The organism is Psychrobacter sp. PAMC 21119 (assembly GCF_000247495.1).
Taxonomy (GTDB): Bacteria; Pseudomonadota; Gammaproteobacteria; order Pseudomonadales; family Moraxellaceae; genus Psychrobacter; species Psychrobacter glaciei.
The window spans coordinates 1-115,343 of sequence record NZ_AHVZ01000006.1 but is presented as its reverse complement, the minus strand read 5'-3'; the positions used below and the strand labels follow the sequence as shown (position 1 = coordinate 115,343).

Annotated in this window: 94 protein-coding genes, 4 tRNA genes and 1 pseudogene; 41 read left to right on the top strand and 58 right to left on the bottom strand. The window is 42.8% G+C overall.

What is annotated here, in order from left to right:
* Window positions 1-355: 355 nt before the first annotated feature.
* The 4 genes from betA to RH96_RS01605 all read right to left on the bottom strand — a co-directional run bounded on the left by betA (window position 356) and on the right by RH96_RS01605 (window position 4,825).
* Window positions 356-2,053, bottom strand: coding sequence for a choline dehydrogenase (betA, locus tag RH96_RS01620; RefSeq protein WP_010196460.1), 1,698 nt, complete (start codon window positions 2,051-2,053; stop codon window positions 356-358).
* A gap of 114 nt (window positions 2,054-2,167) precedes the next feature.
* Complete coding sequence (gene betB, locus RH96_RS01615) at window positions 2,168-3,682, bottom strand: betaine-aldehyde dehydrogenase (protein ID WP_010196458.1); 1,515 nt, start codon at window positions 3,680-3,682, stop codon at window positions 2,168-2,170.
* Window positions 3,683-3,903: 221 nt separating this feature from the next.
* Window positions 3,904-4,479, bottom strand: a complete 576-nt coding sequence (locus RH96_RS01610; RefSeq protein WP_010196454.1) for a TetR/AcrR family transcriptional regulator — start codon at window positions 4,477-4,479, stop codon at window positions 3,904-3,906.
* Between the two features lies 1 nt (window position 4,480).
* Window positions 4,481-4,825 (bottom strand): DMT family transporter, encoded by a 345-nt coding sequence (locus tag RH96_RS01605; protein ID WP_010196452.1) that lies wholly within the window; start codon window positions 4,823-4,825, stop codon window positions 4,481-4,483.
* Window positions 4,826-5,490: 665 nt separating this feature from the next.
* On the opposite strand from RH96_RS01605, the gene RH96_RS01600 reads away from it, so the two are divergent.
* The 3 genes from RH96_RS01600 (at window position 5,491) to RH96_RS01590 (ending at window position 7,172) form a co-directional block, all read left to right on the top strand.
* A tRNA-Asn gene (locus RH96_RS01600) sits at window positions 5,491-5,566 on the top strand.
* A 190-nt stretch (window positions 5,567-5,756) separates the two neighbouring features.
* On the top strand, window positions 5,757-6,086 hold the full coding sequence (locus tag RH96_RS01595) for a hypothetical protein (protein WP_010196450.1): 330 nt from the start codon (window positions 5,757-5,759) through the stop codon (window positions 6,084-6,086).
* Window positions 6,087-6,437: 351 nt separating this feature from the next.
* The gene (locus RH96_RS01590) at window positions 6,438-7,172 is read left to right on the top strand and encodes a hypothetical protein (protein ID WP_010196447.1); all 735 of its coding nucleotides are present in this window, start codon (window positions 6,438-6,440) and stop codon (window positions 7,170-7,172) included.
* 91 nt (window positions 7,173-7,263) lie between these two features.
* On the opposite strand, the gene RH96_RS01585 is transcribed toward RH96_RS01590, so the two are convergent.
* From RH96_RS01585 to RH96_RS01570, 4 genes are all read right to left on the bottom strand, one after another.
* Window positions 7,264-7,354: transfer RNA gene (locus tag RH96_RS01585), tRNA-Ser, on the bottom strand.
* Window positions 7,355-7,437: 83 nt separating this feature from the next.
* Window positions 7,438-7,528: transfer RNA gene (locus RH96_RS01580), tRNA-Ser, on the bottom strand.
* A gap of 162 nt (window positions 7,529-7,690) precedes the next feature.
* Window positions 7,691-8,857, bottom strand: a complete 1,167-nt coding sequence (locus RH96_RS01575; RefSeq protein ID WP_010196444.1) for a type I glyceraldehyde-3-phosphate dehydrogenase — start codon at window positions 8,855-8,857, stop codon at window positions 7,691-7,693.
* Window positions 8,858-8,958: 101 nt separating this feature from the next.
* Window positions 8,959-10,926: an AAA family ATPase gene (locus RH96_RS01570; RefSeq protein ID WP_010196437.1), complete on the bottom strand. Its 1,968-nt coding sequence runs from the start codon at window positions 10,924-10,926 to the stop codon at window positions 8,959-8,961.
* A 377-nt stretch (window positions 10,927-11,303) separates the two neighbouring features.
* On the opposite strand from RH96_RS01570, the gene RH96_RS01565 reads away from it, so the two are divergent.
* From RH96_RS01565 to RH96_RS01530, 8 genes are all read left to right on the top strand, one after another.
* Window positions 11,304-12,830: an aldehyde dehydrogenase family protein gene (locus tag RH96_RS01565; protein ID WP_010196435.1), complete on the top strand. Its 1,527-nt coding sequence runs from the start codon at window positions 11,304-11,306 to the stop codon at window positions 12,828-12,830.
* A 137-nt stretch (window positions 12,831-12,967) separates the two neighbouring features.
* Window positions 12,968-13,294 (top strand): DUF779 domain-containing protein, encoded by a 327-nt coding sequence (locus RH96_RS01560; RefSeq protein WP_010196433.1) that lies wholly within the window; start codon window positions 12,968-12,970, stop codon window positions 13,292-13,294.
* 204 nt (window positions 13,295-13,498) lie between these two features.
* The gene (locus RH96_RS01555) at window positions 13,499-15,142 is read left to right on the top strand and encodes a GMC family oxidoreductase (RefSeq protein ID WP_010196430.1); all 1,644 of its coding nucleotides are present in this window, start codon (window positions 13,499-13,501) and stop codon (window positions 15,140-15,142) included.
* A gap of 457 nt (window positions 15,143-15,599) precedes the next feature.
* Window positions 15,600-17,240, top strand: coding sequence for an ABC transporter substrate-binding protein (locus RH96_RS01550; protein WP_010196428.1), 1,641 nt, complete (start codon window positions 15,600-15,602; stop codon window positions 17,238-17,240).
* 176 nt (window positions 17,241-17,416) lie between these two features.
* Window positions 17,417-18,433 (top strand): ABC transporter permease, encoded by a 1,017-nt coding sequence (locus tag RH96_RS01545; protein ID WP_010196426.1) that lies wholly within the window; start codon window positions 17,417-17,419, stop codon window positions 18,431-18,433.
* A gap of 143 nt (window positions 18,434-18,576) precedes the next feature.
* The gene (locus RH96_RS01540) at window positions 18,577-19,491 is read left to right on the top strand and encodes an ABC transporter permease (RefSeq protein WP_010196425.1); all 915 of its coding nucleotides are present in this window, start codon (window positions 18,577-18,579) and stop codon (window positions 19,489-19,491) included.
* A gap of 1 nt (window position 19,492) precedes the next feature.
* Entirely contained in the window at window positions 19,493-20,575 is a 1,083-nt protein-coding gene (locus RH96_RS01535) for an ABC transporter ATP-binding protein (protein WP_010196423.1), read from the top strand.
* On the top strand, window positions 20,572-21,543 hold the full coding sequence (locus RH96_RS01530) for a peptide ABC transporter ATP-binding protein (protein WP_010196420.1): 972 nt from the start codon (window positions 20,572-20,574) through the stop codon (window positions 21,541-21,543). Before RH96_RS01535 ends, RH96_RS01530 begins: the two co-directional genes overlap by 4 nt.
* A 12-nt stretch (window positions 21,544-21,555) precedes the next feature.
* Here the strand turns inward: RH96_RS01530 and RH96_RS01525 are convergent, their stop codons facing one another.
* A complete protein-coding gene (locus RH96_RS01525) occupies window positions 21,556-22,602 on the bottom strand; it encodes an NERD domain-containing protein (protein WP_010196417.1) in 1,047 nt (348 codons plus the stop codon).
* Window positions 22,603-22,823: 221 nt separating this feature from the next.
* Between RH96_RS01525 and RH96_RS01520 the strand changes: the two genes are divergently transcribed.
* Both RH96_RS01520 and RH96_RS14470 read left to right on the top strand, forming a co-directional pair.
* Window positions 22,824-23,246 (top strand): hypothetical protein, encoded by a 423-nt coding sequence (locus RH96_RS01520; protein WP_010196414.1) that lies wholly within the window; start codon window positions 22,824-22,826, stop codon window positions 23,244-23,246.
* A gap of 71 nt (window positions 23,247-23,317) precedes the next feature.
* Window positions 23,318-25,576, top strand: a complete 2,259-nt coding sequence (locus RH96_RS14470; RefSeq protein WP_010196409.1) for a tetratricopeptide repeat protein — start codon at window positions 23,318-23,320, stop codon at window positions 25,574-25,576.
* Between the two features lie 138 nt (window positions 25,577-25,714).
* On the opposite strand, the gene tkt is transcribed toward RH96_RS14470, so the two are convergent.
* The 3 genes from tkt to serS all read right to left on the bottom strand — a co-directional run bounded on the left by tkt (window position 25,715) and on the right by serS (window position 29,486).
* Complete coding sequence (tkt, locus tag RH96_RS01510; protein WP_010196406.1) at window positions 25,715-27,712, bottom strand: transketolase; 1,998 nt, start codon at window positions 27,710-27,712, stop codon at window positions 25,715-25,717.
* A 93-nt stretch (window positions 27,713-27,805) separates the two neighbouring features.
* Window positions 27,806-28,186 carry a hypothetical protein gene (locus tag RH96_RS01505; protein WP_010196404.1) on the bottom strand — a complete coding sequence of 127 codons (381 nt, stop codon included), beginning with the start codon at window positions 28,184-28,186 and terminating at the stop codon, window positions 27,806-27,808.
* A gap of 13 nt (window positions 28,187-28,199) precedes the next feature.
* A complete protein-coding gene (gene serS, locus RH96_RS01500) occupies window positions 28,200-29,486 on the bottom strand; it encodes a serine--tRNA ligase (protein ID WP_010196401.1) in 1,287 nt (428 codons plus the stop codon).
* Between the two features lie 438 nt (window positions 29,487-29,924).
* On the opposite strand from serS, the gene RH96_RS01495 reads away from it, so the two are divergent.
* Both RH96_RS01495 and RH96_RS01490 read left to right on the top strand, forming a co-directional pair.
* Window positions 29,925-30,584, top strand: a complete 660-nt coding sequence (locus tag RH96_RS01495) for a YcxB family protein (RefSeq protein WP_010196398.1) — start codon at window positions 29,925-29,927, stop codon at window positions 30,582-30,584.
* A gap of 240 nt (window positions 30,585-30,824) precedes the next feature.
* Complete coding sequence (locus RH96_RS01490) at window positions 30,825-31,310, top strand: Dps family protein (protein WP_010196396.1); 486 nt, start codon at window positions 30,825-30,827, stop codon at window positions 31,308-31,310.
* Window positions 31,311-31,433: 123 nt separating this feature from the next.
* Here the strand turns inward: RH96_RS01490 and RH96_RS01485 are convergent, their stop codons facing one another.
* The 3 genes from RH96_RS01485 to RH96_RS01475 all read right to left on the bottom strand — a co-directional run bounded on the left by RH96_RS01485 (window position 31,434) and on the right by RH96_RS01475 (window position 34,446).
* Entirely contained in the window at window positions 31,434-32,141 is a 708-nt protein-coding gene (locus RH96_RS01485) for a DUF2057 family protein (protein ID WP_010196394.1), read from the bottom strand.
* A gap of 71 nt (window positions 32,142-32,212) precedes the next feature.
* Window positions 32,213-33,016, bottom strand: a complete 804-nt coding sequence (gene hda / locus RH96_RS01480; protein ID WP_010196392.1) for a DnaA regulatory inactivator Hda — start codon at window positions 33,014-33,016, stop codon at window positions 32,213-32,215.
* Window positions 33,017-33,342: 326 nt separating this feature from the next.
* On the bottom strand, window positions 33,343-34,446 hold the full coding sequence (locus RH96_RS01475) for an AI-2E family transporter (RefSeq protein WP_010196390.1): 1,104 nt from the start codon (window positions 34,444-34,446) through the stop codon (window positions 33,343-33,345).
* 350 nt (window positions 34,447-34,796) lie between these two features.
* On the opposite strand from RH96_RS01475, the gene purM reads away from it, so the two are divergent.
* Window positions 34,797-35,846: a phosphoribosylformylglycinamidine cyclo-ligase gene (gene purM / locus RH96_RS01465; protein ID WP_010196388.1), complete on the top strand. Its 1,050-nt coding sequence runs from the start codon at window positions 34,797-34,799 to the stop codon at window positions 35,844-35,846.
* Complete coding sequence (gene purN / locus RH96_RS01460) at window positions 35,846-36,538, top strand: phosphoribosylglycinamide formyltransferase (protein WP_010196386.1); 693 nt, start codon at window positions 35,846-35,848, stop codon at window positions 36,536-36,538. The genes purM and purN overlap by 1 nt, the downstream gene beginning before the upstream one ends.
* A 155-nt stretch (window positions 36,539-36,693) precedes the next feature.
* Here purN and RH96_RS01455 read toward each other — a convergent pair whose 3' ends face one another.
* Window positions 36,694-38,067 (bottom strand): NAD-dependent succinate-semialdehyde dehydrogenase, encoded by a 1,374-nt coding sequence (locus tag RH96_RS01455; protein WP_010196384.1) that lies wholly within the window; start codon window positions 38,065-38,067, stop codon window positions 36,694-36,696.
* 373 nt (window positions 38,068-38,440) lie between these two features.
* The gene (locus tag RH96_RS01450; protein WP_010196381.1) at window positions 38,441-39,430 is read right to left on the bottom strand and encodes a LysR family transcriptional regulator; all 990 of its coding nucleotides are present in this window, start codon (window positions 39,428-39,430) and stop codon (window positions 38,441-38,443) included.
* Between the two features lie 783 nt (window positions 39,431-40,213).
* Here RH96_RS01450 and RH96_RS01445 point away from each other — a divergent pair.
* Window positions 40,214-41,800, top strand: a complete 1,587-nt coding sequence (locus RH96_RS01445; RefSeq protein ID WP_010196379.1) for an isocitrate lyase — start codon at window positions 40,214-40,216, stop codon at window positions 41,798-41,800.
* 171 nt (window positions 41,801-41,971) lie between these two features.
* Here the strand turns inward: RH96_RS01445 and RH96_RS01440 are convergent, their stop codons facing one another.
* Window positions 41,972-43,204 (bottom strand): DUF4349 domain-containing protein, encoded by a 1,233-nt coding sequence (locus tag RH96_RS01440; protein WP_010196378.1) that lies wholly within the window; start codon window positions 43,202-43,204, stop codon window positions 41,972-41,974.
* A gap of 239 nt (window positions 43,205-43,443) precedes the next feature.
* On the opposite strand from RH96_RS01440, the gene RH96_RS01435 reads away from it, so the two are divergent.
* Window positions 43,444-45,024 (top strand): CYTH and CHAD domain-containing protein, encoded by a 1,581-nt coding sequence (locus RH96_RS01435; RefSeq protein ID WP_010196376.1) that lies wholly within the window; start codon window positions 43,444-43,446, stop codon window positions 45,022-45,024.
* A 154-nt stretch (window positions 45,025-45,178) separates the two neighbouring features.
* Here RH96_RS01435 and RH96_RS01430 read toward each other — a convergent pair whose 3' ends face one another.
* Window positions 45,179-45,694, bottom strand: a complete 516-nt coding sequence (locus tag RH96_RS01430; protein ID WP_010196374.1) for a L,D-transpeptidase — start codon at window positions 45,692-45,694, stop codon at window positions 45,179-45,181.
* Window positions 45,695-45,834: 140 nt separating this feature from the next.
* On the opposite strand from RH96_RS01430, the gene RH96_RS01425 reads away from it, so the two are divergent.
* The gene (locus RH96_RS01425; protein ID WP_010196372.1) at window positions 45,835-47,112 is read left to right on the top strand and encodes a hypothetical protein; all 1,278 of its coding nucleotides are present in this window, start codon (window positions 45,835-45,837) and stop codon (window positions 47,110-47,112) included.
* Window positions 47,113-47,227: 115 nt separating this feature from the next.
* Here the strand turns inward: RH96_RS01425 and RH96_RS01420 are convergent, their stop codons facing one another.
* On the bottom strand, window positions 47,228-48,466 hold the full coding sequence (locus tag RH96_RS01420; protein ID WP_010196371.1) for an argininosuccinate synthase: 1,239 nt from the start codon (window positions 48,464-48,466) through the stop codon (window positions 47,228-47,230).
* A 352-nt stretch (window positions 48,467-48,818) separates the two neighbouring features.
* Between RH96_RS01420 and pyrC the strand changes: the two genes are divergently transcribed.
* The 4 genes from pyrC (at window position 48,819) to RH96_RS01405 (ending at window position 51,486) form a co-directional block, all read left to right on the top strand.
* A complete protein-coding gene (gene pyrC, locus RH96_RS01415) occupies window positions 48,819-49,889 on the top strand; it encodes a dihydroorotase (RefSeq protein ID WP_026037065.1) in 1,071 nt (356 codons plus the stop codon).
* 303 nt (window positions 49,890-50,192) lie between these two features.
* Window positions 50,193-50,852: a ribonuclease T gene (gene rnt / locus RH96_RS01410; protein WP_141629675.1), complete on the top strand. Its 660-nt coding sequence runs from the start codon at window positions 50,193-50,195 to the stop codon at window positions 50,850-50,852.
* A 306-nt stretch (window positions 50,853-51,158) separates the two neighbouring features.
* Complete coding sequence (locus RH96_RS14895) at window positions 51,159-51,356, top strand: hypothetical protein (protein WP_141629673.1); 198 nt, start codon at window positions 51,159-51,161, stop codon at window positions 51,354-51,356.
* Window positions 51,357-51,410: 54 nt separating this feature from the next.
* Window positions 51,411-51,486 (top strand) — tRNA-Glu (locus tag RH96_RS01405).
* A 652-nt stretch (window positions 51,487-52,138) separates the two neighbouring features.
* Here RH96_RS01405 and RH96_RS01400 read toward each other — a convergent pair.
* The 12 genes from RH96_RS01400 to RH96_RS01345 form a co-directional block, all read right to left on the bottom strand.
* Window positions 52,139-52,762, bottom strand: coding sequence for a BLUF domain-containing protein (locus RH96_RS01400; RefSeq protein WP_010196365.1), 624 nt, complete (start codon window positions 52,760-52,762; stop codon window positions 52,139-52,141).
* A 539-nt stretch (window positions 52,763-53,301) separates the two neighbouring features.
* Entirely contained in the window at window positions 53,302-54,060 is a 759-nt protein-coding gene (locus RH96_RS01395) for an IspD/TarI family cytidylyltransferase (RefSeq protein WP_010196363.1), read from the bottom strand.
* Between the two features lie 148 nt (window positions 54,061-54,208).
* On the bottom strand, window positions 54,209-54,517 hold the full coding sequence (locus RH96_RS01390; RefSeq protein WP_010196361.1) for an FtsB family cell division protein: 309 nt from the start codon (window positions 54,515-54,517) through the stop codon (window positions 54,209-54,211).
* Window positions 54,518-54,612: 95 nt separating this feature from the next.
* Window positions 54,613-55,929, bottom strand: coding sequence for a phosphopyruvate hydratase (gene eno, locus RH96_RS01385; RefSeq protein ID WP_010196360.1), 1,317 nt, complete (start codon window positions 55,927-55,929; stop codon window positions 54,613-54,615).
* 320 nt (window positions 55,930-56,249) lie between these two features.
* Entirely contained in the window at window positions 56,250-58,610 is a 2,361-nt protein-coding gene (locus tag RH96_RS01380) for a heavy metal translocating P-type ATPase (protein ID WP_010196359.1), read from the bottom strand.
* A gap of 355 nt (window positions 58,611-58,965) precedes the next feature.
* Window positions 58,966-59,190, bottom strand: coding sequence for a heavy-metal-associated domain-containing protein (locus RH96_RS01375; RefSeq protein WP_010196358.1), 225 nt, complete (start codon window positions 59,188-59,190; stop codon window positions 58,966-58,968).
* Between the two features lie 177 nt (window positions 59,191-59,367).
* Entirely contained in the window at window positions 59,368-59,622 is a 255-nt protein-coding gene (locus tag RH96_RS01370) for a heavy-metal-associated domain-containing protein (protein ID WP_010196357.1), read from the bottom strand.
* A 27-nt stretch (window positions 59,623-59,649) separates the two neighbouring features.
* Entirely contained in the window at window positions 59,650-60,525 is an 876-nt protein-coding gene (gene kdsA / locus RH96_RS01365; RefSeq protein WP_010196356.1) for a 3-deoxy-8-phosphooctulonate synthase, read from the bottom strand.
* Window positions 60,526-60,754: 229 nt separating this feature from the next.
* The gene (locus tag RH96_RS01360) at window positions 60,755-62,389 is read right to left on the bottom strand and encodes a CTP synthase (RefSeq protein WP_010196354.1); all 1,635 of its coding nucleotides are present in this window, start codon (window positions 62,387-62,389) and stop codon (window positions 60,755-60,757) included.
* A gap of 327 nt (window positions 62,390-62,716) precedes the next feature.
* Window positions 62,717-63,838 (bottom strand): porin, encoded by a 1,122-nt coding sequence (locus RH96_RS01355; RefSeq protein ID WP_010196352.1) that lies wholly within the window; start codon window positions 63,836-63,838, stop codon window positions 62,717-62,719.
* 287 nt (window positions 63,839-64,125) lie between these two features.
* The gene (locus tag RH96_RS01350) at window positions 64,126-65,172 is read right to left on the bottom strand and encodes a porin (protein WP_010196350.1); all 1,047 of its coding nucleotides are present in this window, start codon (window positions 65,170-65,172) and stop codon (window positions 64,126-64,128) included.
* A 628-nt stretch (window positions 65,173-65,800) separates the two neighbouring features.
* On the bottom strand, window positions 65,801-67,999 hold the full coding sequence (locus RH96_RS01345; RefSeq protein WP_010196348.1) for a malate synthase G: 2,199 nt from the start codon (window positions 67,997-67,999) through the stop codon (window positions 65,801-65,803).
* A 607-nt stretch (window positions 68,000-68,606) separates the two neighbouring features.
* On the opposite strand from RH96_RS01345, the gene RH96_RS01340 reads away from it, so the two are divergent.
* Window positions 68,607-69,374, top strand: coding sequence for a tRNA-(ms[2]io[6]A)-hydroxylase (locus RH96_RS01340; protein ID WP_010196346.1), 768 nt, complete (start codon window positions 68,607-68,609; stop codon window positions 69,372-69,374).
* Window positions 69,375-69,518: 144 nt separating this feature from the next.
* Here RH96_RS01340 and RH96_RS01335 read toward each other — a convergent pair whose 3' ends face one another.
* The 6 genes from RH96_RS01335 to mtgA all read right to left on the bottom strand — a co-directional run bounded on the left by RH96_RS01335 (window position 69,519) and on the right by mtgA (window position 74,589).
* Window positions 69,519-69,719 (bottom strand): hypothetical protein, encoded by a 201-nt coding sequence (locus RH96_RS01335; RefSeq protein WP_010196344.1) that lies wholly within the window; start codon window positions 69,717-69,719, stop codon window positions 69,519-69,521.
* A gap of 96 nt (window positions 69,720-69,815) precedes the next feature.
* Window positions 69,816-70,172, bottom strand: coding sequence for a hypothetical protein (locus RH96_RS01330; RefSeq protein WP_010196343.1), 357 nt, complete (start codon window positions 70,170-70,172; stop codon window positions 69,816-69,818).
* A gap of 83 nt (window positions 70,173-70,255) precedes the next feature.
* On the bottom strand, window positions 70,256-70,519 hold the full coding sequence (locus tag RH96_RS01325) for a hypothetical protein (protein WP_010196341.1): 264 nt from the start codon (window positions 70,517-70,519) through the stop codon (window positions 70,256-70,258).
* Window positions 70,520-70,611: 92 nt separating this feature from the next.
* The gene (locus RH96_RS15105; protein WP_010196338.1) at window positions 70,612-70,782 is read right to left on the bottom strand and encodes a hypothetical protein; all 171 of its coding nucleotides are present in this window, start codon (window positions 70,780-70,782) and stop codon (window positions 70,612-70,614) included.
* A gap of 425 nt (window positions 70,783-71,207) precedes the next feature.
* Window positions 71,208-73,397, bottom strand: coding sequence for a polyphosphate kinase 1 (gene ppk1, locus RH96_RS01320; protein WP_081501562.1), 2,190 nt, complete (start codon window positions 73,395-73,397; stop codon window positions 71,208-71,210).
* A gap of 505 nt (window positions 73,398-73,902) precedes the next feature.
* Entirely contained in the window at window positions 73,903-74,589 is a 687-nt protein-coding gene (gene mtgA / locus RH96_RS01315; RefSeq protein ID WP_010196335.1) for a monofunctional biosynthetic peptidoglycan transglycosylase, read from the bottom strand.
* A gap of 196 nt (window positions 74,590-74,785) precedes the next feature.
* On the opposite strand from mtgA, the gene RH96_RS01310 reads away from it, so the two are divergent.
* The 3 genes from RH96_RS01310 (at window position 74,786) to RH96_RS01300 (ending at window position 77,248) form a co-directional block, all read left to right on the top strand.
* Entirely contained in the window at window positions 74,786-75,100 is a 315-nt protein-coding gene (locus RH96_RS01310; RefSeq protein WP_010196332.1) for a glutaredoxin family protein, read from the top strand.
* 239 nt (window positions 75,101-75,339) lie between these two features.
* Complete coding sequence (locus RH96_RS01305; RefSeq protein WP_010196331.1) at window positions 75,340-76,320, top strand: rhomboid family intramembrane serine protease; 981 nt, start codon at window positions 75,340-75,342, stop codon at window positions 76,318-76,320.
* Between the two features lie 115 nt (window positions 76,321-76,435).
* Window positions 76,436-77,248 carry a MipA/OmpV family protein gene (locus tag RH96_RS01300; RefSeq protein ID WP_010196329.1) on the top strand — a complete coding sequence of 271 codons (813 nt, stop codon included), beginning with the start codon at window positions 76,436-76,438 and terminating at the stop codon, window positions 77,246-77,248.
* Window positions 77,249-77,341: 93 nt separating this feature from the next.
* Here RH96_RS01300 and RH96_RS01295 read toward each other — a convergent pair whose 3' ends face one another.
* The 3 genes from RH96_RS01295 to RH96_RS01285 all read right to left on the bottom strand — a co-directional run bounded on the left by RH96_RS01295 (window position 77,342) and on the right by RH96_RS01285 (window position 79,003).
* A complete protein-coding gene (locus RH96_RS01295) occupies window positions 77,342-77,710 on the bottom strand; it encodes a hypothetical protein (RefSeq protein WP_227500928.1) in 369 nt (122 codons plus the stop codon).
* A gap of 277 nt (window positions 77,711-77,987) precedes the next feature.
* Entirely contained in the window at window positions 77,988-78,356 is a 369-nt protein-coding gene (locus tag RH96_RS01290) for a hypothetical protein (protein ID WP_227500927.1), read from the bottom strand.
* Between the two features lie 278 nt (window positions 78,357-78,634).
* A complete protein-coding gene (locus tag RH96_RS01285; protein ID WP_227500926.1) occupies window positions 78,635-79,003 on the bottom strand; it encodes a hypothetical protein in 369 nt (122 codons plus the stop codon).
* A 276-nt stretch (window positions 79,004-79,279) separates the two neighbouring features.
* On the opposite strand from RH96_RS01285, the gene RH96_RS15100 reads away from it, so the two are divergent.
* Entirely contained in the window at window positions 79,280-79,633 is a 354-nt protein-coding gene (locus tag RH96_RS15100; RefSeq protein ID WP_010196323.1) for an IS630 transposase-related protein, read from the top strand.
* A 40-nt stretch (window positions 79,634-79,673) separates the two neighbouring features.
* Window positions 79,674-80,120, top strand: a complete 447-nt coding sequence (locus tag RH96_RS15095; RefSeq protein WP_010196322.1) for an IS630 family transposase — start codon at window positions 79,674-79,676, stop codon at window positions 80,118-80,120.
* 105 nt (window positions 80,121-80,225) lie between these two features.
* Here the strand turns inward: RH96_RS15095 and RH96_RS01270 are convergent, their stop codons facing one another.
* The 5 genes and pseudogenes from RH96_RS01270 to fumC form a co-directional block, all read right to left on the bottom strand.
* A complete protein-coding gene (locus tag RH96_RS01270; RefSeq protein ID WP_010196321.1) occupies window positions 80,226-80,753 on the bottom strand; it encodes a peroxiredoxin in 528 nt (175 codons plus the stop codon).
* 150 nt (window positions 80,754-80,903) lie between these two features.
* Window positions 80,904-81,047, bottom strand: a pseudogene (locus RH96_RS14695) (class II fumarate hydratase); the annotation flags it as partial.
* Window positions 81,048-81,059: 12 nt separating this feature from the next.
* A complete protein-coding gene (locus RH96_RS01265) occupies window positions 81,060-81,359 on the bottom strand; it encodes a HigA family addiction module antitoxin (protein WP_010196319.1) in 300 nt (99 codons plus the stop codon).
* A gap of 33 nt (window positions 81,360-81,392) precedes the next feature.
* Entirely contained in the window at window positions 81,393-81,671 is a 279-nt protein-coding gene (locus tag RH96_RS01260) for a type II toxin-antitoxin system RelE/ParE family toxin (protein WP_010196318.1), read from the bottom strand.
* Window positions 81,672-82,017: 346 nt separating this feature from the next.
* The gene (fumC, locus tag RH96_RS01255; RefSeq protein ID WP_010196317.1) at window positions 82,018-83,421 is read right to left on the bottom strand and encodes a class II fumarate hydratase; all 1,404 of its coding nucleotides are present in this window, start codon (window positions 83,419-83,421) and stop codon (window positions 82,018-82,020) included.
* A gap of 198 nt (window positions 83,422-83,619) precedes the next feature.
* Between fumC and RH96_RS01250 the strand changes: the two genes are divergently transcribed.
* Window positions 83,620-84,270 (top strand): 5-formyltetrahydrofolate cyclo-ligase, encoded by a 651-nt coding sequence (locus RH96_RS01250; protein WP_026037063.1) that lies wholly within the window; start codon window positions 83,620-83,622, stop codon window positions 84,268-84,270.
* Entirely contained in the window at window positions 84,270-84,512 is a 243-nt protein-coding gene (locus tag RH96_RS01245) for a hypothetical protein (RefSeq protein WP_010196311.1), read from the top strand. The genes RH96_RS01250 and RH96_RS01245 overlap by 1 nt, the downstream gene beginning before the upstream one ends.
* Before the next feature lie 95 nt (window positions 84,513-84,607).
* Here RH96_RS01245 and bla read toward each other — a convergent pair whose 3' ends face one another.
* Entirely contained in the window at window positions 84,608-85,504 is an 897-nt protein-coding gene (gene bla / locus RH96_RS01240; RefSeq protein ID WP_010196309.1) for a class A beta-lactamase, read from the bottom strand.
* A gap of 225 nt (window positions 85,505-85,729) precedes the next feature.
* Between bla and RH96_RS01235 the strand changes: the two genes are divergently transcribed.
* Both RH96_RS01235 and RH96_RS01230 read left to right on the top strand, forming a co-directional pair.
* Complete coding sequence (locus tag RH96_RS01235) at window positions 85,730-86,332, top strand: hypothetical protein (RefSeq protein WP_010196294.1); 603 nt, start codon at window positions 85,730-85,732, stop codon at window positions 86,330-86,332.
* 149 nt (window positions 86,333-86,481) lie between these two features.
* A complete protein-coding gene (locus RH96_RS01230; protein ID WP_010196291.1) occupies window positions 86,482-86,925 on the top strand; it encodes a hypothetical protein in 444 nt (147 codons plus the stop codon).
* Window positions 86,926-87,023: 98 nt separating this feature from the next.
* On the opposite strand, the gene RH96_RS01225 is transcribed toward RH96_RS01230, so the two are convergent.
* Window positions 87,024-88,385 (bottom strand): Na+/H+ antiporter family protein, encoded by a 1,362-nt coding sequence (locus RH96_RS01225; protein ID WP_010196288.1) that lies wholly within the window; start codon window positions 88,383-88,385, stop codon window positions 87,024-87,026.
* 469 nt (window positions 88,386-88,854) lie between these two features.
* Here RH96_RS01225 and lon point away from each other — a divergent pair, with 469 nt between their 5' ends.
* Window positions 88,855-91,482: an endopeptidase La gene (gene lon / locus RH96_RS01220; protein WP_010196285.1), complete on the top strand. Its 2,628-nt coding sequence runs from the start codon at window positions 88,855-88,857 to the stop codon at window positions 91,480-91,482.
* A gap of 408 nt (window positions 91,483-91,890) precedes the next feature.
* Here the strand turns inward: lon and RH96_RS01215 are convergent, their stop codons facing one another.
* Window positions 91,891-92,328, bottom strand: coding sequence for a hypothetical protein (locus RH96_RS01215; protein WP_010196282.1), 438 nt, complete (start codon window positions 92,326-92,328; stop codon window positions 91,891-91,893).
* Window positions 92,329-92,534: 206 nt separating this feature from the next.
* Entirely contained in the window at window positions 92,535-93,974 is a 1,440-nt protein-coding gene (locus RH96_RS01210) for a S8 family serine peptidase (protein WP_010196280.1), read from the bottom strand.
* A gap of 722 nt (window positions 93,975-94,696) precedes the next feature.
* Between RH96_RS01210 and RH96_RS01205 the strand changes: the two genes are divergently transcribed.
* On the top strand, window positions 94,697-95,254 hold the full coding sequence (locus RH96_RS01205; RefSeq protein WP_010196279.1) for a superoxide dismutase family protein: 558 nt from the start codon (window positions 94,697-94,699) through the stop codon (window positions 95,252-95,254).
* A gap of 290 nt (window positions 95,255-95,544) precedes the next feature.
* Here the strand turns inward: RH96_RS01205 and topA are convergent, their stop codons facing one another.
* Window positions 95,545-98,202 (bottom strand): type I DNA topoisomerase, encoded by a 2,658-nt coding sequence (gene topA / locus RH96_RS01200; protein WP_010196278.1) that lies wholly within the window; start codon window positions 98,200-98,202, stop codon window positions 95,545-95,547.
* Between the two features lie 279 nt (window positions 98,203-98,481).
* Window positions 98,482-99,063, bottom strand: a complete 582-nt coding sequence (locus RH96_RS01195; RefSeq protein ID WP_010196277.1) for a hypothetical protein — start codon at window positions 99,061-99,063, stop codon at window positions 98,482-98,484.
* 424 nt (window positions 99,064-99,487) lie between these two features.
* Between RH96_RS01195 and RH96_RS01190 the strand changes: the two genes are divergently transcribed.
* On the top strand, window positions 99,488-99,958 hold the full coding sequence (locus tag RH96_RS01190) for a DUF2799 domain-containing protein (RefSeq protein WP_081501561.1): 471 nt from the start codon (window positions 99,488-99,490) through the stop codon (window positions 99,956-99,958).
* 628 nt (window positions 99,959-100,586) lie between these two features.
* Here RH96_RS01190 and RH96_RS01185 read toward each other — a convergent pair.
* The 3 genes from RH96_RS01185 to RH96_RS01175 all read right to left on the bottom strand — a co-directional run bounded on the left by RH96_RS01185 (window position 100,587) and on the right by RH96_RS01175 (window position 102,851).
* Window positions 100,587-100,988 (bottom strand): ExbD/TolR family protein, encoded by a 402-nt coding sequence (locus RH96_RS01185; protein ID WP_010196272.1) that lies wholly within the window; start codon window positions 100,986-100,988, stop codon window positions 100,587-100,589.
* 82 nt (window positions 100,989-101,070) lie between these two features.
* Window positions 101,071-101,760 (bottom strand): MotA/TolQ/ExbB proton channel family protein, encoded by a 690-nt coding sequence (locus tag RH96_RS01180; RefSeq protein ID WP_010196271.1) that lies wholly within the window; start codon window positions 101,758-101,760, stop codon window positions 101,071-101,073.
* 116 nt (window positions 101,761-101,876) lie between these two features.
* A complete protein-coding gene (locus tag RH96_RS01175) occupies window positions 101,877-102,851 on the bottom strand; it encodes an energy transducer TonB (RefSeq protein ID WP_010196270.1) in 975 nt (324 codons plus the stop codon).
* A 523-nt stretch (window positions 102,852-103,374) separates the two neighbouring features.
* Here RH96_RS01175 and RH96_RS01170 point away from each other — a divergent pair.
* From RH96_RS01170 to RH96_RS01155, 4 genes are all read left to right on the top strand, one after another.
* Window positions 103,375-104,427: a siderophore ABC transporter substrate-binding protein gene (locus RH96_RS01170; protein ID WP_010196268.1), complete on the top strand. Its 1,053-nt coding sequence runs from the start codon at window positions 103,375-103,377 to the stop codon at window positions 104,425-104,427.
* A gap of 57 nt (window positions 104,428-104,484) precedes the next feature.
* Window positions 104,485-105,585 (top strand): ABC transporter permease, encoded by a 1,101-nt coding sequence (locus RH96_RS01165; protein WP_081501560.1) that lies wholly within the window; start codon window positions 104,485-104,487, stop codon window positions 105,583-105,585.
* Window positions 105,586-105,670: 85 nt separating this feature from the next.
* On the top strand, window positions 105,671-106,753 hold the full coding sequence (locus RH96_RS01160) for an iron chelate uptake ABC transporter family permease subunit (RefSeq protein WP_010196266.1): 1,083 nt from the start codon (window positions 105,671-105,673) through the stop codon (window positions 106,751-106,753).
* Between the two features lie 14 nt (window positions 106,754-106,767).
* Window positions 106,768-107,526 (top strand): ATP-binding cassette domain-containing protein, encoded by a 759-nt coding sequence (locus RH96_RS01155; RefSeq protein ID WP_010196265.1) that lies wholly within the window; start codon window positions 106,768-106,770, stop codon window positions 107,524-107,526.
* Window positions 107,527-107,888: 362 nt separating this feature from the next.
* Here RH96_RS01155 and RH96_RS01145 read toward each other — a convergent pair whose 3' ends face one another.
* The 3 genes from RH96_RS01145 to RH96_RS01135 form a co-directional block, all read right to left on the bottom strand.
* On the bottom strand, window positions 107,889-109,226 hold the full coding sequence (locus tag RH96_RS01145; protein ID WP_010196263.1) for a PepSY-associated TM helix domain-containing protein: 1,338 nt from the start codon (window positions 109,224-109,226) through the stop codon (window positions 107,889-107,891).
* Window positions 109,227-109,396: 170 nt separating this feature from the next.
* Window positions 109,397-111,721, bottom strand: a complete 2,325-nt coding sequence (locus RH96_RS01140; protein WP_010196260.1) for a FepA family TonB-dependent siderophore receptor — start codon at window positions 111,719-111,721, stop codon at window positions 109,397-109,399.
* Window positions 111,722-112,782: 1,061 nt separating this feature from the next.
* Complete coding sequence (locus RH96_RS01135; protein ID WP_010196259.1) at window positions 112,783-114,885, bottom strand: TonB-dependent receptor domain-containing protein; 2,103 nt, start codon at window positions 114,883-114,885, stop codon at window positions 112,783-112,785.
* Between the last annotated feature and the right edge of the window lie 458 nt (window positions 114,886-115,343).

The following is a 115,343-nucleotide window of genomic DNA, read 5'->3' as shown; positions in this document are numbered from 1 at the left end:
TGAAAGCAATTGTCGCCGTGTAGGGGAATGCAATAAATCGTTCATTTAATTATCCTTGGCACACTTCGTTTTTATAGTAGGGTCTGTTGAACATTCAAATGTGGTACTGGCAGTGGCTATTTTTTAGACAATACGCAGTGAAATTTTTGACGCCTAGTCATTCTAGGTTAGACAATTTCGCCATGTATTGGCAAAAAATAGCCCTGCCCTGAAAGGCTGATGCTAAAACCACCCCAAACGTTGTTGTAAACCTAGCTAAGGTCTCGACATTATCGTCGGTTTACGCCTAGTTTGGGAAGATTTTAGCGATCAGCAGTCCTAATATTTGAATGTTCAACAGACCCTAATATTTAATTTAAACAGAACCATAAGCACGCATCGGCTCAGCTCTCAATGGTGCACCATTGGCGGTAAAATAATCTACCGTCGAGCGTGGCAGCTGCACACCGCGCATCTTATCAACGATTTTTTCGGCCAGCATAATGGTCGTCGCGTTGAGATTGCCACTGATGATGTTGGGCATAATCGATGCATCAACGACGCGCAAGCCATCGATACCATGTACCAGCCCTTCACCATTGACGACCGAATCCTTGTCTTCGCCCATCGCACAGGTGCAAGATGGATGATAAGCCGTCTCGCTATGATTACGGACATACTCGTCCAACTGTGCATCAGTCACTAAATCATCGGTCGGTGCAATCGAGCGACCACGATAAGGGTCAAGCGCTGGCTGATGCATAATCTCACGAGTGATGCGCATGGCAGCACGGAACTCCTGCCAATCTTGATCATGAGACATATAGTTAAACAAGATACTCGGATGAGCACTTGGGTCTTTCGACGTCAGCTTGACACGACCACGACTTGGCGAGCGTAATGAGCCCACGTGCGCTTGGAAGCTATGAGACTTCACGGCACTGCGACCATCATAGCGTACCGCGAGTGGCAAGAAGTGATACTGAATATTAGGATGGGTAAACTTCTCATCGGTACGAATAAAACCGCCACCTTCGAACTGGTTTGATGCGCCCAGCCCAGTACCATTGAATAACCACTCAGCACCGATGGCTGGCTTGTTCCACCATTTATTGGCAGGTGCAATCGACACTGGCAGCTTACATTCATACTGCATATACAGCTCTAAATGATCTTGCAGATTATTACCAACGCCTGGTAAATCTATAATCTCATTAACACCTAGATCTTTTAACCATTGACCAGGGCCAATACCAGAGCGCTGCAATAATTGCGGTGAAGCAATTGCACCAGAGGAAACAATCACCTCACGAGAGGCATGAAAATTCTTGGTTTGACCTTGATGCTCGACTTTGACACCGATAGCACGCTTACCATCGAACAAGATTACATCGGTCAGTGCACCCGTCAAAATCGTAATATTGCTGCGCGGTTTAGCACGGTCCAGATAGCCACGGGACGTTGAAGCACGGCGACCATTAGGCGTTACGAAACGATCCATTGGCCCAAAGCCTTCTTGCTGATAGCCGTTTAAATCATCGGTACTCGGATAGCCAGCTTGCACGCCTGCTTCAATCATCGCTTGAAACAGTGGATTGACTCCGGGTTTTGAGGTCGTCATCTCAACAGGACCACCCACACCATGATAGTCATTCTCGCCAGCATCGCGGTTTTCTAACTTTTTAAAATAAGGCAGGCAATCCAGATACGTCCAATCTTCTAAGCCTTTAATCTCAGACCAATCATCAAAATCTAGTGCATTACCACGGATATAACACATACCGTTAATCAATGACGAGCCGCCCAGTCCTTTACCGCGACCGCAGTCCATCACGCGGTTGTTCATATTCGGCTCAGGATCGGTTTTATAACCCCAGTTATAAGTAGTTCCTTGTAACGGCATGGCGAGCGCCGCTGGCATCTGCGTACGAAAATCTAAGCGATGGTCTGGACGGCCCGCTTCTAGCAGCAGCACCTTAATGTTGGCATCTTCGGTCAAACGTGTGGCCAGCACATTGCCTGCTGATCCTGCGCCAACGATGATGTAGTCATACTCAGGTGTGGTTGATGTCATAAAACGCTCCATAATATTGAAAAATAAATCATTTACTATCAGTAAAGTCGAACAAAGAACAAATTAGCTCTACTGAACCACTTTACTGATTAAGAATTTTCTCAATAAGATTGATTAAAATACAGATTCAAACTTACCCAATTCTACTTGGATAGATTTGGTCTGCGTATAATACTCAAGGGCTTCAATGCCGTTTTCGCGGCCAACACCTGAATGCTTATAACCACCGACTGGCATTTGAGCGGCTGATTCGCCCCATGTATTTAACCAGCAGATACCCGCTTCAATTTGAGCAATGACTCGATGTGCTCGGGTCAAATCAGCAGTCACGACGCCAGCTGCCAATCCATACTCAGTATCATTGGCACGGCGAATGACTTCTTCTTCGGTCTCATAAGTCAATATCGACATCACTGGGCCAAATATTTCTTCACGTACGATAGTCATTTCATCAGTACAGTCAGTGAATACCGTTGGGGCAACGAATGCGCCATTTGCCAATTCGCCTGTGGTCACACGGTCACCGCCTGTTAATAAGCGTGCACCGCTAGCCTTACCTTGCTTGATATAACCAAGCACTCTTTCCATATGCGGGAAGCTGACTAGTGGGCCCATGTTGATGTTTTCATCCATTGGATCACCCATCTTAATACGCTCAACACGCGTTGAAATGGCTGCTTCAAACTTGGCCTGTAAGGCTTTAGGAATGAACACGCGCGTACCATTAGTACATACCTGACCACTGCTATAGAAGTTCGCCATCATTGCGATGTCCGCAGCTGTATCGATGTCCGCATCATCAAAGATAATCAATGGCGACTTGCCACCCAGCTCTAATGTCACATCTTTAAGAGACGATGATGCTGCACTCGACATGACTTTTTTGCCCGTCGGTACGCCACCGGTAAACGAGACTTTGGCGATATCAGGATGCTGAGTTAAGGCCTCACCCACTTTATAATTACCTTGCACGACGTTAAATACGCCATCTGGTAAGCCTGCTTCTGTCAAAATTTCTGCCAGTTTCAATGCCGTCAACGGTGTCACTTCTGACGGCTTGAAGATCATCGCGTTACCAGCAGCTAGTGCTGGTGCTGCCTTCCACATCGCGATTTGAATCGGATAGTTCCATGCACCAATACCAGCGACTACGCCAAGTGGCTCGCGGCGAGTGTAGACAAAGCTAGTATCACGCAATGGGATCTGACGACCTTCAATCATCGGTGCCAGACCCGCATAATATTCAACGACATCCGCACCGGTGACGATATCGACATACTTGGTTTCAGAGTACGCTTTACCTGTGTCTTTGGTTTCGAGCAATGCCAGTACGTCATTGCGCTCGCGTAATATCTCAACGGCCTTTGATAGGATTCGACCACGCTCAACCGCTGTCAATGCTGCCCAAACTTTTTGACCTTTTTGTGCTGCTTTAACAGCCTCATCAATTTGCTCATTGGTCGTTTGTTGGATGGTCGCCAGCACTTCACCCGTCGCTGGATTGATATCTTCAAAAGTCGTCAGCGTTTCATCTACCGCCAAGTAACGGCCGTTAATATAAGCCGTTTGAATTTGTTCTAAGTCGATAATATCTGTTAAGTTATTTGAGTTTGTATTAATAGCTGTCATGCAGTGCTCCTATTGACGACTGGCAAAAGCCTTATGAACAAGCTAGTACCGAATAATGTCGTCATGGTTTAAGTTTTAAAAATAAAAGTTATATCGTTATGTGATTAAAAGTCGCTATGTGACTAAAATTTGTTATATGGCTAAAAATCGTTATGTACTTATCAATTGTTCTTTAATAAATTATTTGAGCGCAGCATTTTAATGAACGCGCTGCACCATCTTTATGCATCGAAGTCACGTTGCGTCATTTTTATCAAACGATCACGTAATGACTGTTTGTCTACTATGTCAATGCCGGAAAAATCTGAGAGCCAAATCCCATCAGCGACCAAACGTGCCATACATAAGGTCTCCGTATTATCAGTTGCCTCATGCTTTTTCAATTGCTGATTCGACCACTCAGCCCATAATTCGCGCAGCTCACTATCGCCTAGCATCAATACATACAATGTTGCTTGGCTATGAAATTCTGCCTGTCCTTTTTCGCCTAAGCTAATCGTGGCATCGATATAAGCGCGGGTAAAAGAGCCATAACGCACGGGGTCTTTAGCCATTGCTGTATCTACTTCTGCCTCAAACTTCGCCATCGCATCATGAAACACTTCCAAAATAAGCGCGTTTTTAGTGGCGAAATGATGCATAACGCCACCTTTAGTTACCCCAACGGCATCAGCGACTGCTTGAAAGGTCACTTTAGATAACCCTTGCTCTAGCGTTATTCGTGCTGCCTGATCGAGCAGCGCCCGACGCACAACTTCTGGCTGTTTTTTACGTTTGTAAGCGTTTTCCACTTCCATATCAATGCACCACAGAATTAGAGAATAAGTTCATCACCATCACACCGCCCACAATCATAGCGATACCAACTGCTGCTGCTGTATCGAGGCTTTGCTTAAAAAACACCAAGCCCACGAGTGATGTCAGTACGATTCCGAGTCCGCCCCACAGCGCGTAGGCAATACCAAGCGGTATGGTTTTAAGGGTCTGCGTCAACAAATAAAACGAGATGACATAAAGCAAACCCATAATGAGCGTCGGTACCAAACGCGTAAACTGCTCTGACTTCATCAAGAAGGTAGTGCCGATCACTTCACAAATGATGGCAATGGCTAAATATCCATAAGCAATAGTGGTAGGACTCATATTTAGAACATCCATAACAATTTATGGCACATAGCAACAAAGCACCGCATACAAAAGAAACCATACGGTCGGTATTCTATAGAAATAAACCAGCAATGTGAAGGTAATTTTACAATTTTATATTTCTAGGCGATGTGCAAATTCTCTTAGTATTCAAAAAGATAGGCAATTCATCTAATCAAATATGATTGCAAAGACTGATAACTAACACTGATGAGTGCTTATTTTAATGATTAATTAGGGTCTGTTGAACATTTAAATATTAGGACTGCTGATCGCTAAAATCGCCCCAAACCTTTTATCAAATCAGGCGTAAACCGACGATAATGTCGAGACCTTAGCTAGGTTTGCAACAACGTGTGGGGTGATTTTAGCATCAGCCTTTCAGGGCAGGGCTATCAATTAAGGCTTTCCCTAGTTAATTAATCCTAGTCACCTAATCTAGTCACTTAATAAAGATTTCAGATATAGGGGTTCATTAAAACAGCCCGTTTAATAAGGGATTACGGGTTATTTTTAATAAGTTACGACAATATTTATTATTAATGTCATAATAAGGTTGACAGCCTCGAACGACTTGGCTAAAATGTGCCCCACATAACGCAAACAAGATAAGTAATCGCTTTGATATAAAGCATGAACAATCTGCTGTTATGACCATCTATTCTCCAATAGCTCAGTTGGTAGAGCAACGGACTGTTAATCCGTGTGTCCCTGGTTCGAGCCCAGGTTGGAGAGCCATATACTAAAAACCTTCATCATAATTTGATGGAGGTTTTTTTATTGTTGCCCCTTTTATAATTACTTCTAATAATATTAGCACAGCTGCGGTGTTCTTTTAGACATTTTTGTTGTATGGTAAGGTTAGTCTTGATTGGGTTTGTTTTTGTTTGAGTGCTTTGCTCCTACTCACTAAAAGTAATGGTTTATTATGATACCTGTACGTATAAAAAATAAGTTTTCTGATCATCCGCAAAAAATCATGCGGCCAGTCAGCATTCGTCTGTCTGAAGAAATGATTTCGCTACTAGAAGCGACTTCGTCTGATTTAGGTTTCAAACGTATTCAAGGTCTTATACGCTTGTATATTCGTCAAGGTCTCGATCGTGACCATCAGGATTACACCCTAGCCCATGATGAAGTATTTATCGAAACCCTGCGTAAGCGCGGTGTGAGCCAACACATCATCGATGAGGCTATTGTGGTAACCCATAATAATAATATTTCTCATCCTTTGTCTGAGTTACAGAATAACGATTAGTAGCACTGCCATTAAATGCCACTATAAGAGTACATGTAAAAAGTCATTGGTCCGTCATATAAAACCTCATAATGATTTTTATTAAAAAAGACCAAGTTCGCTGTAGCAAACTTGGTCTTTTTTTGTCTGTTATAAAGATTAAAGCATTATTGATATTTTCTTATATCCTCTTCTCGTTATGTACCTCCCTTTCGTACTTAAAATCACTCGTCTTTTTTAGCGCAGTATTAAATTTGCTACCGGATTTAGCCATAATCAAACACAAGCTGTCATTAAACGAGGTATATTAATAAAATAATCGCGACTATTTATTGGGTTTCAACATAATAAAGATTTACAAGGAGATGTACGATGAAGAGCTTACATCAGCGTTTCAACAAAACTTTGTTTTCAACCATGACGGTAGCAATGCTAGTAATTGCGACTGGCTGCTCATCGCCGCAGACTGACCCAAGTAAAACGACCATACCGACAGATTCAGACCAATGGCAAAAGAAATTGGGGCAAACTTTTGAGCAGTTGTCTGAGGCCGATCAACAAGTGCTTAGCCGATATATGCTGCGTATGAAATTGAGCGATGCTTATGAATCAGGCGCGATGCCACGTACCACCATCAAGCAAGCCCTTGTGCAACAGCGTGAATATGAACGACTACATCCAAACAATCCAACGGGTAAAAAAAGCCCTATTGTCAGCAGTCAGCCAGCTTATAGTGCCAATGCACAGAACTACCCTGTCGCTCTATTACCGGTCAAAGCCAGTGATAGCGACAGCTTAAACCAAGTAAAATTGCAGTTCATGCTATCAAACCACGGTCAAGTCGCTATTCAAAGCTTCAAAGGCACACTGACCATGCAAGACATTAAGCTGGCGCAAGGCAAAAGCTTTAACGTACCACTAACCCAGTTTAATCCCCCTATCAAACCAGAACAGTCTGGCAAAATTATCATTGAGAGTAGTATTGAGGACATCAATGTCATGCGCGCCATAAAAAACACCAAGGACATGACTATTATGATCAGCAAAGGCACATTGGTGTTAGAGAATGGACAAGAAATTGAGTTCGATGAGTCATTGATAAAATAAAAGCAGTCATTCAGATAATTGATAAAAATGGTGTTATAAAATTCATCATAAAAAAAGCCCCAATCAGCAATGATTGGGGCTTTTTCGAATTTGGAGGAGACGGAGAGATTCGAACTCTCGAAGGGCTACAAACCCTTGTCGGTTTTCAAGACCGGTGCATTCAACCACTCTGCCACGTCTCCATTGGTGGATCATTATAACGATATAAAATAAAAATGCAACAAAAAAAGCCGCAATCATTAATAATAATTGCGGCTTTCGAATTTGGAGGAGACGGAGAGATTCGAACTCTCGAAGGGCTACAAACCCTTGTCGGTTTTCAAGACCGGTGCATTCAACCACTCTGCCACGTCTCCATTGGTGCAATATTATAGCGATATAACATGAGAATGCAAGCGATTAATTGAACGAATTTAAATTATTTTGATGCTATCGTTGATTCAGTTTAAAAGAGAGTTAAGGCAACTGAGTGCAGAGGTATAAGTCATACTTCAAACGAGGTTAGCGCTGTCACTCTTTTATATAGGATTGACGATAGGCTTTTTATGAGATGCTAGATGCAAACACATATCTAGCAGCCTATTGGCATAGCCCCATTCGTTGTCATACCACGCAAAAACCTTGTATTGCCCGCCCACTTGCATCAGCTGTTGTCCATCAATAATCAGCGATTCAGTTTGATGAATAAAATCGCTGGAGACCAGTGGTTCTTCGGTATAAGCCATGATGTCATGCAAATGTGCCTGACTGGCCGATTTGAGTACCTCACGAATAGCCTCGACACTGACATCTGGTGTATCAAACACAAAAGTGACATCTATCGCCGCCACATCGATGGTTGGCACGCGTATCGAATGTCCATTTATCTTGCCCACCATCGCTGGCAACACCCGCTCTGTCGCAGCGATACTGCTAGAGGTGGTCGGAATAATGTTGTAGCCAGACGCGCGCGCCCGTCTTGGATCACGGTGCGCCTGATCTAGCACGGTCTGGTCAGCGGTAACCGCATGAATCTCCGTCATCATGGCAGACGTCACGCCAAACGCCTTATCAAGGGTATCAATGAGTGGCACCAATGCCTGCGTGGTACAAGAGACACTCGATATAATCGGTAGCTCAAGCGTTAACGCCTCCGTATTCACACCCATAACGATACAGGCATCCACATCATCGAATGGCGCGGCACCGATAATCACTTGCTGCGCGCCAGCGTCGATATGTAGCGTCGCTTGCTCATAAGAGCGAAAGTGTCCAGTACACTCTAGCACCACATCGACACCCAGCGCCTGCCAAGGTAGGTTTTGTGGATCAGGCTCTGATAGCATATTGATGCAGTAAGTCAGATTGTTCTTGGTAAGGCAAAGCTGGGTTTTGCTGGTGTCGTCGGCTCCACTCTCTACAAGCTCAGCATTGACGCCCAGTCGACTGAGGCGACCGTGCGTGCTGTCAAATTTTAACAAATGCAGCAGGATATCCGCTGGCGCTAAATCGTTAATCGCCACCACATGAATGGCACGGCCTAACACCTCAAAGCGCTCTAACAAGGCGCGAAGTACATTGCGCCCTATACGTCCAAAGCCATTGATAGCAACCCTCAGTGGCTGTGTGTGCTCACCCGTGGTACGATAGCTCGCTGCTATCGGGTCAGAGGTCAATTGATAAGTGGCGCTAGAAAAATCAGGCATAACAAGTTATCGCTATTTTATAAAGGGCGGTAGGATCGGCGCGCTGTCACCTTGGACGTGCTTTGTTTTGATGGCTGCTACCTATCAAAGCTTAATAGACGTTATGGCGTGATAAAAATCAGCGCTAAGCGAATGGTATTGTAGTCGATACTTTGTTTAAGATGATCAAATATTGGACGCAGTTTGATACTACCATCATCATTAAAATCGTTCGGATTATTGGCGACTTTAATGGCGACATAGGCATTACCAACGGCTGTCATCACCTCATCCTCTGGGCGCAGATGGTTGCAGGCGAGGCTTGGATCTTGTGCCTTTAGATCGCCAATATGACGCATGATGGTTGATTGTGACAGCTGACGCGCTTGTGAGATTTCTGCAATGGTCAAGCTCTCTTCTAACAGCACTCTGGTCGCAAGCAAGGTGCTGTCTGACTTATCAGAGACCTGATTGCCAAGCTTCTGTTTTTTATCGAGCTTCGCATGCTGTTGTTCGCGGCGCTTTTTTTCTAGAGTGGCATAGGCATCAATCACCGACTTACTCAGTGTACCCCCTGACTTCAAGGTGAATTTTTCATGTGCCTGCTGCATGCTCTCTTCATCTAGCATCGCATAATTGGCATCGGCTTCGTCAGACAGTACTAAAAACCGCTTATCTGCCCCACGTGCCAACGGGTCAAGTTGCAAGCTCATGTCATTCATACCCAGCAGTTGCAAGCCCGACAGCGATTTGAGTCGTGACAGTGCCACATAGCCCTGCCCAAGCTCAAAGGTACGTGATAAGTCAATTTCAGCCGCATCGAGGGTCATGCCTTGTGATTTGTGAATCGTAATCGCCCATGCTAGACAGAGCGGTACTTGCTCATAGCTTGCCAGCACATCACCGGTTTCATCTTCGATCATCCATTCTTCAGGCTCGGCGATGATTTCACGGCCTGAGTTAAGCCTAACCACTGGCATTTTTTGCGTGGTTGGTTTTTTGGTTTTTGGTTTTTCTTTATCTTTTTTGGCAGCACTCTTTTTACCTTTAGCGGTATTTTCGACAGCATCATCTGCATCATCTGCATCATCTGCATTGTCTTCATTAGTCTCGTCACTACTATCATTTTCGATTAACGCCTCACTGCTGTCCTTGCTCTCATCGATTTTAACAGCAGCAAAACCAATCAGCTCACCCATCGTACCGTTAGAGACGCCAAGCTCGGCATTGTTTTTGATAAACATCACCTTTGCGCCCACTTTGAGAATCAGCTCATCTTGGGTACGTACCGTCTTTTTTAGGGTCTCAACCAGCTTACTGTCGCCTGTCGCAGTCGCCTCAAAGCGCATCATCTCTCCATCTAGCGCGGCCAGCTCTTTGTCATTGATTTTATTGACGTTGAGATTGTGTGTATAGAGACGAGTACGCTTGATATCGACGCTTTGATCATAGGTGGCTTCTAACGCGGCAATCGCCTCAAAGGTCACTTCCTGACGACGGATTTGGTTAAGAATATCGTCTAAATCAAGCCCACCATTGGCGGCTTCGCTGACCTGCCGATGCTGCTCAGACAAGTAGCAGATGTGGAACTTAGCATCGAGCCACGCTTCCGACATAAAAGCAAACTTTTCACGATTGCTCTCACCCTTGCTACCAATCGGCGGTAGCTGAAAAAAGTCGCCTGCTACCACTACTTGAATACCACCAAACGCTTTGTCATTTTTGCGTACATGTTTGAGTACTTGGCTGACCAAATTGATCTGCTTGGCGTGCAGCATCGATATCTCATCGATGACCAATACCGCAGTATCTTTTAATCGGTCTGCTAAAAATTGCTTACGCGCTAAATTGCTCAAGTCGCGATCAGACAACTCATCTTTGATACCAATACCCGACCAACTATGAATCGTCGTACCATTCATATGAGTGGCAGCAATGCCCGTACTCGCGGTGACGGCAACCGGTACACGTCGCGCACGAAGATAGTCGATGTACTGGTTGAGAGTATAGGTTTTACCTGAACCTGCTGAGCCAGTCAAAAAGACGTTTTGACCTGTTTTTAGGATATCAAGAGCAGAAGATTGACGCATAGATCCAAACCAATTAAATGAATAGTAATAAGAAGAAGGGCATAAAAAATAAAGTATAGAAAAAGAAAGCTGCCACGTCTAAGTAAAGAATCCTAGCAAGCAGAGGTAGCAAGCCAAAATAGATGGCAACAATTATAACAGCTGCATTCGCTTTGCGAACCACTTTAACCGTTACATATCACATAACTTAAAGTTATATGATACAAAATATATCATTATAAAAAGTCATTATCGTTCCGCACCAAAGCTCAGTACGATAGGGTGATAACTTGTTCAGGAAGACCAAGTATTTATCTTCATGTGACTATACGCTTCACCTGACTATACTTTAAGTAACCCTATTTTAAATAGCCATAATACACAACAAGGAGTGGTTAATGTTATACGCTTATCCCAATACTGAAAACAGTCCCGTCCAGTTCCGCGAAAAATACGACAACTTTATCAATGGTGAGTGGGTAGCTCCCATCGATGGCGAATATTTTGATAACTCAAGTCCAATCGATGGTAAAACCTTCTGTCAAATCGCACGCTCTAAAGAAGCAGATGTTGAAGCTGCCCTAGATGCCGCTCATGCAGCAAAAGACGCGTGGGGCAAAACCAGCGTCACTGAACGCTCTAATATGTTGCTCAAACTTGCCGATGGTATCGAAGCCAATTTAGAGGCAATCGCTATCGCTGAGAGCTATGAAAATGGCAAGCCCGTACGTGAAACCCTCGCCGCAGATATTCCAATCGCCATCGACCATTTGCGTTACTTCGCTGGTGTGATTCGCGCACAAGAAGGCGGTATTAGCCAAATTGATGAAGATACCGTTGCCTATCATTTTCATGAGCCTCTAGGTGTCGTCGGTCAAATTATCCCGTGGAACTTCCCTATTCTAATGGCGATCTGGAAAATTGCGCCTGCACTTGCAGCGGGTAACTGTGTCGTCCTAAAGCCTGCCGAGCAAACCCCTGCGTCTGTTTTATACATGCTTGACATAATAGGTGCAGCGGACATTCTGCCTAAAGGCGTACTGAACGTCATTAACGGCTTCGGTGTAGAAGCTGGTAAACCAATTGCTTCTAATCCACGTATCGATAAAGTGTCCTTTACGGGTGAGACCACCACTGGTCGCTTAATCATGCAATACGCTAGTGAAAATATCATTCCAGTAACGCTAGAGCTAGGCGGTAAAAGTCCAAACATCTTCTTTGCCGATATCATGGATGAAGACGATGACTTCTTAGACAAAGCCGTCGAAGGTTTGGTGATGTTTGCGCTGAACCAAGGCGAAGTTTGTACTTGCCCATCACGCGCACTCGTACACGAAAGTATCTATGATGAATTTATGAAACGCTGTATCGCCCGCGTTAAAGCCATCAAAATGGGCAACCCGCTCGATACCGATACCATGATTGGTGCTCAAGCCAGCTCAGATCAGTTAGAGAAAATCCTCTCTTATCTCGATATCGGTAAAAAAGAAGGTGCCAAAGTCTTAGTCGGTGGCGAACTTGCCAAACATGATGGCGACATGGCAAACGGTTATTATGTGCAGCCAACTATCTTTGAAGGCACGAATGACATGCGCGTGTTCCAAGAAGAAATCTTTGGTCCTGTGCTTGCTGTCACTACCTTTAAAGACGATGAAGAAGCGATGGCGCTGGCCAATGATACCTTATATGGTCTAGGTGCTGGTGTCTGGACACGTAACGGCACTCGTGCATATCGTTTCGGTCGTGGCATCAAAGCTGGCCGAGTATGGACAAATTGCTATCACCTCTATCCTGCGCATTCAGCCTTTGGTGGTTATAAGCAATCTGGTATTGGCCGCGAAAACCATCTGATGATGCTCGATCATTATCAGCAGACCAAAAACATGCTGGTTTCATACAGTCCTAAAGCGATGGGTTTCTTTTAAATCAGTCTTTGGTTGTTTTCTAAATAAATCAATGCAATCTGTCGCAAGGTAGGTTGCATTTTTGCTTTAATAAAGTCTCGATAAGAATCAAAAGTATCGATAAGAATGAGCTATTCATAAGTTACAAGGAGTTAGTTATGAAAGTCACGGCGACAGAATCCTGCAAAGCATTAATTGAATTACTGAAATCTAAGCATGGTGAGCTGATGTTCCATCAATCGGGTGGCTGCTGTGATGGCAGCTCGCCCATGTGCTATCCATTGGGCGAATTTAAAGTGGGCGGACAAGACGTCCTCGTCAGTGAGCTGGTTGGTTGTCCATTTTATATGGGCAAAGCGCAATATAACCTATGGCAACATACCGATCTGACCATTGATGTTGTGAACGGACGCGGTGCCAGCTTTTCGCTAGAAATACCTGAAGGTAAACGCTTTATCGTACGCTCAGAAGTCTGCACGGTATAAGGGCGTTCGGTACAAAATCAGACAGCGTAAACTCTAAACGATGAGCTTAATATCCTTAAGCCAGTCTGTTCTATAGTGCTTACGCAAATAGGTACCGCAGAGTCATTTTTATTTTATTATTTCAGCAAAATAATAGATATTGTAAAGCGTACCCTACTTTAATGTGCACGTTTTAATTAGCATGGATGCTATAAGGAATATAAAATGGAATTTGACAAAAATTTTGATTACGTCATCGTTGGTGGCGGTTCAGCAGGCTGTGTGCTCGCCAGCCGTCTCACAGAAAACCCAGACATCAGTGTCTGCTTATTAGAATATGGCGGCGATGGTAAAGATTTGGCCGTGCGTGTCCCTGCTGGGCTTATTCTAATGGTTCCTGGCAAACCACTTAAGCTAAACAACTGGTGTTTCCATACTACCCCGCAAGAACACCTTAATAACCGACGCGGCTTTCAACCGCGCGGTCAATGTTTGGGTGGCTCCTCCGCTATCAATGCCATGATTTATACCCGTGGCAGTGCGCTTGATTATGAACGCTGGGTCGAGCAAGGTTGCACAGGCTGGGGTTTTGATGATGTACTGCCCTACTTTATTAAAGCAGAAAACAATATCCATGGTAGCGACGAGCTGCATGGTGATAGTGGACCACTTCATGTCAGTGATTTACTAAGTCCACGCGATATCTCAAAAGCCTTTGTAGAAGCTGCCATTGCCAATGGTTTAGATAAAAATGATGACTTTAACGGCAAAAAACAAGACGGTGCAGGTCTCTATCAAGTCACCCATTTCCACGGAGAAAAACAAGGGCAACGCTGCTCTGCCGCAGCCGCCTATCTACATCCCGTCCAAACTCGCCCGAACTTAACGGTCATTACTCATGCGCAAGCCAACCGTGTCATTATTAAAGACAATCAAGCCGTTGGGGTGGCGTACGAAAAAGACGGTGTCGAGCATAGTGTGATGGCGCACCAAGAGGTCATACTGTCAGGCGGTGCCTTTGGCTCCCCTAAAGTCTTGATGCTATCAGGCATTGGTCCTGCTGAACATTTGCAGTCTCATGGCATCGAGGTGGTGGTAGATGCACCCGATGTTGGTGGTAACTTACAAGATCATTTAGACGTCGTTTTTGATTACGAGGTCAATACCACTGATGTCATCGGTCTTGGTATGGCGACTATTTCAACCTTGACCAAAAGCATTCGTCAATGGAGAAAAGATGGCACAGGTCTGTTATCTACCAATTATGCAGAAGCAGGCGCGTTCTTTAGTGTCGGTGACGACCCACAAGAATGGCCAAATACTCAGCTGCATTTTGTCATCTCTCGCGTAATTGAACATGGACGTGATCTTAGACGTGGTTTTGCCGTTTCTTGTCATACCTGTTATCTACGCCCTGAAAGTCGCGGTACCGTCAGGCTTGACTCTGCCAATCCCTCAGACGCGGTATTAATTGATCCAAACTATCTCTCTGACCCCAAAGATGTAGAGTATATGGTGGCAGGCGCTGAGCGTACGCGAGCCATTATGCAAGAGTCGCCAATGGCTAAATATATTACCGAAGACTACCCTGCCCCCTATATCGAAAAAGACGGTATGCTTGGCTATATTCGCAACAAGTCGGACACTATCTACCATCCGGTGGGCACTTGCCGCATGGGTTCAGATGAGAGCTCAGTGGTTGACTTAGAGTTAAAGGTACGCGGTGTGCGTGGATTACGCGTGATTGATGCCTCAGTGATGCCAACGCTGATTAGCGCCAACACCAATGCACCAACGATTATGATTGCTGAGAAAATGGCCGATCTTATCAAAGCCAAACATGAAAATGTTGAAAACGTTGTCGCATAGATAACCATTCTAAAAGCATTTTAGAACTGGTTACGTCAAAAAACGTAACCAGATTATTTCTTTTCGTTTGTATTTAGTCATAAAACCATACTTAAGTGATTTTTTACCACCTATCTCTCTATCTTAAATGTATAGACAAAAAACAATAAAATTTCGCATATTCTACTAGATTCGTGCTGTGAGCAGCATATTCATGTATTTTTCATCAAAATTAGTTTATTTATAGCTTGCGTTACTGCAGATTAAGAGAGTATATTCAAACGACTTATTTATATTTTTAGTTTCTAATAGTATAAATTAAAGTTATAACAACTCATAAAATGTTTCTTTTTGTATATATTCAAAATCATATTAATAGACATTTTCAAGGTTATTAAATGCTTGCTCATTGTATTCATGATCGAGTACGAACATGTAGATATACGAGTAGCTACCTATCACTACATAGGATGTAATAATGCAGAACTCACTCTTCAAACTTACGATGTTGACGACGCTTGCCTTGGGTATTAGTGCCTGTAGTGGAGACAACAAAACCACCGATGACTCTGCTGCCAGCTCAGATGCCAAAGCAGCTAAAACGTTGCTCTATTGCTCAGAAGGTAGCCCCGCTGGTTTCGATCCGGCACAATATACGTCAGGTACTGATTTTGATGCGAGCGCCTTCCCCATCTATAACGGCTTGGTAGAATTCAAAAGAGCGGGTACCGAAATTCAACCAGCCTTAGCCGAAAGCTGGGATATTAGCGAAGATGGCAAGACTTACACCTTTAATCTGCGTAAAGGCGTCAAATTTGGTAAGACTGATTACTTTACTGCTACCCGAGATTTTAATGCAGATGACATTCTCTTCACGCTAGAACGCATAACCAACCCAGACTTTGACTTTAACAAGGCCTATCCTGCTGAATTCCCATATTCTGTCGGCATGGGACTGCCTGATATCATCTCCAATATCGAAAAGGTGGATGATTATACTGTCAAAATTACGCTCAGCGAGACCAATGCACCATTTTTACAAAACCTAGCGATGCCCTTTGCTTATATCAACTCTGCTGAATACGCCAACAAACTAATGGCTGATGGCAATGCCGCTGATATTAATACCAAGCCAGTGGGTACTGGACCTTTCGTCTTTACTTCCTATCAAAAAGATGCACAAATTCGTTATACCAAGAATCCAGATTATTGGAACAAAGACGACATCCATATCGACAATCTGGTCTTCGTTATCACCAAAGATTCAGCGGTTCGTGCTCAAAAAGTGCAAGCGGGCGAGTGTCATGTATCTGCTTACCCAAAACCTGCCGAAATTGAATCTGTCAAAAAATCAGGCAAAGCCACGGTCCTTGATCAGCCTGGCTTCAACGTCGGCTACGTCGGCTACAACGTGGAAAAACCTAAGCTGAGTGATCTGAAAGTCCGTCAAGCATTAGATATGGCCATCAATAAAGACGCTATTATCAATGCGGTCTATCAGAGCGAAGGTCTCAAAGCGACCAATCCTATGCCGCCAACGCAGTGGGGCTACGACAAGTCCCTCAAAGATGCGCCTTATGACGTTGAAAAAGCAAAAGCCCTTATCAAAGAAGCCGGTGCAGACAATCTGGCTATCAATCTATGGTATATGCCAGTTCAACGACCTTACAACCCTAATGCCAAGCTCATGGCTGAAATGCTCCAAGCAGATTGGGCTAAGATTGGTGTTGATACCAATCTTGTGACTTACGAATGGGGTGAGTATCTAAAGCGCGCTGCTAAAGGTGAGCCAGATGTCATTCTAGCGGGTTGGACGGGTGACAATGGTGATCCTGACAATTGGCTTGGTTCATTATTGTCTTGTGACGCTGTCGGCGGTAACAACTATTCGCGCTGGTGTAATAAAGACTTTGATAATTTAGTGACCAATGCCCGTCAGATCAACAATCAAGACGAACGCATCAATGAGTATGAGCAAGCTCAGCAGATATTCAAAGAGCAGCTACCTTGGACGACGATGGCGCATTCAGTTGTGACGGTATTCACCGCACCAAACGTAGTTGATTATAAAATTAGCCCGCTTGGCTCAATACGTTTCGATGGTGTGAAAGTCGAATAATCTTAACTGATTAATTTCGGTACGACATATACGATTGATTCATTTATATTCGGCTGGGTCAGATACTCTGCTCCAGCCGAACTCATATGAGTTAAGCGCTTCGTTAAGCGTTCTGTCACCGACACTCTCATCACTACCAATACTCTAATCATTGAACCACAACTATTGAGCAGCCCATGCTACTTTATATTCTGCGTCGTATTGCCATTCTCATTCCTGTCTATCTTGGCTTAACGCTATCAACCTTTACTCTCATTCGTCTCGTACCTGGAGATGCCGTCGAGATTATGATGGGTGAGCGTATGGTTGATCCAGAGCTACATGCTCGTGCCCTAGAAAGGCTAGGATTAGACAAACCTCTCATCGTCCAATATTGGGATTACTTGACCGGTATCTTAACAGGTGATTTTGGTGAGTCCTTCCGCACTCGAACCCCCGTATTACAAGATTTCTTTGCCCATTTTGTACCCACTTTAGAGCTGGCGTTGTGCGCCATCGTCATTGCTAGCGTCATTGGTGTGAGCTTAGGCATCTTTGCCGCGCTACGCCGTGGTACTTGGATTGATTACACCCTCATGTCAGGGGCGCTGGCAGGATACTCTATGCCCATCTATTTATTAGGCCCTATCCTGACCGGCATATTCGCCCACTACCTAGGTCTACTGCCCGTTGCTGGGGTGATATCTGTGGCACAGTTTTTAGATGTCCAGCCATTGTATGGATCATGGCTGCTCGGCTCGCTGAGCTCGGGAGAACCTGGCGCATTTTGGAACGTGGTCAAGCACTTTATCTTACCTTCCATTGCCTTATCGACTATTCCGCTTGCCATGATTGCACGGATGACGCGCTCAGCAATGCTAGAAGTACTGGATGAAGATTATGTGCGTACAGCCCGTGCCAAAGGCTTATCACCACACCGCGTGATTATGGTGCACGTGATGCGTAATGCTTTGATCACTGTAGTTACCGTGGTTGGCTTACAGATGGCGACATTGCTCGCGGGTGCAATTATTACCGAGACCATCTTTAGTTGGCCAGGCGTTGGTAATTGGCTACTCGATGGGTTTTTCACTCGTGATTATCCGATTGTACAAAACGGTATTTTATTGGTCGCCACTGCCTTGATTTTGGTTAGTTTATTTATTGATATTTTGTATGGTCTGATCAATCCACGTATTCGACATACTTCTTAATCTAACGTTGATAAATACTCATATTATAAATAGTGACGAATAGCGATTGCATGGTTTTGAGTGACTTTTTAGCACATTTTAAATGTTTGCTAAAAATGCGACTCTATATATTTGCAACGCGTTCGCCACTGTAGGAAATGCTCATGAAGCCTTCTGTTGTTCCCTCTGATCTTAAGCTGGCGGCTCTCACACCGCCCTCGTCTTGGCAGCTATTTTTATCGACGTTCTGCCGTAACAAAGGCGCGGTACTTGGTTTTATCGTACTGGCACTGATGGTGCTTGTGGCCATACTTGCGCCCGCTATTGCCCCTCATGACCCTTATGAATTATTTACTGGTCAAGAGCAATTGCCACCTGCCTTTTTGGATGGTGGTAATACGATGTTTTGGCTAGGTACGGATGATGCTGGACGAGACACCTTATCTCGAGTGATGTATGGCGCGCGTTATTCATTGTTTATTGGTCTAAGCGCCACCACTTTGGCGATGATCGTTGGTATTTCACTAGGACTTAGTGCTGCATTTTGGCCAAAGGTTTGGGGCAAAGCGGTCATGCTGGTCAATGACATCTTGATGTCTTACCCAAGCTTACTATTGGCCATCATCATTGCCGCTATCTTAGGCCCTTCGATGACCAATACGATTATTACCATCGCTTTGGTCTGTACGCCGCCTTTTATTCGGCTGACTCGTGCTACGGCAATGGTAGAGCTACAACGTGAATACTTTATTGCCTCACAAGTGATGGGTGCTGGCGTGCTCAGATTGTTGTTTATCACCATTTTGCCTAACTGTATGGCACCGCTCATCGTACAAGCGACGATGATTTTCTCCTCTGCTATTTTGGAAGCGGGCGCGATTGGTTTCTTGGGCTTTGGCGTACAGCCACCGGATGCAGAATGGGGCGCGATGCTCGGTACAGCACGTCAGTATATTCAGAGTAATGTTTGGCTCGCTATTTGGCCGGGTGTCGCTATTTTCTTAGCCGCATTGTCAATCAACCTCACTGGTGATGGCTTACGCGATGCGCTAGATCCTAAACTGAAGCAGGTGACCTAAGATGACGGATATATTAGATAAAACAGTGGTAACAAATGCTGCCTCGAATGGCTCATTGATTAAACCAGCACCATTATTATTAGATATCGAAAACCTGTCGGTTACGTTCGGTCAAGGAATACGTGCCTTTCGTGCGGTAGATGATGTGTCATTGAAAATCGCACAAGGCGAAGTCATCGCCGTCGTAGGTGAATCCGGCTCAGGCAAATCGGTCACGATGATGGCACTGATGGGGCTACTACCACCTTCTGCAACAGTCCGTGCTCAACGGGTGATGTTTGATGGTAAAGACATGCTTGGCATGCCTCCAAAAGAGAGGCGCGGCATCATTGGCAAAGACATCTCAATGATCTTTCAAAATGCGATGTCTTGTCTAAATCCAAGCTTTACGGTTGAGATGCAATTGGGCGAAGTACTACGCAAGCATCTTGGTTTACGAGGCGCGGCAGTGCAGACACGCATCTTAGAACTGCTAGAATTGGTCGAGATGCCCGATGCTAAAAACCGACTCAAAGTCTATCCGCATCAACTATCAGGCGGGATGAGTCAAAGGGTCATGATTGCGATGGCAATTGCCTGTGAGCCAAAACTGCTTATCGCAGATGAACCAACCACTGCACTCGATGTCACGGTACAAGCGCAGATCATGGATTTGCTGAGTCGGTTACAACGTGAAAAACAGATGGCAATGGTATTAATCACCCACGATTTGGGACTAGTCGCGCAGAACTCGCGTGATGTCGCGGTCATGTATGCCGGACAAGTGGTCGAAACCAGTACCGTACCAGAGATTTTTCAAAAGCCTGCGCACCCTTATACCGAGGCGTTACTGCAAGCAATCCCAGAACTGGCTATCGGTCAAGACCGTCTAAACAGCTTACCCGGAGTCGTGCCCAGTCAATACGATCGCCCGAGCGGTTGCTTGTTGTCTCCTCGCTGCCCGTACAAAGAAGCTGCTTGTGAAGTGCCACCGCCTATTTTAGATACGCCCAATGGCAAGGTACGCTGTATTCACCCAGAATTACCGAGCTTGCCTTCTCACCAGTCTAACCCTCACGCTGCTACATTGGAGTCACAAGTATGAGTAATAAAGTGGTCCTAAAAGCAGACAATCTACACAAGCATTACCCCGTATCTCAAGGTTTGGGCAAAGCAAAAGCTTACGTAAAAGCGCTCAATGGCGTGTCGTTCGAACTTGAAGCTGGCAAGACGCTAGCAGTCGTGGGTGAGTCAGGCTGCGGTAAATCCACCCTTGCCCGTCAGTTGACGCTCATTGAAGAGCCTACTCATGGCGAGCTATTTATTAACGATGAAGGCACCACTGGCTATAGCAGAAAAGCGCTAAAAGAGCTGCGTACCGAAATCCAAATGGTGTTTCAAAACCCTTATGGCAGCCTCAATCCACGCCATACTATCGGTTATCAATTGACTGAACCGTTAGATATCCATACCAAACTGTCCAAAGACGACAAGCGTGACAAAATCAACGAGATGATGCGAAATGTGGGTCTGCGTCCCGAGCATGCTGGCCGCTATCCGCATATGTTTTCTGGAGGTCAGCGCCAACGTATTGCCCTCGCCCGCGCCATGATGCTCAATCCTAAAATCGTCGTCGCTGATGAGCCTACTTCCGCGCTCGATGTATCGATTCAAGCACAAGTTCTAAATCTATTCATGGACTTGCAGGATGAGTATCGTACTGCTTACGTCTTTATCTCGCATAACCTATCGGTCGTACGCCACGTCGCTGATGATGTGATGGTGATGTATTTAGGTCAAGCGGTCGAGCATGGCCCGAAAGAAGCGATTTATAATGCGCCAAAACATCCATATACCATTGCTCTATTGGCTGCGGCACCGACTATCAGCGGTCATAAGAACGATTTGACCCTACAAGGCGAGCTACCAAGTCCGCTCAATCCACCGACTGGCTGCGCCCTGCACAAACGCTGTCCGTATGCCAAGCAGCAATGTAGCGAGATAGAGCCACAACTGCGCGAATGGGATGGTCGATTGGTTGCTTGTTTACGCCTGGAAGAAATATATGGTTAAGAGAACTAATACCTAATCAATATTGACCACACCTCGGCACTTAGGAAATTGACTACAACCAAAAAAGGCCTGACCTTGATTCAGGCCTTTTTTTGCAGTGCGTTCAACCATTTCGCTGTTACATTTCGGGCAAGTTGGCGCTTGGACGAGATTAGCGGTATGGGCTGTCGCCTCAAATATTGCAGGTGATTCCATCTGTGGCTCAGGCTCTACAACTTCAAACGGTGTGAGAAACATCTTATCAGCCATATCATGCGATATACTGGTATGTGATGTAGTTGTCTGCTGAGTATTCATACTGTCAGTTGGTAAATCGCTAGATTCAATCTCAGTCTGACCAGACCATTGCAGCACTTCTTTGCTTTTCAGCATGGCTCGTTTAGCGGGCTCTTTTACGATTGGCTCAGGTATTGGCTTGATAGTAGTTTTAGCAACTGGCTTGTCATTAGCGTTACCGTTAGGCTGCTTATTTGTATTCTTGCTTGGATTATTATGCTTGTCTTTTAGATAGGCTTTATGCTCTCGATTGGTGCGCCAAGGCTTGCTAAATCTGTTGCTATTAATCTGCTCAACGATGGATTTAACCTCGTCTTCAGTCAGTATCTTATCTTGCTTCTTCTTCACATAAGACACCATACCACCTGTCAATACATGCTCGGGCAACTCATTGCGGGTTTTTAATTCGCACTCACCGATGAAAGCAATCATCGAATGGAAGTAACTCAGCTCCAAGCCTAATAAGTCTGCGAGCGTCTTGATGTGCAGATAATTTTGGCGCAGTGGGTTCTGAAATTTGAATTTACTGCCATTTGGGAATGCTTGTGTCCATTGTCTTTGCTTTTCGCTACCATATATCCAACCTTTATAGTTTTTGGTTTCAATGACAAAGATGCCGTATACGGAGACGATGATATGATCGATTTGGGTGCTACCACCATTGGCTCTTGGCAAGGTGATACCGTTTAATCGGTGGTAAACATCTTTTTCAAGCTTTAACCACATGGCAACGTTGATAACGGTCTCGCCGAGGAAACCTTTGAAGGTAGATTTGAGAGACATGGTGATAATCTTTATAAGTAGATTGACAAGGCAGATAGTTTTTGGATAGAAACTTCAATCATCCCTAATATAGCTTTTATATTCTTTGGTTAGCTAGCTAAAACCCTATACAGAGTAATGCTCGAAAAAATTTATTACTAAAATATTGTACATATAATATTTGCTACCTATACTTAGTGAAATCAATACTTCAAATAATAACTTCTACTGGAACAATTACTATGGTTGAATCACTTTTTCTGAGCGTCTGCGCCAACTATATCTACGACTATTTAAAATTAGCTTTACCGATTACTAAAGATAATTTGATTGCATATTTTGCCAATAAAGATTGTACTCTTAGTGAGCAGAATGTTCAGCGAATAATTGATGTAATTCAAGAAGAACAATTAGATAATCAAACTAAACAACTGACCCAAGAAGATTTTATTCGAAATCTTGAAAACAATAATGCAATGCAACAAATAGTTAATGATATTAGCAATAGTATCGATAACAGAGTCCAGATAAATGCACATAACAGTACCGTGAGTACAGGGACTAACCACAACTTTAGTGATAATAGTCGTCAAATCAATACTAATGGTGGAGCTTATAATGAAACTAATCACTACACACAAGTTAGCAATGAAAAAAAGCTCTAAGGCTACTACCACCCATAGCTAGTCCAAACTTCATTGGACGAACTAACGAGGTAGCGGCCATCACAAGTGCCATGCAAAGTTATCAAAGCCCAGTATTATTACAGGGTATGGGCGGCATAGGTAAAAGTGAATTAATGAGTTATTGGGTACATCAAGTCTCTAATCAAAAGATAGCAGGAATTAACTATCAACATGTTATTTACGTTAATTGTAGTAACGATATAGAAACAGGTTTTCTAACCAACTCTAATATATTGGAAAAACTTGGTATCAGTGACCAGATAGAAGATAAAGACACAGATAAGCTGTCTATTATTACTGCAGCTCTAAATCAACTTGAACACTTATTACTAGTCCTTGACGATTTACCGTGGAATGAACCAGCCATAACTAACTGCAATGCACAACTAGCTTACCTCAAAACACTATCTTGCCAAATAATATCTACTTCACGCAGTCAAGACTATCAACAGTTTCAACCTATCAATATTAGCTCATTATCTGAAGATGAATGCATAAATCTGTTTGCAAAGTATAGTAAAGTAGCCTTTATAGAAAATGATAGCATTATTAAAAAGATTATTGACCTAGCAGGAAGACATACTCTGACAATAGAGTTACTAGCCAAAACGGCATATCGTCAACAATATACGCCAGCCGAGTTATTGGACAAACTAAAGACAAACAAGTTCAACATTAATACCAAAATACGTTATGACAAAGATTTGAATTCTGCGTATGAAGATATCGATACTGCATTAGGTAAATTGTTTGCAATTTCTGGACTAACTGAGCAACAACAAAAGATTCTATATCATTTATCGCTAATGGATAGTCAAGTAGTTAGTTTAGACTTGCTTAATAAATGGCTAGGCAACGATATTATAAACGATAGAAGCGTGTTGATTGATTTAGTGACTAGTGGTTGGTTGCAAGAAGCTCTTACCAATGACAACTTAGACAGCAATAGCCAATCTCAAGTAGCAAAATCTAGACAATATTATTTACACCAAGTGGTCAGCCATACGGTTGTTAGCCAATTTTGTTATAAATACGAGAATGAAGCTCGTAACAATTTTTTCCGACCAGTTGCTAGAAATATTAAGCAGTATTATAAAAATTTCGACACCTATTCAACTAATCACCAACGATTACACAATAGAGAACCACAAGAATTACAACTAAAAAAGGCCTGCTTGCCAGCACTAGCAGCCTACCTACGTAATAGTGTGCATTTCACTAGCAACGCGGAGCAATTGGAATATTTCACTATTACTCTAAATGATTTTACTTTGTTCTGTGGACAGCAAGGTATATATACGCTTGGTCTCACTTTGCTGTTGGATTGTCTAGAACATATTAAATCCACTTTAGGTAAACAAAATCTCCAATATTCAAGTAGTCTCAATATTCTATCCAATTTATATGAAAAAATTGGAAATTACCAACAGGCGCTACTTTTATCAAAGCAGTCTCTTACTATTGTAGAAACTCAATTAGGTAGGCAACATCCAGATTATGCGACAAATTTAAATAACTTGGCTGGATTATATGAAACTACAGGCAATTATGAGAAAGCATTATTACTATATAAACAAGCTGTTGATATCGTAGAAAAAAAATTGGGTAAGCAACATCTTGACTATGCAACAGTCTTAAATAATTTGGCCTGCTTATACAAGAGTATGGATTGTTACGAAGAAGCAATACCCCTATTTAAAAGCGCTTTATACGTTAGGAAAATTCAACTTAGTAAATATCATCCCGACTATGCTTCTAGTCTTAATAACTTAGCTCTTGTGTATGAAAATCTTGGTGAATACAAGTTAGCACTACCTTTATTTAAGGAAGCTCTCGAAATTATAAGTAATGAGTTAGGTGAGCAACATCCTTATTTCGCTATTACACTTAATAATTTGGCTCTTGTATATAGAGGTATCAGTGATTATCAACAAGCTTTGGCTTTACATAAAAAAGCCCTTGCTATTATAAAAGATCAGCTAGGTGAACAGCATCCAGAGTATGCTTCTGCTCTAAATAATATATCTCTTGTATATAAAGAAATGGGTGACTACAGTCAAGCATTTTCTTTTTGCAAGCAATCTATAAATATCCGGAAAACACAATTAGAGGAGTATCATCCTAGTTATGCTATGAGTCTAAATAATTTAGCTAGACTGTTCGAAAGTACTAATGATTATAAACAAGCATTACCTTTATATGAACAAGCTATTACTATTGCAGTACTGGCATTAGGTGAAGAGCATCGATATACACAGGGTATCAAATACAACTATTTGCGAGCAAAAATAGCGAATAGTAAAGAATAAATCTCTGTACTGATATTTGTTGACATGCAAGTACTTTTCCAAAAAACCATTTTAAATAATGCTGAATATTAACCATAAAAAGAGCCACCAGATTTCTCCGGCAGCTCTTTTTTCTAAACGCTAATTAATTTAGGTTTATTACACCAAACTATTTACCGCTTCAACCACAGCATCAGTCGTGATACCAAACTCTTTATATAGATCGCTAGCTGGAGCAGATTCTCCATAAGTGGTCATACCGATGACTTTACCATCTAGACCAACGAACTTATACCAGTAATCTACATGCGCCGCTTCTACTGCTATGCGGGCACGGATATTGGCAGGCAATACGGCTTCACGATAGCTAGCATCTTGCTCAACGAAAATCTCAGCACATGGCATAGAGACCACACGGACGCCAACACCATTTGCGCTCAATGTCTCGTATGCTTCCATCGCTAGGCCAACTTCTGAACCAGTAGCGATGATGATGGCTTGTAGCTCACCTTGCTCTTTCGCAAGTACATAACCGCCTTTGGTGATGTTCGCTACTTGCTCTCTATCACGTGCTTGATGTGGCAAGCTTTGACGACTAAAGATTAACGCTGATGGGTTGTTTTCAGACTTAATAGCTTCTACCCAAGCGCTTGCAGATTCAGTCGCATCACACGGACGCCATGTGCGTAGATTTGGCGTGGTACGTAGGCTAGTCAATTGCTCAACTGGCTGATGCGTTGGGCCATCTTCACCCAGACCGATAGAGTCGTGCGTATAGATATGGATGACGCGCTGCTTCATCAATGCGCCCATGCGTACCGCGTTTCGTGCGTATTCCATAAACATCAGGAACGTCGCTACGTAAGGGATAAAGCCGCCATGTAATGCGATACCATTGGCAATCGCAGTCATACCGAACTCGCGTACACCATAATAGATATAGTTGCCGTCAGCGTCTTTTTCGATGCCTTTAGCACCTTTGAATAGCGTCAAGTTCGAGCCAGCCAGATCCGCTGAACCGCCTAGCAATTCTGGCAATAATGGCTGTAAGGTATTGATGGCATTTTGACTGGCTTTACGGCTGGCAACATCGCCGCCCGCTTCTTGCGTTTGCTGAATATAGGCTTGTGCTTGGCTATCAAAGTCAGCAGGCAAATCACCATTTAGACGACGCAATAGCTCAGACGCCAGTTCAGGATAGGCTTTTTTATACGCGTCAAAGTCCGCATCCCAGTTCTTTTGCTGGACGTCGCCTTTGGCTTTGGCATCCCACGCTTCATAGATTTCATCATCTAATTCAAATGGGGCATGCTTCCAAGACAATGCATCACGAGTCAAAGCGATTTCGTCATCACCTAGTGGTGCGCCATGACTGGCTGCTAGACCCTGTTTATTCGGGCTACCAGCACCGATCGTGGTTTTGCAAATCAGAAGACTTGGTTTGGTAGTCTCTTTTAGCGCTTGCTCAGTTGCTTGCGTGATTGCATCAGCATCATGACCATCGACTTTGATAACTTGCCAGCCATAAGACTCAAAACGCGCTTGCGTATCATCAGTAAACCAGCCTTCGACATTACCGTCGATTGAGATACCATTGTCATCATAGAAGAAGACCAGCTTACCAAGACCTAACGTGCCAGCCAATGAGCAAACTTCATGACTGATACCTTCCATCAAGCAACCATCGCCTAAGAATGCATAGGTGTTATGGTCTACGACGTTATGGCCTTCACGATTGAACTGCGCGGCTAAAGTTTTTTCTGCAATTGCAAAACCAACGGCATTAGCAATACCTTGTCCTAGTGGACCAGTAGTCGTCTCGACACCTGGTGTATAGCCAAGCTCAGGATGACCTGGAGTTTTTGAATGCAGCTGGCGGAAACCTTTCAGATCATCGATGCTCAAATCATAACCAGATAAATGTAGCAATGAGTAAATAAGCATTGAGCCATGGCCGTTCGATAAGACAAAGCGGTCACGGTTATGCCACTGTGGATCGGTTGGGTTGTGCTTCAAAAACTTGCGCCACAGAACTTCAGCAATATCAGCCATGCCCATCGGAGCACCTGGATGACCAGAATTGGCTTTTTGAACCGCGTCAAACGACAGTACACGGATGGCATTGGCTAATTTACGTTCGCTAATTGGAGCTGGCATAGAGTGTCCTAAGATTAAAGGAGAGTTTACTTGATTGAAAAAAGTTATTGAACTAAATTTGCTTAGATACTGGAATAGATGGCTCATTATAAACTAAGTGGCAACAATTTTCCCTGTTACGCCTAATCCACAACTTGATCGGGTCACATAATAAAAAATCAACTGACCGTTAACGACTTCAATATAGTGTTTCTCAAATTCTTGATAGCAAACATATTGAAGCCATTTCTCCTCTAGATAATCTGCCATTTGCTGATGGCTTACATTGTGCGCAAAGTTGCAACACAACGTGAGCATACAATTTGCATCATCATGACGCTCTTGATAAAGAAAGTCGCAACCAAGATTGTTTTCCATACAACAGAAATACACATTGGCATCTATTTCAAAGCCTAACAAATTGTCGCCACTACTTTGACCGTGGATGAGATATTGTGAGTAATTGAGCTGATCAATTGTAGACAATGTATTCATGACGTGACTATTATCAAACTTCTATTCTTTCAGCACCGCCCATAAACGGACGCAATACTTCTGGAATGGTGATGCTGCCATCTGCGTTTTGATGGTTTTCCATCACTGCCAGTAGTGTACGACCGACGGCCAAACCTGATCCATTTAAGGTATGAGCCAAACTGGTTTGCTTGCCATCTTTGACACGAGTTCCCATACGGCGTGCTTGGAAATCACCACAGTTAGAGCAGCTTGAGATTTCACGGTACGTATCTTGGCTCGGTAACCAGACTTCGATGTCATAAGTCTTTTGTGCGGCAAAGCCCATATCACCAGTACATAGCTGTACCGTGCGGTATGGCAGGTTTAACTGCTGCAAGATATATTCAGCTTGTCCAGTCATTGCCTCTAGCAACTCATCAGACTGCTCAGCCGTCGCAATATTGACCATTTCAACCTTTTCAAACTGATGCTGACGGATCAAACCACGAGTATCACGGCCATGTGAGCCTGCCTCACTACGGAAACAAGGCGTATGCGCGGTAAACTTAAGTGGCAACTCGCTAATATCCAAACGCTCGCCACGTACCAAGTTGGTCATTGGCACTTCAGCGGTTGGAATCAAATAAAAATCCATGTCTTCGTTATTAGTATGGTTTTTTAGCTTAAACAAATCATCTTCAAACTTAGGAAGTTGGCCTGTACCTTTGAGGCTGTCTGAATTCACAATATAAGGCACATAGGTCTCAAGATAGCCGTACTTCATGGTATGGGTATTGAGCATAAATTGAATCAGTGCGCGATGCATCTGTGCCAACTGTCCTTTTAGCACATTAAAGCGACTACCAGTCAGCTTGGTTGCGGCTTCAAAGTCCAGCATACCAAGTGTCTCTCCAATATAAGTGTGATCTTGAATCTCAAAATCAAACGTACGCGGCGTACCCCACTTACGCACTTCTACATTATCCTCTTCTGACGTACCCACTGGCACATCGGCTGCTGGAATATTAGGGATTTGCATGCCAGCTTTGGTGATGCGTTCTTGCAAAGTGCGCAATTCATCTTCAGCCGCTTTAATCTCACCGCTGACACTTTGCATCTCAGCCAATAGCTCACTGGCGTCTTCGCCCGATTTTTTTAGCGCGCCTACTTGCTTAGCACCAGCATTACGGCGCGACTGCAACTCTTCAGTTTTGATCTGCAAGGATTTACGTTCTGACTCGACCGTTTGCCAAAAATCCATGTCAAGTGCATAACCACGAGTGGCCAACTGCTGTTGTAAGTCGATTAAATCGCCGCGTAAGAGTTTCGGATCAATCATAATAGTTGCCTGTAACACTAAAGGTGAGTAAAAGGGTTAAAAATATTATTAATATAATAATTGCTTAATGCCTGCGCCGCTATGTTTTGCATCAATATATCTTGTAGACGCTATAATACCAAGACGCAGCAGATTTGACCATGTTTTGGCTACTTTTGACTAAGTTCTCATCTATTACTTTTATTGTCTATAGAAAATCACATTTGTCTTAAATACATGGCCTAACGTTCAGCTCACCCAATAAGCCTCGCCCCTCTCTATAAATGCCATTAATATCGCGTCTATCAGCGAACAGACCTGCTTATATGTTTCATTTAGGAATACTTTTCGGTAAGATAAGCGCATACCTTTCTTACATTTTCAGCCAAGTACCGCATAGCTGCTCCACTTTGGCGATTTAAATCCAACACTTTTAACACAAGTATTTGAGAAACCTTTATGGCTCTGTATCCTTACACGCTCCAACCTGTCGCCTTAAACCTGACTGAGGCTGAATTTCACCAAGCACAGTATGAACTGTTTGCCAGTGCCAGTCCTTCATTTGGTCTATCAAGTTTAAAGACCAAAGAGTGGATCATCATGGCGGTGGTGGTGGTACTCGCGATTGCAGGGTTAATCTTTGTCACCGGCTATTCCACGATTATCTTTTGGGTCATGTTGGTTTCAGTGGTAGTTTATTTGTTGGTTCGCACTTTAGGTTTTAAATGGTACGTCAAAAGAGAGTTCGAAAAACAAGTGGCAGATCAAGAGATGCCAGATGAGATGCGCCAAATGAAGTTGGGTGTACAAAAGCATGGCTTAGTGATGGCAATGCCCGTCAATCAACCTGATATGATGAAAAACTCACAAATGCGTGGCATGCAAATGCGCGCGAGCAACACTCAACAAGCCGTTATACCTTGGACTGCTATCAAAAGCTGGGATGAGACGGACGACTATATCTTTATGATGTTTGAGATGAAAGGTCAACAAGGCAGTCAGATTGTCCCTAAACGTCTACAAGCACAAAAATTTCCTATTGATACGGTACGTCAGCATTTGCAAGAAGTGATCCCCGTTAAAGGATTAAACCCTGAGAATCTACAACCACCAGCATAATGACAGTCCGGTCTCTTTAGCATTTGTATGCATGGTAGAGAGAGTTACGTTGGTTTTATAAAACCAATCGTAAAATTACATTTATTAAATTTAACTTATTAATAATAGTTTGCTATTATTATAAGCATCAAAGGAAGAGATAGAGCTTACATTGATATATTTTGTATATTGATTGACTAGAACCACTACTCTTCTTTATTTAATCCCGTATAACAACACTCACACTATAAGGACAATACTATGAGTAATACTAATAACGCTACTAACCAGATCGGTCTAGAAAAAGCAGACATGAGCGAAGTCATCGCACAATTAAATAATCTATTATCAACGTATCACGTGTTTTATTTAAACGTACGTGGCTACCATTGGAACGTAAAAGGTGAGCACTTCTTCACCTTGCATCCAAAGTTTGAAGAGCTATATACGTCACTACAACTTCAAATTGATGAAATCGCTGAACGTATTCTAACTTTGGGTGGTACGCCACTCCACGCTTATAGTGATTTTACGCAGCACACTAGCATCAGTGAAGACAAAAACGTTAAAGATGGCACAAGCTGTGTCAAAGGCGTGGTCACTGGGTTACAAGCCTTAATTACAGAGCAACGTCAAGTATCAGCGTTGGCAGCAGAAAGTGAAGATCAAGGCACCGCTGACCTCGTAGATGCCTATGTGCAAGAGCAAGAAAAGCTGATCTGGATGTACAACGCTTTTTTGGGTTAATAACCATCAGATCACGATAATTTAAATAATAGTCGAATGTAGAACAATAAAAAGCACCCGATATGGGTGCTTTTTTATTATCAATAATTTTTTCTTATTATCAATACTTTATAGAGTATTGATTTACTGTTGAATCCACTGACGCATTTTTTCGCGCTCTGCAGGGGTTGCTTGTAGCCAAACCTGCATAAATGCATCTAACGTGTTGGTAGAGGTATTCACACTCGTAGCCTGTTTAACAGGAGCCGCTGGCGCTATGCTGACATTGCTTTGGGCAGTGACTGATGGCTGACCAATAGCCGCAATCGCACGCTGGTTTTGTAATTCTGCATCAGTGCTACCACCAAATACACCGCCTATCGCTTTGCCCAATCCAGCAAATAAACCACCGTCGTTGTTTGCAATGCTTTTTTGACTAGCGACAATAGTATTGTTCTGCTGCACTGCGAGGGTCGGTTGATCCGCATACTCTTTGGCTGCTTCATATTTTTCTGGTTGATTGGGCATGGTCAAGCGGTATGTCTGATTGTCTGCCAACTCTGCTGTCACGCTAATGTTCCCTGAACGCAGATAATCATGCTCGTCACGAGGTAACTGATACAGTCGGTCATATTTCGCGGTGATAGCGTGCTGACCAGGCTGCAAAGTGAATTTTTTTGTCAATGGCTGAAAGGCACTCTGTTGAACTTCTTGACCATTGATGGCGGTCACTTTGATATGATCATCGACGAGCAAAGTAACAGCGGCATGTGAGAGCATAGACACCGATCCTGCACTAATTAGTAAGGTGCTGATGGTCAGTTTTTTTAGTAAAGAAGCATTGGTTTTCATAAGTGGTTCCATTGATAATAAAGGCATTGATAACAGCAGTATTTTGAATAAAATAAATTACATTTTGAATATTAAAAATCAAGTGGCATCGTATGTTGGTCTTGACTGGCGGCATCATTGTCCACTTGCGTTTCTTGGGCAATATCTGCAAGCTCCGCCGCTAGCGTTTGCTCATCAATCGTACGCAAGGCATCACTGATTACCGCCTTAGAGATATTACTACGCCCTAAGTTTGAGAACATCGGCTGGATGTAGTTGAGCACCTCCATCATGGCACCGATACGATGCGGCCCTTCGGTAAGTAGATAATCAATAATACGCTCATCAAACTGCCAACCGCGACGACGCAAGATAGACTGCAACAAGGCTTGACGATCAGCGAGATCGTGACCATTCGGTACTTTAAAGGTAGGCGCTTGTGCCAAACGAGTGAGCAGGTCTGTCAGCTGAAACGGTAAGTCAGTGGCAGATTTATTGGCGGCAAATAATAACTGGCGCTGACCTTCACGGCTGCGATTAATGAGATGGAATAAGGCTTCTTGCCACTGACTGCTCTGCTCCAGCACTTCCAAATCATCGATTGCGATAAGGTCGAAGTTCTCTAAAGATGAGAGCACATGGACATCGGCATGAATCAACTCGTTGAGTGACAAACAAATCGCGGATTTGTCCATCTCAATGAAAGACTCACAAATAGCGGATAGTAAATGGGATTTGCCAGTAGCGGGGCTGCCAAACAGGTACAACTGACCAATCAGGCCGACATGTAGCTGCCGCACTGCATCAATAATCGACATCCAACCGGGACCGGCAAAGTCACTGAGACTCGCATCATGCTTAATGTCCAGATTGAGACTTAGCTGGGCTTCTGCCATGAATCATCAACTCGGTTTGCGTAGCGCAATAGGTAGAAAAGGAAAAAGGTTCGGTAACTTTTAAACAGGCTTAATCAAAAACGCTTAAACAGATTTGAAGTTTTCATCAAGCTTAGTCCAACCTGACAATTATCAAAACTGACGACGCTTGTCAAAACCATCAATAGTAACGGCTATTACCGCTACTACTGCGCCTATATATAACATATTTGCAAAATGACTGACAAGTCTTTTACTTACTAAGCTTTGTCAGTCATGATTTATTGAACCCAAGCATCATGCTTATTATCTAGTAAATTTATCAACTTTCAATGACAAGATGTTCATTATTTTTTAAATAACACCAACTGTTTGCGACCTTTATAAAAGTCCGTGGAGAGATAATAACTGTATAAATGGCGGAATAATACGTTAATGACCGCGGATACTGGTAGCGCGATAAGCATACCAACGAAACCCAGTAGGCTCGCGCCAGCTAGTACCGCAAATATAACCCATAATGGTGACAATCCAATTTTATCACCTAGTAATAAAGGCTGTAGGATATAGCCCTCTGCGGCTTGTCCCACTAAAAATGCACCAACAATCAATGACAGATATGTCCAATTTAAGCCGAATTGGAACAAACAAGCGATAATTGCCGCGATAAAACCAATCCCAAAGCCCAGATAAGGTACGAAGCTGGCGATACCAGCCACCATCCCGATAATAAGACCTAGCTCCAGCCCAATAAGTTGTAGCTGTACGGCATAAATGGCACCCAATAAGACCATCACCAACAGCTGACCTTTGATAAACGCCATCAATGCCCGATCACACTCTTGGGCAATACCAATGACTTTTTTGCAGTATGGTGCTGGAATCGCCATCTTCCACATCTGCAGGCGTTTGTCCCAATTGAACAAGAAATAAAAGGTCAAAATGGGCACTAAAACAATCAATCCTGCATTATTGATAAAACTCATACTCGAAGCAAGCACTTGACTCATCATCGAGCTGGCATCAGAGAACTTATAGTGCGTTTGCAGGTATTCAACCAACGTTTCAGAAACGCCCTTCGCTTCTAGTAGGGGTAAGCGGATATTAGTATTGGCGATCAACCACTGGCGTACTACCTCATTGTACCAGCTCAACACTTTAGGCAAATATTCCCAAGCCGCTTGTAGCTGATGCCATAATGTTGGTATCAACCACCAAAGCAGCAGTACCATCCCCAAGGTAATGGTAGAATAGACAATAATAATAGCTATCCAGCGTTTGATGTATTTCGAGAGACGCTTAACCAGCGGATTGAATAAGTATGCGAGCACAAAAGCAAAAACGAACGGCAGAATGACTGGTAGCATTAAATACAGCAAAACGAAGGTGATGATAAGTGCGACGACGATAAATAAGCGCCGAAAAAAAGGGTCAATCGATTGGTTGATCATTAAGGGCTATCCTACAAGTAAGCTGATATCGATAACTTAGCGTTAAAAAGGCAATTTTATTGCTACCAAATAACTGTCTGGTTATCTTTACGTCTATAAATTCTAAGTGCTTTGATTCTAAGTACTTTATTATCGCAGAGTAGATAAAAAAAGCAGTCATTTTTTGTTTCTTAGCGTTTAATTTACCGCTTATCTTTAATCTTAGCCGAATATTGGCAAGTTGCTTTGCGAGTGAGGTCTATTATTAGGTATAATGCGCCCACTATCTTCGAACTTTATAACCTTGATTTTTGCATAATCAATTACTTTACCTTTTAATTCTAATTATATTCCCCAACTGTGAGATGACTATGAGTGACAAGCCTTCGTTAAGCTACAAAGATGCCGGCGTTGATATCGATGCAGGCGATGCATTGGTGCAGCGAATCAAGTCCGTAGCAAAAGCCACGACTCGTCCTGAAGTCGTGGGTGGGTTGGGTGGTTTTGGCGCGTTGTGCCGTATTCCAACAGGTTACACCTCACCTTTATTAGTCTCTGGTACTGACGGTGTCGGTACTAAGCTCAAGCTTGCCTTACAGCTGAATCGTCATGAGACGATCGGCATCGACTTGGTAGCGATGTGTGTCAACGATTTATTGGTGTGCGGTGCTGAGCCTTTATTCTTTTTAGATTATTATGCAACTGGTAAACTCGATATCGATGTCGCTGCGACTGTCGTCAGCGGCATTGGTGATGGTTGTAAGCTGGCTAATTGTGCACTTATCGGTGGCGAAACCGCTGAGATGCCAGGCATGTATCAAGACGATGATTACGATCTTGCTGGATTTTGTGTGGGCGTGGTCGAAGAAGCTGAAGTGATCACTGGCGAAAATGTCGCGGAAGGTGATGTATTAATCGCTCTTGCCTCAAGTGGTGCTCATTCAAACGGCTATTCATTGGTTCGTAAAGTCATCGAAGTAAGTGGCGTTGACGTCACTACTAGCGATGCACAATTAGACGGTCAGCCTATTCAAGACGCACTCATGGCCCCTACTCGTATCTATGTTAAAGCCATCAAAGCGTTGCAAGACACCCTTGGCAGTTCAGCCCTTCATGCGATGTCACATATCACAGGTGGCGGCTTAACAGATAACTTACCGCGTGTATTGCCTGAAACGCTAGCCGCTAGCATCGATACCAATAGCTGGCAGTTTTCAGAACTATTCACTTGGTTACAAACCCAAGGTAACATCGAACAAAGCGAGATGTACCGCACCTTTAACTGCGGTGTTGGCTTTGTTATTGTCGTGCCTAAAGATAAAGCTGAAGCGGCTATCAATATATTGAATGACGCTGGCGAAAAAGCATGGCAGTTAGGCGAAATGGTCAGTCGTGAAGTGGATGCAGTGGTGTACCGTTAATGTCCCTTGATCAATCAAGCAAACCCATCAAGCCGTTACGTATTGCCGTGCTAGTATCAGGTAGTGGTAGCAATCTACAAGTCTTAATAGATGCGATGCAAGCAGGCGCGCTACCGATTGAAATAGTAGGTATCATCAGCAACCGTGAAGATGCCTACGCTATCAAGCGTGCTGAGCAAGCCAACATACCTGTCGCCGTGTTATCGCATACTGATAGCGGTAAGCGCATGGCTATCAAAACCTTTGAGAGCCATGCTAGTGCCCAATTAACGGCGTGGCAACCTGACTTAATTGTTTTGGCTGGATTTATGCGGGTGCTGAGCGGCTCATTTATCGATAATGCACCAGCACCGATGATCAATCTTCACCCTTCTCTACTGCCTGTTTATAAAGGGCTAGATACTCATCAACGAGTGTTGCAAGCGGGTGAACGTCATCATGGCTGTAGTATCCATGTCGTCACCGCTGAGCTTGATGCAGGTCAAGTGTTAACCCAAGCGGTATTGAACGTCAATATCAATGACACAGCAGAAAGCTTACAGTCACGGGTACAGAAGCTTGAACACCAGCTACTGCCGTGGACGATTCTACTGTTAGCAAAAAATGTGTTATCGCTGGAAGTGGACAACATCTCGTCAAAGGCCACAACTTACTTGCCAGCGTTGCCTCTACAACTATTTATAGACGTATAAAAAACTCAGTTTTCTGAGTTACTTTTTTATATGACGCAATCTTTATAACACGATAAAAAGCCCAGTCACTCATAACGAGTAACTGGGCTTTTTTTATCTAACGATCATTTATATTTTAAAAATATAAACAATCATAAGCATTTTGGTATGCACTCTTAAAATACATGAACACCTTTGATGTTGACGAACTCTTTCACACCAAAGCCACCGTGCTCACGACCATAACCTGAGTTTTTCACCCCACCAAAAGGCAGTGCAGGATTGGCAAGACCGTAACCATTGATGTAGATCATACCTGTGTCGAATTGCTCACGTGCTAAACGAATGGCTTTCTCTTCATCTTTAGAGAAGATAGCACCACCTAAACCGTAGCGACTGTCGTTGGCAATACGCATAGCATCTTCTTCGTCTTTGGCACGAATGAGTGACGCGACAGGACCAAACAATTCGTCGTCATATGCAGGCTGACCTTTTTGCACATTTTCTAGAATCGTTGCTGGATAGAAACTGCCTTTACCTTCAGGAATTGTACCACCAACAGCGATGGTTGCACCTTTAGCCACACTTTTTTCTACTTGATTGTGGAGCTGCTCTCGTAGATCTATACGTGCTAGAGGACCGATGTCTGAACTGTCATCCATTGGGTCACCCGCTTTTGTGCCTTCAAATTTTTCGACGATGCGCTTACGGAATTCATCATACACGCTATCGACGACGATGAAGCGTTTGGCAGCCACACAAGTTTCACCGTTGTTGATCAAGCGAGCTTGAGCACAAGTTTCTACTGCCACTTCTATATCAGCATCTTCTAATACGATAAATGCATCATTTGAGCCAAGCTCTAGTACAGCCTTTTTGATCGCTTTAGCAGCTTGTTGTCCAACGATAGCACCAGCTGAGTCACTACCAGTCAATGTCACACCGCGTACTTTATCATGTCCAATCAACGCTTCTGATTGATCATGATCAATAATAATAGTGCGGAACAAATCGCTTGGTAAGTCAGATTCGTGAAGTATTTTTTCTATCAGTAAGCCTGAACCCGTCACGTTAGACGCATGCTTTAGCAGAATACTGTTACCAGCCATCAAGTTGGCAATGGTATAGCGAAATACCTGATATGCTGGGAAATTCCAAGGCTGCATACCGTAGATAATACCGATAGGCTGATACGATACGATACCTTTTTTCATGCCTTCGATATCACGTACATCGTCCGCTAAAGAAGCAACACCATTTTCAGCCGTATAATCACAGATTGCTTTACACAGGTCCAACTCTTGTAAGCTCTGGCTATAAAGCTTGCCACGCTCTTCGGTCATTAGCTTAGATAGCTCTTCTTTATATTCCATCAGCTTATCACCGATAGATTTGATGGCACGACCACGTTCTTCGTGACTCACCATGCGCCATTCTAAAAACGCATTATGTGAGGCATCAACAATTTTGTTGACCTCATCCGTGCTCATGTAATCGTAATTTTTAATCTCTTCGCCCGTGGTTGGGTTGATAGTAGTAATGTCTGACATAATTGCTGCCCTTGTTATTTGGTTTTATATATTTGAATTTTATATATTTAGTATAGTCGTGACTTGTAATTATTTAGTGGTCACGCTGATAGGACGACATGTCGGTAAGTCGTCTTCCATCTGCAGCTATAATAACAAGGTAATGGGCGAAGAGTTTTACAATATATTGTGAAGTGTGTTGAAGATGTTAATAGTGTGACTATCTTATTAATAAATAATTAAATATTGAATAATAATTTTTAGAAAAACTAAACAAAAAAACCAGCCTAACTATAAGGCTGGTTCATGGTCTGGACGAAATACGAGCTCGATAACGGTATTCTGAGCAGTTCAATATCTGATTGTATTGATTGGATAATTGCCTAGAAATCAACTAAAACAAGTGATTAATAATGGGAATATCTTGTGGTGGATTTTCTTCTTCGTCAACGATTTGACGTGCCACATGCATGATAAGCTGACGCAACCATCTATGTGCTGGATGATGCTGTAACAAAGGTGACCACGCCATAGTTAGCTCAAACTCAGGGATAAAAAATGGTGGTTCTTCCATCTTTATACTGTCGTTGTTGGCCTGCATTTTTGCCACACGGGTGGGCAATGTCGCGATCAAATCTTTATTGGCTGCCAGCATAGCCGGCATTTGGTAATGACGGGTAAAAACGCTGATTTGGCGCTTTTGTCCCAAACGTTGCAGTGCTTGATCGATAGAACCCAACCCGCCAGATTTTTCTGGGTTGACCCCAAACCCTACACCCATCCCAGTTTTGGACACCCAAACGTGTTGCGCTTTTAGATAATTTTTGAGATTGAAGCGGTTGGCATAAGGGCTGTCAGAAGACAACAAACAGCTAAAAGTATCACGCCAGACCAACACTTGGTGAAAGCTTTGCGGTATTTCATTAAAGCGGTTGATGGCCAAATCCACGCGCCCCTGCTCCATATCGCGATAAGAGACATCAGATGGCGTCAAGAAATCCAAGATAACATTGGGTGCTTCAGACCGTAATGCTTTTACCAGTTTGGGTACTAAGGTCGCCTCTGCATAGTCTGAGGTCATGATACGAAAGACACGTGAGGTACTATAAGGGCGAAATTCGGTACGTGGCTCTAGAACTTGGGTCAAGTCAGCCAATATCTCGCGGATACGGGGCTGTAGCTCAAGCGCGCGCTCGGTTGGCGTCATGCCTTCTGAGGAACGTACCAGTAATGGATCGTTAAATAGTTTACGTAAACGCCGTAAAATATTGCTCATAGCAGGTTGAGTAATGCCAAGCTGCTCGGCAGCACGTGTTACGTTTTTTTCTCGTAACAATACATCTAAATGTACCAATAAATTTAAATCAACCCGCTGCAAATTCATATATATTTCTCTTTGCCTTAGAATAAATACCATTATAAATATTGGTATTTTTAATGCTGTCATAGAGATTTATTCTCTAGAACCGCACAATATCGTTGTTTTTTTGATTAATATTTTCTAGTATTTGCCAATTATAACGCAAACCAGCAATCATAAGTCATTGTTTTTTATATATTATAACTAAATAAAATACCCAAGATAACTATCATAAATTAGATAAATCTTGGTAAGGCAGTTATAGTAAGTGACACAGACAAGTCATCATGTAAGCAAGGAACTGTCGGTTGAGATGCTGATTATAAGCCTTACTGACCATCACTATATTTTAATGGTCTATATCGATAGCAAAACATCATGAATTGACCATCAATACTACTAAATTAACTTTTAGACCATTATATTTTTTGGACGATAGCATTATTGATTATTGTAACACCTCTCATCGCCAATTATGAAATCACAACTCTATAATTGTTTTGGCAGTCTATAAAACATACTGAGTGAGCGCAAAGCTATCGCCCTGTACCAGACAATTTGTCAACTGCTGAGTTCAGCAAATTCCTTGTGTTTATAGGTAGGTTTGTTTAGGGTAAGTGGAGCTACGTTTGATAGACATTTATTTTTGGCGAATATGACCATCCATCCTTTTTAGTGATGTCCATTCTTATTAGATGTCGATAACGTCAATAAAATCTTATTCTATTTCTTTTAATAACAGACAGTCGTAATCATTTTTTATCACTTAATTTTTATCGTTTTTACACCCCACCAAGGAGACTATATATGTCAACTGTTTATAAGTCAGCGATCGATCTAGTACGTGAATTAAAGCAAAAGCACGGTAACTGGCAAAATATCAGCGAAACTGATGCTGCACGTATGATGGCACAAAACCGCTTCAAAACCGGTTTAGATATTGCAAAGTATACTGCAAAAATCATGCGCCAAGACATGGAAGACTATGACAACGATACGTCTCAGTACACTCAGTCTCTAGGTGCTTGGCATGGTTTTGTTGCACAACAAACGATGTATGCTAAGAAAAAATACTTTGGTACTACTGCTAAAACTTACATCTATCTATCAGGTTGGATGGTAGCAGCACTACGCTCTGAGTTTGGTCCTCTACCTGACCAATCAATGCACGAAAAAACGTCAGTACCTAAGCTAATCGCAGAGATCTATACGTTCTTACGTCAAGCTGATGCTAAAGTATTGAATGACTATTTCCGTGAGCTAAACGCTGCTGAAGAAGCAGGTCAAGACACCTCAGCCATTCTAGAAAAAATCGAAAACTTTGATTCGCATGTTGTGCCAATCATTGCTGATATCGATGCAGGTTTCGGTAACGAAGAAGCGACTTACTTGCTAACTAAGCAAATGATTGAAGCGGGTGCTTGTGCTATTCAGGTTGAAAACCAAGTATCTGATGCTAAGCAATGTGGTCATCAGGCTGGTAAAGTAACTGTACCGCATGAAGACTTCATCTCAAAAATCAATGCTATTCGTTATGCATTCTTAGAGCTTGGTGTTGAAGATGGTGTTATCGTTGCTCGCACTGACTCTGAAGGCGCGTCACTTACGCAAAAAATCCCAGTATCAAATGAGCCAGGCGATCTTGCTTCTAAATATATCGATTTTATCGAAATGGAAGAAGTAACGCTAGAAGATGCTCTAGAAAACGACAGCTTGCTTAAGCACAACGGCAAACTAGTACGCCCTGTTCGCTTGCAAAATGGCTTATATCAGTTCCGTGAAGACACCAACATCGATCGCGTTGTACTTGATTGCGTAACTGCTCTAGAAAACGGTGCTGATCTACTATGGATCGAAACGCCTACGCCAAACGTTGAACACATCAAAATGATGGTTGATCGTATTAAAGAAGAGCAACCAAAAGCGAAGCTGGTTTATAACAACAGCCCATCGTTCAACTGGACGCTAAACTTCCGTAAGCAAGTTATCGCTGAATGGGAAGAAGCTGGTAAAGACATCTCAGCATACAACAAGAATGACTTGATGAGCGCTGATTATGACGGTACTGAATTGGATGCAGCGGCTGATGAAGCGGCTAAAAACTTCCAAAAAGACGCGTCACGTGAAGCTGGTGTATTCCATCACTTAATCACTCTACCGACTTACCACACGACTGCTCTTAGCGTTCATGAACTTGCTAAAGGCTACTTCGGTGAAGAAGGTATGCTTGCTTATGCTGCTGGCGTACAACGTAAAGAAATCCGTGAAGGCATCTCTTGTGTCAAGCACCAAGCAATGGCAGGTTCTGACCTTGGCGATGATCACAAAGAAATCTTCTCAGGCGATAATGCTCTGAAAGCTGGCGGCGGCAAGAACACGATGAACCAGTTCTAATTACCGACACTTTGTAAGTAGTTTTTATCAGTAAAAGTTATAAAAAAATCCGCCCTATATCATGTAGGGCGGATTTTTTATGTGAAGACGTTACCCACTATAAAGAATACAATCAAAAACTCAGTTGAATAACAAGCATCTCAAAAACTGACTCTCGATAGAAAGCGCGCTTTAATCGTTAGAATGACGGTCATCAGTATGGCTATTGCCCTTAGCTTTTATCTCAGACCTACGTTTTGCGTTGAGTTTTGCGTTGAGCTTGGCGTGGTTCATACGCCTAGTACTTCTACGAAATGTGCGATACAGTGTTTTTATAAGTCTATAAACCATATAAAACACCCCTACTAATACGACAAGCCACCATAGTCTAATCAAAGTGATGGCGACTTCTCTCAACATCTCCCAACCTTCTTTGAATGCCTGACCCACTTGTGTGCTAAAGCTTGGACGTTCAGCCTCTATCAGTAGATCTAAATTCTGCGTCGTTTCTTTATAGCTAATATCCGGTTGCGTAAAGGTTAAGTTGATCGTACTATATTTCACTCTGTCCGCAATATTCATTTGCTCTAACTGCGCATATTCCTGCTGTTGCCGCGCAGCATAGGTGGCGGCGATCGTATCGACATTACTGGTTTGATCTTTATCATTTTTGCTATCAAGCCGTTCTTGACTGAGATCCTTTGCCATATCGCTATTGAGCTTACTTGCCAGTTGCTCACGATATATATCCAAAGTGACGTCTTGAGCTGAGAACTCTTGCTCATTCAAAAAAGCCACTTGCTGCTGTACTTGTTTTAGGAACTTGTTCACGTTTTGTCTAGGGATACGTACGGTCATCTCAGCTTGTCGATAATAGGTTGTCAAAACAACATTCTTATCCCCTTGCACAAAACCACGACTATCACGCTCCCGATTGCTAATATGACTTGATGCAACGTAACCCTTTTGCTGATAGGTTAAACTTTCAATAGCGCTACTACTCTCTACCACATCCTCTACTTTAAAGTCAGCTGCCGCGTTGATAAGTAAGGTCTTACCTGCTATTTTGATATCAGCCGCTTGGCTATTAAGGGTTTGCTCACTATCATTAGATAGGTTTTGTACTTGTAACTTAGGTGAGTCTTCATTATTGGTATCTGATATATCAGCACCCTGATCCGCTATCTCTTCAATCGCTTGTTCCGTAGCCACATATTCGGTCTCAGCGCTACTTTGTTCTGATTCATATTCCTCATTTTGTTGACTGCAGCCACTAGCGATAATAGCAGTCAAGGCTATAACGCTACATACTTTAACCCAAGTCGCCGTTTGGAAGATGGAGTCACTGTAATCCGATGCTGACGTGTTTGATTTGAGGGCTTGTCTTACAGAAAAAGCCCCTGTCTTTTTTAGTCTCGTTTTCATCGCTGTAACTCCATTTCATCTTACTTTTGTTTAATTCCTTGCCTTGATTATAATGATTATTTGCCAAAAGTATATTGCTAAGCATAAAACGCATGCAAACTGTCAAAATTTCACTTGTCATTGTGAGGCAGCTTTCATACGATGTTAGTTAGTTGACTGTGATTGTCGAACTATAATTATCGAACCACTAATACCTGACTATGATTATCGAAATTTGATTACCTGACTAGGAAAATACGATGCAAGAAATAGAGCTGAAGTTTTTGGTGCCAGAATCGCGGTTAAAAGGTTTGATGCGTCAAACGCACGTTAAATCGTCACAAGTACTGCAACTGGCGGCACACTATTACGATACGCCTGACCAGCAGCTTGCACAAGCAAGTATAGGCCTGCGCATTCGCAAAGAAGGTGATACATGGGTACAGACTATCAAAGCGGGTGGTGATGGGATTGCGGCGCGCTTAGAGCATAATGCCGTGCTCGATAATGAGCAAGTACAGACGATGCTCGATAATAATGAGCTGACGCCTGATTTGACAATATATGAAGACACTCCAATCACTGAGGCATTGGCTGATTTTAAACTCAAAAAGCTAACAAAGACGCTAACACGACTTTATGTTACTGACGTCGAGCGCACTACGCGGTTGCTAACAGAAAGTAATGAGGATGAAACCGATAATTGTATCGAAATGGCTTATGATCAGGGAGAAATTATTCATGGTACTGATGAAACTCGGCGCAAAGCCATTCGAGAGATAGAGTTTGAATTGGTGTCAGGAGATTTAGATTTTCTATTTACGACTGCCAAAACATGGTGCAAGCGCTATAAGCTGTGTCTATCTACCGTCACCAAAGCCGAAAATGGTGGCTTACTTATTAATGAGCAGAGCCACAGTCCCGCAGTCAACGCAAACCGAAGTCAATTGCAAATAGACAAAGACAGTAGTGCACCTGCTTTTATACGTGCGGTCGTACACAATTGCTTATTGCAGATATTACCAAACAGCAGCGCTATCGTCGCTGGTAGTATAGATGACGATCATATTCTACAATTACGGATTGGTATTGATCGCTTGCGTACTGCGTTGAAAGCATTTGCTGAATTCTCTGATGAAATTAATCCTGAATGGCTGCCGATACTAAAGCAAACTGCAACCTTGCTTAGCGATTACTATCAACTTGCTTATATCAATACACAGATCGAACCTGAACTACAAGCATGTGGCGCGCCTGCCGTTGACTGGACAGCAGATATTGAAAATATCAAAATCACGCCCATCAATACGCTACAAGCCAATGACTTTCAGATAACCTTGCTAGAGCTGATTGCCTTTACTATGAGCGACCCTAGCATTGAACCTCAGACTGATCAGCTTGCCCGCGATAAGCTAACGAAAGTCCTCTCTAAACAATATAAAAAATGCCTTAAAACCAATAAAAAAACTGACGAAGTAAGTGTTACCGAGCTTATGAGTGATGATGTAGACGAAGACATCGCTGATAATGACCAACCTGAAAGCGAGTTGCTCAATCAGTTAAGAGATTTGCGTTACATCAGTGAATTCTCAGTACCTTTACTAAGTAAGAAAAAAGCTAAAAAGAAAACCAAACGTTGGCTAAAACGGCTGACAAAAGCGCAAAAAGCGTTAGAACAACTGAACGATGATAATCAATATCAGCAGTTCTACAATCTAAAATCAACAACAGATGCCAATGCTTTATATGGCGCGGGTTGGTTTGCAGCCATACTGACTGATGACCAAAGTCATATTGACGCACGTTTAGCAAAATTTGCGGACAGCTCAACGTTTTGGTAGTAGTAGTAGTAATATTATTTTTAAGACGGACACTACTCTCATAAAATAAGAACGTTCCATAAAAAATACAGCTTGTTGTATAACAGGCTGTATTTTTTTATCGTATTTAAATAGTGTCTATCAGCGCCATGGCTAAATTTGTACGCAACACGACCTAATCAACAACGATCGTAACGGGCATGCCCTCTTCGACTTGTTCAAACAGCTCAATAATGTCTTTATTACGCATACGTATACAGCCATGTGATAGTGGAGTACTCATTGGTTCAGTATCTGGTGTGCCATGAATATAGATATAGCGCTGATAAGTATCGCAACCACCTTGGCTATTGCTACCTTTGTTTAACCCTTCTTCGAGACCGCTCAACCAAAGAATACGGCTTAATATCCAGTCACGCTTGGGATGTAGCTCACCAAGATTTGCATCGTATATCTCGCCTGTTGGTACACGCCCGACAAATACAGCATTCATAGGCTCACTCCCACCTATTTTTTCTGCCACCACGTGCTTCCCTAGCGGCGTACAGCCACTATCTTGTTGACTACCCATGCCATTCTTTGCAGTGGAGACCACATATTGTACAGCTACAGTTTGCTGCTGGTACATCGTTAATGTTTGCTCAGCGATATTAATAACTAGTTGTTTATCAAGCGTCTTATTATTGGTCATAAATGCTTCCGACTATCAGTCATTCATCAGATTACTATCAAGGTTATTAGCAAAATGATTGAAAATTTCTATTATCAAGGGATTGTATCAAGACATTTGGCACCGTAATATAGGGGCACACTTTTTGATGCTAGCAGATTATGACGACTATTTCACCGACACGTGTGTCGATGTATGATTTTTTATATCATGATACCCAGCCGATGCTGTCACTTTTGGCCGATGCTGCACAGCTCTCTCTACCGCAAGCTCGCTTAGGGATGGATGCCAGTCTACAAGCCATCGTAAGTGCGCTGCTCGCCTATCAGCAGCGTTATCAGGGACAATCAGTCAGCAAAAAGCTATTTAGTCGTAGTGCTGTTAAAGAGTTACGACAGTATAACTCAATGAACTTTGCAACCATTAGCGCCACAATGTACCATCGTCACGATGCAGCAGATGCTGTATTTAGCGATAATGCCCGTGTCATAAAGGCAAGCGAACATATCGCTGAGAAGATTGATGCAACGACGCAACAGACTCAAACTCTACTCACCTCCTTGTGTGTGATTGTACTCCGTGAGCTGGCTATCTTGGCAGAATACAGTCAACTCGATAATGATGAGATCAATAAATGGTTTGCACTACAACCACAGTTTCTATCAGCGGCACGTTTTAGTCCAGAGCATACACATACCTTATCTGCTGAGACAGAAAGCAATAGTGACGTGCCCGAATCAACTACTGAAGTGGTAAAAGCTGTTGAAGCTATAGAGAACAACTCAGAGAGTAATGCGGAGCGTACTTTATTAAATGCTGAGCAGTTATCAAGCACTCCGCCTCCTTTTGATCCTTACTGGTATGAGCTGAGCGGATTCAAACCTGAAAACTATGAACCTGTGCAAGACATGCAGATGGCCACAGGTAACTATCTAAAAGCCATTGGCCGCTCACCTGACAACTTGCAACAAGGACGCCATAATGACATGTTGGTATTTGTAGAAATGCAGGCAATTGCGTTACCCCACCAACGCTGGCTGCTACAATTAGCCAAAATCTCGGATATCTATCTCAGCCGAAACCGTCTGCGCGTAAACTCTGAACCTGCCAATCCCCCGAAACCACCATTGGTTAGCTTGGGGTTGATCGGTGGCAATAACGACAATACACCGGCAACGATCAGTGAAAAACCGATTGAGTATGAGACCTCAACACCGCTTTGGAAAAATCCCGTTATTCTCATCATTCTTGTCGTCATCGGTATTCTTGGTGCGCTCGCCACTCTCAAATATCAAAGCCAAAAATCTGATGGTGCCATCCTTGCAACAGAAGAGGTCATAGAGCAAGACCTCCTCGAAGAACGTCAGCAGCAAGATGTGGCCATCGTAAAAGTAGACGATGATGAGCCTGTCATTGAAGACACTGCAAAAACTGAGTAGACACGGATAGTCATAAAAAAAGCAGCCGTAAAAAAAACAGAGGCACTATTAATATAGGCCTCTGCTTTTTTTGCGATTTAAATCTTCACTTAGCTATAAAAATCGTCCAGCAAACTTATTTTGATAAGTCACGACCACGGCTGGCTTCGATCGCCAAACGTAATCCGTTCAAACGAATAAAACCTTCGGCATCTTTTTGATCATACGCACCGGCATCATCTTCAAAGGTAGCAATTTTTTCATCAAATAGTGAATCGTCTGATTTACGACCGACGACACTCACAGCACCTTTATATAGTTTCACGCGAACGGTACCGTTGACATACTCTTGTGACTTGTCAATCAACGCCTGTAGCATCATACGCTCAGGGCTGAACCAGTAGCCGTTATAAATGATTTTTGCATAGCGCGGCATCAGCTCATCCTTTAGATGCGCAGCTTCACGGTCTAGCGTTAGCGACTCAATACCGCGATGTGCTTTTAGCATAATGTTACCTGCTGGCGTCTCATAGCAGCCACGTGACTTCATGCCTACATAACGGTTCTCTACGATATCCAAACGTCCGATACCATGACTGCCACCGATTTCGTTGAGCTTAATCATCACTTCATAAGGCTTGAGCCGCTCGCCATCGATAGCAACGATGTCGCCTTTTTCATATTCTAGCTCTAGATACTGGGCTTCGTCAGGGGCTTGCTCTGGGCTGACTGACCAACGCCACATATCATCTTCTGCTTCGGCATAGGGATCTTCTAAGATACCGCCTTCATAAGAGATATGCAGTAAGTTGGCATCCATAGAATACGGAGATTTTTTCTTATTACCTGCATAGTCGATGGCAATGTCATGCTCTTTGGCATATTCCATCAAGCTCTCACGGCTTGATAAATCCCATTCACGCCAAGGGGCAATGGTCACAACGTCTGGAGACAAGGCAACTGCACCAAGCTCAAAACGTACTTGGTCATTACCTTTACCAGTAGCGCCATGGCTGATCGCATCAGCGTTATGTTCTTTGGCAATCTCAACCAAACGCTTGGCAATTAATGGGCGTGCAATAGAAGTACCTAGCAGATACTCGCCTTCATAGATGGCGTTGGCACGGAACATTGGGAATACATAATCACGGGCAAACTCTTCACGCAAGTCTTCGATATGAATATGCTTGATGCCCATGGCTTTAGCTTTGGCTCGTGCTGGCTCAACTTCTTCGCCTTGACCGATATCAGCAGTGAAGGTAATCACTTCGGCATCATAGGTTACTTGTAGCCATTTTGCGATGATTGAGGTATCAAGACCACCTGAATAGGCCAGTACGATTTTATTAATATTTTTTGGATCAAGCTGAGCCATGAATAACTCCTATTATGAGAATTGACTGTGTGAACTATGCTAAGGGTAAAAGACGCTAAGAATCAATCAAAAGATACATTGCTTGCTCAGTGTACATCATATTTACTATCGGCAAAAGTGTAACTGCCACAAGGTGCTAGCTTTTGGTATTCATTTGCTTATCGTCTCACGCCATTATGTACATAAAATTCTCATTCATCTTGGCAAATGCACAATGACCCATAAATGATATACAGATATGTTGTCGCATATTTAGTCGCATATTTAGTCGCGCAGGCAAATCTGTTATTATAGCCACACAGCATCATTCCTTTTTATTCCCACAAATGACGATATAGAGCGCGATGACACTATGACTGATTCAATGACCGAATTGACCATCCTTCAGCCAGATGACTGGCACATTCACCTTCGTGATGACAGCGCCTTAGCCACTACCGTACCGCATGCAGCCAGTAGTTTTAACCGTGTTATTTGTATGCCAAACCTAGTACCACCTGTCAAAAATGTCGACGATGCGCGTGCCTATCGTGCGCGGATCATGGAGCATCTACAAGCTAGCGATTTGGCTGCAGAGCGCCAAGCAGCATTTGACCCGCGCATGACGTTATACTTAACAGATCGGACGACGGCGCAAGATATCGAAATGGCAGCACAGTCAGGTATCGTCCAAGCAGTCAAGCTCTACCCTGCTGGTGCCACGACCAACTCTGCAGATGGTGTCACTGATATTAATGCCTGTGTGGATGTCTTTGAAGCATTAGAAAGGCACAACCTGCCACTACTGTTGCATGGCGAAGTGACACAAAATCATGTGGACATTTTTGACCGCGAAAAACGCTTTTTAGATGAGGTATTGGCACAAATTATCATCAAATTCCCGACGTTAAAGATTGTGATGGAGCACATTACTACCAGTGATGCTGCTGACTTTGTCTTGGCGCAAGGCAATCACATTGCAGCTACTATCACCCCGCAGCATTTGATGTTTAATCGCAACCATCTGTTGGTTGGTGGCATTAAACCACACTTTTATTGCTTGCCTATCTTGAAGCGCGAAAGTCATCAAAAGGTATTATTAGATGTCGCCACCAGCGGCAATCCAAAGTTCTTCTTGGGCACTGACTCTGCCCCACATGCAACGGATAAAAAAGAAGCGGCTTGCGGCTGCGCTGGCTGCTATAGTGCGGCAACTGCTTTGCCTTTGTATGCCACCGCTTTTGATAGTGTTGGCAAAATAGACAAGTTAGAAGGGTTTGCGAGTCGCTTTGGTGCTCAATTCTATGGCTTGCCAGTCAATGAAAGCACGATTACCCTAATCAAAACGCCTATGCAAGTACCTGCAGGCTACCCTTATTTTGATGGCTCATCATTGACCCCGCTGATGGCGGGCGAGACGCTGCCTTGGTCTATCAAAGCATAGTACTTGTAAAGCATAGCACTTATAAAAAACAGTACTTATAAAACATAGCACTTATAAAGCAACCTCTGTATTTTATCCTATGATATCAATAATGCCTTTGTACTGAAGGAGCGGTTGATTTCATAGGATACTCATTTCTAATTCAATATAACAATACGACTGATAAAAGCGATTTAACCTGATATGACCACTAAAAACGATGCCGCCTTACCGAACGACAACCCATCAAGCAATGTAGATACTAGCCTCAATGTCGCGTCAACTATTCACCTCGAAGATACCGCAGCAGACGAGCAAGCGCCCATGATCTTGAAAGACCGTTTTCGCAAGTTTCTGCCTGTCGTCGTCGATGTGGAGACAGCAGGTTTTAATTCGCAAACGGATGCTTTGCTAGAAATTGCCTGCATTCCTGTATTACTCAATGAGCAGGGTGTGTTTTATCCTGGTGAGGCATTCAATGCTCATATCGAGCCCTTTGAAGGCGCGAATCTTGAGCCAAGCGCGCTTGCTTTTACTGGTATTGATCCCAACAATCCGATGCGTAAAGCCATTGCCGAAGATGAAAAAACCGCACTACGCCGAATTTTCAAAGGTTTAAAAGAAGTCCGCCGTGCTGAAGACTGCCGTCAATGTGTCTTGATTGGACACAATGCGCATTTTGATTTAGGGTTTTTAAATGCAGCCGTGCTACGTACCAACAGTAAAAGCCACAACCCATTCCATAATTTTTCAGTCTTTGACACGGTGACTCTATCAGCGCTTGCCTTCGGTCAGACAGTACTGGCACGCGCGTGTAAAGCAGCAGGGCTTGATTTTGACGGCAAAAATGCCCACTCCGCACTATATGACACCCAAAAAACAGCCGAGCTATTCTGTCATATACTTAACCATTATCCTATGCTGGCCAATGCGATGCATAATGAGGACACTAAAGAAGAATCGGGCGATAGCGATAATACATAAATCACATATCCTATGTTGCCAACCATACGTAATAGTGCTATTTATAATACTTGATGACTTTAACATCTTGGACATCTTGATTTGACAATCAATAGGGATAGGATTGATACCACTTTCAGTAAGTTGACAAGCCTTCCTGACTTTATGTAGTACTGTTAAAGGGACTTAATAGCTTACTTGCTTGCCACTATTGCACTCCCAAACGACGCTGTTATATCCTATAGATGGTTTAAGTTGCTCACACTGCCTTGATAGCTGCTATTAGTAGCACTGCTGCTGTTAAGGCGTAATAGGAGGGACTTTATTATGGATCCACAACTTAAGTTATGGGGCACCATCATCGGCTATATGCTGCTCGCCTTAACTATTAGTGCTTGCACGTCTCTATGGATTCGCCATCATTTAAAGAGTAATGACTTACATCCACGCCGTGCGCTCAAAAAAAGATACTTAATATTAAAAAGACGAAGAAAAAGGCTTGACAGCAAGCGCAGACGCCATTAAAATACGCACCACTTCGGCATAAATGGTGAAAGCAGCTGAGGTGTTGTGTTACTAGTCCCCATCGTCTAGAGGCCTAGGACACCGCCCTTTCACGGCGGTAACGGGGGTTCGAATCCCCCTGGGGACGCCACTATTTGGCGTCACTTATCAGCACTGTTACCGAAAGGCATCGGATAAGACTGATAAATGTACCATCAAAAAGTCCAATCACAATATATCGTGATTGGACTTTTTTTATGTCTGTTCGTTTTCTCGGTTTACTTTCCCGGTTTACTTTCTCGGTTTACTTTCTCGGTTTATTTTCCCGATTTACTTTCTTAGTATCGTAACTAACTGCTACTGTGACTTTCAAGCATGGACAAGCATGGACAAGCATGGACAAGCATGGACAAGCATGGACAAGCATGGACAAGCATGGACAAGCATGGAGTTATAGTCAGCTCACTATAAAAAAGACACGACAAATAAAAAAATCTGCCTATCAACCCTCTCCTTTATCTATTTTTCACTCCTGCTCTTATATCACAGTTATAATCAATACTAAATAAAATGGGTACACGACATTATGATGCATGACTGGTACAAATTTTTCTTACTTGCTGTGCCTACCTACGCAGACAGAGGCGACAAAAAATTTATATCAGCCACGTTGTCTCTTTTTATATTGACCTGACTATAATTATCAAAAGCTATCAAAATTCATAACAAAAAAAAGCCAGCAATTTTTGCTGGCTTTTCTGTATAAGCGGTCTACTTTTCATGACCTAAAAAATCAAAATATTCTAAAAAATCTTGTCCGATATCATAAACCACAATAGCGCTAATATAATCAGCGAGCCCAATACGGTCTGAATCAAGAAAAAGGCTTGGTGCTGTCCGACAACTTTACTTAAGGTTAAACCTAAAGTGCTATATTGTATCGGCTGACTGTCAGTTTCGCCTGTGCTGACATGCTTTTCATAATAACCTTGCAAGATATCTAAAAACTCCGTCCATTCGTCAGTGCTCCACGCATAAGGCTTAAACGGCATAAACTTCTTAAGCTTAGGCTCTTTAATCATCCAGCGCTCAAGAGTAATCGAGCGCAGTGACCAACCAGCGAAACGACGATCTTCCAGTGCTGAAAAATCTAAAATGGTTAAGTCTTTATGTCGATCATCCATTATCAAGCGATTTTTTAGATTGGTTAACGCTTGCTCACTACCTTCCACACACTGTAAAAAGTAACCATTGCCGTAGCAAAGAATACCCGTAATATTATCAGCTTTGTTATGTTTGCTGGCGACTTCTGCGATATCGTTCAGTGTACTGGCGTTTGATAGACCAGTCGACGTAATGCGGCTCAAATACACAAGTTGGCAGAGATCTGTCGTTACTGGATTTGTCGAATCATTGATTGTTGACAATCAGCTTCCCCTATTTTCAGGTAAATGTAGCTAAGACAACCATACTAACTTTAGAAAAAACATAGAGACAAGACCTTCGAAAACATCGAATTGGCTTAGTATATTATTGATTTTATAAACGTTTATATTAATTGTATTAAGTTGGTTACATCATAGGCTAGTTTAGTCATCAAATCAATATATGTTTATATTACATCATTAAGTAGCAATACTACCTAATATAATATATTCATTCATAATGAGAATGTAGGGTATGATTTTTTAATATTGGTAGCATAAGCAGACAATATGATGGAAAGTTAATGGTGAAAAACGTGATAAATTAGTGATGAAACCCTCATTTAGATTGTAAGATTGGTACATAATGCTACTTATGACAATATCACTTGCTGCGTTATGTAAACTCATTAATATGCCAGCATAATGATTTGGACCAATAACAAGTAGTGAAGGTAAGCCAATAAAGAGAAGGTTGTTTTTTGATAGTTATCAAAATAACTAAGCTTTCAGATAGTGATTTTTCAAATTGAGGATATGACCTAAGACTGGGCTTTAAGAATCGCTGCGAGCAAGATAGCGTCATCAGGATAGGTAAGCTTGATGTTTTGGCGACTGCCAGTCACTAGACGAATAGGCAGTGCTAAGTATTCAAATGCACTGGCTTCATCGGTGATATCGAGTTTGTGTTCAGCCACATGCTTCAATACTTGTCTTAGCTGTCCTAAACGAAATACTTGCGGCGTTTGGGCTTGCCACATATTACTGCGATCAATCGTTTGTTTAACATAAGCACTAGACGTGTCTTTGTTTACGTTTAGAGAATCACGCATAAGCTCAGAGTGAGCGCTGGATTGTTTGCAGGATTGCTTTAGAGTGTCAGCAACAGGGGTCGCTAAGATAGCGCCATAAGGCTCAAGCATTGCCGCTTCAATGACTTGTTCAATATCATGAGTGGGAACTGCTGGACGCGCAGCATCATGAATGAGCACCAAGTCTGAGTCATCCACACCTGTACTAACGATCGCCTCTACCCCCGCCTGTACAGACTGCCAGCGCTCAGCGCCGCCAATAGCATAATGAATTGGAAGCGCAAAATTGAGCGTCTCTGCTTTGCTATCATCTGCTGCGACGACCAATAAACATTTATCAATATAAGCACTACATCCAAGCCGTGCCACACTGTGCTGTAGCAAGGTCTGCCCTTGCAGCATAGTATATTGCTTGGCGATAGAGGCACCAAAACGATTACCGCGACCAGCAGCGACGATCATGGCATGTATATTAGGTGTGGTATTCATAAGGTTGTGTTCATAAAGTAGTAATCAGGGTTTGCTTGCATGATGATATGACTGGGAAGGTATGAGTATTAAGAGGAGGAGTAATAGCGGTTTCGAGAAAAGCAAAGCCATCGTGATCAATTAACACTCATTACGATGGCGTTAAAAATTAGTAGCGACTGTGCGTCGTTGGTGCAGTTGATACTTGGACAAACGTCTCATTTGGCTTAATCAAACCTAAGTCTAAACGCGCATGCTCTTCTACTGCCTCAAGTCCATTTTTTAAATCATAGACGTCAGTACGTAATAAGTTATTTGCGGCCACTTGATTGTCATTTAAGCGTTGCTGATCTTCAGTCTGAGTCAGTAGTTTATTATGCTCAAAGCGCCCATTTTCACCCAGCCAATATTGATATTGCAGTCCTAACAGCACCGCAACGGCTAAAGCAAGTAGTATAAATTGGCTAAAGTATTTCATGTGATAGGCCAAACGATAGAGAGATAATAAAATAAATACCAGCTAAGCTTGCTAGACAATATATCAAAAATGACATATTGCCTAACCTTAGCTAATTAGCCACGTAGACCGATAAACTCTTCGCGACCACGGTAGCTTGCACGTACTTGTTGCTCGATACGTAATAGCTGGTTGTATTTCGCTACGCGATCTGAACGGCATAGTGAGCCAGTTTTAATCTGACCGGCAGCAGTACCAACGGCTAAATCTGCAATAGTGCTGTCTTCAGTTTCACCTGAACGATGCGAGATAATCGTCGCATAACCATTTTTCTTCGCCAAATAAATCGCATCTAGCGTTTCTGACAAAGTACCGATTTGGTTGAATTTAATTAAAATCGCGTTGGCAATATGCTTATCAATACCTTCTTGTAAGATAGCAGGATTGGTCACAAATAAATCATCACCAACCAATTGGACTTTATCACCAATCTGCTCAGTTAAGTATTTCCAACCATCCCAATCAGATTCATCAAGACCGTCTTCGATAGAGATAATAGGATATTGACGCGCCAACCCTACTAAATAATCTGAGAATCCTTGGCTATCAAATGCTTTATTACCCTCGCCTGCCAAGATATATTGACCGTTTTTATAAAACTCACTAGCCGCACAATCTAACGCAAGATGAATGTCTTCGCCTGCTTTGTAGCCGACTTGCTCGATCGCTTGCATGATAACGGTAATAGCTTCTTCGTTACTACGTAGGTTCGGAGCAAAACCACCTTCATCACCGACTGCTGTACTCAAGCCTTGTGATTTTAGGACGGACTTTAGACTGTGGAAAATTTCCGTGCCAGCACGTAATGCTTCTGAGAAGCTGGTGAAACCAACTGGCTCAATCATAAACTCTTGGATATCGATTGTGTTATCTGCATGCTCGCCACCATTTAAGATGTTCATCATGGGTACAGGCATGGTCAGCGACGTCTGGTTGCGCAAATTGGCGATGTATTGATGTAGTGGCAAACTTTGTGACTTGGCAGCGGCTTTTGCAGTGGCAAGAGACACGGCTAGCATCGCATTGGCACCAAGGCTGTCTTTGTTTTCTGTACCATCTAGCGCAATCATGGCATCATCGATACCTTGCTGCTCGGTGACCTCTTTATCCATCAACGCACTGCGAATCTGGCTATTGACGTTGGCAACGGCTTTTTTGACGCCCTTGCCCATATAGCGGTCTTTGTCGCCATCACGTAGCTCAAGTGCTTCACGTGAGCCAGTAGACGCGCCACTTGGGGCAGCAGCACGGCCGACAGTACCGTCAGCTAAGATAACATCGACTTCAATCGTTGGGTTACCGCGCGAGTCTAAAATCTCACGAGCACGAATGTCTTTAATTGCGGCAACGTTGGTGGTTTCTTCAGCGTACATAATGTCTGTTAATTCCTTTGGTCATGCCAAGTTTGTGGGATAAATAACGGCAACTAGAATACAAAAAAGATAAAGCAAAATATCATATAGCCCTATACCTAGACCAGATTTTTCTACTGATATACTCGGCTAGTTTTGAGCAGGCTTCAGGGTTTGTTTAGTACTTTAATCGTCAGCTATAGTGCTTGGCATCATAGCATAAATTTTGCCAAACTTCCCTTATCTTGCACCGACTGGCGCTGATAAAATCACACTTAGATAAACAAATTACCAATTATGGATTTGTCTCAGCACCTATAATATTAAAAGCCATATGACTCTTATGCTTTTGTTAGACGTCCTGTTTTAGCGTGGGAGCCAGATACTGTGTTATCCAGCTCAACCTTTGTTTTAAATTGGGTCAATCGTAAGGCATTCATTAATACTGAAATAGAGCTAAGCGCCATCGCAGCGGCGGCAATCATAGGGTTTAAGAAACCAAAAGCAGCCAGCGGAATACCCAAGCAGTTATAAATAAAAGCAAAAAACAGATTTTGCTTGATGTTGCGCACTGTTGCATTAGCTATTTTTTGCGCGGCATCAATATGCATCAATGACTCACCCATCAAGCGTGCAGACGCACTATGCTGGGCGACATCTGTGCCTTCAAACATGGCAAAGCTTGCATCGGCAGTTGCCATCGCTGGCGCATCGTTGACGCCATCACCTGCCATTGCGACTTTGTGACCAGCTGTTTGCAACAAGGCAATCTGGCTCGCTTTATCGCGCGGACTCATCTTGCCATAAGCTTGCTTGATACCCAGCTGCCCTGCGACATGATCGACGACGGATTGCTTATCACCACTCATCAAAATAACATTGATACCAGCATCTTGCAGCGCAGTAATGGCCTGAGGGGTATCGGCTTTTAAATCATCAGCTAAAGCAAAAGCACCTAAGGCTTCATCATTAATGCTAATGGCAACGGTACTGGCGATTTGCCATACCTTTGGCATCAGCTTTGGTAGCGTTAAATTGGCAAATTCTGCGGTGCCGACTTTTACCACACCCAAACCTTCAATGTTCGCTTGTATACCAGCGCCTTTAACGACACTAATATCCGTAACATTCATTAGTGGCAGATTACGGTCTCTGGCAGTATTTATTAACGCGGTGGCTAACGGATGACTGGCATGCGCCTCAACGCTGGCGGCAATTTGTAATACATCATCCACAGCAAGCGACTTATCAACCATTACCTGATCGACGATAGTCGGTTTACCAATAGTCAATGTACCCGTTTTATCGAGCACGACCGTATCGATACTACCTGCCGCCTCAAGGCTTTGGGCATCTTTAAACCATACTCCATGACGCGCAGCGACCCCCATACCAGCCATAATAGCCGCTGGCGTGGCTAAGCCAAGCGCACAAGGACATGCAATGACCAATACTGATACGGCATGCATTAGGGCAGTATCAACCATACCTGTTAGCCACCATGTGACCCCAAAGGTGACTAGAGCAATCGTTACCACCACTGGTACAAAAATAGCCGTGACTCGATCAGCTAGACGCGCCAAGTCGGCTTTTGAGCCTTGGGCATCGCTGAGGGCTTGTACCATATCACCCAGCTTCGTATCACTGCCTTTAGCACTGACGCGATATAGTAAGCTGCCGTTTTCGACTAAAGCGCCTGCTAGCAGACTATTACCCTCTTCTTTTTTGAGAGGTACTGACTCACCCGTTAAGTGACTCTCCACACACCAACCACTACCTTCGATGACTACCCCGTCCGTTGCCACACGGCTGCCTTGTTTAGCACGCAAAATATCACCCACTTGCACGTCTTTAAGAGCCACACTATGAAAATCACCATTTGGCTGCTGCTGTTCAACTTCATCAGGCGTTAAAGACAATAATAAATCAATACTATTAAGGCTGTGTTTTTTGGTACGTTCTTCTAAATATTTACCCGTTCGCACAAAAGCAATAACCATCACCCCAGCTTCAAAATACACAGCAGGGCTATTGCCAGTCCCATGACCACCAGCGTGACCACTTTGTAGCAGGCTATTTAACGTACCATCGCCATGCGTCAGCCACAGATATGTTGAATACGCCCATATAGTTACTGTACCAATGACGACCAGCACATCCATATTAGCAAGACCACCTTTGATGGATGCCCAAGCGCTCTTATAGAACGGTAATGCCAAGCCAAATTGTACAATCGTCGCTAGGACAAACTGAATCCAAACCGGTGGCATCCACGCCATACCAAAGCCTGTCAGCATACCTGCCATACCAACTAAAAACGGCAGCAAACATAGCCACAAGCCAATCAAGCGCCACGGGTACTGAGTCGCCGCATCTTTATCCGCTTGGGCAAACAAACTATCAGCTGCCTGCAAGTTGGCAACGAAACCAGTTTTATTTACCCATTCTGTGACTTGCTCAGGCGTCGTCTGGGTCGGATCATAATCGACATTCGCGGTCTCACCAGCGAAGTTCACACTCACCTCGTATACCGACGGCTTTTTATTGAGCACCTTTTCAATTCGCGAGGCACAGGCCTGACACGTCATGCCATCAATAGCCAACTGTAAGTGCGCACGCTGCGGCGCGAGCGGCGTATTGGATTGAATGTCAGTTTCTACATCGTAGGCGTTATGATTGTCAGTTTGGGTAGAATCATTCATAAATAAAACTCGGTATGGCGTTTATGCGTTATGGCGTTATGGCGTTATAAGGTCGTCTGAGCTAAAACAACAACCCAGTGGAGGGGACATCTAAGTCAAACAAGTAAAACATTCTGCTATTGAATATTACTGTAATCGAATCGAATAATTAGCATGCTATTATCATCAGTAATGGCAATAATGCTAAATAATGATCCTAAATGGTCATGATTGGTAGTCATTCAAATTATTTAATTTCTTTGACTTCTTCAGCTATATTGAAAAGGATAGCTCTATATTTTGACGCTACTATCAATAATTTTTAACCATTAAAAAACCAGCTATGATAGCCGGTTTTTTATACAAATGGATAAGATTAAGCGTTAGCAACGGTAGCATCAAAGCCAGCGTCATCGATAGCTGATGCAATGACTTCTGCACTGGTTTTACTATCATCAAAGGTGACCGTTGCTTGATTGTCTGCAAGCTCGATACTGATATCATCTAGCCCATCAATATCGGCGGTGGCGTTATGGACACTAGCCACACAACCACCACAAGTCATGCCGTCGATTTTAATGATACGTGTTTGGTTTGCCATGTTCGGCTCCTTATTTTTATTAGTGAAAATAACCTTGATAGCTGTTCTTTAATATTTACGTTTTAAAACTTATCAAAGCTACACTAAACAAGCATAAGCGCTATCATCCTCAGTAACAAGACTGTTTGGTTGTTACTTTATTAAAAGACCTATCATCAAAGAATGTTTTGCTCAACGCTAATCATCATGATGTGGATTTTGCGGTGCATCGATAGGAAACGGTTGGGTAACATAATCGACCATGCTAATCGCGGCAGTTAAGGCGTGAATGCTGGTATCGGTATCATCATAGCGCACGGTTGCAACGTCGTTATCAGGGTCAAGCTCAATCGCAGTGACTCCTGTAATATTCTTAAGTGCAGTCATCAAGCTATCAAGACCTTCAGCGTCATCGATATTTTCAATACTGACTTGTGCAACTTGTATGGCCATTATCTTACCCTCTTATAATCTATACTATTAATGAGTATCTAATATCTCAAAGCCTTTAACGAGATCATCAATTTGCTTAAGCTGACGTAAAAATGGCTCTAACTGACTCATTCTTAAGGCGCACGGACCATCACATTTTGCGGTTTCTGGATTTGGATGCGCTTCCAAAAACAACCCTGCCAATCCAGTTGCCATACCTGCACGTGCAAGTGTCGTGATTTGCTCACGTCGTCCACCGGCGCTATCACTACGACCACCCGGCTGCTGCAAACTATGGGTGACATCAAAAAATACCGGTATGTCCATCTGCTTCATGGTATCGAAGCCCAGCATATCGACGACCAAATTATTATAACCAAAAGCACTACCGCGCTCACAAAGTATCAGCTTGTCATTACCACCTTCGAGGCATTTATTGACGATATGGCGCATCTCATGCGGCGCTAAAAACTGCGCTTTTTTGATATTAATAATCGCATCGGTCTTCGCCATCGCATGCACCAAGTCAGTCTGACGCGATAAAAAAGCGGGCAATTGGATGATATCAGCAACTTCAGCGACGGGCGCTGCTTGATACGGCTCATGCACGTCAGTAATAATAGGCACTTGGAACTTTTCTTTAATTTGTCCCAGCCAATCGATACCCTTCTCCAGACCTGGGCCTCGATACGAATGCAGGCTTGAGCGATTGGCCTTGTCAAAACTGGCCTTGAACACATAGCCGATGCCCAAACGCTGACAAATCTCGACATACTGCTCAGCAATTTCGAACGCCAATTCTTTGGACTCTAAGACATTCATACCACCGAACAGCACAAAGGGCTGATCGTTACCAATATTAATGGTGTTATTATTCGGAGTCTTAAGCTGAATATGTGATTGCGCTGTTAATAGATTTTCCATGAAACCCTTGTCCTCTTTATTGTTATCAACACGTTTATCCCATATTGTAACCGATAGCCCAATTAAAAAAAGTATCCAAGCGTAATTAGATATCGCTAACTAAAAGAATATCTAAACAACCATTATCACCCGTCAAATTAAGCAAAAAAAAGACCAATCCGTAGATCAGTCTTTTTTGGTGAAAATAACGCTTTCACACTATATTTCACAACACTTTACATTTTAACGATTACTTTGTTTCGCTATGATTTTTTGCGGCTTTCACAAAGCTGTTAAATAGTGGATGACCACCACGTGGCGAGCTGGTAAATTCAGGATGGAACTGTACGGCAACAAACCATGGATGCTCTCTAATCTCAACCGACTCAACCAAATGCTGCTTGGCAGAATAACCCGATATCGTCATGCCTGCTTGCTCTAATGGCTCGATGTAACGGTTGTTCATCTCATAACGATGGCGATGACGCTCAGTGATATTGCTAGCGCCATAGATTTGGCTCAGCTTGCTACCAGCGACTAGCTCGGCTTGCTGTGCGCCTAAACGCATGGTGCCACCAAGGTCCGAGTCGTCACTGCGAATCTGTAGCTCGCCGCGCTCATCTAACCATTCAGTGATCAGACCAATGATTGGCTCAGCAGTCTTGCGATCGAACTCAGAAGAGTTGGCATCGATATTCATCACATTACGTGCGTATTCGATAACGGCCAACTGCATACCAAGGCAAATACCCAAATATGGCACGTTGTTTTCGCGAGCATAAGTAATGGCTTTCATTTTACCCATGGTACCGCGCTCACCAAAGCCACCGGGCACTAAGATAGCATCGGCATCATTAAGCTGTGCAAATAAAACATCGTCGCCTTCCAATCGTTCGGCATCGATATAATCAATTTTCACATCTACTTTATGAGTGATACCAGCATGTAATAATGCTTCGTTAATTGACTTGTACGCATCAGGCAGCTCGACGTATTTGCCGACCATCGCTACGGTGACCGTTGATTCAGGATTGAGCTGGGCTTCAACGACTTTGTCCCAATCGCTCAAATCTGCTTCAGGTACATCCAAACCAAAGCGCTCACAAATCAAATCATCAAGATCTTGCTCATAAAGGGTACGCGGTATTTGATAAATACTTTGCGCATCTTCACACATGATGACCGCGCGTTCTTCGACATTGGTAAACAACGCAATCTTACGGCGATTGTCTTGTGAGATGTGATGATCAGAGCGGCAAATTAAGACATCAGGCTGTAAACCAATAGAACGAAGCTCTTTAACCGAATGCTGGGTAGGCTTGGTTTTGGTTTCGCCGGCGCTGGCAATATAAGGTACCAAGGTCAAATGCATCAGCATGGCGCGATTGCGACCTAGCTCTACTTGCATCTGGCGTACCGCTTCCATAAAGGGTAGTGACTCGATGTCACCGACCGTACCACCAATCTCAATAATAGCGATATCATAACCCTCACCACTGGCAAGGATTTTGCTCTTAATCTCATCAGTGATATGCGGGATAACCTGCACAGTACCGCCCAGATATTCACCACGGCGCTCTTTATTCAGTACATTCTGATAGATGCGACCACTGGTAAAGTTATTACTCTTACTCATCTTAGAGTGGCGTAAAAAACGCTCATAATAACCCAAATCTAAATCCGTCTCCGCCCCATCTTCAGTGACGAACACTTCGCCATGCTGGAACGGACTCATGGTACCTGGATCGACGTTAATATACGGATCCATCTTGGTCATTGTCACGTTCACACCGCGCGCTTCAAGTATCGCAGCAAGAGAAGCAGCAGTGATACCTTTTCCTAGTGAGGACACTACCCCACCGGTCACAAATATAAACTTGGTCATAGTACTCTTTCGGTAATTGGTAAAGAAGGATTTTACTAAAGATACGCCAAAAAATATAGGGCAAAAGCGCAAACTATCCGAAACTCTTAGTTTTTGCTCAATGTTTATTGATTAAAACCGCATAATAAAAAAACTCACCCCGAAGGATGAGCTTTTTAGCAGAGTATTTATGCAGCATATAGTCGATACTAAATAAAATAGATACACGACCTTATAATGCGTGACTGGTACAAATTTTTCTTGCTTGCTGTGCAAGTGCAGACAGAGGCTACAAAAATTTATATCAGTCACACTGTCTCTTTTTTATATTAAACTGACTATATTGAGTTAGAATTTATATTCTAAACCGCCACCGATAGCAAATACATCCGCATCACCACGAGCTTTAACTGAGTCAATGGTGTCATCAGCATTGTTTCTAACAACGAGCAGACCGTTCTCTAAATCTGCAGAGTTTTGACCGATATAAGCATGAGCAATCATATTGTCTTTGAACTTATATTTACCGCCCAATACGATTTGGTCTGAGTCGTTGCCATCAAGGCCAGCCAAGTTCTCAGTCTTATCATACTGAAGATAAACAGACGCTGGGCGAGCAAAGTTAGTTAGACCCATCTCAGCACTAACGACCAACCCTTTCTCTTCATCATCTGAATTATCAAAATCAACTTGCTGGTATAGCGCGCCTAGCTTCACTGGATAAGCCATGTATTTGCCCAAATCGACACTGGCACTACCACGTAGAATCTCACCTGTGACGCTCATGTCTTTGTCATAACCAACACCTGCAGTAAAGCCAGTACCTGGATCAAACATCAATGAAGCACCAAAGCCACTGTCACGATCATCGCTATCAGAGACAAAAGACTCATCAGCACCGTATTGTAGGGCAAGCTCTAATGGTAAACCATTGTATTTGGGTGCAATCCATACGATTGAATTATTAATACGCTCACCATCAGTCAAGGTAAGCGCTTCACTCAGTGTACCATCACCACCAAGAGAGCTTGAGCCGATATTATCCCAATAACCTTCATTAACGGTTACGTTGTTGACGTAATCTGAAACTGAGTAGTTGCGACCAAAGCGAAATTGACCGTAGTCTTTATTTTTAAAACCTAGGTAGGTATCACGGCTTTTAAAGCCAATGTTGCTGCTACCACTGTCATCTATTTTAATACCATACTCTAATTGATAAATCACATCGGTATTAGCAGTTATTGCTTCAGACCCTTTGAACCCTAGTCGTGAAGAATGTGAGCTGACTTGTACTGAGCTGCTGTCTTCATTGATATTGATAGTGTCGTTAGGCAGATCCATAGACTGACGATCAAGCTCAGCGTTGACATAGTTAGCAGTGACGAATGCTTTGCCATAAACCGTTGGTGCGGCTTGAACAGTAGAAACGGATAGCGCTGCGATTGCTGAGGCCAAAAGTAGTTTTTTCAAAGGGTATCTCCACTTGACGATTTGAGTGATAAATTGGCTAAGATTGACTGACATATACAATGGTATTGCTACAAAACTCCAAGACCATGATATGTAACGAGCCACCAGAACGGCTTAGACACTACTTTATCAAGCAAATATTACAGTAAGATGAAAAAACAAAATTTACATGCCTGTAACTATCTATTTTAAGAACGATTAAAATGAAGGGCTACTTTCTTTTTTCATATAAAAAAAGACTCATCCCGAAGGATGAGTCTTTTTATACTATCTACTTGAGTGTGATACTAGAATAAGTATTCTAGACCGCCACCAAGTGCGAATACGTCAAGATCAGTATTGGTATTCTTGTCTTCAGCAGAGTTGTTACCAACATAAGCATGAGCAATCATGTTGTCTTTAAAGTTGTACTTACCACCTACAACAACTTGATCTGAATCACGGTTATCAAAACCAGCCAAGTTTTCAGTACCATTGTACTGTACATATACAGATGCTGGACGAGCAAAGTTAGCTAGACCCATTTCAGCGCTTACAATTAGACCTTTTTCATCTTCAGCGCCGCCATCGAAATCAGCTACTTGATACATGGCACCTAGCATAACTGGATAAGCCATGTATTTACCTAGATCAACAGTAGCACTACCACGTAAAAGATCACCAGCTTGGCTCATGTCTTTTTCGTAAGCAACACCAGCAGTGAAGCCTGTACCTTGGTCAAACATCAATGAAGCACCATAACCACTGTCACGGTCGTCATTGTCAGAAACAAATGACTCATCAGCACCATACTGAAGAGCAAGCTCTAAAGGCAAGCCGTTGTATTTAGGGGCAATCCATACGATAGAGTCATTGACACGGCCGCCATCAGCCATAGTTACAGCATCAAGAACATCGCCTTCCATATCCAGATTACTAACACCTAGGTTATCCCAAAAACCTTCAGTAACAGTAACGTTGTTGATGTAGTCAGTTACTGAATAGTTACGACCAAAACGGAACTGACCGAAGTCTTTGTTGTTTAGACCAAGGTAAGTATCACGGCTCTTTAAGCCGATGTTGTCATCAGTACCATCGATAGCGATGCCATACTCTAACTGATAGATAACATCAGTGTTAGCCGTCATTGCTTCAGAACCTTTAAAACCAAGGCGTGAAATGTTTGAGTTGATTTGTACTGAATCACTATCTACGTCGAATTGATCATCGTTACCGTCACGCTCAGCGTTTACATAGTCAGCAGTAACGAAAGCTTTACCATAAACAGTAGGTGCTGCGTTGGCTGCAGATACAGATAGGGCTGCGATGGCTGTAGCTAAAAGTAGTTTTTTCATGGGGTATCTCCACTTTACAATTGTAGTAATGAGCAAGCTATGATTAGCCGGCGCCCATAATGGTATCGTCACAAATCCTCAAAGATATAATGTGTAACTGGCTACCGAGATTGGTCTAAAACAAGTGTGGCGAATTTCTACTACAATAAGACAAAAAAAACCATGACTCACATGACTGGGATTAAAACGTAACTGCCATGTAATCTTTGGTCTTTATCACTCCGTTGCGTAACATCCGTTACCAAACTCATACTTCGAATACAAGCATAACAACTTTGACATAATTTGCAACATTTTTTTTTGCTTTTTCGATACATCTACTCTCGAATAACAAATGCTTTGTCATATTTGAACCGTTATGAAAAAACCCCTATCGACTCAAATAGATACGATAGTCATTAATTAATATCATTACTGATAATATTAATTGGCGGTAATAAATACGATACATTAACCCAAAAAAAGCGCTACTTATTGACAAATAAATAGCGCTCATAAAGAACTGTTTGTCATATTTCTGACACATATGACAGTCACAAACGGGTAAGATACATCAATGCCTGATCACGCCTAGAGGCTTAAATAGCACTTAGGCTACATGAGCAAACATGATACTTAATCTATCGTTTTAGGCATTTGCTTTGAGATCAAGACGTGCTTGATGCAATAGTGGCTCAGTATAGCCACTTGGCTGCTCGCGACCTTTAAACACCAAATCACAAGCCGCTTTGAACGCATAAGAGTCTCCAAAGTTATCTGCCATTGGCTGATAGTCACTATCACCTGCATTTTGCTCATCGACGACTTTTGCCATACGCTTCATCGTATCCATCACTTGCTGTTCGCTCACGACGTTATGATGCAACCAGTTGGCAATGTGTTGGCTCGATATCCGCAAGGTCGCACGATCTTCCATGAGACCAACGTCATTGATGTCAGGGACTTTAGAACAGCCAACGCCTTGGTTTACCCAGCGTACGACGTAACCTAGGATGCCCTGAGCATTGTTTTCAAGCTCTTGCTGTTTCTCTTCGTCTGTCCAGTTGGTGTCTTTTGCCAATGGGATGGTCAAGATATCGTCTAAACTGGCACGCTCACGTGATTTTAGGCTGTCCTGTACATCAGCGACGTTAACTTGATGATAGTGCATGCTGTGTAAGGTTGCACCCGTTGGCGATGGTACCCACGCCGTACTCGCACCAGACTTAGGATGAGCGGCCTTGGTATCCATCATTTCTTTCATCTCATCAGGCTTCGCCCACATGCCTTTACCAATCTGAGCGACACCCTGTAGGCCAGTCTCCAGACCGATATCAACGTTCCACTGCTCGTAGGCTGGCTGCCATGCTTGTGACTTCATGTCACCTTTAGGGACAAAAGGCCCTGCGTTCATACTGGTATGCATCTCATCGCCAGTACGGTCGAGGAAACCGGTGTTAATAAAGATAACGCGCTCTTTCGCTTGGCGAATGGCTTCTTTTAAGTTGACCGTCATACGACGTTCTTCATCCATGATGCCGATTTTAAGACTGTTGCGCTCAAGCCCTAATAAATCTTCTGAAGCGTTAAACAAGTCATTGGCCATTTTGACTTCTTCAGGGCCGTGCATTTTTGGCTTCACAATATACATCGAGCCTTTACGTGAGTTTGATAGCTCATTTTTGCCTTTCAAATCATTGAGCGTCAATAGTGGCGTAATCAAGCCATCCATCAAGCCTTCAAAGATTTGTTCTTGACCATTGCCCAAATCAACTAAGATTGCGGGGTTTTGCATCAAGTGACCGACATTGCGAATAAGTAATAGTGAACGGCCAGGTAAGATCAGCTTTCCACCATCTGGGGTGTTATATTCGTGGTCTGGGTTTTGCTTACGAGTGCTGGTCTTGCCCCCTTTTTCAAAGGTTTCTTGCAAGTCGCCATTCATTAAGCCCAGCCAGTTGCGATATACTTCTACTTTTTCTTCTGCATCGACAGCAGCGATTGAATCTTCACAATCCTGAATCGCCGTAATCGCTGATTCTAATAACACATCTTTGATGTTTGCTGGGTCATCTTTACCAACCGGATGATTGGCATCGATTTGAATCTCAGCATGTAAGCCGTTATTTTTTAATAAAATGCCAGTAGGAGATTCAGCCTCACCAACGAAACCAACAAATTTGGCGGTATCTTTTAGCTCAGTGCTGCTATCGCCTTGGACGATTTCAAGTTTGCCATCGAGCACTTTAAAGCTGGTCACATCGTTATACGAGCCTGACGCTAAGGCAAAATGCTCGTCTAAAAATGCTTTGGCATAGGCGACAACTGCCGCACCGCGAGTCGGATTATAACCGCCTTTCGCTTCTTGGCCATTATCATCACTAATGACATCAGTACCATACAAAGCATCGTATAAGCTGCCCCAACGAGCGTTCGTCGCATTGAGTGCGTAGCGAGCATTTCGGACTGGCACGACCAGCTGTGGCCCTGCGATATGAGCAATCTCATCATCAACGTTTTGCGTGCTAACTTTAAAATCATCGCCTTCTGGTAACAGATAGCCAATCTCTTTTAAGAATGCTTTATAAGTAGGGTAATCAATTTCGCCGTCTTTGGCAGGGTTTTGCAGGTGCCACTGATCAATCTGCGCTTGAATCTTGTCACGAGTTTCTAGCAGCGCTTTATTACGCGGAGTAAACTCTTTGATGACTTTTTCAAAACCTGACCAATAACTTTCTGAATCAACACCGACTTTCGGCAGCACTTCGTTTTCAATAAAGTCATACATCTGCTGGTCGATGGCAAGAATGCCTTTTTGAACACGGTTGGCGTTAGAAGACTGGCTCATATTGTTATCCTTATCTGTTCGTGAGGTGTGTTAATGCTAGGTTGCTACTCTAATGATTGGAAAATTTGTGCCCTTGCAGCATTTATGCCTAGTTTGCTTTACAGTGGATAAATAGCAAACATAATAATATCTACTGTCAGCTATAATCGGGCAGCTGCTCATATGATATCTGGTTAGTGCAAAATCTGTTTGATACAACATCTGGTTAATGTAGCATCTATGATTTTTGGACCGTCTTTAAGAAGATCTGGTCTATAAATCTTGTGTTTTGATACAGGATTGGCAATTGATATAATGCGCATTAGCCGCTACTAAATGATAATCAATAGTAAGACAAAATGCCTGAAAAGCAAAATCTCATCCTACTATCAAATAATAAAATAAACAAGGAAACGCCATTCACTAAGTAAATACTTAGGCTGTATAATAATGATACTCTATGAGCCATCTATCTTTGAGGCAATAACCATTGTTTGAGAGGCAGGCAGCTATAAGCTCATTATAAACTGTAAGTAATCATTACAGCCTCTATTTATGCTCAACGGTTATCTATTTAACTTTTAATATTTGATTAAAAAGTGTTTAACATTCCACTATGGCAAAGACTATGAATAAAGAAAGTATGAAACCCAGCAACAGCAAAGATGACGTTGCTTCCCACAATCGTGTAGAAGACGTTATAGACAAAGATAATATAGAAGAAAACAGTGTAGAAAAAGACTGTATAGAAAAAGAGAGTGCCGACATCGCACAACTGCGCACCCCTATTAAGGTCGACCTATCCGCTGTTTATGACTTTTTGGGCTCGCGAACCACACAGGCGTGGGTAGATGCGGCTACTGCGGATGTGCCATTAATCATTCAAGATCATGCCAATTGCGAAAAAAAAGCCGCTGGTACGGCGATGAATCTTTTATTCCGCTATGAGTTCTCGTATGATTTGCAGCGCAAATTGGCACAGCTGATACGTGAAGAGATGCTGCATTATGAGCAAGTGCTCGGCATCATGCATGAGCGCGAGCAAGAGTGGAGATATCTGAGTGCGGGGCGTTATGCCAAAGGGTTGCTCAAGCACAAGCGTACTCATGAGCCAGCAGCGATGGTCGACGTGCTAATCATTGGTGCGTTTATCGAAGCACGCTCTTGCGAGCGATTTGCCGCTCTTGCCGACGTCATCGACGATGAGCGTTTGGCAAAATACTATCGCTACTTATTGAAGTCAGAAAGCCGCCATTTCGAAGATTATTTGGCATTGGCACAATCGCTATCTGATGACAATATCGATGAGCGCGTCGCATTTTTTAAAGCAGTAGAAGCAGAGTTGATATCCAGTCCTGATACTGAGCTGCGCTTTCACAGCGGCACCCCTGCTTAGCGTTTAAGCTGGCAGATTTTGTTAAATAAGCGCTATATAAAAGTACCCATATCGATCGCATAAAAAAGCCAGCACTAGCGTCTTAAACCATGCCTAGCGTTAGCTTTTTTATTTATCACTACAGAATATAATAGTCAGTTATGACTATTTCTTATCTTCCATAAGCGGGCTGTCATACTGTTTGTGATTTTTCGCGACATTATGCGGATCATGATCGTCAGTCGCTTGTTCTGCAGCGGCTGGATTTGCCTTTTGTAATGCATCATCAGGGACGATACCATTATTATCATCCGCATCTTTGAGCTTAAGGTTATCATGGTTAACTGTATCATTAGACTTATTCATAACCGATCCTTATTATAATAATTATCTTTCACATCGAGCACTCGATAACTTGACGATACTCGTATTAATAATACTCAGAAATATATTGCTAAAAAATCAGTCTTTTTCATCTGAGTTTAAGACGCGAGTTTGTGCATTGTCAATATTGGCATATCTATTCATGTCCGTGATGCCTTCACTTTTTGGCGCTTCACTGCCCACGGTATCTTCGTTGATATTGTCATCAAACGGACTGCTGCCCTGCTGATCTCGGCGGTCAGGCTGACGCGCGGGATTATCATTATCATTCACGTGCTCTGAATCAACGACTTCTTCCTTTAATGTATCAGTCCCTTTGTTTTGATTCGTATGGCTTTCGACGTCGTCATGGTTGTTGACGGGTTCTTTATGCATTGCCTCAACATTAGTATCATCAATTGCGGTTCTACTTAGCGCAGGATCTTGCGGTTGCATAGTCATGTCCTTATCGTGTTAGGAGGCCAACGAATAATGTCAGCGTTTTAATTAATAGAAAATACCAAGCAGTCATGCAAATACTAGGTGTTGTTATTTTTACTCAAATCATGAGCATTGAGATCCGCCACGTTTTTGCCACCTGCTGGTAAGTTTTCTTCTTCACGTGGGTCGGAATATATCTCGTCTGTTTCCTGTGAATCCTGCTGTGGTCCATCGATATTAGGTTCGTGTTTACGACCTTTATAACTGTCTTTGGTGTTTTCTTTAGTGTTTTGCGGTTCTGATGCTACGGGATCATCGAGCAATACTTTCTCTTTATTATTTGGTTTTGTATTGACTGTCATAGCGTGTCCCTCGCGTTTATGGTGTTAACTCTTTATTTAATATTTAACATTGTTATTGATATCATTGTTATTGATATCGTTCAAACTGCTGCTTACTTATCGGTCCGTAGCTCATCATCAATAAAAGAGGTTTGCTCTTCTTTACTCAGCTCTTCAGGAGCATCTACCTTTTTATCTTGATTTAAATTTTTTTCAATTTGATGATCATCAACCTGCTCTGCTGCTTTTTTAATGTCTGAAGTATCGTTGTTAGTGTTACTCATGGTGCAATTCCTATTATTATCGTTGTTTAGTAAACCAGCCATCCTTTGTACACTTACCTTTGTAAAATTGAATAACATTCTACAAAGGTAAGCATCTCGGTATGATTTTTTATTAAAAATATCTGTGCGATAGCGGTAGAACTGTCATCAATTATAGTTAAGCCAACCAACAGCGCACCAGTGTACTGCCGTATCAATATGTGAATAAATGTGAGGTTACAAGACAGTTTGTAACTTATCCGAGCGCAAAAAAACCAAGCGTCGGTCGTAGCCAACGCTTGGTTCAATAAATCATAGGGCCTTTATAGGGCCTTTATAGGGCTTTTATAGGGCTAACGTCATCACAGGACAGTCATACGTGTGGCGACACTAAACAGGCAGTCACAAGTTACAGCATTAGCAAACAAGATAAGCGAAACCTTTATCTATATTGGCTCACCGACATGATTGATCACCCGTAGCAAATGATCTTGGGCAATATGTGGTGCTTCATCGGCGGCTGGTTGACTTTGCTGCCACGCCCCATCGCCATTAAGTAGCCATGCTTGGACGTTATCTTGTAGATAATTGAGCAGACCATCTTGATAAACCTGCTTGAACAGTTTTTTATCTTCAATCGGAAAAGCGACTTCGACACGATGGAATAGATTGCGATCCATCCAGTCAGCACTGCCACAATACAAGCGCTCATCACCATCATTATAAAAGTAATAAACGCGTGTGTGCTCCAAAAAGCGCCCGATGACTGAGCGTACGGTGATGTTTTCAGATAGGCCTTTTACTTGTGGACGCAGACAGCACATGGAGCGCAAAATCAATTCTATTTTGACACCTGCCTGCGAGGCATCATATAACTTATCGATCAGACGACGTTCGGTCAAAGCATTCACTTTGATAATAATATGTGCGCGCTTGCCAGCCTTGGCATGAGTAATTTCATCATCGATAAAGCTCATTAACTTTTCGTGCAACGTAAATGGTGCGTGCAACAGTTTTTTTAGATTAGCAGGTTTACCCATGCCTGTCAGCTCTTGGAAAATTTTATGTACATCTTCTGAGATATCAGGGTCAGCGCTGAACAAGCCATAGTCGGTATAGACTTTGGCATTGGCTGCGTGATAATTACCGGTGCCGAGATGCACATAACGACGAATGCGATCGTCTTCTCGGCGCACGATGAGCATCAGCTTGGCATGGGTCTTGTAGCCAACAATCCCGTAAACCACCACTGCCCCAGCCTCTTGTAAAAAATTGGCGACAGCGATATTGGACGCTTCATCAAAACGGGCGCGTAGTTCGATGACAGCCGTGACTTCTTTACCATTTCGGGCAGCAGCAGCCAGCGCCTTGACGATTTCTGAATTGGTGCCTGATCGGTACAGGGTTTGTTTAATCGCCAATACTTTGGGGTCACTAGCCGCTTCCCAAAGTAGATTGATAATCGGTGAAAATGCATGAAAAGGATGATGTACCAAGACATCGCCTTTGCGCATGGCAGAAAATATACTGGTGCTTTTATCAAGCTTGTCCAGCTCACGGCGAAAAGGCTTTGGCACAATATGGGTAAAAGGCTCATAGCGCAGCTTGGGTATATTAAAGTCAAATAGCAAGCGCGTTAAGTTCACTGGACCATTGACACGGTATAGCTGATTGTCATGTAGCTCAAACTCATTGAGAAGATAATCGCTAATCGGTGTTGGGCAATCAGTCGTCACTTCAAGCCGTACTTTGTCGCCAAAGCGGCGATTTTCAAGCTCGCCTTCTAATGCCTTGGCAATATCCTCGACATCATCTGCTAAGTCCAGATCAGCATTGCGCGTGAGGCGGAACTGATGGCAGCCTGTCACTTGCATACCGGGGAACAGCTCACCGATGTGCTCGTGAATGATGGCGGACAGCATGACATGGTGCTCTTTACCACCAGTCAGCTCATCCGGCAGACGAATGACCCGTGGCAGGCTACGTGGCGCTGGGACAATCGCAAGATTGATATCGCGACCAAAGGCATCTTTGCCCTCTAATGTAGCGATAAAGTTGAGGCTTTTATTCACCAACCTCGGAAACGGATGCGCAGGATCAATGCTAATGGGTGTCAGCACTGGTGAGACTTGTTCTGTAAAATAGCGCTTCATCCATGCTGATTGCTCAGTATTCAGCTCATCGCGTTTTAGATATCGAATGTCTTCTTTGGCGAGCGCAGGCAAGATGTCTTCGTTAAGAATACGATACTGCTCAGCGATGGCATCATGCGTGATAACGGATATCTCGTTTAGCACTTCACTAGGACGCATCCCATGAGCACTGGTCGATACGTCACCTATATTGAGTTTTTGCATGATACCCGCGACACGAATCTCAAAAAACTCGTCGAGGTTGGATGAAAAAATAATTAAGAAAAACAAGCGCTCAAGTAGCGGATGGTGAGGACTGGCGGCTTGCGCTAAGACCCGCAGATGAAACTGCAATAAGGACAAATCACGATTGATATAACTACTGGGCGAATAGCCACCATCTTCTGAGCGCTGCCATGCAATGTCAGTCAGCTGCTGGCTAAGCTGTTCTGTTCTAGATTCTGTTGCGCTATCGGCTGCGTTAAGCTGGGTCATTTGGTGCATATTCAGGTCGTTAACATCGGTATTGTCGTTAGTCATGACACTGTCGTTCTGATTATTCATATCTGCCATACCGCTATTCCCCTGTCGTTATCAATTTATCATCAATGAGTAATTTTTCTTTACTGTCATCAGCTATCTTTTTTATTCCTAACTTTATTGAAAAGCTTTATTTTGACGCTTATATATTTTGATACCTATATATAATCGATACTGAATAAAGTGGATACACGATATTATCGTATGAGGCTGGTACAAATTTTTCTTGCTTGCTGTGCCTACGCCGACAGAGGCTGCAAAAAATTATCCCAGCCTCGCTGTATCCTTTTTATATTGACCTATCTATAGTGTATATAGTGGCATTCATAATAGTGAATTTAATAATAATGAATTTAGTAATAGTGACGTCCTATCATTGCAGCCACGTGACTATTGATCATGTCATTCGTTTATCGTGCTATTTATAATTGTATTTATCATTCAGCAAACCACTACCAGCACATGTCGATTAAGACGCTTGCGGCAATACTGCATTCTTCATACGTTTTTTAATAATACGCTGCTTGTTACGTAAGCGTCTGTCGCCTTGATTGTCTTCGTAATACTTTGGATTGGTGAGCATCGCAATGAGGAGTGCTGATTCGTCTCGATTCAGATTGGCCGCAGACTTGTCAAAATAGTGATGCGCTGCTGCGTCAATACCATAGATGCCATTGCCAAACTCAGCGACATTAAGATAAGCGGTCATAATACGTTGCTTGTCCCACAGTGTTTCAATCATCACGGTGATGATGGCCTCTTCGCCTTTACGAACATAAGAGCGATGCGACGTCAAAAATAGATTTTTGGCCAACTGCTGAGTGATGGTCGAGCCGCCAGCCGACATCTTACCTGTCTCTTCGTTTTTCTTTTGCGCCGCTTTGATCCCTTTAAAATCAAAGCCACTGTGCTGACTAAACGTCGAGTCTTCACTCACGATCGCTGCTTGCTTGGCTGACTTGGCGATAGCATCGTATTCAGCCCACGTCTGAGTGACCGTGCCGCCAGTTAAGCGATGCGTCAACATAAACATACTGTTATTAATCGGCTGTGTTTTCCAGATTAATAGTAGCCCAACTATTAAAATATGGAATGCGACGACCAATAACATAATTGCCAATAACAGTCGTTTAATGAATGTGCCAAAACTTGCCATGCGCGATATCCGAGTGGTTAAAGAAGTAATAAGATAAAATTGATAATCATAAACAGCAGCTCATCTTACCTAATCTCACAATCGCTGTCATTATTTACCCCACTTCTTTATCATGTCATAACCGCTAAGCCACATTGATGTGTCGGCTTAAAAACGCTGAACAAGCATTTTGAAGGCATACAATAAGAGTAGAAACATGCATAATGATAATAGTATAAAAACATTACGGAACCGTGTTATTGCAGCACGCCCTGATCTTGGGAACACTGAAAATATTGACCAATGGTGGTTACTTGCAACGACCGGCTGTCACTTATGTGACGTGGCGACGCAGCTGCTGACTCAGTTTCAAGCAGTACAGCCACTTACCTACCAGTATGTCGATATCGCCGACTTCGATGAATCGCTAATGATGGAATTTGCCACTAGCATTCCGGTGCTACTGACAAAGACGCAGCGTCTGGATTATCCGTTTTCAGTCATGGACTTACAGCAGCTGCTGGCGTCATAGTATCTGTCATAGGATAATTACTATCCCGTCATCAAGTAACACTGCGTCATGAAGCATCAACACTAAAATGTTTATGAGGCACAAGGCACAAGACATTAATATTGAAAGCCTATACGATGCTCTTACGTATAAAACGTCATATGAGGTTTTTGATATCGCTAATAACATGCAGTTGACTGACATGATCCGATCATACCCTTTATACTCTACGTCACCTTTTGAATTGATAGCTAGCTTTTATGACCATTCAACAGCTTTTAAAAACAGCACCCGTGACTACCCTGCTATTAGTCAGCTTTATTGGACTATTCATCATGCAGGTGCTGACAGGCGTCGATGCCAATAATCCATCGACTGAGGCATTGCTTAAATGGGGTGCTAATGCCTTACCTTTTACCATGGGCGACGATCCATGGCGATTGGTGAGTAGTGCATTTTTGCATATTGGCCTCATGCATTTATTGTTTAACGGCTTTGCTATGTATTTCTTTGGACAAGTTGCCGAGCCGATGTTTGGCTCTGCTAAGTTTTTGGCGTTGTTTTTATTGGCAGCCATCGGTGGCAATTTACTGAACAGCTATGTGACGTGGCAAGGTATTTTGGAAGGAACCGGACAGCCAGGAATATCGGCTGGTGCCTCTGGCGGTATCATGGGTATCGGTGCGGCGTTACTAATAGCTGCTGTATTTAAAATATCGGTCAATGGCTTAGTGCTCAATTTAAAGAGCTTGATACTTATTATGGGCATCAACCTCGTCTATGGCTTTGCTGTTCCGGGCATTGACAATGCTGGTCATATTGGCGGTGCGGTTACTGGATTGATCATTGCACTGGCAATCGGAATCGTCCATCGTCAGCGTATGGCAGCCATCATGCAGACAGTCGCTATCAACCAGAACCCTTATCAAGCTAATACTCAAACTCCCACTCAAAACAATTACCAAACCAGCTATATCGATCAGTCAACGATAAGCAACGTTGATTTGGATAATAATGCTCATTTTGATGACGACACTGGTGTAAACTTAGCTATAAATACGAACGCTAATCGTATCCACATTATCGATCAAGAAACAATCGAGCAAAAAACAGCGGTCAAACCCGCCTTCATTTGGCAACTATTGCCATGGCTGGTGATGTTGCTCATAAGCATTGGCTTTGTCTGGTGGTGGCAAGATATTCATCAGCAGATAGTGCAAGTGCTAAAAGCTGTTGAGTAAATGCTGACACTTATCTATGATCATTAAACGGCTCACAAAAACAGACATCTGATTTTGGCTTTCCTTATTCCTCTATTGTTATCCGGCTATTTTTACCTACTTACGAGACTTGATTATGTTTAAATCTTCAGTGCTACCCACTATCTCTACGCGCACCTTGCTCAACACCTTAATAGCTACTGCCCTATTTAGTGTTGCCAGTATGTCAAATGCCGCCTTTTTTAATAAAAACTTACCGGCTGATCCAGATGCTGAGCTAAGCGTTGGCGTTAACGTCATGGCGGTCAAGTCAGCCTATGATCTAGAAGACAGCACCGAAGTGCGGGTGCTGCCGGGTGCATTTTATGACAATAATAAGTTTTATGTGCGCGGTGCTCAAGCGGGTGCATATCTAATCAATGATGGTGTGAATCAGCTGTCTGCTTATGCCAAGCTTGCGGGCAGCGAGTTTGATCCTGATGATGCCAATGGTGCACTTCAAGGTCTTGATGAACGTAAGTCGTCAGCAGAAGCAGGGCTTAGCTATCAGCGCCGTACACCTGTCGGCGGCTTCCGTGCTCAAATAGGCGCTGACGTGTTAGATCGTAGTGGTGGTAACACGGCGCGCTTGACCTACCTTGCCAGAATCACCAAAGACAAGCTAACGGTCTATCCAAGCATTGGCTTTGAGTATTATGATGCTGACTATAATGAATACTATTATGGCGTCAGTGAAAAAGAATCAGCAGAAACGGGCGTTGCTGCTTATAAATCTAATTCAAGCTTAAATCCTTATATCAATATTAGTGCCAACTACGATTTCAATGAGCGTTGGGCAGGATTCGCCAGTCAAAGCCTAAGTTATCTGCCGACTGAGCAATACGACAGCCCAATGGTCGACTCACGTGTCGAGGGCGCAACAACACTTGGTTTGCTTTATAAGTTTTAATTAAGATTAGATTTTTGATAATGAAAAAGACCTTACCGCGTAATGTGGCAAGGTCTTTTTTTTAATACTCTATTTCTAACAATCGTCATAGTATCAGTCTTTGATGGTATTAGAGGAGCGGATGGTGTTGCCAAAATCACCTAAATAATTGTAGATAAAAATCTTACGTCCTATCAGTAAAGGAAATTCTATATATTTTACGGGATGACAGTCTTTCCTATGTGCTTCTATATAATCAACAAACCCCTTATATGTCGCACTTTCCCAATTTTGATTTCTACGAAAACTTCTCGCAAAAATTGAAATATTCTCATCCTTATAACCATCTATAGATAATGTCAAAATCTTCATATTTATTTTTTTATCAATAAATGTACTTTCATAATACATACATCCTTGTTTGAAATTACTTGGATCTTCCGCTAACTTGTCGGCTATCAAGCGATACCCCCAAATTTCCATAAACAAACCTAAATAAATTAAGAAAAATATAATATAAATTCCGAATTGTTGAGACTTAGTGTATTGCTTTATATAGTCACGTAGATTTACTATCATTTTATATTCGCTTAAAAATATGTTACTGTAATTCGTACACTATATTCACTGGCATCTTGTCTAGTAGACCTCTTGCAAAAGCACCGTTTCACTGACTTCCCCCAATATACTTTTAGAGGGTAGCGATTACTTATGCAAGGTTTTATTGCTTAATATTCTAGTTTTAACAATCGTCATAGTATCAGTCCTTGGTGATATTGGAGGGACTCATGGTGTTACCAAAATCACCTAAATAATTATAGATAAAAATCTTACGTCCTATCAATAAAGGGAATTCTATGTATTCTACAGGGTGGCAGTCTCGTCGATGTTCTTCTACATAATCAATAAACATCTTATACGTTTTCCCTTTCCAGTTATTGTTACTAGGAAAGCTATTCGCAAAAATATAAATATGTTTACTTTTATAGCCATCTATAGATACAGTCAAAATCTTCATATTTATTTTCTTATCTATAAATGTACTTTCATAATACATACATCCTTGTTTAAAGTTACTTGGATCTTCCGCTAACTTATCAGCTATCATATTAAATCCCCAAATTTTCATAAACAAACCTAAATAAATTAAGAAAAATATGATATAAATTCCGAATTGTTGAGGCTTGGTGTATTGCTTTATATAGTCACGTAGATTTACTATCATTTTATATTCGCTTAAAAATATGTTGCTGTAATTCGTACATTATATTCGCTGGCGTCTTGTCTAGTAGACCTCTTGCAAAAGCACCATTTCACTGACTTCCCTCAACATACTTTTAAAGGCTAGCGATGACTTATGCAAGGGTCTATTGCTTAACACTCTATTTTTTAACAATCGTCATAGTATCAGTCTTTGGTGACATTTGAGGAACTCATGGAGTTGCCAAAATCACCTAAATAATTATAGATAAAAATCTTACGTCCTATTAATAAAGGAATCTCTATATATTCTATAGGATGGCACTTGTTCTTTTCAGTTTCTAAAAAACTATCGAAAGCCTTGTAATCTTTGCCTTTCCAGTTTTTGTTACGAGGAAAGCTACTCGCAAAAATATGAATATCTTTACCTTTATAGCCATCTATAGAGACAGTCAAAATCTTCATATTTATTTTTTTATCAATAAATGTACTTTCATAATACATACATCCTTGTTTGAAATTACTTGGATCTTCGGCTAACTTATCAGTTACCATATTAAAGCCCCAAATTTTCATAAACAAACCTAGATAAATTAAAAAAAATATAATATAGATACCAAATTGTTGAGACTTGGTGAATTGCTTTATATAGTCACGCAGATTTACTATCATTTTATATTCGCTCAAAAATATGTCGTCGTAACTTATATATTATATTCACTGTTGTCTTGTCTAGTTTATTAAATATAACAGGGGTGTAATATAGCTCTAACTGCAGTGGTATCCTACTATAGTCAGTCCAAAATAGAAAAGGTACAATACTTTTAAACCAAGCAAAGTGAAATATAAAAGATGACCTACTCAGCAGATTTTCGAGCACAAGTTATCAAAAACATTGAGCAAAAAGACATGAGCATCCGTCAGGCCTGTACTTTTTATAATATCAGCAAGAGTACACTACAGCGCTGGCTTATAGACCCGAGCATCCAAACCACTAGAGTCAAAACACCAAGCAGTATACCTAATGAAGCCCTTCTACAAGACGTTAATCAATACCCAGATGACTATCTGTATGAGCGAGCTCGTCGTTTAAACTGTAGTAAATCAGGTATTGGCTATGCCTTAAAAAGATTAAATATTAGCCAAAAAAAAGACCTTAGTACATCCAAAAGCATGCTTGATAAAGAGAGCGGTATATCAGAATAAGCTTGATCATTTTAATCAACAAGGCTATCCCATTGTTTATATGGATGAGAGTGGCTTTGAAGCTGAAACTATTCGTCCCTATGGCTATGCACCGATAGGTAAACCTTGTATTGATAGCTACAACTGGCAAGCTAAAAAACGTACCAATGTCATCGGTGCTCTGTATGAAAAAATGCTATTTGCACTTGATTACTTTGAGAAAAACATCAATGGAGATGTATTCTATGACTGGTGCAAATACACGCTTATTCCAAATCTTAAGACTAAATGCGTGATCGTCATGGATAATGCTAGCTTTCACAAACGAGTGAAAGGGCTACTTAATAGGCACGGTCACAGGCTTTTATTTCTACCACCCTATAGTCCTGACTTAAATCCTATTGAAAAGAAATGGGCGCAAGCTAAGTTTCTACGCCAAGGTTGGATGGAGAATAATTTACCTAAACTATTTCATGATATGGGTTGTACTTCTTTTATCTTGGATTGACTATAGTTTAGATGAATAAAGAACACAGCCAAATCAGAAAGCAAAAAAAAGACCTTGCCACATAACGTGACAAGGTCTTTTTTATTTCTAACTTCTCAATGAAATCTAAGCATTACTTTTTAAATACGCTAACATAGTGTCTGCATCTGATACTTCAAATGGGTCTATTGGACAGTTGTCGCCAAAGTCAGCTTCCTTAAACACTTTTTTAACTTCTTTATTGTCGACAACCATCGAATAACGCCATGAGCGCATACCAAAGCCAACATTACTCTTATCAACAAGCATGCCCATTTTACGAGTGAACTCACCGTTACCATCAGGAAGTAAGAAAACGTTTTCACGTTTTTGCTTTAGACCCCATTGGTACATGACGAATGCATCATTGACAGAAATGCAAACTATTTCATCTATGCCTAATGCCTTAAACTCATTATAAAGCGCTTCATAACGAGGGAGATGGCTGGTCGAACAAGTTGGCGTAAAGGCACCTAGTAGAGAAAACACAACCACTTTTTTATTGGCAAATAACTCATCTGTGGTTAGATCATACCATGTGAACGGGTTATCTCCTCCAATAGAGTCATCACGAACACGAGTTTTAAAAGTCATATCAGGTACATGGGTAATCATTGTTTACTCCGAGGTAGGTTATTGTCTTTTTTATTGATAAATTCTTAGTGTCACAAATATAACGCTGCTACCAGAAAGACAAATGCAAATGGTATTTATCGTACATTAGGCGAGTCTGACACCGTAGCAGGTCATTATTTGGTCTACTGCTTACTTAGGGTTTACCATATCAGCAGGAATAACCCACTCATCAAACTGCGCTTCAGTTAAAAGCTCTAACTCAACGGCAACTTGCTTCAAGGTTTTGTTTTCTTTATAAGCAGTTTTAGCGATTTTCGCTGAATTCTTGTAGCCACAACACGAATATTAAGCGTATTCAATAGGTTCAATATCGTCTAAAAACTGAAGGCTATCAGTTTCAACCACACGCAGCTCATAAGTGGATTGTAGATTTAGCCAAAACTGAGCACTACCACCAAAATATTTTGCTAGGCGCAGTGCTGTGTCTGCCGTAATACCTCGTTTTTCTCGTACAATTTCGCTAATACGTGCGGGTGTCACGCCAAGTTTATTTGCTAGTGCATTGGCACTCATACCAAGCGGCTCAAGAAAGTCTTCTTGCAATACTTCACCTGGATGGATAGGACGCATACCGTTTTTAATCATAGTGTTCTCTCTATCTTTTATGGTTCAGTCAAATTAGTGGTAGTCGATAATTTCTACGTCTGTAGCACTTTGCTCTGTCCAAACAAAACATAGTCGCCATTGCGCATTAATTCGAATACTATGTTGACCTTCTCTGTCGCCACTCAAAGCTTCTAAGCGATTACCAGGTGGTGCTTTTAAATCTTCGAGCGTTGTTGCATTATCTAACAGTAGTAACTTACGTTCTGCAACATTTTTAAGGGCCGACCAACGCTTTGTTTTTCCAGTAGAAAAAAGAGTTCGAGTGTCACTACATTTAAAATTAACGATCATATAAATCTCAATACTCTTATATTATTGGTTTATAGAAAATCAATATACTTCTATATTGTATATCGATAATCGATAAACATCAACGATAAAATCTGAATCATAAAGAGTGTTGCTTTGCGCACCAATTAGATATGTATACGTTGGCATTGCTACATGAGCAGCGCCTACTTAAACATAGCCAAAAAAAAAGACCTTGCCACATTCTCATATAAGAGGTGACAAGGTCTTTTTATTTCTCACTTCTCAGTGAAACAAATATGCTGCTACAAGAAAGACGAGTGCAAATTGTACTGCTCGTACATTAAGCGAGTCTGACGGCTTAGCAGGTCATTATTTGATCTACTGCTTACTTAGGATTTACCATATCAGCAGGAATGACCCACTCATCAAACTGAGCTTCAGTTAATAGCTCTAACTCAACCGCCACTTGCTTCAAGGTTTTGTTTTCTTTATACGCCGTCTTAGCGATTTTCGCAGCATTCTCATAACCAACATGACGGTTCAATGCAGTCACTAGCATCAATGAGTTGTGCAAAAAGTCATCGATTTTGTCTTTTACTGGCTCGATACCAACGGCACAGTTTTCATTGAAGCTGTTGCAGCCATCACCCAATAGTTTGATAGACTGCAATAAGTTAAACGCGATAACTGGCTTATAAACGTTTAGCTCAAAGTTACCTGATGCGCCAGCCATGCTGATCGTCACGTCGTTACCCATGACTTGAGCAACAACCATCGTCAATGCTTCTGACTGAGTTGGGTTTACTTTACCAGGCATGATAGAAGAGCCTGGCTCGTTCTCAGGAATCGTCAATTCGCCTAGACCACAACGAGGACCTGATGCCAACCAACGTACATCGTTAGCGATTTTATTTAAGCTAGCTGCTAGCGTTTTTAGTGCACCTGACGCAAATACTTCTGCATCACGAGCGGCTAGTGCTTCGAATTTATTCGGTGAGGTGACAAATGGCAAGCCAGTCAAAGTCGCTAATTGCTCAGCAGCGGTTACTGCATAATCAGGATGAGCGTTTAGACCCGTACCAACTGCAGTACCACCTAGTGGCAATTCATATAGACCTTGTAACGCGTTATCAATACGTACCAATGAATGATCAAGTTGGCTCACATAGCCGCTGAACTCTTGACCCAACGTCAAAGGCGTGGCGTCTTGTAAATGCGTACGACCGATTTTTACGATGCTATCGAATTCTTTGGCTTTAGCCGCTAATGTGTCGCGTAGTGCTTTTACCGCTGGGATCAATAAGCTATTGATTTGACGAGCAGCAGCCACACGAATCGCTGTTGGGAAGCTGTCGTTGGTAGACTGTGCATGGTTTACATGGTCATTTGGGTGAATTGGCGTGTAGCTGCCGCGCTCAGAACCAGCGATTTCGTTGGCACGGTTGGCCAATACTTCGTTCATGTTCATGTTTGACTGCGTACCAGAACCCGTCTGCCATACAACCAATGGGAACTGATCCGTTAGACCACCATTGATGATTTCGTCAGCAGCTTGCACGATTAAATCGCGCTTATCAGCGTCGATACGCTCAAGGCTAGCGTTGGTAATTGCAGCGGCTTTTTTGACCAGTGCCATTGCTTCAATCATTGGACGCGGCAAAGTCTCGCCACCGATTTTGAAGTTCTCACGGCTACGCTGAGTTTGCGCACCCCAATAAGCGTCAGCTGGGACTTCTACGTTGCCCATAGTGTCTTTTTCGGTACGAGTTGCCTGATTCTGTGTCGACATAACTACCCTCTTTGCTGGTTTGTTGTTGTGTGGCTGAACGATAAAAAGTGCAACAGCTGCTGCACATAAAGGAGAATACGATGTAAAGTGGCGTTATGATAGCATGACTAAGGCGTGTTGAATATTGACAAATAGCCATTGCTAACGTCTAAAAGCAGCTGTCATCATCAAACTCACAAACTAGCGGATAGTATAGATATGCATCCTGAACCAAAAAACGCAGCGTCAGAGGAATCAGCCGTTAGCAACCCGCCCAGACGACACTTTACTCGCCAGCGTCGCCAATTAACTGAAATTTCACGCAGGAATATGGGACAAGCAGCGAGTGCGCATTTGACGAAGTTACAGCAGCGATTGCCAACGCATGCCCGCATTGGCTTATATTACGATGGCTTTGGCGAGCTACCTACTCAGCCACTACTTGATTGGTGTCAACGCTTAGGCTATTTACCTTATTTACCAGTCGTCGGCTCGCTCGGTCGTACTAGCGATGGCACTAATGACAAACGATTACGTTTTGTACCAATTTATCATTCAAAATTGATCAATGTCCCCACTCGCATTCACAGCTTGGGTATGAAGCAAAACCATCATCGTCGTCTACTTTGGGCACGAGAATTGGATGTCATTATCTGCCCGCTGGTGGCGGTAGACTTAAACGGCAATCGTATGGGCATGGGTGGCGGGTTTTATGATACTACGCTTGGTAACAGCTATCGGTCAGGGGCGAAAAAACCGTTAAAAATCGGTTGGTGTTATGACTTTCAAGTGGTTGAACAATTACAGCGTCAACCATGGGATGTGCCATTAGATGGCTTAATTACGCCAAGCGGCATAAGGTGGTTTTGATGAAAGATGATAAGCAAGCTATGGATGCTAACTCTAGCGCTGATAATGTGGATGAATATTTAAAAACGTTAGGCAATGAGGATGCTAGAGAGCTACGTTACTATAGTCAAGAACAGGCTTTTAGCACTGATGAGTTATCGACGGTGATTAACGAGAAACGCTTAAACGAGCTGCTAGCGCAAAGCGATGAGTTTTTGAATGGCTTAAATAGTGAGATAAGAGATTTTGATGAAGATTTTTAAAAATCACATTGATTGAGTAATAAAGAAAAACGAAAAAAGGCGAGCATAGAAACTATTATAGATAGTAACTACACTCGCCTTTTGTTATTACTAGATTATTTAAGAGGATGCTCTACTAACACTGCTTTTGCTATTTCTGTCCCGATTTTTGCAATCATAGCGTCTCTATCTTCAAACGAAGCATCAGTCTCTGTAATGTATAAAGCAGCGATAACAGGTTTGCGACCCGGAGGCCACATGACCGCCGTAATCGCACGTGATCCATAACCGCCAGCCCCTGTCCTGTCTGCTACGATCCAATCACTCGGAACGCCTTTACGAAAAAGCGCATCACCCACCTCATTACCTTTGAGCCAAGATTGCAACTGTTGACGAGACTCTGTAGACAATGTATCTCCAACTACGAATTTTTCAAGTGTCGTTATCATTGCTATTGGTGTGGTGGTATCTCTTTTATCTTTCGGTATTGCTTCATTCAGTTCGGTTTCCCAGCGGTCAAGTCGTGTTGTATTATCCCCGCTAGCACGTAAAAACTGAGTGAGAGATTTAGGTCCACCGATGGCTTGCAAAATAAAGTTAGCCGCTGAATTATCACTGGTCGATAGGGTTGCCTGACATAACTCGCCAAGAGACATGCCTTTTTTGCCGACATGCTTTTCTGTCACAGGAGAATAGGTAACAAGATTGCTTTTAGAGAACCTAACGACTCTATCGATTTTTTCTTGACCTATATCAACGTTATGCAGCACATTGGCACACGCAAGAGTTTTAAAGGTACTACTTAAAGGAAAGCGTTCATCAGATCTGTATTCCCAACGTTGTTCAGTCTCTAAATCATGCACAGCTAGACCGATTCGAGCACCCAATTCATTTTCAGCACTTTTAACAGCATCAACCAATGAATTTTCTGCATTAGCATGTAATGGTAAAGTGAGACAAAAAATAGTAATGAGTGTGCTAAAAATTTTAGTTTTGCTTTGTAGTAAGTACATAGTGATTACACTTCCTTTTTAGACTAATATTTAGATTGTATAAGACTGCCAATATAGCTCACACGCATCTGGTTACAAGATTTAGAATAGAAGTGTGATTGTATCAATCCTACACTACTTTTCAGTTTAAGTTTATAGGTGATTTTTGGGTATGTTAACATCCACTTTTACTAATACTAAGACGTTTTAGGGCATACTCAATGTCAAAAAAATAATGGAGTTATTATGAAGTATCTCAAACCCTTATACCTGATTGTTGTTTTTGCAGTTCTGCTACCATCGTTGATTGGCTGTAATACTCAAAAATCAGATATGATGAGGCAATTATTTAACTTAGAAACAACTAACCAGTTTCATATCACCCTTCCAGATCAGGAAACTAAAGTGCTAATAAGTGAGTTTGTTGAGAGTGATAATAGAGCTTACGCTAAAGGCACGTTAGAAGGTAATACAGACTATTCAGTATTACTAGATCACAGAAATATGACGGCATTAAATTCATCTGATGACAAAATAACTAGGTTGGTAGCGCCCTACACTATATTAAACAGCGCTGTAGACTCGTCTGGAATAAATAAACTTGATTTACCTAGCACATCAACTTATTTAGGACTGTTTGAGTTGAACAATAAGACCTATGCTATTAATCAAACTGACTCTCAGCTTGTAGGTGTTAACATTACTATAGAGGGCATTAGCTATGATGGACAAAAAAATGTACAACTAAAATTCAGATCTAATACAACTGAAAATAAGCCTTCAAATATAGAGACAGCAAGCTTCGATATTGATAAAAGCATTACACCGATAAGTCTTGAGATTGAGTAAATAGCCATCTTAGAATTATTCATACACCTTAAAGTTTGTCTAATGTTGCGCGGATAAATACTTATTTTATAACAAACTATTGTTTATAAATAATCTATAAACTATAATTATTGAAAATAATTATTATTACCAAATAGGTATCGTCCGTCATGAAGAGCAAAACGAAAAAAGAATTTATGTCACCAGCTTCGTTCAAGGTTATTTTTTACCTTTGGGTAATATCATTTCTACTAGTGCCTGTTGCTTATATATATGACTATAATGGTTTTGAGCTTGCTGAACTTAGAAGCTTTGGCTTTACTCTAGCGGGAGCCTATACTCTCGCACTCATAAGCTATGTAGAAACACAACGGACAACACAGCGCAACGACAAACCATTCTCACGTATCCTTATCCTTGTATCTTATGTTTTCTCAGGGATACTCATGGCTTTATTCATTTTATCAGCCCTAGACTATATACGTGGTAATTTAGTGCTAGATCATATCTACGATCCGGTTTTTCAGCTTTTTTTCAGCTACCTTCTACTTAAAACCATAACAGAGATGAAAAATGGCTTAGTTCATAAAGAAACGCCTGTATTTTCACAATAATTCTTACCTTTTTTATCTCTTATTAAAATAAAAAAAGACTTATTTCTAAGTCTTGTTTTATTTTATCTGCTGTTATTTAAAGGCTGTACTCTGTACGTTTACAGTACCATCGCCGCTATCCAACCAAATATTAATAACGGAATATTATAGTGAATAAAGGTTGGCACCACACTGTCTTTGATATGGTCATGCTGTCCATCAATGTTTAGACCAGACGTTGGCCCTAGAGTCGAGTCTGACGCAGGCGAACCCGCATCACCCAACGCGCCAGCCGTACCGATAATCGCCACAGTCGCCAATGGAGAAAATCCTAACGAGATACATAGTGGTACATAAATCGCAGCCAAAATAGGAATCGTCGAGAATGACGAGCCGATACCCATGGTCACAATGAGACCAATCAATAGCATGATAAATGCAGCCATCGCTTTATTACCACCGAACAGTGACGCAGCCCCATCAACGAGTGGCTGAATCTGCTCAGTCGCTTTCATGACTTCTGCAAAACCCTGCGCAGTAATCATAATAAAGCCAATCATCGCCATCAATTTGATACCGTCATTAAAGACGCTGTCAGCATCACGCCACTTCACCACGCCGGTCGCCATAAACACACCGAAGCCAAACATTGAGCCAAGCAATAGCGAATCGGTATAGAGCTGTACGACAAAAGCAGTCACGATGGCAGCTAGTGCAACCAGCGTTTTTAGTTTGCTTTGCGACTGTGCGCCAGCCGCAGTTTTACTCAATGTATCGCCTTCTACTACGGCATCATGTGCTTGCTGATCTATCGCAATCTGCTGATATACGCGCGGCTTACGATAGCTGATAAATACAGCGACTAGCAAACCAATTAGCATCCCCAGTGCGGGAATCGCCATGGCCTTGACCACAGAGATATTAGCGATATCAATGCCCGCCTCACCGACGTTTTTTAGCATGATTTGATTAAGGTAGATATCACCAAAGCCATATGGGATAAACATATAGGTGGTGACCAAACCAAAGGTCAATAGACAAGCGATCAGACGTCTATCAATATGCATTCGATTAAAGGCGAGCAATAATGGCGGTACAAGTAGCGGAATGAAGGCAATATGAATAGGGATTAAGTTTTGGCTAAAGCAGCTCATGGTAATCAAGCCTGCAAACAGCATGTACTTAATCATGCCACTGGTGCCACCTGCATCAATGCGCCTAATCACAGCACCTGCCAGTGATTGTGGCAAGCCCGAATGAGCAATTGCGACCGCAAACGCCCCAAGTAACGCATATGACAGTGCAATTTGTGCACCATTACGGATACCTTCTTGAAACGCATTGAGCGTATCAGTAATACCAAGACCCGCTATTAATCCACCAGCCAGCGCACCAATTAATAAACTGAGCACCACGTGCACTCGCGCAAGTGACAGCCCCAACATGATGATGACTGCCAGCAGTACCGCATTGATTGCCATGTGTTGCCTCGTATTCTATTTGCTTTGGTTCAATTCAAACTTATTGATATCTCATAATTTATGGATATCGCCATCGTCTCAAAAACGCTTTTTCTCGAATGTGTCTCTAAAGCGCTCTACTCTAAAACACACCGTTTAAGACGCGCGACAGTTTACCTTATTTTGCCTATAAAACCTATGCGTAGACCCCAATAGATATTTGATAGATGCTATTTATAAGTGATCTATAAGCATCTGTTATGACAGCTTTCTATGACTCTTATATGGCTACTTCCGATATACAGATTCTCACCAGCAACGCATAAAGCTCATAACCGTATGACGCTCTGTATTCAGCCAGATATAAATATTTTGCACAGTTAAGCAGGTGAGTTTGAGTACAAGCCTTGCAATTTTATCTGTGAGCACCATTTATCTAAACATGAACCACGAACTTGACTTTACAAGTCTGGTGAACGAGGAAAAATATATGAGTGAACATAAAATAGCCCAAGACAATATCGACATAGATGTCGACGTTTCATCTACTGTTGCTGATGATAACCAGCCAGACACTTTGTCTAGTCATGCGTCAGAAAGCGAGTTAGAGACAGCCTCTGACAATACTGAAACCACTGTCAAAGATGACGATAGTGAAGACAACACTAGTGAAGACGACAATGATAAAGACAGCGTTGAAGACGACACCTACTTACCGTTATTGGCACTGCGTGATGTGGTCGTCTATCCACATATGCAAATTGCCTTGTTCGTAGGTCGTGCACCATCGGTCAAAGCGGTCGAGCTGGCACAGGCTGAGTATGGCAATAAAGTACTGGTCGTGGCGCAAAAAGACTCGCTGACCGAAGACATTGATCAAGACAACTTATATCAATACGGTACAGTGTGCCGCATCGTCAGCACCATGCCACATGACAGCGATGAAAACTGCATCAAGGTATTGATCGAAGGTCAGTATCGTGCGCGCGTTGACAATATAGAAGATCACGACACGTTATTGATGGCGAAATTTGAACGTGCTGACCTCGATGTCAGTATGGATGAGAGTCAGCAAAAGAACACCATTCAAGCGTTGACCACACTATTTGAAAGCTATGCTGATGCGCGTCTGCGTAATGCCCGTGAGCTGACTCGCGTGGCCAAGCGTATCGATGATTTGCTTGAGTTGGTATATTTTATCTCAACTCGTGTGTCGATGGATCTTGATATCAAGCAGTCGTTCTTAGAAAAAGACGATATCAAAACGCACATCAATACATTGACTGAATACTTGGTCAAACAAAGTGCTGAGCAAAATATCGAACAAGATATCCAAGAAGCTGTCCGTCAGCAAATGGAAGAGAATCAGCGCGAATATTTCTTAAATGAAAAAATGAAAGCCATCAAAAACGAGCTGTCAGATATGAATGACGGCGCGTTCGATGGTGAAGACGATGTCGCCGAGCTTGAGCAGCGCTTAGAAGATGCTGACCTGCCAGAAGATGTACGCAAAAAAGCGGAGCAAGAGTTTAAAAAGCTCAAGATGATGCCGCCTGCATCGAGTGAATCGTCAGTCGTACGCAACTATATTGAATGGATTTTGGACACGCCGTGGAATGCGACGACCAAAGTTTCGATCAATTTAGACAAAGCTAAGACGGTATTAGACGAAGATCATTACGGATTACAAGATGTGAAAGACCGCATCTTAGAATATCTCGCCGTGCAATCACGTGTGAAAAAGCTTCGTGGCCCGATTTTATGTCTCGTCGGTCCTCCAGGTGTCGGTAAAACCTCACTAGGTGAGTCGATTGCGCGTGCTACTGGTCGTAAGTTTGTGCGTATGGCACTTGGCGGCGTGCGTGATGAAGCAGAGATTCGTGGTCATCGCCGTACCTATATCGGTGCGATGCCGGGTAAAATCGTTCAATCACTTGCCAAAGTCGAAGTCAAAAACCCGCTATTCTTATTAGATGAAATCGATAAGATGGCGCAAGACTTCCGCGGTGATCCAGCATCAGCATTGCTTGAAGTGTTAGATCCCTCACAGAACGATACGTTCAACGACCATTATTTAGATATGGACTTAGACTTGTCGCAAGTGATGTTTATCTGTACTGCTAACAGCATGGATATTCCAGCAGCGCTTCTTGATCGGATGGAAGTTATTCGCTTACCGGGTTATACCGAAGAAGAAAAAGTAAATATCGCACAGAAGTACCTCGTGCCAAAAGCGATTAAGAATAATGGTCTCAAAGAAGGCGAGATTGAGATTGTCGAAGCAGCGCTACACAGTATCGTTCGTAGCTATACGCGTGAAGCTGGTGTCCGTAACCTTGAGCGTGAAGTGAATAAAATCTGCCGCAAAGTTGTTCGCGGTTCGGTTGAAAGCCATGGCGCGCGTGCTCCGAAAAAAGCAGAACGTGAGCTAATCGTGGTCGATGACAAAAACATCGATGACTATCTCGGTGTCCATCAATATGACTATGGTCTGGCTGAAGAAGAGCCTGAGATTGGTCGTATCACTGGTCTAGCTTGGACACAAGTCGGTGGTGAATTACTCACTATCGAAGCAGTCGCCATGAAAGGTAAAGGCGAGCTTAGCTTTACAGGGTCACTCGGCGATGTCATGAAAGAGTCGATTCGTGCAGCGATGAGTGTGGTTCGTGCGCGCGGTGACAGCTTAGGGATTGATTACGAGACGTTCAAAACCACGGATGTCCACGTGCATATGCCTGAAGGCGCTACGCCAAAAGATGGCCCATCAGCTGGTGGTGCATTAACTACAGCACTCGTATCTGCATTGACAGGTATCGCCATTCGTCCAGATATTGCGATGACAGGTGAAATCACTTTACGAGGAAAAATCCTACGTATCGGTGGTCTCAAAGAGAAACTACTTGCGGCACATCGCGGTGGTATCAAGCATGTGTTGATTCCAGCGACCAATGAGCGTGATTTGGCCGATATCCCTGATAACGTCAAAGAAGGCCTGACTATTCAGCCAGTCGCAACAATTGATGAGATATTAAAAGTTGCGTTGGTGAGTATGCCAGTGCCGCTTAAACCTGCTAAAGTGACGGTTGATAAAACCTCAGGCAAAGCACTGCATAGCTAATCTGATCAATTACTAATCCAGTCTTACAAATTAAAGAGCCGCTCATCGTAATGATGGGCGGCTCTTTTTTGATCTTGAATACTGTCAAACGCTATAGTGCTACTAAGGCGTATCATCAGTGTCAACATGGTGACAACTTGCCATAAAACGAGGAAGATACACAGATAATATCGAGATCTAGACCAGCTATAGTCAAAATATTCCAAAAACGCTACGATACTGCTGATATCAGTTTTTTGTAGCCTCTGTCTGCAAAGGCACAGCAAGCAAGAAAAATTGATATCAGTAGTGCGTGATGGTTCGATATTACTTTTCACTGACTATACTTGACGCAGTTTGGCAAAATTTAGCCATTCGTTACATAAACCAAGCGTTTAAAATATAAGTAGGTCATTAAAAGAGTCGCATCTACCGTTCATCAAAAGAAGCCACTTGATTTCCAGGATCTTTTGCTGGATCGATAGGCTTAATATTCAAGTCACTCTGAGGGTTATATAAATTATCAGTAGACTTCGCTTTTTCTGACTTTCTATTTGCGCGAGTATTGTCTGTTGACTCAGCACCGTAACCATAAACTTTTTTGTTAAAATCTACAATATTTTCCTGTTGCTCTGAAGCATCTCCATTACTCTTGTCGATGCTCGTATTATTTTTAGTGCTATTGCTATCAGCGGTATCTGCTTTGAGCGGATCCGTTGATTTGCTATTACTGACAGTATTTGAGGAATGTTGTTGCTTAGTGGTTAGCACGCTATCTTGGCTATTGGCGGGCTTAAAATAGAAAATTAGAAAACCTACGACGAGTAGTAAGAATACTCCGATTGCGATAGGAGTCATGTTTTTCATAGCAGCTTACTTCCAATTAATAAAATATAGAAAAGGTATTAAGAATGAAGCTATTGGGCGTTCTTCTTAAATCAAGAGAACTTTTCAATAGAGTGTGATTATTGTTAGCTCATTACTTTAACCGATACCATCATTAGTTGTTATCTATCAAATATCGTCTCAAACTCTGATTGGAGTCTGAGACGACACTCTTACTAATTGACTCTTTAGCTTTGAGCAATACTCATCAATGTTGCATACAGATCAAGGCGTGGTCGTACAATCCCATTACGTGAATCTCTAACACTTACGCCATTTTGTTTAAAGCGACGTGTGGTGTCATCCACGCTATCTTGAGTCCTGTCAATCACTGTTGGCGCGCGCATTACTGCATAAGCACCGGCCATGTGCGGGGTTGCTTGAGAAGTGCCGCTCATAGTAATACCAGCAGCAGTAATATCATAACCTGGTGCCAAAATATCTAACAAGTTAGAGCTGTTAGAAAAACAAGTCACATCATCTACTCGATAACCATAGTTGAATTTATCTTGGTTATTATAGTCACGTCCACAGTATACTCGGGCGCTTTGATTGGTTGTATCGTGCACTGCTCCTACAGCGATAGCATTGATCTCCGAAGCAGGCCACGCTATGGCGTCTGTATAATACTCATTACCCGTTGCTACAACGGAGGCCACACCCATATTTTTCAGATCACCTAGCAAAGCCAAGTCATTCGTTGCTGTTTTATTAGCACCGCCACCTAGGCTCATATTTAAGGAGACAACATTTAATCCATTACCATTTCTAGTGATGTGATTATTATAAATCCAGTTCAAAGCCCCTTGAATAGCATAAGAAGGTGCCAACAGTTGACGCTGTCCTCTATTGTCTACTTGCCAATTGAACACGTCCAAAGAGACCAGCTTGGCTTCTGGTGCAACGCCTAAAGCGATGCCACTCACATTAGTACCGTGTTTAGAAGGATCGTCATCCAATTGACCGTCACCTTGACCATTTGCTTCTTGAGCAAACTCATAAGTACCAACGACACTACAGCTGGCACTACCAATGTTGCAGCTACCAAAGGCCGACCGGGTAGCATCCAGTCCAGTATCTAATATGGCAACCACAGAACCTTTACCTTTAAAAAAATATCTACCTTGTCCAGTTTGGACATAAGTATTCGCAGTTTGCGGTTGTCTGATAAAAGGTAGACTTTGTTGCAACGTTGGCTCTACATTGATATTAGGCTGAATCGATTCCACGTCAGCATCATTCAATAATTTAACCAAATCTTTTTTTGAATTCACACGATAAAAACTCATTGGCGAACCGTAATAGTCACGCAAAATTTGCGTATCTTTTAGTTGCGATGAGACTTGCTGCTTGACCAGTTTATATTTTCTTGTCGCCACATTTTTACCCGTGTTTTGACTGTTATCTACTGCGTAACGATCTTTATTAAATGTGACGATCAGATCATTAGCATCGTTAGCCAATAATTGATTAACATCGATATTGGCATTACGTAGCTTTTCTAATGCACTGGGGCTTAGTTGCTCAAATGCCTCAAGTGGCGTATTAACTTCTGCATAGGCCATAGAGACAAAACTACTCGACAGCAAGGCAATGAGTAAAGGTGTCGCTCTTGATATTGTTTTCATAACATATCCTTATTGGAAAATAACTCCATAGAGTGGTGGTTTAGATACTTTGGTTCATAGTACTCAAATAAAACCAACATAGTTCTGATGATTTATGAGCATGCCTAAAAACAGGAATATGTAAGCTTTACCGAAATGAGATTCATAGCATTAAAAAACTATAAACATTAACCTGTTAATAACAAACGTTTAACATCCTTGCTATTTAGCAAACAAATGTAAACAACAAAAGGCAGTATCAACCATAATGCCACTATTACTCTGTTTATTTATTGTAATTTATCAAAATTATTCTAGTTATCCCCTAGGCAATGTCCTCATTTTCAACATGGTGGATAAAATGAGATAAATTGCAGGCCAAGAAGGGAGATATTGCTATAAATATGAACGTATTAACAAGATTTTTGACAATATTTGGCAAAATTTAGCTATTGTTAGGCCGTTTAGATAGCGATCGGTTGAATTGAGGACACGCCCTAGTAATCATGGTTTTTTATGCATTCAAATAGTGCGCTTTTGCCAATTCCGACCGTATATTTTAAGCAGGAAATTTACATTTATTAACCGATTGTTGCGCATTTGATGAATAACTATAGGGTCAGCTTGGCTATACTAACTCCGATTCTAACGAATATTGACGTGAGTTTTAATAGAACAATAACCATAGATATTCGAAATTTAATGACGACTAAAAATAATGACTAAAACAATTGGAGAAAATAATGAATAAGACCATGCTTGCAAGCGCTCTATTATGTGGTTCTGCTCTAGCTATGACTGGTTGCCAAAGTACAGAAGGTCAATTAAAGACTGGCAATCCACTGAATCAACCTGTGTTGAAATCAGCGATTACAACAACAGACGCGAATAAAACGGAAGTTGGACAAGTTTTCTTACGCCCAGTCGATGGTGGTGTACAGGTCTACGGTAAGCTAATGAACCTGACACCGGGTCAGACTGTTGCCCTACATATTCATGAAACTGGTAGCTGTGATGTTATGGGTAAAGCAGCAGGTGGTCACTTTAATCCAGACAAAAAGCCACATTCTAATCCTGATGATATGAATGGTCATGCGGGTGACTTGCCAAACCTAACGGCAAATGAAAATGGTGTCGCTACTATTAATTATGTGAACAAAAAAATCGCGGCAACGGAAGCGGGTAAATACAGCGTTAATCGCCTAGCCTTTATCGTTCATGGTGGTACTGATGACTATACTAGTCAGCCAGCAGGTAATGCAGGCGACCGTATCGCTTGTGGTATCATCGAAAAGAACTAGGGCGTGTCCTCAATTCAATTGATCATATCTAAACGGGCTAAAAATGGCTAAATTTTGCCAAACATCGTTAAATAGCTGGTTAATATCCCGATATTATCTGCGCTATTTTCCTTGTTTGACTGCAATTTATCTCATTTTTATCACCATTTTTAAAATGAGGACACGCCCTAATAACATTTAGAGTTTATTGACAGCATAAAAAAACCTCTTAGATTATCTAAGAGGTTTTTTTATGACTTAACACATTACGATGGCAAGATGGAGATAAAAAGCCTAAAGGTAAAAAAGGATTACTCTTCTACCCACTCACCTTTGCGCCAGTACACACCCCAACGAGTGGCTTTACCATTTTTCTCAGAGCCGATATACTGCTCTTTTTTCTTACGTGACCAACGTAGAATCGTTGCATTGCCTTCAGGATCTTCGTCTGGACCTTCAAAGAGATATTGGAACTTATCTTCCATTTTGTCTTTGATTTCTCTTAGCTCAGCGAGCTTTGGTGCACGTGTCTCCCTTACTTTCGGGAACTTAGATGCTGCCAAGAACATCCCAGCTGCGCCTTCACGCAAAATGAAGTAATCCTCATGCTTGACCGATTTTAGCTCTGGTAAGTGAATAGGATCCATACGCGGTGGTGCTGCTTCGCCTGTTTTTAACACTTTACGAGTATTGTCACATTTCTGACAAGCGAAGTAAGGACCGAAACGTCCCGTCTTCAGTTCCATCTGCCCATCACATTTATTACAATCGATGGTAGGTGCGTCTGAACCCGGTACTTCGAACTTACCTTCTTCTAAAATATAGCCGTCGCAGTCAGGGTTATTACCGCAGATGTGTAGCTTAAGACCACCATCGACGATGTAGCCATTCATCGCTGTACCACATTTCGGACAGCGTTTTTTCTCCATCAAATCTTTGACTTCGGCCGCTTCGTCCTCTTCACCTTCGGCATCATCGAGATTGGCAAAAGCTTCGACTGGCATTAAGTTCTTGGTGCCTTTACAGCGCTCTTTCGGCGGCAAGTTATAACCCGTACAGCCTAGGAAGACACCCGTAGAACCTGTACGTAACTGCATCGGACGATCACAAATATCGCAGTGGACGTCTGGTACATCGGTCGGATCATTTGGACGCATGCCGTCTTTTTCTTTAGCACGATCAAGCGTGGTTTTAAAGTCCCCGTAAAAATTATCAAGGACATCTTTCCAGTCTGTATCACCTTCTGCCACGTGATCAAGCTTGTCTTCAAGCGCGGCGGTAAAGGTATAATCCATCAAGTCTGGAAAACTTGCCGTCAGTCTGTCAGTGACGATATCACCCATTTTTTCGGCAAATAAACGCTTGTTTTCAAGCTTCACATAACCGCGATCTTGAATGGTCGAGATAATAGAAGCATAAGTCGATGGACGACCGATGCCTTTTTTCTCAAGCTCTTTGACTAAGCTTGCCTCGGTATAGCGCGGTGCAGGCTTGGTAAAGTGTTGGCTTGGATCAAGCTTGTCTAGCGTTAACTTATCGCCTTTTTTGACATCAGGTAACAAGGTATCATCGGTCTTCGCCGGCGGCATGACTTTGGTATAGCCATCAAATACTAACGTACGACCACGCGCTTTTAGCTCGACATCATCAGCGCCAACAAACAAGTTCACTGACAGATACTTTGCTGGCAGCATTTGGCAGGCGACAAACTGACGCCAAATCAGCTCATACAGACGTATCGCATCACGTTCAACGCCTTTCAGCTGTGTCGATTTCATATTGACGTTAGACGGACGAATCGCCTCATGCGCCTCTTGTGCGCCTTGCTTATTACCATAGAAGTTAGGCTTTTCTGGTACATACTTCGCGCCATAGCTGTCTTCGATATAGCCACGGACAGCGGCAAGTGCATCGCCAGATAAAAAGGTCGAGTCGGTACGCATATAGGTAATATGACCGGCTTCGTATAAACGCTGTGCCAAAATCATGGTTTTCTTAACCGAAAATCCCAATCGCGTACTGGCTGCTTGTTGCAATGTCGAGGTAATAAATGGCGCACTCGGACGTGATTGTGTTGGCTTTTCTTCACGCTCTTTGACGATAAAGTCGTTGGCGTTAAGCACTTCTAAGACTTTATCCGTCTGCTCTTTATTGACGAGCTTTAGCGTTTTGCCACCTTGCTTGGTTGCCTCTAGACGAATGGCAATTTGTTCAGCGTCTTTTTTACTGCTGGCGACATGAGTATCAGCATGAATCTGCCAGTACTCTTCTGGGATAAAGGCGCGAATTTCATGCTCACGCTCGACCACCAAACGCATGGCGACCGACTGTACACGCCCTGCTGACAGACCGCGTGCAACCTTTTGCCACAATAATGGCGATATCATAAAACCAACGACGCGATCCAAAAAGCGGCGTGCTTGCTGGGCATTGACGCGATCGATATCGAGTTTTGAGGGTTGTTTAAAGGCATTTTGAATGGCGGTTTTGGTAATCTCGTTAAAGACCACGCGCTCATACTTGCTATCAGCGCCACCGATGACTTCTTTGAGATGCCAAGCGATGGCTTCCCCTTCTCTATCCATATCCGTTGCCAGATAGATTTTGTCAGCGTCTTTGGCTAAGGCTTTGAGCTCTTTGATGACTTTAGTTTTGTTTGGCAGTACTTCGTACACTGCTGCCCAGTCATGTTCAGGGTCGATACCCATGCGACGTACCAATGCTTGCTGCGCTTTTTCTTCTTTGCTCAGACTGTCATCTTTTTTGCTAGTCGCTGGCTTCTTCGCGCTTTTACTCGCACCGACGGGTAAATCGCGTACGTGTCCGATACTCGAGCGAACAACGAAGTCATTGCCGAGGTATTTATTGATCGTTTTTGCCTTGGCTGGTGACTCGACAATCACCAAAGACTTACCTTTGGAGCTGTCAGAGACAGGAGCTGGACTTTTTTTAGTTGTGGTTTTTGCCATATTTGACGACACCATAATATAAGTAGTTTAAAAGTAAGGTTAAATTCAGCAGCATGGCAATTTATGGAAGCTGATCATCATAGATCAACGATTTATTGTAATAATAGCTGCCGATATAAAAAGGTATAAAGCAAGCAACGACGCCGATACGAGTCATAAAACAGCAATAAAGATACAAAGACGTTACACTGCTAGGCGCTGAGCTGTCAACTGTAAATAATTGGGGCATCGCAAAACTGCTTGCCTATTGCTCATTAATGGAGACTAAAAAACGATTTACTAGTTCTTGCGATTTTTTTGCATCTGTAACGCCCACGCTTCAAGCTGTGCTTTCAGTACTAGTAAGTCTGCCTCAATCATTTTTTGCTGATAATTAGGATTTGTCACTGGGCGCACATAGGCGATATCTTCCCAGTAAATAACAATGCTATTGGACTTGATTAATAAGGCTTTTACAAACGGCTCAATACTGGATGGCAATGCTAGCGGCACTTTATCCAAGCTAAAATTGGTTTGAGGTGGCGTATTGCCATTACTACTGCCACTCGCATTTTTGTCTGCAGGATTTGCGTTGCTGTTTGCATTGCTATCTGGTCGCCAGCACCCATCGATGACCTGATAACGGGTTAGCGGCAGTTTGACGTTATCTAGCACCAAGCCATACTGACCAAGCATCCCGCGACCATATTCATTGTCTTTGCCCCTGATCCAATCCGGACAAGCGATCAGTTTTGGGTTCAACTGTAAGCGACGGGCGGTCATGCGTAAATGATCCAAGCGCTGATCGATACCGCTCGGTTTGAGCGCCATCATACTCCCTAGTACAAATAGTACAATGGCGATGACAATCCATATTCCCATAACAACCTGACCTTTAGCTGAATTAAAATACTGCTGAGGCGATACATTTGACCTGATCTGTCATAAAACCTATTAACGAGTAACGGACTGACCAGTGATTTGCCATACCCGTCCTTATAATAAGCACGAACCATAAAAAATCAAGCAGGACTCATAAAGGGATTAGTCGATAATCAGGTGATTGCCATTTGATTGGCACTTGATTGGCAAATGCATTTCACCTAGCAATCCTACTATTTATACTGGCATATCAATCAGTTAGTACGCAAAAAAATAATTTTAATAACAAGATACAAAAAGTTGTACGCAGCAAAAAGTGCTATGATAAACCATAATTTTAGACGCGCGCAGGTTTATTATGAATTATCTTATTGAGTCAAACTCATCAACCGCTCTTTTAGCCAGCAAACTGACGAATAAATTCATGAGTAAAACCAGTATCGTTTTCTCGCTGATGAGCGCCGCATTATTCACCCTGTCAGGCTGTGCCACGACCCAAAGTCTCACACCGCAGCAGTGCCAAAGCAGCAATTGGCAAGAAGTCGGCTATGCAGATGGCATCCGTGGACGCTCGGGCGCATACTTTGGTCAATATACCAATCAATGCGCCAGCGTCGGCGGTGCTAGCCCCAACCGCATTCAATGGGAACAAGGTCGTCAACAAGGTCTGAAGACCTACTGTACTGAGCTTAATGCTTATAAAATTGGTCGCGAAGGCTATGACTGGCAGCCTGTCTGTCCCCTTGAGGGCATCGAGAAGTTGGAAGAAGCTTATTCTCAAGGACGCTACTATTATATTCGCCAGCGTGATCTTGATTACCTACGCACACCCTATCCATTTGCCTACGGACCTGCTGGTCGTTATGGTTATAGTCCGTTTGTCTATGGTTGGTAATATAGGGCGTGTCATCAATTAGCACATTTATATATTTAGTGGTCTTAAAATGGCTAAATTTTGCTAAACATCTTCATCCTTGCTAACCATATGAAGCTTCTTATCCCTTCAAAAACCATATCGAAATCAAGATAACGATAATTGAATGAGATATTATGGCAAACGGGACAGTGTAGTAAACAAATCTTGCATTAAAGGAAACCTCGCAAGGTTACCCTAGCGAGGTTGAAAAAAGTTTATTATTTTAATTATTCTTATTATTATCTTGGGGTCTGTTGAACATTCAAATATTAGGACTGCTGATCGCTAAAATCGCATCAAACGTTTTATCAAATCAGGCGTAAACCGACGATAATGTCGAGACCTTAGCTAGGTTTATAACAACGTTTGAGGTGATTTTAGCATCAGCCTTTCAGGGCAAGGCTATTTTTTGCCAATACATGGCGAAATTGTCTAACCTAGAATGACTAGGCATCAAAAATTTCACTGCGCATTGTCTAAAAAATAGCCACTGCCAGTACCACATTTGAATGTTCAACAGACCCTAGTTATTTTTATATCGCTCAGCCTGCTAATTTTACTGATAAGCTTCTTAATATAAGCACGGTATTAGGCACGGCAAATTACTTTATTCGTTAACAAAAGCTATTTTACTAAGACCAGCCTGACTGGCAGCGGCGAGTACTTGAGCGACAGTGTCGTACTTACTGTCTTTGTCAGCACGCAATTGTACAGAAGGGTCTTTACCCGCAGCACCTTGCTGTTGTAACCGTGCCTCTAGCTCTTCCATGCTAATCGCATCGCTGTCCCAAAATATCCCTGCGTCTTTATCGATGCTAATTTGAATAGCCTCTGGCGGTGTTTCATTGACCTCGGCACTGGTCTTCGGCAACTCTAATGGCACCGTCGGATTTAGTACGGTCGCCGTCAATAGAAATATAATCATCAATACCAGCATGATGTCGATAAGCGGAATGAGGTTCATCTCATTCATACTTTGACTATCATCATCGCCCAATTGAAATGCCATAATCACTCTCAATACATTTGGTTATTCGCAATACAGCTCGCTTGGCTCTCGCCTAACGGACTGTTTCATCAATGGATAATTGTTAAGGCTGCGACGCGGCTGAACTCTGATAATGCGTCACTTGCTGAGCATCTGCTGCGTTTGAGTGCATACTTTTTGCCAATGGATCTTGGGCAACGGTAGACTTGCTGTCTATTGAAGGTTGCTGTGTGACTACCATCTCGGCAGAATGTGCCAATAAGTCATGCGCTCTATCGTTGGCGTGATACATCACACGGCGGTTGATACGCACTGCAAGGTTATAAAACACCACCGCTGGAATCGCCACGGCAATCCCCAAACCTGTCATAATAAGCGCCTCACCAACCGGTCCAGCCACTTGTCCCAAGCCCGCTTGCCCACTCATACCAATATTATGCAGTGCATGGAAAATACCCCATACTGTCCCAAACAAGCCAATAAACGGCGCAATCGCTGCCGTCGTCCCAAGGATAGGCAATCCACGCTCGCTGGCAAAGCGATAACGACCAATATGCTTGAGTAAGGTCTGCTCAGTAACCACACGGCGAGTAGAGGTATCTGCGGCTATCATCTCGCCCTGTTTTATCTGAATCTGTTGACTCAAATCATCTGCAACCGTCGCCGCCAACTTGCGGCTTTGTAGCACACGAATAATGCCAGTCACCCAAGAGAGGATAGATAAAGCCAGCAACAAAAAGAACAAAGTTTTTGTCACCATGTCGCTGATTTGCCAGTATTGCATAAAGTCCATATTAGACTCCTTAGAGTATTGTTTTATTATCTAGTCTCACTGCAGCTAATAAATCTATGCAGATGACAGCGACGACATTAGTGCCATATATAAATAATGAGTCAAAATTCTTATGGTCAAGGAACGACATATTCAATCGGCAAGGTCACGTTGCCTACTACTGGCACACCAGCTTCGGTAAAGGGCTTAAACTTGCCAGAGTCAGCTTGTTTTTGTGCAGCTTGGTCTAATAATCTATTACCAGAAGATTGAGCAACGCGTACATTATCAATCCCGCCCTGCTTATTTACTCGCAACACTAAAACGACAGTCAATTTATCACCTGACCTAGCTCTGCGTGCAGCACTAGTCGGAAAACTAAAATTCGGTCGTGACGCCCAATTGGCATTAGTCGCTGTGAAGTTCACAGGAGTATTACTTGCGGCGGCAGCTGCGGCCTGTGCTTTTGCACGAGCAGCGGCTTCTGCGGCCGCTTTAGCCGTTTTTGCTTCTGCTGCTTTTTTGGCATCCGCTTCGGCTTGAGCCTCTCGGGCAGCTTTGGCATCGGCTAATTGTTGAGCTTCTTGCGCGGCTTTTTCAGCTTGTGCTGCCAATATCTTACGGTTGTTATCAGCAGCTAAAGCATCTGCTTGAGCTTTTGATATCGACTCTTGCCGTTTTACTTCATGTTTAAAAGGTTCGTTTTCCACAGCCTTGGTTGTATCAGGTTGCGCCTTCGTTTTAGGCTTCAAATTAGGCTTTTCTGATGTTACCACTGGTTTGACAGCTGGCTTAGTCTTCGCTAGCGGCTGAGATTCTTTCACTATTTTAGGTTTAGTGGTAGCGACAGACTTAGGCTGTGGCTGTGGCTGTGGCTGTATAGGTTTTACAGGCTCAGCAGTATCTATCGCAACCTCTGGCTCTTTCGTTTCAGCCGGTAACGTCACCATCTCGATCTCGATAGGTGGCGTGTCTTTTTCTGGTTCAACTTTTATCTCAGGGGTCTTGATCGCCACTAATGCGACTGCTGTCAGCACGTGCAAGCCCACCACTATAATAATAGCCGCGAGTATCAATTTGAGTGGTGGCGCGTCTAAATCCGTTGAACTCATAACACCCTAATATTAATTAACCGAGGTAGAATGGCGTAGATAATAATGCAAACGATAACTATTATCAATAATAAATTTATAATGATTTGCTTATCAGGCAAATGCTGAGCCAATAATTTGCATTATTTGAAAAGAAAAATCTGCTTAGTCATCCGGCTATCCTATCTCGAATATCGCTATCGAAACTTATTGTGTTATGGCAGTCAAAATCAATAAACATAGAAACGTTAATAAAACTCATTATCATTTGTATTGATAATGAGTCTCAATTAATTTATCATAGCCACTGATTGATTGCCCATCTTATAATATAAAAATTTTCAAGATATTAGGGCATATCTTAATAATATAAGCGTCTCTATATTTAAGCGTAAAAAACGATCAATAAAAAACATGACCTTTAAAGCAATACCGTCGAGCATTGTATGGCGTGAAGCATCACGCTAGACAAGCTCTCTTTATTTTCATATGGCCAATCATTTTATTTACACGTTGTCCAACCAGCTGATATACCGAGTTATTTATGTCTATTGCTTTACTTTCTAACCGTTCTCCGGCCCCTTTTTTTAAACGTCCTTTACTGACTGCTATGATGACCGCATTCGTAGCGACTGTCAGTGTGGCAGGCTGTAGCTCACCTGAGTCTAACAACTCTGAGCCTGCAGATGCTAAAACTGAAAATGAAACTGCTGATGAGTCATTAAATGTTGCCAATAATGATGCTGTCTCTGTTGAGAAAATAACGGTCGACACGGTAAAAGGCACTGTCGATTTGGCAATGAATCCATCGCCGTTAGTGGTCTATGATATGACGTTGATGCAGGATTTGGCCGCGCTTGATGTGGCAGTCGATGGCATGCCAAGTGGTCTAAAATTGGACAATTTACAGTCTAAAACACAAGCTGAGCCAAAAACAGTCGGCACCGTATTTGAGCCAGATCTTGAAGCGTTGAACGCGATGCAGCCGCAAGCTATTTTGGTCGGTTCACGCATGGCAGAAAAATATGATGCGTTATCTAGTATTGCGCCAACGCTTGATATGACGATTGATACCGCAAATATCTATGAGTCGAGTAAGCAGCGTTTGCATGATCTAGGTGCATTGTTCGGTAAAAGCGCTCAAGCAGCCAAACTGCAAGGTAATATTGATGGGCTCATTGATGAAACCAAAACACTAACCAAAGATAAAGGCAAGGGCTTAGTGGTCATGGTCAATGGCAATAAGCTGTCTACCTACGGCGACAAATCTCGCTATGGCTTTATCCATACTGTGCTTGATATTCCAATGGCAGATGACCAAATTGCTGACGCGCGCCACGGTCAGCCAATTTCATTTGAATATATACAAAAAACCAATCCAGATTGGCTATTCGTCATCGATCGCAGTGCCGCCATTGGGGAAGATGGTGCGGGTGCCAAAGCCGTATTAGACAATCCGTTGGTCGCGCAAACCAATGCATGGAGCAAGCAGCAAGTGGTTTATCTTAGCCCAGATTCTTACCTAGCCTTTGGCGGTTATTATCAGTGGATGCAGGATCTAACGACGATTAAGACAGCCTTCGCTAACGCGAAATAAAAGAGATGACCATACAAGCCATATTTTTAATCAAATACTAATAAGCCAGTAGACGTTATGTCGTTATTTTCCTCTCGCGCTCATGCCAGCGTTAAAGCTAATACTTCTTTGCCAGCGGCAACATCAAGTTGGAAAAGAAGCACTGGCAACAGTCTCAATTCTAAACATCGACGTGCCGTCATACCACCGTGGTTAATTAATACAGCAAGCCTCATTATTATGGGGCTTTTGGTGTTATTGAGCTTATCGATTGGTGTCGCTGACTTTTCATGGTCCGGTTTTTTACACAGCCTTATCAATCATAGCGCCAACTCTGATAGCTCGCTTTTTTTGGTTAGCCGACTCCCCCGCACTATTGCGATTATCTTGACCGGTATCTCGATGGCAGTTGCAGGGATGATTATCCAAGTGGTGCTAAAAAACCGCTTTGTTGAACCTTCAATGGTTGGTGCCACTCAGAGTGCAGCGCTTGGATTATTGGTAGTCAGCCTACTATTTCCAGCCAGCGCACTCATTATCAAAATGGGTGTGGCGACCGTCGCAGCAGTATTTGGCATGATGCTGTTTATGCTGCTTATTCATCGAATTCCACCGACTGATTTTTTGATGATTCCACTAATCGGCATTGTCTTTGGTGGCATTCTCGAAGCAGTGACAACCTTTATCGCTTATCAGACTGAATCATTGCAGATGCTCAGCGTTTGGCAGTTTGGTGATTTTTCTGGTGTTCTAGCAGGTCGATATGAGCTGCTATGGCTGACGGGTGGATTGTGCGTGCTCGCCTATATCATTGCTGACAAGCTGACCATCGTAGGATTGGGCGATAATATCGCACTGAACTTGGGTATTAGTAAACGGCAGGTCACTTGGCTTGGTGTGGGTATGGTGGCCATGATGAGCGCTGTCGTCGTCGTGACTGTAGGTATGATTCCTTTTATTGGTTTGGTCGTGCCCAATATTGTCAGCCGATTGATGGGTGATAAGTTACGCCGTAGCTTGCCAGCAGTCGCGTTACTTGGTGCCTCAGCCGTCCTACTCTGCGATATTATCGGTCGCTCTATTCGTTATCCATTTGAAGTGCCTGTCGCTACTGTGTTTGGTGTGGTTGGTACGGTGCTATTTTTATGGCTGTTATTGCGCGCCCCAGCTGAGCAGTAGCAAGATCTCTATTAACTTTCGGCACTTATTGACCGTCGTTCATTTTCTGCTTTACTAGATAAGCTTGGCACCATAGGATTTTTGTATGTTCTCATCAACTAAGCTTACCTCAACAAAGACTGGTGCTACCAAAACCAGCACAGCGATAGATAGCTCATATCCAACAGACAGCCCATATTCCACCTCTGCTATTCAGAGTCAGTTGGCAAAATTTTGGGCATTCATAGCTGAGCATCCAAAATCCATCGCAGCCATTATTCTACTTATCTCGATGGCTTTATTTTTGACACTCAATGTCAATGGCTATTGGGACTTTGCCCTGCCATTACGTGGCAAAAAACTGCTGGCACTGATGGTGGTCGGCTATGCTATCGGGGTGTCGACACTACTGTTTCAAACCTTAACGCACAACCCTATTCTCACTCCTTCCTTGTTAGGCTTTGATTCACTCTATATATTATTACAAAGCTTATTGGTCTTCTTTTTAGGCGCGATTAGCTTTACCAGTCTCGATCCTCTTGCCAAATTCACGCTCGAAATTGTCTTGATGTTTGGCGCGTCGTTATTACTATTCAAGTTGCTATTCTCAAAAAGCAGTCAGGATTTGACACGCTTGATATTGGTGGGCGTTATCTTTGGTGTGTTATTTCGTAGCTTATCGGCACTCATTGCCAGATTGATCAATCCTGATGATTTCGTCGTCGTACAGTCTGCCAGCTATGCACAGTTTAATACGGTCAACCCGCAGCTGCTGGGTATCAGTTTGTTAATCTGTGCTATCACTGCGATATTTGTGTGGCGCTGGCGTTATCAGTGTGATGTGTTGATGCTCGGTAAGTCCCAAGCTATTAACCTTGGTATTCATTATCAACGTCTCGCATTTGGCCTGTTGACCATCATTGCCGTGCTAGTCGCCACCGCTACTGCGTTGGTCGGTCCAGTGACCTTTTTTGGACTGCTGGTTTGCGCCTTGACGAATCGTATCGCCCGTCATATGTACCATAGTGAGCGGCTGATATTGGTCAGTCTAGTCGCCATGATTTGCTTGGTACTGGGTCAGACTATCTTTGAGCAAGTGCTAGATATGGCAGGTGTGTTATCAGTCGTGATTGAACTGGCAGGCGGCTTGGTATTCTTATTATTAATCTTTACGACACAACGTAGATAAAGACAAGAAGCACTATGATTAAACTAAATAATATCTCATACCACATTGGCAAGCAAAAAATCTTGCATGACATTACGCTGTCCTTGCCAAGCGCACAGATTATTGCCCTGATTGGCCCCAATGGGGCGGGTAAATCCACCTTGTTTTCAGTTATGTCACGCCTGCAACCGCTTCAGTCAGGGCAAGTATGTTTTGGTGAGCATGATATTGTCAGTTGTCATGCTCGGACGTTGTCCAAGACAGTGGCCATGCTTGGCCAAGACAATCAAGTGCAAGGGCGACTGCGTGTGCATGAGCTGCTGATGTTTGGGCGCTACCCTTATCATCAAGGGCAGCCGACGGCTGACGATCAGCAGAAGGTGCTAGAAATTATCGAGCGATTTGAGCTGGAGCTATTGGCCGACCGCTTCTTATCGACATTGTCCGGTGGTCAACGCCAGCGCGTATTGATTGCCATGATTGTTTGCCAAGATACGCCCTATCTATTGCTTGATGAGCCGCTGAATAATTTGGACATGTATCACGCTGGCCGCCTGATGCGTGAACTACGAGAGCTGAGCCACAGTCAGCAGAAGACCGTCGTCATCGTCTTACATGATATCAATCAAGCCGCACAATTCGCTGATATGGTGGTCACGATGAAAGAAGGACAAGTGATGGCTGTTGGTCAGCCAGTCGATGTGATCACACAAGAAACGATGAAACAGTTATACAACGTCGATGTGACTGTGCTAAACCATCAAGGTCGTCCAGTGATTGTTGATGCGGTTTAAGTACAGCACTTTGCAAACGAAAAAAGGAATTGTCGATGCATAAAGCTCTATTGAATAATCGATGGATAAACTATAAAAATCTATCTATATTAATTTTAGTAATTAGCTTTTGCTTATTCATTTTTAATGCTTTAAATAAAGAGATAGCAAATACTTTTTTTTTGCTAGGAATAACTTTATATGCTCTAAGATTGGTGGTTATTCCTATGGATTTTACTCAAAACATCTCTTCAGTAGATTACACAAAGAACTATGATGAAAATAATAGTTGGCATAAATGGGTCATGCTAGGTGAGACGTTTTCTTTCTGTATTTTTACTGTCTCGATAGCATACAGCATATTTTTGCAATTAAAATGATAACTAGGGCACGCCTTTTTGTAACGCTTTAAGCCGTTGCTGTCGACCTTTCCACCATAGATAAACACCAGTCCCCGATAATACTGCTACAGCCAGTCCAAGCATCGCCAAAAATACTTGATACAATCGATGACTCCACCCTTGACCGATCTGCCCCATATGTAAGGTTGACAACCATTGGTCTGCTTTATTGCCAAAGGTATTTTGATAACCAAAATTGACGCGCTCGACGTTACCTGTTGCCGCATCAACAGTAATAGATGACGCGCCACCGTGTGTACCGATATCTTTATCTGTTTGAAAGCGCATCTGCCACTGCTTGTCTTCTTCGACCCAGCGAATACCTAGCAGCTGCTGCACAGACACACCGTTCTGTTGCGCTGCACTATCGGCTTGTGCGCCTAAATAGGCAATGCTATTGGTCTTACTAACCACATAAGTGATTACATCCACATCATTTGAGCGATGATTGGCAGGCACATTTGGATTTGCACTCCCATCTGCACGACTATTTTGTGCTGCTGTTTTATTCGGCTCAAGTTTGGCAGTTGGTCGCCCTTCTCTTGGGGTCAGTCCGACAACAGCTTGCATCACTGGCTGATAGACGGATTTTAGATTAAAGCCGACACTTGACCAAGCAATGACAAACAACATGATCCAAAGCCATAAACCAAAAGCATGGTGCAAATCATAGTTGAGCTTAAAGAGATTGGTTTTGCGGCGAATTTTCCAAGCCGGTAACCAACGTTTAAAAAGCGAGGCGCGCTTTTTGTTAGAAGCTTGCTTTGTTTTATTCGACCTGACCGCTCGCGGAAAGGTTAAATAAAAACCAATAAAGCAATTGATAGTCCAGACCAGTGAGACAATGCCCAAGACCCATTTGCCGATATCGCCAAGCAATAAATCGCGGTGCAACCAAAAAACTTTCCACATGGTATTGTGCAATGCCCATTGGTCTTTATCACGGGTTCCAATAATATTACCGTCATAGGGGTTCACATAAACTTCTTGAAACAGCGCTTTGGGCTGATTATTGGCAGCCGAACCTTGAACTCTATCTACCGAAAATACTGCCGCCCTGTCTGTTGCTACCGACGTTGGCATACTAGAAAAAGTATGCTGCGGATAAGCACTCACAACCCTATCATGAAGTGTAGCGATAGGCAGTTGTGGTATATTTTGGGCATCAACCTGCGCCAGTTTATGATTGAACACATCATCGAGCTCGTCATGAAATGCCAATAGTGCACCAGTGATACTGGCGATAATTAAAAAAGCTGCCATGGCAAGCCCCGTATAACGGTGAATCCATAAGCAAGCTTGGCGAGGATTGAATGACATAAATAAATCTGCTGTTATATTGTGATGGTTATTAAAAGAAGTTTGTTTAAAAAGACTCACTTAAAGAGCATTACTTAAAGAGGCTCACTTAAAAAAAGTTACTGACAGCACAAAAGGTCTGAACCAATAGCTCAGACCTTTTTTAATCGAACAAACCCAGTATCTACCTATTAAAAGTCAACGCTAACATCAAACACATAAGTACGACCCGGCTCATTGAATGTACGTGCACCAGCATTGGTACTAGTACCTTCACGATAAACACCCGTATCAAATAAGTTTTTGACACCAGCACCAACGGTAATACCGTCTGTCAGATCATAGCGAGTACCGATATTGGCAATGGCATACGGATCACGGTCGAGCGACAACGTATCAAGCTCATCCCCTGTTGTCACCGAAATATCAGGCGCTTCAATCGTGCCATAGTAGCTCACATCAAAGTCAGCATTCCAGCGAGGCGTAATGTCCCAATCGACACCAGTATTGAGAGTAAATTTAGGAATCAATGATAATGGCTCACCATTGTCTTTGCGCTCTGAGCGGAGAATGCCTGTTATGTTAGAAGACCATGAAACTGTATCGGTAACAGGGACTTTGACAAACCCTTCTAGACCTTCGATAATCGCTTCGCCTTGGTTCTCCCATAAAAATATAGAGCGATCTGTCGCCGTATCTACCGCCACACGGTCAACTCCAGCACCGATACGGTTGTCATAGGCGTTATGGTAGTAAGTCAAGCCAGCATTTAGCCCAGTGCCATCATCATAAGTAAAGGTTATCTCTTTGTTCCACGAGGTCTCATTTTCTAGGTCAGGATTACCCAGCACATGACAACCTCTTTCGTCAGTAGGTACCCAAGACGGGCAGCCATTACCACCAGTATAGTAAATATAATTTGGATCAAGCTGATACAGCGAAGGCGCTTTAAATGCGCGACTGACACCGCCCTTCACTGACCAATCAGGACTAAAGTGCCAAGTGCTGTTGATACTAGGCGACCAGTTACTGCCCGCCTCGCTATGGTAGTCAAAACGCAAGCCCGGTGTGATATACCAATCGGGCGTAATCTCGTAGTTGTCTTCTAAATAAGCACCTATGAGGTAGGCATCTGATGTCGGGTCGCGCTTTTCAGGGTCGGTCTCTACATCACCAAAATCAAAACCATCTGCAAATGCCAAATCAGATACCACAGGGTTGTCCAGCTTTTCACCGCGGAACTCAGCACCAGCAGTCAAGGTATGACGGTCAAAATAGATATCCCACTCTGATTTAGCATTCAACGTATCGTAAGTGGCTTCTGTCCACTCAAACTCCTCTCCGTCATCAGGTATCTGAATTTGACCTTCACCACGTCCAGCACTGCCTTCACCCAAACGCTCATTAACTGTCCGAGTGTACTCTACAAAGCTGTTACTCCTAGCGTCATCATACTCACCCCGATGCGTGATGGCCGCACCATAACGCTGCATTTTGCTCGTTGTTTCATCTTCTAATTCATCTAACAAATTTTCGTTCACGGTTTGGAACAATGAATCGCCTGCCCAGCGATTCTCTTGACGGCTATAATTGACCTCAACACCGACCGTATTCATCGCATCCATCGCGTATTCAAACAGCTGACGCACATCAATATTTTCGACACCTTCAGTACCTGCCGCGACCGAGGCAGCCGGACCACTGCGCCCATCAACAATCTGTGCGTCTTCAGCATTGATATAAGGATCGTCCCCTTCACTATCGTGGTAACCAAGGGTAGTACGTGAGGACAGCTTATCAGTCAACGGACCAGACATATTGACGTTGGTACGCCAGCTACTGCCTTCTAGATCGCTTTCTGGTGCCTCATAATGTCCAGTAACAGAAAACTCTGTGTCAGTCGGACGCTTGGTAATGATGTTTACCACGCCGCCCATACTACCAGAGCCATAACGAGCGGCGGCTGGGCCACGCAATACTTCGATGCTCTCGATAGCGCTTGGTGGTACCCACTGCGAGTCACCACGCGTGTCTTGCTCACTACCACGACTGGGGCGTGAGGAATTACGAGAAGTGACAGGACGACCGTCGATTAAGATAAGCGTGTTGTTCGGACCCATGCCACGTAAGTCAATTTGACGCTGATTACCACGTTGGCCTGAAGTCGATGAACCCGAAAGGTTCACACCCGGCATTTTACGTACAATCTCTGAGATGTCATTAGAAAGCGATGCTTTTTCGATGGCCTCTTCACTAATGATAGACAACCCTGCCGCTTGTTCTAATTCCTCTCTAGCCGCTCGCACCACAATCGTGTCTAGTGTAGCCGTAGGCACTGCTTCTTGGTCAGTCGCTGCTGCTTGCGTCACCATCTTATCGCCCTCAGCAGCAACAGCCGTACTGCTAAGAATAGAGGCCACAGCGATACTGAGCAGGACTTTTCCCGTCACTAAGCGTTGAGAGTTCTTTGGAGAAGTGAGGTATGAATGATCAGAGCGGCCTGATTGGTTTAACATAAATAACGTTCCTTGAAGCACTTAGGCTCATTAGTACCTTGCAACTGCACTGACAGCGAACATTTTTAGCCACTTTGCATGCAGTACTTATAATGCATCCACATCGTCGACATACATAACTAAGCACATATACATAAGCACATATAAATAGACACATGACTGTAAAGTGGTACAAACATGTCATGTGCGTGTATCGTAAAAGAGTGACTACAGCATGGTCAAAGGGCTCAAATATCGGTATAAGGCAAATTCGTAAAAGTAGGTACTGAGCAGGGTTAAAAGTTTGATGACGCTACAACTGGCATAGGCCAACTGTTTAAAATATGGATCACAAGAAGTTCTCTAAAATAGATAGAGCAAAGAACCTTTAACTATTCTGTAATGAACGGAACACACTTTAATGCAATAGAAATAATAATGCAAATATTAATGATAATTATTCTCATTATCTTTTGTACATATCATCTAACAGCCTATACTAAATGCAAAACCAGTGCTCAACGTGCCAATAGAGATACCTCACACTGCCATCTGTATAAGCTCAGTATCCACAAACTTTCTCAGTACATACAAACCCTCAGTGACAGCTTGCCCAGTCATAAACGCTACGAGTCAGATTCTGCATCTTGACGTTCAATCACTTTATATTCACCTTTGCTGCTATCGAGCAGCCAATAGCTAGAACTATACAGTTGGGCTCTAATCCCATTCTTGTCTTGTCTTGTCTTGTCTTGTCTTGTCTTGTCTTGTCTTGTCTAAATGATTTATGAAGTTGAATGGTGCTCTATACTACTTTTAAACCTTTATCTACAATAAAAAGCCAGCTCCCATGTAAAGACAGCTGACTTGATAAATACGATTGGACTCAATTTAAATTAGATAAGCTAGGGCGTGTCCTCATTTAGATTGTGAGGCTTAAAATGAGGAAAATTGCAGCCAAACAAGGAAGAAATTGCCGTAAATATGAACCTATTGACAAGATTTCTGACAATGTTTGGCTAAATCTAACCATTTTAAGAGCACTAAATGTATCAATGTGCTAATTGATGACACGCCCTAGATTAGAACTGATACGTTAAAGACGTTTTGATATTACGTCCCATTTTAAAATCTGTGTAATTGTCATCTAAAGCGTTGTTACGTGAGGCATGGCTCGCATAAGTCTCATCAAATAGGTTATATACCCCAAGCGTGGCTTTTAAGCCTTCAACCTGAGTAGGTGTATAGCTCATAAAAATATCATGAACGTCGTAGTTTGGTTTTTTAACATCATCGCCACCAGTGTTAGGCATGACTGAAGCAACATATGTACTGCGCCAGCCAAGCTCGGTGGTATTGGTTGGTGCATAACCAAGATTGACCATGTATTTGTCACCAGACTCAGAGCTACTACCGCTCACTGACGAGATATTATAGCCAGTATCTTCGCCTTTGCTGCGTGCACGAGCGTAGCTTAGACCCATATTGAAGTCATCTGCTCGATAGTCTGCTGATAGCTCTACCCCTTTGATTTTGAAATCTTCGTCATTATTAATGACGCCTTGGCAGGCTTCAGGGGCAGCGCTTGTACCTAGTTGCCCGGTTGTGCAATTCATACCAGTTCTGCGGCCGCCTGCACGTACAAACTCAATATGATTTTCGATATTGGTTTCAAAGTATTTGGCACTTAATTTAAGAGAGTCGTCAGCCATGGTCAGCCCGCGCAAAGTTGTGGCAATACCGACTTCTGCATTGCCGCCTTCTTCTGCTTTTAGGTCATCATTGACATAGGTATCAGCGCCATTGGTATTGAAGATCGTTTGGCTGAGATCTGGGCCGTTAAATAACTGTGTATAGCTCGCAAATACTTGGGTGCGTGGTGTAATCTCATAGCTGGCAGCCAGTGCGCCAACGACATTGTCATAAGTCTTACCAGCGGATACATACTCAGGAGACTCGTAACGGTCATAACGCACGCCTGGCGTTAAGCTAAGCTTACCCATCTGCCATTGGTCTTCTAGATAGACTGAAGTATTGGTCGCTTCATCGGTACTGGTGTTACCAAAGTCGCGCGTCATCTCAGACTCTTTTTTGTAGTGCTCGACACCAGCGATTAACTTATGTACCCCTGACACACCATTAATAATACTACTATCAATGATGCTGGTGTTTTGTACTTTGCCGCCTGTGGTTTTTACTTCTGCATCAAACTCAAATCCAGGCTCGCCATCAGAGTTACGCAGAATCTGCGTGCTGGTCTGATAGACGTTGGTATCGACATCAATCAAGCGATTGACTGGATTGTATGTATAATCGAGCGCATAGGTATCGCGCTTGACTTCCTGCGGAATGATTGGGTTCCAGCTGTCAGCACCTGGGCTTGCTGGAAAGTCTGGACGTAACGGAAATAACCCTTTGTTTTCGGTACGGCTAAAGCTTGCTCCCACATTATGGTCATCAGCAATATAAGCACCTGCTTTCAATAGAATGTTTTCGCCTTTACTATCTTTTGTTTGAATGTCACGGCCCTTGCCGTCTTCGCCAGCATTGGCATCACGCTTGCCATAATAAGCCAGTAAATCAATATTCTCTGTTGGCGTACCATAAACAGTGGCTGAGGTTAACAGCTCATCATTATTGCTGCCGTAGCCTGCATGTATTTTGGCACCTACTTTTTGACCCGGCTTGAGTAAATCTGCCGCGTCGACTGTCTCAAAAGCAACCGCACCGCCGATAGCATCATTGCCTAGCGTCACTGAGTTATTACCAACCGATACCTCTGCTTTTTTTAACAGATCTGGATCGATGGTGACATCACCCATATGGTAGAACAGCGCGCCTTCTTGGCGGGCGCCATCAATCGTTACTTTTAGATTGGTATCATCAAGTCCGCGCACACGGATGCGTTGGTTGACCGATGACGTACCACCTACGCTTACCCCTGGTACAACATCTAAAAAATCGCTCAAATGGCTCGCTTGTGCCGCTGGGGTATAGTCATCTATATAGACAGAGTCTTCTTGTACAGCGTTACGTACTGAGCTATTCGCTGTTACGGTGATAGTCTGTAACGTCGTATTTGGCATATCTGCTGCCGTTGCGGCACTGGCAGCTTGCGTCCACAACACTGCTGCCACACCCATAGACAATACCGTCAATTGACTAGATAACTTTACTTCGCGCATAACACACTCACTTTATTGACTATAAGAAATTAGAATTTAGAATTATTTTTAAAAGCGGTCGTCAGACAACCTTTGAAATAGTGCTACCAGAAGATTTAATGCCTTAAAAACACTTGAGCTCACCGTGCGAATAACACTATTAATGTTAATGATAATGATTAGCATTTAATTAGTGAGGCATGATAACGAAGTATTAACAATTTGGCAATAATTAATATAAAAATTCGCATGAATAATGCTGATCAAGCACGAATATAAAATGAGATGCTTTGATAGTTACAAATACAAAGGCATGCATGGCTATAAGCACGGCTGATTGAGCATTGATGAAAGATCAACTAGGGCGTGTCTTCATTTCAAAAATGGTGATAAAAATGAGATAAATTGCTGTCAAACAAGAAAAATAGCGCAGATAATATCGGGATATTAACCAGCTATTTGACGATGTTTGGCAAGAT

Bases quoted from the DNA above. Each gene is read 5' to 3' on its own strand.
- betA (WP_010196460.1), bottom strand. From the start codon at position 2,053: ATGACATCAACCACACCTGAGTATGACTACATCATCGTTGGCGCAGGA.
- betB (WP_010196458.1), bottom strand. From the start codon at position 3,682: ATGACAGCTATTAATACAAACTCAAATAACTTAACAGATATTATCGAC.
- RH96_RS01610 (WP_010196454.1), bottom strand. From the start codon at position 4,479: ATGGAAGTGGAAAACGCTTACAAACGTAAAAAACAGCCAGAAGTTGTG.
- RH96_RS01605 (WP_010196452.1), bottom strand. From the start codon at position 4,825: ATGAGTCCTACCACTATTGCTTATGGATATTTAGCCATTGCCATCATT.
- RH96_RS01595 (WP_010196450.1), top strand. From the start codon at position 5,757: ATGATACCTGTACGTATAAAAAATAAGTTTTCTGATCATCCGCAAAAA.
- RH96_RS01590 (WP_010196447.1), top strand. From the start codon at position 6,438: ATGAAGAGCTTACATCAGCGTTTCAACAAAACTTTGTTTTCAACCATG.
- RH96_RS01575 (WP_010196444.1), bottom strand. From the start codon at position 8,857: ATGCCTGATTTTTCTAGCGCCACTTATCAATTGACCTCTGACCCGATA.
- RH96_RS01570 (WP_010196437.1), bottom strand. From the start codon at position 10,926: ATGCGTCAATCTTCTGCTCTTGATATCCTAAAAACAGGTCAAAACGTC.
- RH96_RS01565 (WP_010196435.1), top strand. From the start codon at position 11,304: ATGTTATACGCTTATCCCAATACTGAAAACAGTCCCGTCCAGTTCCGC.
- RH96_RS01560 (WP_010196433.1), top strand. From the start codon at position 12,968: ATGAAAGTCACGGCGACAGAATCCTGCAAAGCATTAATTGAATTACTG.
- RH96_RS01555 (WP_010196430.1), top strand. From the start codon at position 13,499: ATGGAATTTGACAAAAATTTTGATTACGTCATCGTTGGTGGCGGTTCA.
- RH96_RS01550 (WP_010196428.1), top strand. From the start codon at position 15,600: ATGCAGAACTCACTCTTCAAACTTACGATGTTGACGACGCTTGCCTTG.
- RH96_RS01545 (WP_010196426.1), top strand. From the start codon at position 17,417: ATGCTACTTTATATTCTGCGTCGTATTGCCATTCTCATTCCTGTCTAT.
- RH96_RS01540 (WP_010196425.1), top strand. From the start codon at position 18,577: ATGAAGCCTTCTGTTGTTCCCTCTGATCTTAAGCTGGCGGCTCTCACA.
- RH96_RS01535 (WP_010196423.1), top strand. From the start codon at position 19,493: ATGACGGATATATTAGATAAAACAGTGGTAACAAATGCTGCCTCGAAT.
- RH96_RS01530 (WP_010196420.1), top strand. From the start codon at position 20,572: ATGAGTAATAAAGTGGTCCTAAAAGCAGACAATCTACACAAGCATTAC.
- RH96_RS01525 (WP_010196417.1), bottom strand. From the start codon at position 22,602: ATGTCTCTCAAATCTACCTTCAAAGGTTTCCTCGGCGAGACCGTTATC.
- RH96_RS01520 (WP_010196414.1), top strand. From the start codon at position 22,824: ATGGTTGAATCACTTTTTCTGAGCGTCTGCGCCAACTATATCTACGAC.
- RH96_RS14470 (WP_010196409.1), top strand. From the start codon at position 23,318: ATGCAAAGTTATCAAAGCCCAGTATTATTACAGGGTATGGGCGGCATA.
- tkt (WP_010196406.1), bottom strand. From the start codon at position 27,712: ATGCCAGCTCCAATTAGCGAACGTAAATTAGCCAATGCCATCCGTGTA.
- RH96_RS01505 (WP_010196404.1), bottom strand. From the start codon at position 28,186: ATGAATACATTGTCTACAATTGATCAGCTCAATTACTCACAATATCTC.
- serS (WP_010196401.1), bottom strand. From the start codon at position 29,486: ATGATTGATCCGAAACTCTTACGCGGCGATTTAATCGACTTACAACAG.
- RH96_RS01495 (WP_010196398.1), top strand. From the start codon at position 29,925: ATGGCTCTGTATCCTTACACGCTCCAACCTGTCGCCTTAAACCTGACT.
- RH96_RS01490 (WP_010196396.1), top strand. From the start codon at position 30,825: ATGAGTAATACTAATAACGCTACTAACCAGATCGGTCTAGAAAAAGCA.
- RH96_RS01485 (WP_010196394.1), bottom strand. From the start codon at position 32,141: ATGAAAACCAATGCTTCTTTACTAAAAAAACTGACCATCAGCACCTTA.
- hda (WP_010196392.1), bottom strand. From the start codon at position 33,016: ATGGCAGAAGCCCAGCTAAGTCTCAATCTGGACATTAAGCATGATGCG.
- RH96_RS01475 (WP_010196390.1), bottom strand. From the start codon at position 34,446: ATGATCAACCAATCGATTGACCCTTTTTTTCGGCGCTTATTTATCGTC.
- purM (WP_010196388.1), top strand. From the start codon at position 34,797: ATGAGTGACAAGCCTTCGTTAAGCTACAAAGATGCCGGCGTTGATATC.
- purN (WP_010196386.1), top strand. From the start codon at position 35,846: ATGTCCCTTGATCAATCAAGCAAACCCATCAAGCCGTTACGTATTGCC.
- RH96_RS01455 (WP_010196384.1), bottom strand. From the start codon at position 38,067: ATGTCAGACATTACTACTATCAACCCAACCACGGGCGAAGAGATTAAA.
- RH96_RS01450 (WP_010196381.1), bottom strand. From the start codon at position 39,430: ATGAATTTGCAGCGGGTTGATTTAAATTTATTGGTACATTTAGATGTA.
- RH96_RS01445 (WP_010196379.1), top strand. From the start codon at position 40,214: ATGTCAACTGTTTATAAGTCAGCGATCGATCTAGTACGTGAATTAAAG.
- RH96_RS01440 (WP_010196378.1), bottom strand. From the start codon at position 43,204: ATGAAAACGAGACTAAAAAAGACAGGGGCTTTTTCTGTAAGACAAGCC.
- RH96_RS01435 (WP_010196376.1), top strand. From the start codon at position 43,444: ATGCAAGAAATAGAGCTGAAGTTTTTGGTGCCAGAATCGCGGTTAAAA.
- RH96_RS01430 (WP_010196374.1), bottom strand. From the start codon at position 45,694: ATGACCAATAATAAGACGCTTGATAAACAACTAGTTATTAATATCGCT.
- RH96_RS01425 (WP_010196372.1), top strand. From the start codon at position 45,835: ATGACGACTATTTCACCGACACGTGTGTCGATGTATGATTTTTTATAT.
- RH96_RS01420 (WP_010196371.1), bottom strand. From the start codon at position 48,466: ATGGCTCAGCTTGATCCAAAAAATATTAATAAAATCGTACTGGCCTAT.
- pyrC (WP_026037065.1), top strand. From the start codon at position 48,819: ATGACTGATTCAATGACCGAATTGACCATCCTTCAGCCAGATGACTGG.
- rnt (WP_141629675.1), top strand. From the start codon at position 50,193: ATGATCTTGAAAGACCGTTTTCGCAAGTTTCTGCCTGTCGTCGTCGAT.
- RH96_RS14895 (WP_141629673.1), top strand. From the start codon at position 51,159: ATGGATCCACAACTTAAGTTATGGGGCACCATCATCGGCTATATGCTG.
- RH96_RS01395 (WP_010196363.1), bottom strand. From the start codon at position 54,060: ATGAATACCACACCTAATATACATGCCATGATCGTCGCTGCTGGTCGC.
- RH96_RS01390 (WP_010196361.1), bottom strand. From the start codon at position 54,517: ATGAAATACTTTAGCCAATTTATACTACTTGCTTTAGCCGTTGCGGTG.
- eno (WP_010196360.1), bottom strand. From the start codon at position 55,929: ATGTACGCTGAAGAAACCACCAACGTTGCCGCAATTAAAGACATTCGT.
- RH96_RS01380 (WP_010196359.1), bottom strand. From the start codon at position 58,610: ATGAATGATTCTACCCAAACTGACAATCATAACGCCTACGATGTAGAA.
- RH96_RS01375 (WP_010196358.1), bottom strand. From the start codon at position 59,190: ATGGCAAACCAAACACGTATCATTAAAATCGACGGCATGACTTGTGGT.
- RH96_RS01370 (WP_010196357.1), bottom strand. From the start codon at position 59,622: ATGGCCATACAAGTTGCACAAGTCAGTATTGAAAATATCGATGACGCT.
- kdsA (WP_010196356.1), bottom strand. From the start codon at position 60,525: ATGGAAAATCTATTAACAGCGCAATCACATATTCAGCTTAAGACTCCG.
- RH96_RS01360 (WP_010196354.1), bottom strand. From the start codon at position 62,389: ATGACCAAGTTTATATTTGTGACCGGTGGGGTAGTGTCCTCACTAGGA.
- RH96_RS01350 (WP_010196350.1), bottom strand. From the start codon at position 65,172: ATGAAAAAACTACTTTTAGCTACAGCCATCGCAGCCCTATCTGTATCT.
- RH96_RS01345 (WP_010196348.1), bottom strand. From the start codon at position 67,999: ATGAGCCAGTCTTCTAACGCCAACCGTGTTCAAAAAGGCATTCTTGCC.
- RH96_RS01340 (WP_010196346.1), top strand. From the start codon at position 68,607: ATGAATAAAGAAAGTATGAAACCCAGCAACAGCAAAGATGACGTTGCT.
- RH96_RS01335 (WP_010196344.1), bottom strand. From the start codon at position 69,719: ATGAATAAGTCTAATGATACAGTTAACCATGATAACCTTAAGCTCAAA.
- RH96_RS01330 (WP_010196343.1), bottom strand. From the start codon at position 70,172: ATGCAACCGCAAGATCCTGCGCTAAGTAGAACCGCAATTGATGATACT.
- RH96_RS01325 (WP_010196341.1), bottom strand. From the start codon at position 70,519: ATGACAGTCAATACAAAACCAAATAATAAAGAGAAAGTATTGCTCGAT.
- RH96_RS15105 (WP_010196338.1), bottom strand. From the start codon at position 70,782: ATGAGTAACACTAACAACGATACTTCAGACATTAAAAAAGCAGCAGAG.
- ppk1 (WP_081501562.1), bottom strand. From the start codon at position 73,397: ATGCACCAAATGACCCAGCTTAACGCAGCCGATAGCGCAACAGAATCT.
- mtgA (WP_010196335.1), bottom strand. From the start codon at position 74,589: ATGGCAAGTTTTGGCACATTCATTAAACGACTGTTATTGGCAATTATG.
- RH96_RS01310 (WP_010196332.1), top strand. From the start codon at position 74,786: ATGCATAATGATAATAGTATAAAAACATTACGGAACCGTGTTATTGCA.
- RH96_RS01305 (WP_010196331.1), top strand. From the start codon at position 75,340: ATGACCATTCAACAGCTTTTAAAAACAGCACCCGTGACTACCCTGCTA.
- RH96_RS01300 (WP_010196329.1), top strand. From the start codon at position 76,436: ATGTTTAAATCTTCAGTGCTACCCACTATCTCTACGCGCACCTTGCTC.
- RH96_RS01295 (WP_227500928.1), bottom strand. From the start codon at position 77,710: ATGGAAATTTGGGGGTATCGCTTGATAGCCGACAAGTTAGCGGAAGAT.
- RH96_RS01290 (WP_227500927.1), bottom strand. From the start codon at position 78,356: ATGAAAATTTGGGGATTTAATATGATAGCTGATAAGTTAGCGGAAGAT.
- RH96_RS01285 (WP_227500926.1), bottom strand. From the start codon at position 79,003: ATGAAAATTTGGGGCTTTAATATGGTAACTGATAAGTTAGCCGAAGAT.
- RH96_RS15100 (WP_010196323.1), top strand. From the start codon at position 79,280: ATGACCTACTCAGCAGATTTTCGAGCACAAGTTATCAAAAACATTGAG.
- RH96_RS15095 (WP_010196322.1), top strand. From the start codon at position 79,674: ATGGATGAGAGTGGCTTTGAAGCTGAAACTATTCGTCCCTATGGCTAT.
- RH96_RS01270 (WP_010196321.1), bottom strand. From the start codon at position 80,753: ATGATTACCCATGTACCTGATATGACTTTTAAAACTCGTGTTCGTGAT.
- RH96_RS01265 (WP_010196319.1), bottom strand. From the start codon at position 81,359: ATGATTAAAAACGGTATGCGTCCTATCCATCCAGGTGAAGTATTGCAA.
- RH96_RS01260 (WP_010196318.1), bottom strand. From the start codon at position 81,671: ATGATCGTTAATTTTAAATGTAGTGACACTCGAACTCTTTTTTCTACT.
- fumC (WP_010196317.1), bottom strand. From the start codon at position 83,421: ATGTCGACACAGAATCAGGCAACTCGTACCGAAAAAGACACTATGGGC.
- RH96_RS01250 (WP_026037063.1), top strand. From the start codon at position 83,620: ATGCATCCTGAACCAAAAAACGCAGCGTCAGAGGAATCAGCCGTTAGC.
- RH96_RS01245 (WP_010196311.1), top strand. From the start codon at position 84,270: ATGAAAGATGATAAGCAAGCTATGGATGCTAACTCTAGCGCTGATAAT.
- bla (WP_010196309.1), bottom strand. From the start codon at position 85,504: ATGTACTTACTACAAAGCAAAACTAAAATTTTTAGCACACTCATTACT.
- RH96_RS01235 (WP_010196294.1), top strand. From the start codon at position 85,730: ATGAAGTATCTCAAACCCTTATACCTGATTGTTGTTTTTGCAGTTCTG.
- RH96_RS01230 (WP_010196291.1), top strand. From the start codon at position 86,482: ATGAAGAGCAAAACGAAAAAAGAATTTATGTCACCAGCTTCGTTCAAG.
- RH96_RS01225 (WP_010196288.1), bottom strand. From the start codon at position 88,385: ATGGCAATCAATGCGGTACTGCTGGCAGTCATCATCATGTTGGGGCTG.
- lon (WP_010196285.1), top strand. From the start codon at position 88,855: ATGAGTGAACATAAAATAGCCCAAGACAATATCGACATAGATGTCGAC.
- RH96_RS01215 (WP_010196282.1), bottom strand. From the start codon at position 92,328: ATGAAAAACATGACTCCTATCGCAATCGGAGTATTCTTACTACTCGTC.
- RH96_RS01210 (WP_010196280.1), bottom strand. From the start codon at position 93,974: ATGAAAACAATATCAAGAGCGACACCTTTACTCATTGCCTTGCTGTCG.
- RH96_RS01205 (WP_010196279.1), top strand. From the start codon at position 94,697: ATGAATAAGACCATGCTTGCAAGCGCTCTATTATGTGGTTCTGCTCTA.
- topA (WP_010196278.1), bottom strand. From the start codon at position 98,202: ATGGCAAAAACCACAACTAAAAAAAGTCCAGCTCCTGTCTCTGACAGC.
- RH96_RS01195 (WP_010196277.1), bottom strand. From the start codon at position 99,063: ATGGGAATATGGATTGTCATCGCCATTGTACTATTTGTACTAGGGAGT.
- RH96_RS01190 (WP_081501561.1), top strand. From the start codon at position 99,488: ATGAGTAAAACCAGTATCGTTTTCTCGCTGATGAGCGCCGCATTATTC.
- RH96_RS01185 (WP_010196272.1), bottom strand. From the start codon at position 100,988: ATGGCATTTCAATTGGGCGATGATGATAGTCAAAGTATGAATGAGATG.
- RH96_RS01180 (WP_010196271.1), bottom strand. From the start codon at position 101,760: ATGGACTTTATGCAATACTGGCAAATCAGCGACATGGTGACAAAAACT.
- RH96_RS01175 (WP_010196270.1), bottom strand. From the start codon at position 102,851: ATGAGTTCAACGGATTTAGACGCGCCACCACTCAAATTGATACTCGCG.
- RH96_RS01170 (WP_010196268.1), top strand. From the start codon at position 103,375: ATGTCTATTGCTTTACTTTCTAACCGTTCTCCGGCCCCTTTTTTTAAA.
- RH96_RS01165 (WP_081501560.1), top strand. From the start codon at position 104,485: ATGTCGTTATTTTCCTCTCGCGCTCATGCCAGCGTTAAAGCTAATACT.
- RH96_RS01160 (WP_010196266.1), top strand. From the start codon at position 105,671: ATGTTCTCATCAACTAAGCTTACCTCAACAAAGACTGGTGCTACCAAA.
- RH96_RS01155 (WP_010196265.1), top strand. From the start codon at position 106,768: ATGATTAAACTAAATAATATCTCATACCACATTGGCAAGCAAAAAATC.
- RH96_RS01145 (WP_010196263.1), bottom strand. From the start codon at position 109,226: ATGTCATTCAATCCTCGCCAAGCTTGCTTATGGATTCACCGTTATACG.
- RH96_RS01140 (WP_010196260.1), bottom strand. From the start codon at position 111,721: ATGTTAAACCAATCAGGCCGCTCTGATCATTCATACCTCACTTCTCCA.
- RH96_RS01135 (WP_010196259.1), bottom strand. From the start codon at position 114,885: ATGCGCGAAGTAAAGTTATCTAGTCAATTGACGGTATTGTCTATGGGT.